Source organism: Morganella morganii H1r, assembly GCF_000633515.1.
Taxonomy (GTDB): domain Bacteria; phylum Pseudomonadota; class Gammaproteobacteria; order Enterobacterales; family Enterobacteriaceae; genus Morganella; species Morganella morganii_B.
On record NZ_AYMP01000015.1, the window covers coordinates 1 to 115,343 of the forward strand.

General features: G+C 50.2%; 115 protein-coding genes, 2 tRNA genes and 1 other annotated feature (1 of these 118 running past the window's edge). Of the genes, 48 read left to right on the plus strand and 69 right to left on the minus strand.

Translation table 11 applies throughout. The annotated features are described in order from the left end of the window. Window positions 1-53: 53 nt before the first annotated feature. Entirely contained in the window at window positions 54-1,274 is a 1,221-nt protein-coding gene (locus tag U868_RS0108670) for a sugar transporter (RefSeq protein WP_025152950.1), read from the minus strand. Between the two features lie 109 nt (window positions 1,275-1,383). Beyond that, window positions 1,384-1,827 (minus strand): hypothetical protein, encoded by a 444-nt coding sequence (locus tag U868_RS0108675; RefSeq protein ID WP_025152951.1) that lies wholly within the window; start codon window positions 1,825-1,827, stop codon window positions 1,384-1,386. A 355-nt stretch (window positions 1,828-2,182) separates the two neighbouring features. Here U868_RS0108675 and U868_RS0108685 point away from each other — a divergent pair, with 355 nt between their 5' ends. Beyond that, on the plus strand, window positions 2,183-3,751 hold the full coding sequence (locus U868_RS0108685) for an ATP-binding cassette domain-containing protein (protein ID WP_025152952.1): 1,569 nt from the start codon (window positions 2,183-2,185) through the stop codon (window positions 3,749-3,751). A 38-nt stretch (window positions 3,752-3,789) separates the two neighbouring features. On the opposite strand, the gene U868_RS0108690 is transcribed toward U868_RS0108685, so the two are convergent. The 5 genes from U868_RS0108690 to U868_RS25470 form a co-directional block, all read right to left on the minus strand. Continuing rightward, window positions 3,790-3,993 carry a hypothetical protein gene (locus U868_RS0108690; protein ID WP_025152953.1) on the minus strand — a complete coding sequence of 68 codons (204 nt, stop codon included), beginning with the start codon at window positions 3,991-3,993 and terminating at the stop codon, window positions 3,790-3,792. Window positions 3,994-4,089: 96 nt separating this feature from the next. Further along, on the minus strand, window positions 4,090-5,382 hold the full coding sequence (locus U868_RS0108695) for a phosphoserine phosphatase (RefSeq protein WP_025152954.1): 1,293 nt from the start codon (window positions 5,380-5,382) through the stop codon (window positions 4,090-4,092). Between the two features lie 222 nt (window positions 5,383-5,604). Further along, complete coding sequence (locus U868_RS0108705) at window positions 5,605-6,159, minus strand: hypothetical protein (RefSeq protein WP_025152955.1); 555 nt, start codon at window positions 6,157-6,159, stop codon at window positions 5,605-5,607. A 173-nt stretch (window positions 6,160-6,332) separates the two neighbouring features. Further along, window positions 6,333-6,932: a pentapeptide repeat-containing protein gene (locus U868_RS0108710; RefSeq protein ID WP_025152956.1), complete on the minus strand. Its 600-nt coding sequence runs from the start codon at window positions 6,930-6,932 to the stop codon at window positions 6,333-6,335. Window positions 6,933-7,044: 112 nt separating this feature from the next. Continuing rightward, the gene (locus U868_RS25470; RefSeq protein ID WP_045138519.1) at window positions 7,045-7,227 is read right to left on the minus strand and encodes a hypothetical protein; all 183 of its coding nucleotides are present in this window, start codon (window positions 7,225-7,227) and stop codon (window positions 7,045-7,047) included. A gap of 185 nt (window positions 7,228-7,412) precedes the next feature. On the opposite strand from U868_RS25470, the gene U868_RS0108715 reads away from it, so the two are divergent. The 4 genes from U868_RS0108715 (at window position 7,413) to ttcA (ending at window position 10,570) form a co-directional block, all read left to right on the plus strand. Next, entirely contained in the window at window positions 7,413-7,757 is a 345-nt protein-coding gene (locus U868_RS0108715) for a hypothetical protein (protein ID WP_025152957.1), read from the plus strand. 931 nt (window positions 7,758-8,688) lie between these two features. Continuing rightward, a complete protein-coding gene (locus U868_RS23540) occupies window positions 8,689-9,066 on the plus strand; it encodes a helix-turn-helix domain-containing protein (RefSeq protein WP_025152958.1) in 378 nt (125 codons plus the stop codon). An 86-nt stretch (window positions 9,067-9,152) separates the two neighbouring features. Continuing rightward, a complete protein-coding gene (locus U868_RS0108730) occupies window positions 9,153-9,452 on the plus strand; it encodes a helix-turn-helix domain-containing protein (RefSeq protein WP_240182700.1) in 300 nt (99 codons plus the stop codon). A gap of 191 nt (window positions 9,453-9,643) precedes the next feature. Beyond that, window positions 9,644-10,570, plus strand: a complete 927-nt coding sequence (gene ttcA / locus U868_RS0108735) for a tRNA 2-thiocytidine(32) synthetase TtcA (RefSeq protein WP_025152960.1) — start codon at window positions 9,644-9,646, stop codon at window positions 10,568-10,570. A 272-nt stretch (window positions 10,571-10,842) separates the two neighbouring features. Here the strand turns inward: ttcA and zntB are convergent, their stop codons facing one another. Together zntB and U868_RS0108745 are read right to left on the minus strand one after the other, a co-directional pair. Then, entirely contained in the window at window positions 10,843-11,826 is a 984-nt protein-coding gene (zntB, locus tag U868_RS0108740; RefSeq protein ID WP_025152961.1) for a zinc transporter ZntB, read from the minus strand. A gap of 87 nt (window positions 11,827-11,913) precedes the next feature. Then, a complete protein-coding gene (locus U868_RS0108745) occupies window positions 11,914-13,548 on the minus strand; it encodes a peptide ABC transporter substrate-binding protein (RefSeq protein ID WP_025152962.1) in 1,635 nt (544 codons plus the stop codon). A 162-nt stretch (window positions 13,549-13,710) separates the two neighbouring features. Between U868_RS0108745 and tpx the strand changes: the two genes are divergently transcribed. Continuing rightward, a complete protein-coding gene (tpx, locus tag U868_RS0108750) occupies window positions 13,711-14,214 on the plus strand; it encodes a thiol peroxidase (protein ID WP_025152963.1) in 504 nt (167 codons plus the stop codon). Window positions 14,215-14,284: 70 nt separating this feature from the next. On the opposite strand, the gene tyrR is transcribed toward tpx, so the two are convergent. The 7 genes from tyrR to pspA form a co-directional block, all read right to left on the minus strand. After that, window positions 14,285-15,871: a transcriptional regulator TyrR gene (gene tyrR / locus U868_RS0108755; protein ID WP_025152964.1), complete on the minus strand. Its 1,587-nt coding sequence runs from the start codon at window positions 15,869-15,871 to the stop codon at window positions 14,285-14,287. A gap of 335 nt (window positions 15,872-16,206) precedes the next feature. Further along, window positions 16,207-17,277, minus strand: a complete 1,071-nt coding sequence (locus U868_RS0108765) for a YcjF family protein (RefSeq protein WP_025152965.1) — start codon at window positions 17,275-17,277, stop codon at window positions 16,207-16,209. Continuing rightward, on the minus strand, window positions 17,274-18,671 hold the full coding sequence (locus tag U868_RS0108770; RefSeq protein ID WP_025152966.1) for a YcjX family protein: 1,398 nt from the start codon (window positions 18,669-18,671) through the stop codon (window positions 17,274-17,276). Before U868_RS0108770 ends, U868_RS0108765 begins: the two co-directional genes overlap by 4 nt. Further along, window positions 18,652-18,888, minus strand: coding sequence for a hypothetical protein (locus U868_RS0108775; protein ID WP_025152967.1), 237 nt, complete (start codon window positions 18,886-18,888; stop codon window positions 18,652-18,654). Before U868_RS0108775 ends, U868_RS0108770 begins: the two co-directional genes overlap by 20 nt. 20 nt (window positions 18,889-18,908) lie before the next feature. Beyond that, window positions 18,909-19,262 (minus strand): envelope stress response membrane protein PspC, encoded by a 354-nt coding sequence (pspC, locus tag U868_RS0108780; RefSeq protein ID WP_025152968.1) that lies wholly within the window; start codon window positions 19,260-19,262, stop codon window positions 18,909-18,911. Beyond that, window positions 19,262-19,483, minus strand: coding sequence for an envelope stress response membrane protein PspB (gene pspB, locus U868_RS0108785; protein ID WP_024473219.1), 222 nt, complete (start codon window positions 19,481-19,483; stop codon window positions 19,262-19,264). The genes pspC and pspB overlap by 1 nt, the downstream gene beginning before the upstream one ends. Before the next feature lie 46 nt (window positions 19,484-19,529). Then, entirely contained in the window at window positions 19,530-20,204 is a 675-nt protein-coding gene (pspA, locus tag U868_RS0108790) for a phage shock protein PspA (protein WP_004235502.1), read from the minus strand. A gap of 173 nt (window positions 20,205-20,377) precedes the next feature. Between pspA and pspF the strand changes: the two genes are divergently transcribed. From pspF to fabI, 7 genes are all read left to right on the plus strand, one after another. Further along, the gene (pspF, locus tag U868_RS0108795; RefSeq protein ID WP_025152969.1) at window positions 20,378-21,364 is read left to right on the plus strand and encodes a phage shock protein operon transcriptional activator; all 987 of its coding nucleotides are present in this window, start codon (window positions 20,378-20,380) and stop codon (window positions 21,362-21,364) included. Window positions 21,365-21,435: 71 nt separating this feature from the next. Continuing rightward, window positions 21,436-23,124 carry an ABC transporter substrate-binding protein SapA gene (gene sapA / locus U868_RS0108800; RefSeq protein WP_025152970.1) on the plus strand — a complete coding sequence of 563 codons (1,689 nt, stop codon included), beginning with the start codon at window positions 21,436-21,438 and terminating at the stop codon, window positions 23,122-23,124. Continuing rightward, complete coding sequence (gene sapB / locus U868_RS0108805; protein WP_025152971.1) at window positions 23,121-24,086, plus strand: putrescine export ABC transporter permease SapB; 966 nt, start codon at window positions 23,121-23,123, stop codon at window positions 24,084-24,086. Before sapA ends, sapB begins: the two co-directional genes overlap by 4 nt. Next, window positions 24,073-24,963 carry a putrescine export ABC transporter permease SapC gene (sapC, locus tag U868_RS0108810; RefSeq protein WP_025152972.1) on the plus strand — a complete coding sequence of 297 codons (891 nt, stop codon included), beginning with the start codon at window positions 24,073-24,075 and terminating at the stop codon, window positions 24,961-24,963. The genes sapB and sapC overlap by 14 nt, the downstream gene beginning before the upstream one ends. Beyond that, on the plus strand, window positions 24,963-25,955 hold the full coding sequence (gene sapD, locus U868_RS0108815; protein ID WP_025152973.1) for a putrescine export ABC transporter ATP-binding protein SapD: 993 nt from the start codon (window positions 24,963-24,965) through the stop codon (window positions 25,953-25,955). The genes sapC and sapD overlap by 1 nt, the downstream gene beginning before the upstream one ends. Beyond that, the gene (sapF, locus tag U868_RS0108820; protein ID WP_025152974.1) at window positions 25,955-26,764 is read left to right on the plus strand and encodes a putrescine export ABC transporter ATP-binding protein SapF; all 810 of its coding nucleotides are present in this window, start codon (window positions 25,955-25,957) and stop codon (window positions 26,762-26,764) included. Before sapD ends, sapF begins: the two co-directional genes overlap by 1 nt. Window positions 26,765-26,900: 136 nt before the next feature. After that, entirely contained in the window at window positions 26,901-27,689 is a 789-nt protein-coding gene (fabI, locus tag U868_RS0108825) for an enoyl-ACP reductase FabI (protein WP_025152975.1), read from the plus strand. Between the two features lie 195 nt (window positions 27,690-27,884). Here fabI and U868_RS0108830 read toward each other — a convergent pair whose 3' ends face one another. Then, window positions 27,885-28,811, minus strand: coding sequence for a Gfo/Idh/MocA family protein (locus U868_RS0108830; RefSeq protein ID WP_025152976.1), 927 nt, complete (start codon window positions 28,809-28,811; stop codon window positions 27,885-27,887). 196 nt (window positions 28,812-29,007) lie between these two features. Here U868_RS0108830 and gstA point away from each other — a divergent pair, with 196 nt between their 5' ends. Next, complete coding sequence (gstA, locus tag U868_RS0108835; RefSeq protein ID WP_024473226.1) at window positions 29,008-29,613, plus strand: glutathione transferase GstA; 606 nt, start codon at window positions 29,008-29,010, stop codon at window positions 29,611-29,613. Between the two features lie 76 nt (window positions 29,614-29,689). On the opposite strand, the gene pdxY is transcribed toward gstA, so the two are convergent. The 4 genes from pdxY to anmK all read right to left on the minus strand — a co-directional run bounded on the left by pdxY (window position 29,690) and on the right by anmK (window position 33,899). After that, window positions 29,690-30,556 (minus strand): pyridoxal kinase PdxY, encoded by an 867-nt coding sequence (gene pdxY / locus U868_RS0108840; protein WP_025152977.1) that lies wholly within the window; start codon window positions 30,554-30,556, stop codon window positions 29,690-29,692. 114 nt (window positions 30,557-30,670) lie between these two features. Then, the gene (tyrS, locus tag U868_RS0108845) at window positions 30,671-31,945 is read right to left on the minus strand and encodes a tyrosine--tRNA ligase (protein ID WP_004235488.1); all 1,275 of its coding nucleotides are present in this window, start codon (window positions 31,943-31,945) and stop codon (window positions 30,671-30,673) included. A gap of 135 nt (window positions 31,946-32,080) precedes the next feature. After that, entirely contained in the window at window positions 32,081-32,731 is a 651-nt protein-coding gene (gene pdxH / locus U868_RS0108850) for a pyridoxamine 5'-phosphate oxidase (RefSeq protein WP_025152978.1), read from the minus strand. Between the two features lie 49 nt (window positions 32,732-32,780). Next, window positions 32,781-33,899 carry an anhydro-N-acetylmuramic acid kinase gene (gene anmK / locus U868_RS0108855; protein WP_025152979.1) on the minus strand — a complete coding sequence of 373 codons (1,119 nt, stop codon included), beginning with the start codon at window positions 33,897-33,899 and terminating at the stop codon, window positions 32,781-32,783. 319 nt (window positions 33,900-34,218) lie between these two features. Here anmK and U868_RS0108860 point away from each other — a divergent pair, with 319 nt between their 5' ends. Beyond that, entirely contained in the window at window positions 34,219-34,686 is a 468-nt protein-coding gene (locus U868_RS0108860) for a glycine zipper 2TM domain-containing protein (RefSeq protein ID WP_025152980.1), read from the plus strand. A 59-nt stretch (window positions 34,687-34,745) separates the two neighbouring features. Here U868_RS0108860 and slyA read toward each other — a convergent pair whose 3' ends face one another. Together slyA and U868_RS0108870 are read right to left on the minus strand one after the other, a co-directional pair. Next, a complete protein-coding gene (gene slyA, locus U868_RS0108865; RefSeq protein ID WP_025152981.1) occupies window positions 34,746-35,180 on the minus strand; it encodes a transcriptional regulator SlyA in 435 nt (144 codons plus the stop codon). Between the two features lie 520 nt (window positions 35,181-35,700). Continuing rightward, window positions 35,701-35,937: a DUF1289 domain-containing protein gene (locus tag U868_RS0108870; protein WP_025152982.1), complete on the minus strand. Its 237-nt coding sequence runs from the start codon at window positions 35,935-35,937 to the stop codon at window positions 35,701-35,703. Between the two features lie 152 nt (window positions 35,938-36,089). Here U868_RS0108870 and gloA point away from each other — a divergent pair, with 152 nt between their 5' ends. Both gloA and rnt read left to right on the plus strand, forming a co-directional pair. Then, window positions 36,090-36,497: a lactoylglutathione lyase gene (gloA, locus tag U868_RS0108875; RefSeq protein ID WP_004235481.1), complete on the plus strand. Its 408-nt coding sequence runs from the start codon at window positions 36,090-36,092 to the stop codon at window positions 36,495-36,497. Between the two features lie 119 nt (window positions 36,498-36,616). Then, window positions 36,617-37,264 (plus strand): ribonuclease T, encoded by a 648-nt coding sequence (rnt, locus tag U868_RS0108880; RefSeq protein WP_025152983.1) that lies wholly within the window; start codon window positions 36,617-36,619, stop codon window positions 37,262-37,264. A gap of 32 nt (window positions 37,265-37,296) precedes the next feature. On the opposite strand, the gene U868_RS0108885 is transcribed toward rnt, so the two are convergent. Together U868_RS0108885 and U868_RS0108890 are read right to left on the minus strand one after the other, a co-directional pair. Further along, window positions 37,297-37,863 (minus strand): hypothetical protein, encoded by a 567-nt coding sequence (locus U868_RS0108885; protein ID WP_162817221.1) that lies wholly within the window; start codon window positions 37,861-37,863, stop codon window positions 37,297-37,299. Window positions 37,864-38,191: 328 nt separating this feature from the next. After that, on the minus strand, window positions 38,192-38,533 hold the full coding sequence (locus tag U868_RS0108890) for a Grx4 family monothiol glutaredoxin (protein ID WP_004235478.1): 342 nt from the start codon (window positions 38,531-38,533) through the stop codon (window positions 38,192-38,194). Window positions 38,534-39,529: 996 nt separating this feature from the next. Here U868_RS0108890 and rhtB point away from each other — a divergent pair. Continuing rightward, entirely contained in the window at window positions 39,530-40,150 is a 621-nt protein-coding gene (gene rhtB / locus U868_RS0108905) for a homoserine/homoserine lactone efflux protein (protein ID WP_025152985.1), read from the plus strand. A 67-nt stretch (window positions 40,151-40,217) separates the two neighbouring features. Here the strand turns inward: rhtB and U868_RS26340 are convergent, their stop codons facing one another. Beyond that, on the minus strand, window positions 40,218-40,496 hold the full coding sequence (locus U868_RS26340) for a hypothetical protein (protein WP_162817222.1): 279 nt from the start codon (window positions 40,494-40,496) through the stop codon (window positions 40,218-40,220). A 29-nt stretch (window positions 40,497-40,525) separates the two neighbouring features. Between U868_RS26340 and U868_RS0108920 the strand changes: the two genes are divergently transcribed. Beyond that, window positions 40,526-41,224, plus strand: a complete 699-nt coding sequence (locus U868_RS0108920) for an RluA family pseudouridine synthase (RefSeq protein WP_025152986.1) — start codon at window positions 40,526-40,528, stop codon at window positions 41,222-41,224. A gap of 23 nt (window positions 41,225-41,247) precedes the next feature. Here the strand turns inward: U868_RS0108920 and U868_RS0108925 are convergent, their stop codons facing one another. Together U868_RS0108925 and U868_RS0108930 are read right to left on the minus strand one after the other, a co-directional pair. Then, on the minus strand, window positions 41,248-41,787 hold the full coding sequence (locus U868_RS0108925; RefSeq protein WP_025152987.1) for a DUF2058 domain-containing protein: 540 nt from the start codon (window positions 41,785-41,787) through the stop codon (window positions 41,248-41,250). 69 nt (window positions 41,788-41,856) lie between these two features. Further along, entirely contained in the window at window positions 41,857-42,165 is a 309-nt protein-coding gene (locus U868_RS0108930; RefSeq protein WP_025152988.1) for a hypothetical protein, read from the minus strand. Between the two features lie 397 nt (window positions 42,166-42,562). Between U868_RS0108930 and sodB the strand changes: the two genes are divergently transcribed. Further along, window positions 42,563-43,141 carry a superoxide dismutase [Fe] gene (gene sodB / locus U868_RS0108940; protein WP_025152990.1) on the plus strand — a complete coding sequence of 193 codons (579 nt, stop codon included), beginning with the start codon at window positions 42,563-42,565 and terminating at the stop codon, window positions 43,139-43,141. Window positions 43,142-43,206: 65 nt separating this feature from the next. Here sodB and U868_RS26345 read toward each other — a convergent pair whose 3' ends face one another. Next, window positions 43,207-43,290 (minus strand): YnhF family membrane protein, encoded by an 84-nt coding sequence (locus U868_RS26345; protein ID WP_108695365.1) that lies wholly within the window; start codon window positions 43,288-43,290, stop codon window positions 43,207-43,209. Between the two features lie 276 nt (window positions 43,291-43,566). Between U868_RS26345 and purR the strand changes: the two genes are divergently transcribed. Next, window positions 43,567-44,592, plus strand: coding sequence for an HTH-type transcriptional repressor PurR (gene purR / locus U868_RS0108945; RefSeq protein WP_025152991.1), 1,026 nt, complete (start codon window positions 43,567-43,569; stop codon window positions 44,590-44,592). A 3-nt stretch (window positions 44,593-44,595) separates the two neighbouring features. On the opposite strand, the gene punR is transcribed toward purR, so the two are convergent. Further along, complete coding sequence (gene punR / locus U868_RS0108950; RefSeq protein ID WP_025152992.1) at window positions 44,596-45,498, minus strand: DNA-binding transcriptional activator PunR; 903 nt, start codon at window positions 45,496-45,498, stop codon at window positions 44,596-44,598. Between the two features lie 121 nt (window positions 45,499-45,619). Between punR and punC the strand changes: the two genes are divergently transcribed. Continuing rightward, a complete protein-coding gene (gene punC, locus U868_RS0108955; RefSeq protein ID WP_025152993.1) occupies window positions 45,620-46,831 on the plus strand; it encodes a purine nucleoside transporter PunC in 1,212 nt (403 codons plus the stop codon). 265 nt (window positions 46,832-47,096) lie between these two features. Then, window positions 47,097-48,260 (plus strand): cyclopropane fatty acyl phospholipid synthase, encoded by a 1,164-nt coding sequence (gene cfa / locus U868_RS0108960; protein WP_025152994.1) that lies wholly within the window; start codon window positions 47,097-47,099, stop codon window positions 48,258-48,260. A 68-nt stretch (window positions 48,261-48,328) separates the two neighbouring features. On the opposite strand, the gene U868_RS0108965 is transcribed toward cfa, so the two are convergent. Continuing rightward, a complete protein-coding gene (locus U868_RS0108965) occupies window positions 48,329-48,994 on the minus strand; it encodes a riboflavin synthase (protein WP_025152995.1) in 666 nt (221 codons plus the stop codon). Between the two features lie 212 nt (window positions 48,995-49,206). On the opposite strand from U868_RS0108965, the gene U868_RS0108970 reads away from it, so the two are divergent. The 7 genes from U868_RS0108970 to U868_RS0109005 all read left to right on the plus strand — a co-directional run bounded on the left by U868_RS0108970 (window position 49,207) and on the right by U868_RS0109005 (window position 54,148). Continuing rightward, complete coding sequence (locus U868_RS0108970) at window positions 49,207-50,580, plus strand: MATE family efflux transporter (RefSeq protein WP_025152996.1); 1,374 nt, start codon at window positions 49,207-49,209, stop codon at window positions 50,578-50,580. Between the two features lie 146 nt (window positions 50,581-50,726). Then, window positions 50,727-50,803: transfer RNA gene (locus U868_RS0108975), tRNA-Val, on the plus strand. Between the two features lie 29 nt (window positions 50,804-50,832). Next, window positions 50,833-50,909 (plus strand) — tRNA-Val (locus U868_RS0108980). A gap of 253 nt (window positions 50,910-51,162) precedes the next feature. Next, window positions 51,163-51,378: a peptidoglycan recognition protein family protein gene (locus U868_RS0108990; protein ID WP_025152997.1), complete on the plus strand. Its 216-nt coding sequence runs from the start codon at window positions 51,163-51,165 to the stop codon at window positions 51,376-51,378. Further along, the gene (locus U868_RS0108995) at window positions 51,372-51,782 is read left to right on the plus strand and encodes a hypothetical protein (protein ID WP_025152998.1); all 411 of its coding nucleotides are present in this window, start codon (window positions 51,372-51,374) and stop codon (window positions 51,780-51,782) included. Before U868_RS0108990 ends, U868_RS0108995 begins: the two co-directional genes overlap by 7 nt. 392 nt (window positions 51,783-52,174) lie before the next feature. Next, window positions 52,175-53,587 carry a pyruvate kinase PykF gene (gene pykF / locus U868_RS0109000; RefSeq protein WP_025152999.1) on the plus strand — a complete coding sequence of 471 codons (1,413 nt, stop codon included), beginning with the start codon at window positions 52,175-52,177 and terminating at the stop codon, window positions 53,585-53,587. A gap of 324 nt (window positions 53,588-53,911) precedes the next feature. Beyond that, window positions 53,912-54,148, plus strand: coding sequence for a major outer membrane lipoprotein (locus U868_RS0109005; protein ID WP_004239093.1), 237 nt, complete (start codon window positions 53,912-53,914; stop codon window positions 54,146-54,148). A 139-nt stretch (window positions 54,149-54,287) separates the two neighbouring features. Here the strand turns inward: U868_RS0109005 and U868_RS0109010 are convergent, their stop codons facing one another. The 9 genes from U868_RS0109010 to ydiJ all read right to left on the minus strand — a co-directional run bounded on the left by U868_RS0109010 (window position 54,288) and on the right by ydiJ (window position 64,959). Further along, window positions 54,288-55,370 (minus strand): L,D-transpeptidase family protein, encoded by a 1,083-nt coding sequence (locus tag U868_RS0109010; protein WP_025153000.1) that lies wholly within the window; start codon window positions 55,368-55,370, stop codon window positions 54,288-54,290. A gap of 98 nt (window positions 55,371-55,468) precedes the next feature. Then, window positions 55,469-55,888 (minus strand): cysteine desulfuration protein SufE, encoded by a 420-nt coding sequence (gene sufE / locus U868_RS0109015; RefSeq protein WP_024473245.1) that lies wholly within the window; start codon window positions 55,886-55,888, stop codon window positions 55,469-55,471. Between the two features lie 8 nt (window positions 55,889-55,896). After that, complete coding sequence (gene sufS, locus U868_RS0109020) at window positions 55,897-57,135, minus strand: cysteine desulfurase SufS (RefSeq protein WP_025153001.1); 1,239 nt, start codon at window positions 57,133-57,135, stop codon at window positions 55,897-55,899. Further along, on the minus strand, window positions 57,132-58,439 hold the full coding sequence (sufD, locus tag U868_RS0109025) for a Fe-S cluster assembly protein SufD (RefSeq protein WP_025153002.1): 1,308 nt from the start codon (window positions 58,437-58,439) through the stop codon (window positions 57,132-57,134). Before sufD ends, sufS begins: the two co-directional genes overlap by 4 nt. Beyond that, window positions 58,414-59,160, minus strand: a complete 747-nt coding sequence (gene sufC, locus U868_RS0109030; protein ID WP_025153003.1) for a Fe-S cluster assembly ATPase SufC — start codon at window positions 59,158-59,160, stop codon at window positions 58,414-58,416. Before sufC ends, sufD begins: the two co-directional genes overlap by 26 nt. Before the next feature lie 51 nt (window positions 59,161-59,211). Further along, window positions 59,212-60,696 (minus strand): Fe-S cluster assembly protein SufB, encoded by a 1,485-nt coding sequence (sufB, locus tag U868_RS0109035; RefSeq protein ID WP_025153004.1) that lies wholly within the window; start codon window positions 60,694-60,696, stop codon window positions 59,212-59,214. Window positions 60,697-60,711: 15 nt separating this feature from the next. Further along, window positions 60,712-61,092 (minus strand): Fe-S cluster assembly scaffold SufA, encoded by a 381-nt coding sequence (gene sufA, locus U868_RS0109040; RefSeq protein WP_004235425.1) that lies wholly within the window; start codon window positions 61,090-61,092, stop codon window positions 60,712-60,714. Window positions 61,093-61,430: 338 nt separating this feature from the next. Then, window positions 61,431-61,856, minus strand: coding sequence for a hotdog fold thioesterase (locus U868_RS0109045; protein ID WP_025153005.1), 426 nt, complete (start codon window positions 61,854-61,856; stop codon window positions 61,431-61,433). 34 nt (window positions 61,857-61,890) lie between these two features. Further along, window positions 61,891-64,959, minus strand: coding sequence for a D-2-hydroxyglutarate dehydrogenase YdiJ (gene ydiJ, locus U868_RS0109050; protein WP_025153006.1), 3,069 nt, complete (start codon window positions 64,957-64,959; stop codon window positions 61,891-61,893). A gap of 209 nt (window positions 64,960-65,168) precedes the next feature. On the opposite strand from ydiJ, the gene ydiK reads away from it, so the two are divergent. Further along, window positions 65,169-66,284, plus strand: a complete 1,116-nt coding sequence (gene ydiK, locus U868_RS0109055) for an AI-2E family transporter YdiK (RefSeq protein WP_025153007.1) — start codon at window positions 65,169-65,171, stop codon at window positions 66,282-66,284. Window positions 66,285-66,758: 474 nt separating this feature from the next. Here the strand turns inward: ydiK and ppsA are convergent, their stop codons facing one another. Beyond that, a complete protein-coding gene (gene ppsA, locus U868_RS0109060; RefSeq protein WP_025153008.1) occupies window positions 66,759-69,137 on the minus strand; it encodes a phosphoenolpyruvate synthase in 2,379 nt (792 codons plus the stop codon). Between the two features lie 218 nt (window positions 69,138-69,355). Between ppsA and ppsR the strand changes: the two genes are divergently transcribed. The 7 genes from ppsR (at window position 69,356) to U868_RS0109095 (ending at window position 75,590) form a co-directional block, all read left to right on the plus strand. Beyond that, window positions 69,356-70,219, plus strand: coding sequence for a posphoenolpyruvate synthetase regulatory kinase/phosphorylase PpsR (ppsR, locus tag U868_RS0109065; protein ID WP_025153009.1), 864 nt, complete (start codon window positions 69,356-69,358; stop codon window positions 70,217-70,219). Between the two features lie 146 nt (window positions 70,220-70,365). Continuing rightward, on the plus strand, window positions 70,366-71,415 hold the full coding sequence (locus U868_RS0109070) for a 3-deoxy-7-phosphoheptulonate synthase (RefSeq protein WP_025153010.1): 1,050 nt from the start codon (window positions 70,366-70,368) through the stop codon (window positions 71,413-71,415). Window positions 71,416-71,611: 196 nt separating this feature from the next. Continuing rightward, window positions 71,612-71,800 (plus strand): hemin uptake protein HemP, encoded by a 189-nt coding sequence (gene hemP, locus U868_RS0109075; RefSeq protein WP_025153011.1) that lies wholly within the window; start codon window positions 71,612-71,614, stop codon window positions 71,798-71,800. Between the two features lie 107 nt (window positions 71,801-71,907). After that, entirely contained in the window at window positions 71,908-72,975 is a 1,068-nt protein-coding gene (locus tag U868_RS0109080) for a hemin-degrading factor (protein ID WP_025153012.1), read from the plus strand. Beyond that, a complete protein-coding gene (locus U868_RS0109085; RefSeq protein ID WP_025153013.1) occupies window positions 72,972-73,799 on the plus strand; it encodes a heme/hemin ABC transporter substrate-binding protein in 828 nt (275 codons plus the stop codon). The genes U868_RS0109080 and U868_RS0109085 overlap by 4 nt, the downstream gene beginning before the upstream one ends. After that, complete coding sequence (locus tag U868_RS0109090) at window positions 73,796-74,788, plus strand: FecCD family ABC transporter permease (RefSeq protein WP_025153014.1); 993 nt, start codon at window positions 73,796-73,798, stop codon at window positions 74,786-74,788. Before U868_RS0109085 ends, U868_RS0109090 begins: the two co-directional genes overlap by 4 nt. A 1-nt stretch (window position 74,789) precedes the next feature. Then, window positions 74,790-75,590, plus strand: coding sequence for a heme ABC transporter ATP-binding protein (locus U868_RS0109095; RefSeq protein WP_025153015.1), 801 nt, complete (start codon window positions 74,790-74,792; stop codon window positions 75,588-75,590). Window positions 75,591-75,592: 2 nt separating this feature from the next. Here the strand turns inward: U868_RS0109095 and U868_RS0109100 are convergent, their stop codons facing one another. Beyond that, window positions 75,593-76,213 carry a hypothetical protein gene (locus U868_RS0109100; protein ID WP_025153016.1) on the minus strand — a complete coding sequence of 207 codons (621 nt, stop codon included), beginning with the start codon at window positions 76,211-76,213 and terminating at the stop codon, window positions 75,593-75,595. 240 nt (window positions 76,214-76,453) lie between these two features. Here U868_RS0109100 and U868_RS0109105 point away from each other — a divergent pair, with 240 nt between their 5' ends. Then, window positions 76,454-76,822: a helix-turn-helix domain-containing protein gene (locus U868_RS0109105; protein ID WP_025153017.1), complete on the plus strand. Its 369-nt coding sequence runs from the start codon at window positions 76,454-76,456 to the stop codon at window positions 76,820-76,822. A 91-nt stretch (window positions 76,823-76,913) separates the two neighbouring features. Here the strand turns inward: U868_RS0109105 and U868_RS0109110 are convergent, their stop codons facing one another. From U868_RS0109110 to U868_RS0109205, 21 genes are all read right to left on the minus strand, one after another. After that, entirely contained in the window at window positions 76,914-77,930 is a 1,017-nt protein-coding gene (locus tag U868_RS0109110) for a lipoate--protein ligase A (protein ID WP_025153018.1), read from the minus strand. A gap of 56 nt (window positions 77,931-77,986) precedes the next feature. Further along, complete coding sequence (locus U868_RS0109115) at window positions 77,987-78,472, minus strand: C40 family peptidase (protein WP_025153019.1); 486 nt, start codon at window positions 78,470-78,472, stop codon at window positions 77,987-77,989. A 91-nt stretch (window positions 78,473-78,563) separates the two neighbouring features. Continuing rightward, window positions 78,564-80,261, minus strand: a complete 1,698-nt coding sequence (arnT, locus tag U868_RS0109120) for a lipid IV(A) 4-amino-4-deoxy-L-arabinosyltransferase (protein ID WP_025153020.1) — start codon at window positions 80,259-80,261, stop codon at window positions 78,564-78,566. 192 nt (window positions 80,262-80,453) lie between these two features. Beyond that, window positions 80,454-80,849 carry a 4-amino-4-deoxy-L-arabinose-phosphoundecaprenol flippase subunit ArnF gene (gene arnF, locus U868_RS0109125; protein WP_205275499.1) on the minus strand — a complete coding sequence of 132 codons (396 nt, stop codon included), beginning with the start codon at window positions 80,847-80,849 and terminating at the stop codon, window positions 80,454-80,456. Further along, window positions 80,846-81,196, minus strand: coding sequence for a 4-amino-4-deoxy-L-arabinose-phosphoundecaprenol flippase subunit ArnE (gene arnE, locus U868_RS0109130; protein ID WP_024473263.1), 351 nt, complete (start codon window positions 81,194-81,196; stop codon window positions 80,846-80,848). Before arnE ends, arnF begins: the two co-directional genes overlap by 4 nt. Before the next feature lie 6 nt (window positions 81,197-81,202). Beyond that, complete coding sequence (gene arnT / locus U868_RS0109135; RefSeq protein WP_025153022.1) at window positions 81,203-82,864, minus strand: lipid IV(A) 4-amino-4-deoxy-L-arabinosyltransferase; 1,662 nt, start codon at window positions 82,862-82,864, stop codon at window positions 81,203-81,205. A gap of 6 nt (window positions 82,865-82,870) precedes the next feature. Continuing rightward, entirely contained in the window at window positions 82,871-83,764 is an 894-nt protein-coding gene (gene arnD, locus U868_RS0109140; RefSeq protein ID WP_025153023.1) for a 4-deoxy-4-formamido-L-arabinose-phosphoundecaprenol deformylase, read from the minus strand. Beyond that, on the minus strand, window positions 83,764-85,749 hold the full coding sequence (arnA, locus tag U868_RS0109145) for a bifunctional UDP-4-amino-4-deoxy-L-arabinose formyltransferase/UDP-glucuronic acid oxidase ArnA (RefSeq protein ID WP_025153024.1): 1,986 nt from the start codon (window positions 85,747-85,749) through the stop codon (window positions 83,764-83,766). Before arnA ends, arnD begins: the two co-directional genes overlap by 1 nt. Further along, entirely contained in the window at window positions 85,749-86,738 is a 990-nt protein-coding gene (arnC, locus tag U868_RS25695) for an undecaprenyl-phosphate 4-deoxy-4-formamido-L-arabinose transferase (protein ID WP_025153025.1), read from the minus strand. The genes arnA and arnC overlap by 1 nt, the downstream gene beginning before the upstream one ends. Further along, entirely contained in the window at window positions 86,739-87,884 is a 1,146-nt protein-coding gene (arnB, locus tag U868_RS25700) for a UDP-4-amino-4-deoxy-L-arabinose aminotransferase (protein WP_025153026.1), read from the minus strand. Between the two features lie 142 nt (window positions 87,885-88,026). Next, window positions 88,027-88,800: an ATP-binding cassette domain-containing protein gene (locus U868_RS0109160; protein WP_025153027.1), complete on the minus strand. Its 774-nt coding sequence runs from the start codon at window positions 88,798-88,800 to the stop codon at window positions 88,027-88,029. Beyond that, a complete protein-coding gene (btuC, locus tag U868_RS0109165) occupies window positions 88,800-89,810 on the minus strand; it encodes a vitamin B12 ABC transporter permease BtuC (RefSeq protein ID WP_025153028.1) in 1,011 nt (336 codons plus the stop codon). Before btuC ends, U868_RS0109160 begins: the two co-directional genes overlap by 1 nt. Before the next feature lie 111 nt (window positions 89,811-89,921). Further along, window positions 89,922-90,218 carry an integration host factor subunit alpha gene (gene ihfA, locus U868_RS0109170; protein WP_004235369.1) on the minus strand — a complete coding sequence of 99 codons (297 nt, stop codon included), beginning with the start codon at window positions 90,216-90,218 and terminating at the stop codon, window positions 89,922-89,924. Between the two features lie 4 nt (window positions 90,219-90,222). Further along, the gene (pheT, locus tag U868_RS0109175; protein WP_025153029.1) at window positions 90,223-92,610 is read right to left on the minus strand and encodes a phenylalanine--tRNA ligase subunit beta; all 2,388 of its coding nucleotides are present in this window, start codon (window positions 92,608-92,610) and stop codon (window positions 90,223-90,225) included. A 14-nt stretch (window positions 92,611-92,624) separates the two neighbouring features. Continuing rightward, complete coding sequence (gene pheS, locus U868_RS0109180; protein WP_025153030.1) at window positions 92,625-93,608, minus strand: phenylalanine--tRNA ligase subunit alpha; 984 nt, start codon at window positions 93,606-93,608, stop codon at window positions 92,625-92,627. 88 nt (window positions 93,609-93,696) lie between these two features. Further along, window positions 93,697-93,822, minus strand: a sequence feature (Phe leader region). Window positions 93,823-93,964: 142 nt separating this feature from the next. Further along, complete coding sequence (gene rplT / locus U868_RS0109185) at window positions 93,965-94,321, minus strand: 50S ribosomal protein L20 (RefSeq protein ID WP_004235362.1); 357 nt, start codon at window positions 94,319-94,321, stop codon at window positions 93,965-93,967. A gap of 40 nt (window positions 94,322-94,361) precedes the next feature. Then, entirely contained in the window at window positions 94,362-94,559 is a 198-nt protein-coding gene (rpmI, locus tag U868_RS24515) for a 50S ribosomal protein L35 (protein ID WP_004235358.1), read from the minus strand. A gap of 91 nt (window positions 94,560-94,650) precedes the next feature. Beyond that, window positions 94,651-95,190 carry a translation initiation factor IF-3 gene (infC, locus tag U868_RS24520; RefSeq protein WP_071997701.1) on the minus strand — a complete coding sequence of 180 codons (540 nt, stop codon included), beginning with the start codon at window positions 95,188-95,190 and terminating at the stop codon, window positions 94,651-94,653. A 3-nt stretch (window positions 95,191-95,193) separates the two neighbouring features. Beyond that, on the minus strand, window positions 95,194-97,125 hold the full coding sequence (thrS, locus tag U868_RS0109195; protein WP_025153031.1) for a threonine--tRNA ligase: 1,932 nt from the start codon (window positions 97,123-97,125) through the stop codon (window positions 95,194-95,196). Window positions 97,126-97,456: 331 nt separating this feature from the next. Further along, window positions 97,457-98,995, minus strand: a complete 1,539-nt coding sequence (locus tag U868_RS0109200; RefSeq protein WP_029990943.1) for a phosphoethanolamine transferase — start codon at window positions 98,993-98,995, stop codon at window positions 97,457-97,459. A 482-nt stretch (window positions 98,996-99,477) separates the two neighbouring features. Next, entirely contained in the window at window positions 99,478-100,158 is a 681-nt protein-coding gene (locus U868_RS0109205; RefSeq protein WP_025153033.1) for a transglycosylase SLT domain-containing protein, read from the minus strand. A 237-nt stretch (window positions 100,159-100,395) separates the two neighbouring features. On the opposite strand from U868_RS0109205, the gene U868_RS0109210 reads away from it, so the two are divergent. From U868_RS0109210 to U868_RS0109230, 5 genes are all read left to right on the plus strand, one after another. Further along, window positions 100,396-101,325: a metal ABC transporter substrate-binding protein gene (locus U868_RS0109210; RefSeq protein ID WP_025153034.1), complete on the plus strand. Its 930-nt coding sequence runs from the start codon at window positions 100,396-100,398 to the stop codon at window positions 101,323-101,325. Beyond that, window positions 101,322-102,206 (plus strand): manganese/iron ABC transporter ATP-binding protein, encoded by an 885-nt coding sequence (locus tag U868_RS0109215; protein ID WP_025153035.1) that lies wholly within the window; start codon window positions 101,322-101,324, stop codon window positions 102,204-102,206. Before U868_RS0109210 ends, U868_RS0109215 begins: the two co-directional genes overlap by 4 nt. After that, window positions 102,203-103,078, plus strand: a complete 876-nt coding sequence (locus tag U868_RS0109220) for a metal ABC transporter permease (RefSeq protein WP_025153036.1) — start codon at window positions 102,203-102,205, stop codon at window positions 103,076-103,078. The genes U868_RS0109215 and U868_RS0109220 overlap by 4 nt, the downstream gene beginning before the upstream one ends. Further along, window positions 103,075-103,929: a metal ABC transporter permease gene (locus U868_RS0109225; RefSeq protein ID WP_025153037.1), complete on the plus strand. Its 855-nt coding sequence runs from the start codon at window positions 103,075-103,077 to the stop codon at window positions 103,927-103,929. Before U868_RS0109220 ends, U868_RS0109225 begins: the two co-directional genes overlap by 4 nt. A gap of 194 nt (window positions 103,930-104,123) precedes the next feature. Continuing rightward, a complete protein-coding gene (locus tag U868_RS0109230; RefSeq protein ID WP_025153038.1) occupies window positions 104,124-104,987 on the plus strand; it encodes a fructosamine kinase family protein in 864 nt (287 codons plus the stop codon). Window positions 104,988-105,057: 70 nt separating this feature from the next. Here the strand turns inward: U868_RS0109230 and U868_RS0109235 are convergent, their stop codons facing one another. Beyond that, window positions 105,058-105,597, minus strand: coding sequence for a YniB family protein (locus U868_RS0109235; RefSeq protein WP_025153039.1), 540 nt, complete (start codon window positions 105,595-105,597; stop codon window positions 105,058-105,060). A gap of 180 nt (window positions 105,598-105,777) precedes the next feature. On the opposite strand from U868_RS0109235, the gene hxpB reads away from it, so the two are divergent. From hxpB to U868_RS0109255, 3 genes are all read left to right on the plus strand, one after another. Then, entirely contained in the window at window positions 105,778-106,443 is a 666-nt protein-coding gene (gene hxpB / locus U868_RS0109240; RefSeq protein ID WP_025153040.1) for a hexitol phosphatase HxpB, read from the plus strand. Between the two features lie 164 nt (window positions 106,444-106,607). Continuing rightward, complete coding sequence (locus U868_RS0109250; RefSeq protein WP_025153041.1) at window positions 106,608-107,165, plus strand: metal-dependent hydrolase; 558 nt, start codon at window positions 106,608-106,610, stop codon at window positions 107,163-107,165. Window positions 107,166-107,399: 234 nt separating this feature from the next. After that, window positions 107,400-108,794 (plus strand): L-cystine transporter, encoded by a 1,395-nt coding sequence (locus U868_RS0109255; RefSeq protein WP_025153042.1) that lies wholly within the window; start codon window positions 107,400-107,402, stop codon window positions 108,792-108,794. Window positions 108,795-109,350: 556 nt separating this feature from the next. On the opposite strand, the gene U868_RS25030 is transcribed toward U868_RS0109255, so the two are convergent. From U868_RS25030 to maeB, 5 genes are all read right to left on the minus strand, one after another. Then, window positions 109,351-109,749 carry a hypothetical protein gene (locus tag U868_RS25030; protein ID WP_051583037.1) on the minus strand — a complete coding sequence of 133 codons (399 nt, stop codon included), beginning with the start codon at window positions 109,747-109,749 and terminating at the stop codon, window positions 109,351-109,353. A 16-nt stretch (window positions 109,750-109,765) separates the two neighbouring features. Further along, window positions 109,766-110,188 (minus strand): hypothetical protein, encoded by a 423-nt coding sequence (locus U868_RS25035; protein ID WP_051583038.1) that lies wholly within the window; start codon window positions 110,186-110,188, stop codon window positions 109,766-109,768. A 226-nt stretch (window positions 110,189-110,414) separates the two neighbouring features. Next, window positions 110,415-111,296, minus strand: a complete 882-nt coding sequence (gene htpX / locus U868_RS0109275) for a protease HtpX (RefSeq protein WP_025153044.1) — start codon at window positions 111,294-111,296, stop codon at window positions 110,415-110,417. Between the two features lie 342 nt (window positions 111,297-111,638). Beyond that, the gene (locus tag U868_RS0109280) at window positions 111,639-112,028 is read right to left on the minus strand and encodes a VOC family protein (RefSeq protein ID WP_025153045.1); all 390 of its coding nucleotides are present in this window, start codon (window positions 112,026-112,028) and stop codon (window positions 111,639-111,641) included. Window positions 112,029-112,081: 53 nt separating this feature from the next. After that, window positions 112,082-114,361: an NADP-dependent oxaloacetate-decarboxylating malate dehydrogenase gene (maeB, locus tag U868_RS0109285; RefSeq protein WP_025153046.1), complete on the minus strand. Its 2,280-nt coding sequence runs from the start codon at window positions 114,359-114,361 to the stop codon at window positions 112,082-112,084. Between the two features lie 453 nt (window positions 114,362-114,814). Here maeB and U868_RS0109290 point away from each other — a divergent pair, with 453 nt between their 5' ends. After that, window positions 114,815-115,343, plus strand: the 5' portion of a protein-coding gene (locus tag U868_RS0109290; RefSeq protein WP_024473280.1) for a LuxR C-terminal-related transcriptional regulator. It continues 101 nt past the right edge of the window; 529 of the gene's 630 nt are visible here — the first part of the coding sequence; its start codon is at window positions 114,815-114,817; its stop codon lies beyond the right edge, outside the window.

The window sequence follows — 115,343 nt, forward strand, 5'->3', positions numbered from 1 at the left end:
GGTTTTCTGTGTACAAAAAATCCCGCAGCGAAACGGTGCGGGATATGATTAATTTATGACGGATTATGCGAGGTAATACGGCTCTCCGCTTTCGGCCTTTGTATAAACAAAGCCCGGTAACGGCTGAAAACAAACAGTGAGATAACCACACCCGCCACCGCAAATACCGCCCCGGCATAGCCTATCTGTTCCATTCCCATATGAATAATCACCTGATTACCGAGCAGCGCCCCGCCGCCGATACCGATATTAAAAATGCCGGAATAAACAGACATCGCCAGATCGGTGGCATCCGGTGATAAATCAATCACTTTGACCTGTAACCCCAGCGCGGTGCACATCATACCGATCCCCCAGACAACCCCGAGGATAATCAGCGCAGTATCGGTCACGCGGCTGGTCAGCAGCAGCATCAGACATACCGTCAGTAACGTTATCGCCGCAGGCAAAAACAGCAACGGCAGCCGCGTATTGTAACGGCTGAAAATCACACTGCCGATAATCCCCGCTGCCCCGAAAATCAGCAGAAACAGCGTGGCGAAATCCTGTGATTTCCCGGCAACGGTCTGCACAAACGGCTCAATATAGTTATAAGCCGTGAAATGCCCGGTGACCACAATCGCGGTCAGCACAAAAATCCCCACTAATGCAGGCCGCCTGAACAGAACCGGAATACTTTTCAGTGAACCGGAATGCTCACTCGGCAGCAGCGGAAGAAAACGTGCCATCGCCGCCATGGTGATCAACGCCAGGCCGCCGATACAGAAAAACGTCATCCGCCAGCCGACCCACTGCCCGATAACACGGCCTATCGGCAGCCCCAGCACGGTTGCCAGCGCCGTCCCGGTCGCCAGCAGCCCCAGTGCCTGGGATTTTTTACCGGGCGGTGCCACCCTGACCGCCAGAGACGCGGTGATCGACCAGAACACCGCATGCGCCAGCGCCACACCGATCCGGCTGATCACCAGCACATCAAAACGTTGTGCCAGCCCGGACACGATGTGACTTATCACAAACACGGTAAACAGCCAGAGCAGCAATTTGCGCCGCTCAATACGCGCCGTCAGCAGCATCAGCGGCAAAGACGTCAATGCCACCACCCAGGCATAAATGGTGATTATCAGTCCGGTCTCTGCGGGCTGCATTGCAAAGCCCGCCGAGATATCACTCAGCAGCGCAACCGGAATAAATTCAGTGGTATTAAATACAAATGCCGCCACCGCAAGTACCATCACCCGCAGCCAGGCCTGATTTCGTGACAGGGCTTCAGTCATTATGGTCCCCCGTAAAGAAAAGCTGTATCGATACAGCTTTTGAGCAGAAAAGTGTGACCATGGTAACACATGGGATTATCACGGGAAGTACGGGAACCGGGTTACCGCATTATAATGCACGTTTTGACTGTGCCGGGATGGCATCAAAAATCGCTTTCAACTGTGCTTTTTTCAGTGTCGGCCCGACAATACGGACACGGCGGCTGTTTGCCGGATGATAGCTCAGAATATAAGAATCCGAGGAGAAAGAGACCATTAACGCTTTCAGCCCCTTCACTTCCTGCAGGGAAAAATGACCGCCGTCAAACGGCATAGATACCACTTTACCGACCGCAATTTTGGACGTCAGTTTATCACCGTACACTTTAATTACCGGGAACTGCGCGATATAGACATACACCGTCAGACCCAGCGCGGCAGCCACGCCCGGCATCCGTGTCTGGAATAAGTACGCCAGTGCGATATAAAGCGCAATAACCACAAAGAATGTAATGATACAGGTGATAATTCTGCGTTTCTGATCAACCTGATATACCGTTTCTGCTGAACTCATAACCCATCCTGTTGCTGAATTTCCGCTGCCGGAAAATAAAAAATATCAAGGCCGGACAGAATAACGAAAATACCGGCGATTGACAGTAACATTCCGTGAAAAAATCATTCCTGCGTACTCTGCGGAAATCCCGGAAACCGGGAGTTTACAACTCTGCTTTTATTTGACACCATTGCCGCAGTTCATTTCCCCTGAGGATGTCTGCCGACATGATTTAATTGCCTGAATCCCATTGCTGTATCATCCGCATTTTTACGAATGCGCTGTTTTGATATCGGGCAGGCAGCTATCCTCATCATCGTTTTCTTTTTTATCCGGTAAATCCGCCTGCCCCTGTTTATTCAGGAGCTTTTGTATGTCCGTACAATGCCATTTTTCTCACTTATCAGTGACATTTAACGATATTCCGCTGTTTGACAACATCAGCGGCACATTAACCCGTCAGGTTCAGGGGCTGACCGGTCATAACGGGCGCGGTAAATCCGTGCTGATGTCGCTGCTCGCGCAGCAGCGGCAGCCGGCAACCGGTACGGTCAGCTGGCAGGTGCCGTTTTATTACGTACCACAGCTGACCCGCCTTTCCGGTATCACACTGGCGGATGCACTCGGAACCGCAGAAATTCAGGCCGCACTGCGCCGCACAGAGGATGGCACCGCCACCGCAGAGGATTATGATTTTCTGGCGGATAAATGGGATATGCCGCGACAGCAGCAATCCCTGCTGGAAAGTGCACACCTGGCGCATCTCCCGGCGGACACCCTCTGCACAAACCTGAGCGGCGGTGAACAAACCCGGCTGGCACTCTGCCGCGCCTTTTTGCAGCCGCGCGCCTTCCTGTTACTGGACGAACCCAGAAACCATCTGGATGCCGCCGGACGCTGCTGGCTGAATGAGCAACTGCGGAATCACCCGGCCGGGGCATTGGTGATCAGCCACGAGCGCCGTTTGCTCGACACCATGCAGCGGATTTTTGAGCTCACGCCGTCCGTACTGGAAGAGTACGGCGGCAATTACACCCATTATGCGGAACAGAAAGCCTTTCAGTTCAGCGCATTACTGAGTGAAGAGAAGCAGTTACAATCGCAGCTGAACAGAGAAAAAACGGCGTTGCAGCGCGCACTGGAAAAGAAAGCGCAGCGCCGCCGTCAGGGTGAGAAAGTCCGTTCATCCGGCTCCTCCTCTGCCCTGCTGCTGGACATGAAAAAGAATAAAGCGGAGAAACAACAATCAAAAATAACCGGCCGTCATGAGCGGGTTATGACTCAGCTGGACAGTCAGCGCCGGGAAGTGAATGAGAAAATACAGCATATCACCCCGCAAATGCTGGCTTTTAATTATACCGGAGAGCAAAAACGGGTGCGGATTAACGCCCGTGATCTGATTTTACCGTCCGGCACACAAGAGCCGCTGTCACTGACCATTTCCGGTGGTGAGCACTGGCATATTGCCGGGCGCAACGGCTGCGGAAAATCCACATTACTGAAAGTGCTGGCAGGTTTGCTTACTGCAAAATCCGGGGATTACTCCCTGCACGGCCGCTTACGCTATCTGGATCAACACCTGACGCTGCTGAATAAAGCCCTGCCGGTCACAGAAGCACTGTGTGAATTTGACCCGGCCATTCCGGCACAAACCTGGCGCACTCATCTCGGTGCATTGCGGATCAGAGGTGATAAGGGATTAATTCCGCTGTCACAATTAAGCGGTGGTGAGCAACTGAAAGTCACGCTGCTGGCATTAACATTATCCGAACCTCTGCCGGATATTTTACTGCTGGATGAACCGGATAATCATCTGGATCTCGATTCCCGGCTATTACTGGAAAATGTGCTGCGCAGTTATAAAGGCGTGTTATTGCTGGTCAGCCATGATGAGGCATTTACTGAACATTGTGCCATGACCCATACACTGACCTTAGCCTGAAATAAAAATACGGCGGGATTACCGCCGTATTTTTATTGTTATAATTTGCAGATATTCACAATGACATAACGTGCCGCATTAATATTATGCTTTGCCGCATCTGACGCAGCCGCATTATTGAACAGTGCGATAAAACGCTCCGCCTCCGTTCTGCTGATATCGGTATTAATGGCCACCTGACTGCGGAATAATACCGAGCCGGTTAACCCCAGACCTTCATAACACACAATATATTTATCCATATCCTTCTGAATTCCCTGTAATGATAATTTTTCCTATCATAGTGTGTATTACCGGCCGGGGTTATCAGTATTTCCTTAAACTGCCGGACACCGCTGTTATTTTAATGCCCGCCCTTCTTTTGCACCCAACGGAGTATGTAGCTGTGACGGCACAAATACACCGGTGCTGTCATTACGTCCCTGCAATAATACTTTGGCGTCCTTCTGACCGTGCTCTTTAACCGCCTGTTTTGATAACTGCCCGATAAGGGTATCCGGTGAACGCAGACGGTTAATAATCAGCACCACCTCCGTATCCGGGAAGTCGGACATCATATTCTGGTCGCCTTCACTGTCACCGGCGACTAATAACGGCCCTTTACCGGCATATTTATCCTGAATAAATTTGCGGATAGTCTCTGTTTTCCCTTTACCCTGCGTCTGCGGATAAACCGGGTCCAGATCGGATGTCAGTTTATTATCTTTGGTGCGCAGTAAATGCATGGCAAATACCTGTGATTCCGGTACGGAATATGGCGGTTGCGTGACAATCGATTTAATCACTTCCAGGTTCGACGCGGAAATTACATAGACATCAATACCCGATTTTTGCAGCACCTGATACAGATCCTGCATTTCCGGTACCAGACGGAAGCCATTATGCCAGTCAATTTCAACAATACCCGCCTGTCCCGGTAACGACTCAGGGCTTTCCCATACCACACCTTCAACCGGCTCTGATTTCTGCCATTCAATCGTTTTCGCGGTAATATCCGCAACCTGCTCCGGTGTCATATTCATAAATAAGTAGGTCACCCACGGATAGGAAACAGCATGGTCAAAGGTGCCGCCGATTGCCGCATATAAATAGCGCATTTTGGTGATGAAATTCTGATAATGCGGCGACTTTTTGATTTCAGACAGCGGCTTATCCCCCTTCAGTCCATCATAATTATCATACAGCCACTGGTAGCTTTCCAGAATATCGGCACCGACCTTTTCAATATTGACCGGTTTACCATTTTTATTGTTGAACTCAGCAGAAAAATTCCCGGCCGGAATATCTTTGTAAATAACGGATTTCAGTTCCTGCGGTGTCATGGCAAATAACAGGTGCTCAAGCTGATAAATCATGACCGCTTCTTCAATATCCAGAAATGCCGTCGTGTTATCAAAGTCAAACACCGCATAATAGGTATGTGCCGGTGACTGTTTTGCTTTGGCAATCATGGTATCCAGGCGCTGTTTATTAAAACTGTCCCACTGACCCTGCTGTAACACCGTTATTTCTGTCACGGCCTGCGATGCTGCGGCGACATTCAGGGAAACAGTCTCAGCCTGAGCAGTCATATTCAGTGACAACATACCCACAGCCAGTGCAATAGCACTGTAACGATTAATAAATTTCATTGATAATCCCCTTTGAAATAAAAAAACTGATAAAAGGGATACCACAGGCTATTTTTTTGCTGTATCAAAAATCAGCAACGGATGGCATTAAGCGAAACTGATCACACTCTTTTACCGGGCGTGTCAGGAAATATGCTGATGACACCGGGTTACCATACCCGGATGAATAAGGAAGGAACGGTGCTGAATCATAGTGATAATATTCAGCACCACCGTACCGGTTTATTTCAGTGTATACATGGTCAGTACTGTATAAGTGACATCTTTTTCATCATTTATCTGTACCAGATTGGCATTACTGACCACCCCCACCACAACCTCGGTATCTTCTGATTCATATTTGCGCTTAAACTGCCCGATTTTTCCTTTGGCGACTTTTGCCAGAAACGGCGTTTTGCGATCATATTCTTCATTTATCCCGGCCGGTTTGCCGTAGATTTTCTCCATTTCCGCATTCACTTTATCGTATTCATTCAGTAATGCGGCCTGATCATGGCTCCAGACACCGAAGCGGGATATTGCATTTAATTTTTGCCCTTCCGGTGAAAAGACCATCATAAAGAATTGCTTTTCAACATCCGGTGATGCCAGTGAACTGCATAATTGTCCGCCGTCACGGGTTTTTGTACAGTCAAAATCGTCCAGATTCAGCGCTTTTAATTCTGCGGGCGTCTGCCCCCATGTAAAGCCCCAGGGTGCTTCCGGTGTTTTACTTCCTGTGCCTGCACAGCCGGATAATAATGCGGCCATAATCCCTGACAGAATAAATTTTCTCATTGCCCCGCCCGTATACATTGAGTTACTTATTACTGATCATACCAAAGACCGGCAAGTGACCAGAAGCCTTACTGTCGCTTTATTCATCAAAATCAGATTTGATGAAGCTGTTACTGCGTAATTATACGCTTTATTCCGCAGATATCCGGTATATCTGCCCGGCCCCGCACGATTTAATCAGCCAGACGGATATCAAGCACCCGCAGCAGATTCAGGGCTTCGTATGCGGAAAATGTGGCTTTGGCGGTTTTGTTTTCACGGATATCGATATAAAAAGAGTGAGAGCCGGTAAAATCCGCGCCTTCCAGATTGGTGTGCATAAACAGGGTATCGGTTAAATCGCAGTCCTGTATGACGGATTTATTCAGCTCCGTCTGTCTGAAATCCGCATTATGGATCCGGCAGGATTCAAAGTGAGATTCATGCAATCTGAGGTCAAAAAAGTTATTACTGTCTAAAATACACTCTTTAAACACCAGCTGAGAATAAAAATCAAACTTCGGCCAGTATGCTTTTGTCCAGTCAATACCAATCATTTTCGTGCCGGTAAATTCAGTACCGGAAAACCGGGTTTCCGGTACCGCCAGTAAACTCATATTGCATTGATCAAACACACAGTCCGTAAAACGGCACTGCTGCGCAACCGCTGAGCTGAAATCACAACGGATAAATGTGCAGTCCTCAAATACCGCATCACGGATTGTCCGGTCACTGAAATCCGCTTTTTCAAACCGTGTGCCGCTATATTCCTGTTTATCTGCTATATCCGCCATGAATTACCTCCGTCAGGTTTTGGCTCTCCAGAGAAAGTACGTGTTTGCCGGATATTTTCATAGCCCTTATCCGTTTTGATAGCAGATTCTTTCTTCTGCACCCGCCGCGCACTTACCAAATCCCTTTTGTTCTCAGCTGTTCCCTGTAAATCTCCTGATTTTCACGGATAGTATTTACCGTGCTGTTTTTATAAGGGTCTTCCTTATTCCTTTCATATTTTTCCGGTTGTGAACCTGATGAACCACATCCGGACAAAAGCAATAATATAAACAGGCTCAATATTTTTCTGGTCATTCTGTTATCCCTTTTGATGAAAGCACTACGTGGAAAAACGCATTTTACGCACTAATACGTAATCTGTATTGGTATAATTTTATTATTCTGTGCAACATTCAGATTATTCTACCTTTTAAAAAAGGGCAAATACTGTAAACCTTCATAGCAGTATAAATCATATGATTTTTGTAAATGAGGTAAGTATGTCTGTCAGTAATAAGACTGTTTATTCTGTATGCACCAGATTAACATTGATGGTTATGAAGCTGACCGGCCTTGAGCGGGTTATTACTGTCGGTCAGTATTTTGAACGGGCCGCAGATAAATCACTCCTTCAGCGACTGATAGAGGATAATAAAGATCTCAGCGCACCTTTTTCTTCTTTGGATAAATCAAACAAAGAGTGTAAAGCTGAGCTGATTGACTATCTGAATAATGAAATCCGCGAATACGCTGCATCAGAAATAAAAGAAAATTATGCTGCGCTGAAAAATGGTAATCTGCTGATCGTAAAAACATTCAATAACATCATGCAAAAAAACGCTTAAATCTTAGTCATTATCATGACTGCCATCAGCTTATGTTGTCAGTCATGATATATATTCAGGCAGTATTCACCGGTGCCTGAAATGAGTAACAGAAGGTAATAACGAATAATATATCAGGTTATTATTGTTATTATCCTTGAATGTTGCATCATTGTTACAGTTGTTTTATTTTTGATATAAACAAGCGTTTGATTTCTCCTGTTTATAACGAACTATCATTTTTGATAAATAATCACCCGGTACGTATTGAATACGGTTCTGAACAACAAATAAAGAATATCATCATCAACACAATGAAATAAAAGATATTTTTCCATTAATCACGTACCTGAAAAGTAAACAAAAACAAAATATTACGTAACAGATACTAAAGATATTGAGACTTTTGCCGTTATCCTTTCAATCATGCCGCGTATACCTTATTTTCACAATCACACATCATTTTCTGATGAAAACCGTAGTCTGAACATACACACAACAACGCCATTTATCTTGCTTATCGCAGCGTAATTAACTGCCATTTATGCCGTGAGTGGCAAAAAAGTTGATATATTCAATTATAATAGCTATAAAAAGAATATCATCATACCGGCCGCCTCACAGAAAAACCCACTGAATGCGTATTGATACAACAGAGAAGTGTTATTTATTCTCTCGTTAATCAGATGTTTTATTTTTATTTAAAAATCAATTGGATACGAAATTACTCATTTCAGCATTTCCTTTTCTTATGCCCGTTGCAATATCTGTATATTTTCAGTTTTAAATTTTACTTTCTATTTTTTGTCCCTTTTTACTGTGGATTTTATTTATTGACAACCAATATAAGGCTTGCATATTATGCACAATATACTGTTTTTGCCTTACAGACACTTTCTATTATGGTATTCAGAATATACATTTAGTTTAATGACGTCCTGATGGTATCTTTATGCAGCCCGATAATTGCCACGTACTTAGTTGTCAACACCAGGTCTTTAAAAAGGAACTTCACGCTGTTATAGGCCAGGAAATTAAAATATTACGAAAATCAAAAGGTATCACCGGCTATGAATTAGGTACAATAATACAGCTATCACAGCAGCAAATATCCCGTTATGAAAATGGTGACAGTGCTATTCCGCTGGATACGCTGATATTAATATTACGCATTTTTAATATATCCCCGGAAAAGTTTATACACAGAGTATTATTTATTTTAAACAGAGACCCGGATTCAAAAAAATTATTATCCCATATGTCAAATCACTTTAATTCTTATACCGATGGCAGTTATCTCGGAACATTTGAACAATATAAACATAATTAATAAATTTATCATTACACACAGCATTTTATTTAAGGGCATAGCGTATGAATGAGAGAGAAATCAGTCTCTTTATTGGCCGGCAAATTATGAGAAAACGGAAATCATCCGGCCTTTCCGGCAAAGCACTGGCCGAATTGTTAGGATTAAGTCAGCAGCAGATATCCCGTTATGAGCAGGGTGTTACTAATATAAGAGCCAGCACACTGTTACAGCTCTCTTTTTTATTTAATGTCGATGTCAAAAGCTTCTTTATTGATTGTATCGAAAAAAATAATCGGCTGAATACACTGAATTATAAAGAAAAAAAGAGTCAGGAAACTGACTGTGACATGATCACGATTGATATGAAGAACAGAGGCAGAGGTAAAACCCGCAGCAAAAAATAACACATTTCGTCAGTACCAACAGCCCGTCCCCATCATCCCGGATCATGCCGTTCCGGGCTGCCATCCTTTTTAATCGATACGTATCCGAATCCCCCGTCCTTCTGCTATCATTGCGTCCTTATTTCAGATTTCCGTTGCCGTGCGGCCGGCCTGATTCAGGCACCAGCCAAACCCGTAAAGAACAGTAAGACATGAATACACCGAAAGAACAGTACAACATCAATAAGTTGCAAAAGCGCCTGCGCAGCCATACCGGCAAAGCGATCGCAGATTTTAATATGATTGAGGACGGCGACCGCATTATGGTTTGCCTGTCCGGCGGCAAAGACAGTTACACCCTGCTTTCTGTTCTGCAGAGCCTGCAGCAGAGCGCACCAATCCGTTTTTCCCTGGTGGCTGTGAATCTCGATCAGAAACAGCCGGGTTTCCCTGAGCATATTTTGCCGGAATATCTGGAAAAGCTGGGTGTTGAATACAAAATCGTCGAAGAAAATACCTACGGAATTGTGAAAGAGAAAATTCCGGAAGGGAAAACCACCTGCTCCCTGTGTTCCCGTCTGCGCCGGGGGATTTTGTACCGTACCGCGACTGAACTGGGTGCAACAAAAATCGCCCTCGGACATCACCGTGACGATATTCTGCAAACCCTGTTCCTGAATATGTTTTACGGCGGAAAACTCAAAGGCATGCCGCCGAAGCTGATGAGTGATGACGGTAAACATGTGGTCATCCGCCCGCTGGCCTATTGCCGCGAGAAAGACATTGAGCGTTTCGCCGAAGCCAAAGGGTTCCCGATCATTCCGTGTAACCTGTGCGGCTCTCAGCCGAATCTCCAGCGGCAGGTAATAAAAGATCTGCTGCGTGACTGGGATAAACGCTACCCGGGCCGGATTGAAACCATGTTCCGCGCTACCCAGAATGTCGTGCCATCGCATTTATGTGACACTGAATTATTCGATTTCAAATCTATCCATCACGGCAGTGAAGTCGTCGATGGCGGTGATCTTGCATTTGACCGCGAAACTCTGCCGGTTCAGCCGGTATGGGATGATGAGGATGATGACCGCGAAAGCCCGGATTTCACAGAATTGCGTCTGGATGTGACGGAAGTGAAATAATCACGCTGTTATAGTGCCGTGCCACGGAGGGCGCGGCCTGAATGCCGGTGGTCTGTTTCAGGCAAAAAAAAACCGATGTATAAAATACACCGGCATGATAATGGTCAATATTCTGTATAAGAACTCAATATGAGAAAAACTACAATTATGGAGCACAACGTTCATCGCTCAACGTTGTATTCACCTGCGGGAGTAATAGTGCCCTAACCGGGCGAGGCATTTCTTGATATATCTCAAGTCCGCTACGTAAAATCATATAAAAATGCACGTTTTTACAACCAGTTACTCTTACGTAACCACCAGGCAACAAATCCGATAACACCCGCCAGCCCCACACAGAACAAACTGAAGGCAAACGGAAAATCCCCTCCCGGAATCCCGCCGAGATTGACCCCGAACAATCCGGTCAGAAAGGTTGTCGGCAGAAAGACCATTGCCAGCAGCGACATCGTGTAAGTACGCCGGTTCATGGCATCCGCCATCATATTAGTGATTTCATCCGAGATAACCGATGTCCGTGCGATACAGGAGTCAATATCGTCAATAATCCGCCCCAGACGGTCACTGATATCGGTCAGCTGGTGTCTGTCCTGCTCTGAGAGCCAGGTGTAACGCTCAGAGGCCAGCCGGGAAAACACGTCCCGCTGCGGTGCCATGTAGCGGCGCAGTACAATCAGTTGTTTGCGCAGCAACGCCAGCTCCCCGCGTGCCGGAATATGCTGATCGAGTATCGCATCTTCCATATCAATCAGGGTATCGTGCAGATCTTCAATAAAATCCGCCACTTCATCGGTGATACAGAATGCGGCTTCTGCCAGCCATTCTCCGGTATTTTTCACCCCTTCCCCGTTCTGTAAGTCATCCTGAATGGTCTGAATAGAATGTACTTTACGGTGGCGGGTGGAAATAATATAACTGCCGCAGATCCAGATGCGGAAAGCCACCAGCTGATCCGGCCGGTCGCCGTCATTATTATTAATGGTTTGCAGGGTTATTAATGCACCTTCGCCGATACGGACAGCCCGCGGGCGGATCACCTCTTTCGTCAGTCCGTCACGCGCCTGCGGCGGCAATAGTTCCGTTTCACATAACCAGTGCTGATTACCGCCGGAAAGGTAGTCCAGATGCAGCCATACCGGCTGTTTTATTCCGGCAACCGCGTTGACATCCACCGGCGTACAGCCGCCCTCTCCGTCAAACTGCACCCGGCAGATGGGATCTGTTCCCTGAAAAGCAGATCCGTACAAAGCGCTCATGCGTCTCTCCCCATTGTCCGTGAAAACAGCAGCTGAGTGTGTTCAGCCGGTGCCTGCCGCCGTCCGCAGCAGGTGCCGGAAGCAGGCTTAGTGTTTAATAATATAGAGATTATGGCTGTATGCCACATCTTCCGGATTATTGACCGGATATCCCTTCAGCCACGGTTTAATCAGACGGCCGTTGGTATACTGATAGATTGGTGCTATCGGCATGTCTTCCGCCAGCAGTTTTTCGGCATCGTTATAGTCGGTATTACGGGCGTTATCATCTGTTTCCAGCGCGGCGGTTTTCAGCAGAGCATCATATTTTTCATTGTGATACTGTGCGATATTGCCGCTGTGTGTGCTGGTCAGCAAAGACAGGAAGGTTGATGGTTCGTTGTAATCCCCGACCCAGGAAGCACGGATCACATCAAAATTACCGGTATTGCGGCTGTCGATATAGGTTTTCCATTCCTGATTGACCAGTTTCACTTCCGCACCCAGTTTTTTCTTCCACATCGACCCGATGGCAATGGCAATTTTCTGATGGTTTTCCGAACTGTTATACAGCAGGGATAATTTCAGCGGATTGTGCGGACCGTAACCGGCAGCGGCCAGCAGGGTTTTTGCCTGGCTGTCGAGCTCATCCTGTGTAAATTTCTGGTACAGGCCCGGCTCCGGTGTAAACCCGGCAGTAACATCCGGCGTGAAATGCCAGGCCGGTTTTTCGCCTGTACCCAGTACTTTCTCTGCGATCACCGCACGGTCAATGGTCATGGACAACGCCTGCCGCACGCGCGGGTCGTTTGTCGGCGCGCGCTGTGTATTGAAGGCGTAATAATAGGTACCGAGCTGATCCGGGATATAAATCTGATCCGGAATTACCTGTTTCAGTTTCTGATACTGGTTTTTCGGGAACGATTCCGTGATATCAAGATCATTGGACAGATAGCGTTTAGTGGCCTGAGATTCATGGTTAATCGGTACAAAGGTGACCGATGTCAGCACCGTGTGTTTGTGATCCCAGTAATGCTTATTGGGTGTCAGGACAATTTTTTCATTCACCACCCGGTCATGCAGGACAAATGCCCCGTTGCCGACCAGATGCCCGGTACGAATCCAGCTGTCGCCGTATTTTTCCACCGTGGCGCGATGTACCGGGAAAAGGCTGAAGTTTGCCGCCAGATTCGGGAAGTACGGCACAGGACGGTCTAACGTGACCCGCAGTGTCCGGTTGTCAGCGGCTTCAACACCGAGGGTTTCCGGCAGCATTTTGCCGTCGATAATCGCCTGCGCATTTTTAATCCCGGCCAGCGGTGCAAACCAGGCAAAGGTAGAGAGGTTTTCCGGGTTCACCAGGCGCTGCCAGCTGTAGACAAAGTCCTGTGCGGTCACCGGTGAGCCGTCTGACCAGCGGGCATCGTCACGCAGGCGGAATGTCCACACCTGATTGTTGCGGGTCTCCCAGGAAAGTGCGACACCGGGCACCGGTTTGCCGTCCGCCCCCTGGCTGGTCAGCCCTTCAAATAAATCACGCAGGATCTGGGCTTCGGTCAGTCCGACCGCTTTAATCGGATCCAGAGACGCGGGTTCATCCTTCAGATGCCGGTAAACAGATTGTTCTTTTGCCAGCTGTGTTCCGGCCGGAATGTCCGCCGCTGTTGCACAAAATAGTGAAGAAAAAGTGAAAAACGTCCCGGCAAGAAGTGCGGAACGGGAAAATTTTGCTGGCCTGAACATAACACGCGCCTTGTATTAAAAATGGTAAACCGATAGATTATCTGATGATTACCGAAACACAACAACCGGATATTACATTTTAATTAACGATATCCGGTGAGAATACACCTGCAAGGTATTTTTGATACCGACAATAATGAGCCCGTTCAGAGGATGATAAAAATGACACAAACAGTAAAACTTCAGGGTAATGATGTTCTGGTTTACGGCGCACTTCCGCGTACCGGTGAGAAAGCCGTGCCATTTAAATTAGTCGCTAATGATTTGTCAGATGTTCAGCTCACCAAATTCGCCGGGAAGCGTAAGATTCTGAATATTTTCCCGAGTGTGGATACCGGTGTCTGCGCCACCTCCGTACGCAAATTCAATGAAACTGCCGCAAAACTGTCCGATACCGTGGTGTTATGTATTTCTGCGGATCTGCCGTTTGCACAGTCCCGTTTCTGCGGTGCGGAAGGTATTGAGAATGTGGTGATGCTCTCCACCCTGCGTGATCCGGAATTCCGTGAGAATTACGGTGTCGGTATCGGCAGCGGCCCGCTGGCCGGTCTGTGCGCCCGTGCGGTGATCGTACTGGATGAGAACGACACGGTGATTTACAGCCAGCTGGTCGGTGAAATCACCGAAGAGCCGGATTATGACAGCGCGCTGAATGCACTGAAATAAGTTACCCGTATCTGTAAAAAACCCCGCTGCCGGTGACGGTAGCGGGGTTTATTTTTACAGAAGGAAGGAACTACGCCTCCTCACCCTCATCGTCTTTTGCCGCACCGCGCCGCTGGCTCAGCCCGTACTCACGCAGTTTATTGGCGATCGCGGTATGTGAGACATTCAGGCGTTTCGCCAGCTTACGGGTGCTCGGATAATGGCGGTAAAGCCGTGTCAGCACAGAGCACTCAAACCGTTTGGTGATATCATCCAGCGAGCCGCTGAGGATGTCCTCACTGAAGCCGATTTCCGCTTCCAGCTCCGGCAGAACGATGTCCTGCGGACGCAGCAGCGAACCTTCCAGTGAAGAAAGTGCCTGATAAATCACATTGCGCAGCTGACGGACGTTGCCCGGCCAGTGATAAGCACAAAGGAACTGTCCCAGCTCAGGTGCCAGACGCGGCTCCTCACAACCCTGCTCCTCAGAGAAACGCTTCACGAAATCCCGGGTCAGCGGCAGGATATCTTCCTGATGCTCACGCAGCGGCGGAATGGTCAGCGTCAGCACATTGAGGCGGTAATAGAGATCCTCACGGAATTTGCCTTCCTTAACCAGCTCCAGCAGATTTTTCTGGGTCGCACAGATAACCCGTACATCCACTTTCACCTCATGCTCTTCCCCGACACGGCGGAATGTGCCGTCATTCAGAAAACGCAGCAGTTTGATCTGCATCTGCGGGGACATTTCCGCGATTTCATCCAGCAGAACTGTGCCGCCGCTGGCCTGCTCAAAGAAACCTTTTTTCGGCTCGGTGCTGTTGGCATAAGCCCCGGCAGCGTAACCGAACAGCTCAGTTTCCACCACATCGTCCGGCATTGAGGCACAGTTCAGCCCGAGGAACGGCTGATTACCGCGCACACTGCAGAGATGACAGGCTTTGGCGAACACATCTTTCCCGGTGCCGGTTTCACCGACCAGTAACAGCGGGGAATCCATTTTTGCCATGCGCTGTGCCTGTTCGACCACATGGCGCATTTTGGCGCTTTTCGCCACCAAATCATCAAAACTGCCGGAATGCATCACCTGCATACGGCGCTTCTGCCCGTTGGTGCTCTCACTGACGGTGCGCAGCAGCACAACCGCACCGATAGTGGCGGAGGCATCATCTTTTTCGTCAAAGTTAATCGGCGTCACATTCAGGGTGTAAGAGCGGCCTTTGAGTGTGATGCTTTCCTTGTACGGCGCGGGTTCATCATCCTCAATCCAGCGGGAGAAGTTGAACTGGCTGAAATAGTAAGTGATGTTGCGCTGACGGATGCGCTCTTCGGTAGTGGCAAACAGGGAGAGTGCCGCGCTGTTGGCCAGTTCAATATTGCCGCGCAGGTCGAGGGATAAAATCGGGTCTTCCAGGGATTCGAGCAATGCCCACATGGCGCGCTGTTCGCGCTCAGACGGCATAAAGTGAACAGTTCTGACATCCACCACACCCTGAATCCGGCGGATCTCAGCCATCAGAGACTGGAACACAGAAAAATCGATCTGCATAAAATTGAGGTATATCCGGCCGTTACGGGCAATTTCGATGCCTTTGAGGTCGATATTTTGTAATACCAGCAGATCCAATAACTCCCGCGTCAGTCCGATTCGGTCCTGGCAAATTACTTCCAATCGCATCGTTACGATCCTATTTACACTTAAGTTATTATTTTCCCGTTAATTGAAACTGATTTTACGGTATAAAATGAAAACTGTCACGATTTGTTGACACAATAAATGCGTTCCTGCGGTGTTTCTCCACAGTTCCGTGTGAAAAGGCAATGAAAGTACAGATATGTCAGTCGGTTAACGAAGATTTATTCAGCGCGGACGGCAAACCGCGCCGGAGAGGTGATACAGCGACCCGCAGGGAGCATAGCGGGATTGTTATGAAAAAAATAGTGACCGGGCACGAATTTCTGTATAAAAAAGCCGGATGACATCACAAAATGCGCATCCGGCAGGGTTATCGGCTACAGGGCGGATTTTTCCGCACTCTTCCCTTTCGGGACTGCCCGTTTAAGCTGCTGTAACAGCTGTTTACGGAAATCCGTCAGTTTAGGTTTATCCGTTCCGGTCCAGGGCAACGGACGGCACAGTTCCATCGCTTTGATCCCCAGACGGGCGGTCAGCAGCCCGGCCCCCATTCCTTGTGCGGCACGGGCGGATAACCGTGCAGTGATATCCTGAGAAAGCCAGTCCATCCCCACTTCGCGGATAAGCTCGGAAGCACCCGCGAAAGCAATATTGAGCAGCACCAGTTTAAACAGACGCAGGCGGCTGTAATACCCCAGCTCAATACCGTAAATCGCCGCCACCTGATTAATCAGCCGGATATTACGCCAGGCTATAAAGGCCATATCCACCAGCGCCAGCGGGCTGACGGCTATCATCAGCGCAGATTCCGCCGCGAAACGGCTGATCACACGGCGCGCCTGTTCATCTGTTACCGGCTGAACGAGCTGACTGTACAGCGTCACCACTTCGCGGTCATTATGGCTGCTCTGTAACAGGCTCTGCCATTGCTGTAACGCGGGGTGGTGTGACGGGATATTGGCCTGTTTCGCCAGTTTTTCACAAAATGCACGCCCGTCGCCGATACGGTGACTTTGCAGTAATTCCTCTGCCGCTTCGCGCTCTGTGGCCCGCTGACGCAGCCGGTACATACGCCGCCATTCCGTGATAACGGATCCGGCAGCGGCAATCAGTACCAGAAAAGTGGCAGCAATGCCGCCGAGAGCTGTCCAGTCATTACCTGTCCAGGCATCATTCACCCACTGAATCAGTTGTGCAACAGCGCTGATCCCCAGCAAACCGCCCGCAACAAAGACCAGTTTACGCCACAGGCTGCGCCGGGGTTTCAGCGCCTGAATCAGCAGGGCTTCCGCTTCCCCGTCTGACGCCTGTTCTGCCGTGAATTCCGTGCGTTCAAACTGTACGCTGTCATCATCCGCAAACTGGTGCGCCGGTTTTATGATGTCCTGTACCGGCGGCGACAGCGGCGCTTCCTCAAAATCAATCCGGGATTTAATCGGCTCACTCATGACAGTTTATCTCCCAGTAAAAATTCCATCGCACTGTCCATCCGGATATGCGGCAGCGGCGTATCCATCCGCATCGGTAATGGCCGGAAGGATTCAAACTGAAATCCCTGCTGCTGCCAGAAGTCTGCATCCGGCAGCCGTTTCGGTACTTCGCCGGGATAAAAGGTCAGCGGGGTGTTATCTGCCAGCCGGGTGCCCTTCAGCGCGGGCATTTTTTCCCCGTTATGCATCACCATGCCGTATTCCGTGGCCTGTACTGACGCCAGCCCGGTGCAGTCCATTTTAATCCCTTCAAAAGCAGCCTGCTGCCAGGCTGACTGCGTCAGCTGCTGAAGCAGCGCCACAAGATTGGCGTGCTGGTCGGCAGTGACATGATCCGCTTTGCTGGCGGCAAACAGCAGTTTGTCGATACAGGGGGAAAACAGGCGGCGTAATAGTGTGCGTTTGCCGTAATGAAAGCTCTGCATCAGCTGAGTCAGTGCCAGACGCATATCCGTAAACGCCTGCGGCCCGCTGTTGAGCGGGGTCAGGCAATCCACCAGCACAATCTGGCGGTCGAAATGCTGAAAATAGTGTTTATAGAAACCGTTGACCACATGGTCACAATAATACTGATAGCGATCGCGCAGCATGCCGAGGACACTGCTTTTTGCCGCTTTCGCCAGCCGGGACGGATCCGGCATCAGGTCGGTAATAAACGGGAAAAACTGTAATCCGGGTGCACCGGCCATATCCCCCGGCAGTACAAAACGACCCGGCTGGATAAAGTGAAAACCTGCGGCTTTGCAGCGGTGCAGGTAATCGGTATAGGCCTGTGCAATAGCGGCCAGCTGCTGTTCATCCGCCGGGGCATCAGGATCAAGCTGACGGCACAGTGCCAGCCACGGCTCTGCCCATTCACCCCGTTCGCCTTTGAGCAGGGTTTTCATCTGCTGCGACCAGGTGAGGTAATCCTGTTCCAGCATCGGCAGATCCAGCAGCCACTCTCCCGGGTAATCGACGATTTCCAGGTAGAGCGTGGACGTTTCTTTAAAGTGACGCAGCAAACTGTCCTGAGTGCGGTAACGCAGTTTCAGCCGGATTTCGCTGACACCGCGCGTCGGCACCGGCCAGTCCGGTGGTGTGCCGTACAGCGAGGCCAGCCCTTCATCATAGGCAAAGCGCGGCACCCCCAGGTCCCGCTGCGGGATGCGTTTCACGCCGAGAATACGGCCGTCACGGGCAGCCGAAAACAGCGGCAGACGCGCACCGCTCTGTACATTCATCAGCTGATTAACAAACGAGGTAATAAACGCGGTCTTGCCGCTGCGGCTCAGTCCGGTAACGGCAAGACGAAGATGACGATCCAGCCCCCGGTTGACGAGGGCACTCAGCTCATTTTGCAGTCGTTTCATAATTCTCCGGTGTAAAACGGCCAATCACTTTTTTCATACCGGCACGGATAACAGGCTCCAGTACCAGTATTGCCGCCCCGCGCAGGGCAGGACGGGTAACCGATTTCAGAATCACCCCGGCAATACCGCCGGGCGCTGTTGCCAGTGCCGCGGTGGTTAACAGCTGCGCCCCGGTTTTTCCGGCACGCAGCAGGGTGTGTTTATCCGGCCATTTCATACAGTTCTCCGTCTGACAGATTACAGGTCACGGAAGCGGCGGTTGAGCGCATACTGTTCCGATGTTACATAGCGCTCAATGTCGCGGATCCGTTTTTCGGTGCGCGCCTGGCTGCGTTCTGTCTGCTCCAGCAGCATGGCGGCATTCACTCCGCCGTCGCGGCCGGGATAATCACGCGGCACCACCGGCAGAATCATTCCCATCAGGATATAGAGCGTGATGGTCAGCCAGAAAAAGCCGGTAAAGGTTGCCACCACCGCCATCACGCGGATCATCCAGGCCGGTACATTAAAATAGTTGGCAATACCGGCACATACGCCCCGGAACATACCTTCATCCGGATAGCGGTACAGTTTACGTGACTGAAATTCCATTATGATTGCCTCCAGCCCGGATTTTCCGCATCCAGAATCGCTTCCAGGGTTTTGATCCGCGCTTCCATCTGCTGAGCATTTTCCGCCAGCGCCGCAAGGCGCCGGGTTTCAAATTCACCGGCCCGGCTTCCCCGCTGACTGTTATAGTGCAGCCATAACCAGATCGGCAGCACGAACAACACGAAAATTGTCAGTGGTATACCTAAAAATACAAATGCCATATTTTTGTCCTTAATGGTATTAATTCAGGAAAGCCTGTTACCGACCTTATTCGCCCTTTTCTTCTTTTTCAAGACGTGCTTTGATGGCCGCGATTTGCGCGCTGATCTCATCTTCCGCTTTCAGCTCGGCAAACTGCTGTTCCAGTGATTTTTCTTTCCCCAGACCATAGCTTGCGGCTTCACCTTCCATATGGTCAATCCGCGCCTCAAACTGCTCGAAACGGGCCATTGCCTCATCCATCCGGCCACTGTCGAGCTGACGGCGCACCGCACGGGATGATTTTGCCGCTTCGTGTCGCACTACCATCGATTGCTGGCGGGCACGGGTTTCGGTCAGTTTCTGTTCCAGTTCGTTAATTTCATTTTTCAGCCGGGCGATAGTTTCGTCCAGAATAATCAGCTCATGACGCAGTGTATCGACATGACCTTCCACGCGCTGTTTTTCCAGCAGTGCGGCACGGGCCAGATCTTCTTTTCCTTTGACAATCGCCAGTTCCGCTTTTTCCTGCCAGTCACTCACCTGACGCTCACCGCTTTCAATCTGACGTGACAGATTTTTGCGTTCCGCCAGGGTGCGGGCAGAAGTGGAACGGATTTCCACCAGCATATCTTCCATTTCCTGAATCATCAGGCGGATCATTTTCTGCGGATCTTCCGCTTTATCCAGCAGTGATGCAACGTTGGCGTTAATGATATCGGCAAAACGTGAAAAAATTCCCATGATTGATGTCCTTTTATCAGCAATTATGTCTTATGACACGTTGACTATTACAAGATACGTGCCAACACCGTGATTTTTTTTACCTGATTGTTTTTTCTCAGGTTTATTTATTTCCCTTTTGTCATGACTTTTTGTAAAGTGGTGATATTCACCATTTAATGGTCAAATTACTCATGAAAGATAACACTGAAACCCTGATTGGTATCGATAATACCTTTCTTGATGCGCTGGAAAAAGTGTCGCGGCTGGCAAAAATTGCCCGTCCGGTACTGATTTGCGGCGAACGGGGCACCGGTAAAGAATTATTTGCTCACCGCCTTCATTATCTCTCTCCCCGCTGGGATGAACCCTTTATTGCACTGAATTGTGCGGCACTTAACGATAATTTGCTCGATTCCGAACTGTTCGGACATGAATCCGGGGCTTTTACAGGCGCTCAGCGCCGCCATCAGGGGCGTTTTGAGCGGGCGGACGGCGGTACCCTGTTTCTTGATGAACTCGGTACCGCGCCGCTGACCGTACAGGAAAAGCTGCTTCGGGTGATTGAATACGGGGAATTTGAGCGTGTCGGCGGGCAGCAGACCCTGAAAGCGGATGTACGGATTGTCTGTGCCACCAATGCGGATTTACCGGCGCTGGCGGCAGAAGGAAAATTCCGCGCCGATTTACTCGACCGGCTGGCCTTTGATGTCGTCAATATCCCGCCGCTGCGCAATCGTCCGCGCGACCTGACCGAACTGGCCGGTCATTTTGCCGTGCAGATGTGCCAGGAGATGGGCACGCCGTTTTTTGCCGGTTTCTCCCCGCATGCCCTGCAGCAGATGCAGAGTTATCACTGGCCGGGCAACATCCGTGAGCTGAAAAATGTGATTGAGCGCTCCCTGTACCGTCAGGGGGATACCACCGAACTGCTGGCAGAACTGGTGATCAACCCGTTTGTCACCGCGCCGGTTCCGGCAGCGGACACGGCAGCACAGGCACTGCCGCCGCTGCCGTTCTCCCTGAAGCAGTGGCAGCACACACAGGAGAAGGACGCGCTGGATGCCGCACTGCAGCACGCGCAGTTTAATCAGCGGGAAGCAGCACAATTGCTGAATCTGACCTATCATCAGTTTCGCGGGTTACTGAAAAAACATGCCGCTAACCCGCAACCGGATTAAATACTTCCGTTTTTGGTTAGTCGCACAAATTGCGATACAATGCCCTGTTCATTTTTAACGGTAACTGATTTATGCGCCATTGGATTATCCGGGCCTGTGCGGTTCTCCTGCCTGTTTCAGGCTTTGCCGCCGCACCCGCCCCGCAGACAGAGCAGCCGGTAAAACCGGTCACGGCTCAGGCCGCTCCGCTGCCGCCGGTCCGCGATACCGGTTTTGTCTATTGTGTGAACGGCAACATCAGTACATTTAACCCGCAGCTGGCCAGCAGCGGGCTGATTGTCGAGCCGCTGGCGGCACAGATTTACGATCGCCTGCTGGATGTCGACCCGTACACCTACCGCCTGATCCCGGAACTGGCCGCCCGCTGGACAGTGCTGGATAACGGCGCGACCTACCGTTTTTATCTGCGCCGTGATACCGATTTTCAGACCACAGACTGGTTCAAACCGACCCGCAAAATGAATGCGGATGATGTGGTGTTCAGCTTTTCCCGCGTGGTGGATAAACAGAACCCGTATCACTACATCAACGGCGGCCGTTATCCTTACTTTGACAGTTTGCAGTTCGCGTCCAATGTGAAATCCATCCGCAAAATCAATAATTATACCGTTGAATTTAAACTGAATACGCCGGACGCCTCCTTCCTGTGGCATCTGGCAACCCATTACGCGCCGGTTCTGTCCAAAGAGTATGCCGATAGCCTGCTGAAAACCCGCCGTCAGGAACAGCTTGACTGGAAACCGGTCGGCACCGGGCCGTATTATCTGGATGATTACCAGAGCGGCCAGTTTGTCCGTCTGCAGCGCCATGATAATTACCGCAAAGGCAAGCCCCGCATGCAGGAAGTGGTGGTTGATCTGGGGGCGGGCGGTACCGGACGAATGTCAAAACTGATCACCGGCGAGTGTGATGTACTGGCCTATCCCGCCGCCAGCCAGTTACAGGTGCTGCGCGACGACCCGCGTCTGAGCCTGATGCTGCGCCCGGGGATGAATATCGCGTATCTGGCGTTTAATACCAGTAAACCGCCGTTTAATAATCCGCAGGCACGCCGTGCAATTGCTTTCGCGATTAATAATGAGCGCCTGATGAAATCCATCTATTACGGCACGGCGGAAACCGCTGCATCTATTCTGCCGCGCGTCTCCTGGGCGTATGATAACCAGGCCCGGGTGACGGAATATAACCCCGAAAAAGCCAAAGCGATGCTCAATGAGCTGGGACTCAGCGGCATGACGCTGAATCTCTGGGTACCGACTGCCTCACAATCTTACAACCCCAGTCCGCTGAAAATGGCAGAACTGATTCAGGCCGATCTGGCACGTGTCGGGATAACAATGAATATCCGGCCGGTTGAGGGGCGTTTTCAGGAAAACAGCCTGATGGATCGCAGCCACGATATTACCCTTGCGGGCTGGTCAACCGACAGTAATGACCCGGACAGCTTTTTCCGTCCGCTGCTCAGCTGTGCGGCTATCGGTTCGCAAACCAACCTGAGCCACTGGTGTTCCCCGGAATTTGATGATGTGATCCACCAGGCGCTGCTTGAGCAGCAACTGAGCAGCCGGATTGAGTATTATCACAAAGCACAGCAGATTCTGGCACAGGATCTGCCGGTACTGCCGCTGGCCTACTCGCTGCGGTTGCAGGCATTCCGCTATGATATCAAGGGGCTGGTGCTGAGCGCATTCGGTAATACCTCCTTTGCCGGCGTTTACCGCGATACCGGGGATGACCCGGAGCCGGAGGCTGAACCATGATCATTTTTATTCTGCGCCGTCTGCTGCTGGTACTGATTACCCTCTGTTTTCTGTCGGTACTCAGTTTCAGCCTGAGTTACTTCCCGGCGAACGCGCCGCTGAGCGGTGCTTCCCTGACGGATGCCGTGCTGTTCTATTATAAAAGTCTGTTTTCATGGGATTTCGGCAGTTCCGTCATTAACGGTGAGCCAATCAGCCAGCAATTATGGGCAGTGCTCCCCGCCACCCTGGAACTGTGCGGTCTGGCGTTTCTGCTGGCACTGGTGATCGGTATTCCTGCCGGGATTATTGCCGGAGTCTGGCGCAATAAAATGGCGGACATCACCATCAGCACCTTTGCGCTGGTCGGGTTTTCTGTTCCCGTGTTCGGGCTGGCGCTGCTGCTTACCCTGTTCTTCTCGCTGCGGCTGGACTGGCTGCCGGTCTCCGGACGTATTGACCTGCTGTATGATTTAACACCGGTCACCGGGTTCGCGGTGATTGATGCCTGGCTGTCGGATTCACCGTACCGCCGGGCGATGATCCTCAATGTGCTGTCCCATATGGTGCTGCCGGTGATCACCCTGTCCATTGCACCGATGACGGAAGTTATCCGCCTGATGCGCACCAGTACCGAAGAAATTATCAGCCAGAACTATATTAAAGCCGCCGCTATCCGTGGTTTATCCCGGCTGACCATTATCCGCCGCCATTTGCTGCACAATGCGCTGCCGCCGGTGATCCCGAAACTCGGGTTACAGTTTTCCACCATGCTGACGCTGACAATGGTCACGGAAGTGGTATTTAACTGGCCGGGTATCGGCCGCTGGCTGGTCACCGCTATCCGCCAGCAGGACTTTGCCGCAATTTCCGCCGGTGTCATGCTGGTCGGCACCATGGTGATGATTGTCAATATGCTGTCGGATATTCTGGGTGCCGTCAGCAGCCCGCTGAAACATAAGGAATGGTATGCCTTCAGATAACTTTTACCGTGAAGACCGGATGCCGTCACCGGGGCGGGTTATCTGGCAGCATTTTACCGCAGATATTCCGGCGATGATCGGTTTTTACGGCGTGCTGTTTCTGATTGCACTGGCGATTGGCGGCACCTGGATAGCGCCTTATGCGCTCGACCAGCAATTTGCCGGTCACCAGTTGCTGCCGCCCTCCTGGTCCCATTACGGGAATGTCGCCTTCTTCCTCGGTACGGACGATCTCGGCCGTGATATTTTCAGCCGTCTGATTCTCGGTACACAATCCACCTTCGGAGGCGCATTGCTGGTGACCATCATTGCCGCCGTCGCCGGGATTATTATCGGCTGTCTGGCAGGAATGACCACCGGCCTGCGCTCAGCCATCTTTAACCATATGTTTGATACCCTGCTGGCGCTGCCCTCTCTGCTGCTGGCAATTATTGTGGTGGCCTTTTTCGGTGCCAGTCTCAGCCACGCCATGATTGCCGTGGCACTGGCACTGCTGCCGCGTATTGTGCGGATGATTTATATCGCGGTACATGATGAGCTTGATAAGGAATACGTGATTGCGGCCCGGCTCGACGGCGCATCCAACCTCAATATACTGATCCATACGGTGCTGCCGAATATCAGTGCGGTGACCGTCACCGAACTGACCCGCGCCCTGTCCATTGCTATCCTTGATATTGCCGCACTTGGTTTTCTTGAACTGGGGGCACAACTGCCGTCACCGGAATGGGGAGCGATGCTCGGGGATTCTCTGGAACTGATTTATGTCGCCCCCTGGACGGTACTTCTTCCGGGAACCACTATTCTTATCAGTGTTCTGCTGGTGAATCTGCTCGGTACCGGGTTACAGCGCGCCATTAATGCGGGGGTTGAATAATGCCGTTACTGGATATCCGCAATTTAACCATTGAATTTATGACCGCCGCAGGGCCAATCAAGGCCGTTGACCGCGTAACATTATCCCTGACCGAAGGAGAATTCCGCGGCCTTGCCGGGGAATCCGGTTCCGGTAAAAGTCTTATCGCCAAAGCGATTGCCGGTATTACCAAAGATAATCTGCGCGTGACGGCAGACCGTTTCCGTTTTAATGATATCGATCTGCTGAAACTCACCCCCCGTCAGCGCCGCCGGGTGATCGGCCACAATGTGTCGATGATTTTCCAGGAGCCGCAGTCCTGTCTGGATCCGTCAGAAAATATCGGCAAACAGCTGATTCAGACTATCCCCGGCTGGACTTACAAAGGCCGCTGGTGGCAGCGTTTTAACTGGCGTAAACGCCGGGCGATTGAACTGCTGCACCGTGTCGGGATTAAGGATCACAAAGATGTGATGAGCAGCTACCCCTATGAGCTGACCGAAGGGGAATGCCAGAAGGTGATGATCGCCATTGCGCTGGCCAATCAGCCGCGTCTGCTGATCGCCGATGAGCCGACCAACGCCATGGAACCCGATACTCAGGCACAGATTTTCCGCCTGCTGACCCGGCTGAACCAGAACAACAATATGACCATTCTGCTGATCAGCCACGACTTACAATTAATGAGCCAGCTGGTGGATCGCATTAATGTACTCTACTGCGGCCAGACCGTGGAGAGTGCCGAACCGGATGACCTGCTGCTCAAACCGCATCATCCGTATACTCAGGCGCTGATGCGGGCTATCCCTGACTTTGAAAAACCGCTGGCGCACAAATGCCGTCTCAATACCCTGCCGGGTGCGATTCCGTCACTGGAGCATCTGCCGGTCGGCTGCCGTCTGGGGCCGCGCTGCCCCTATGCCCAGAAGGTGTGTATTGACGCGCCGCGTCTGCGGACAGTCAAAAACCGCAGTTTTGCCTGCCACTTCCCGCTGAATATGGAGGATGTGTGATGCCTGTTCCGTTGCTGGAAGTCAAAAATCTGAGCAAAACCTTCCGTTACCGGGATGGTTTTTTCCGCCGTCACCAGCTTGAGGCGGTCAAACCGGTCAGTTTTACACTGCAACCCGGCCAGACACTCGCCATTACCGGGGCAAACGGCTCCGGGAAATCCACCCTCGCGCGGATGTTATCGGGGATGATCGAGCCGAGCGGCGGGGAAATCCTGATCGATAAGCACAAGCTGACCTTCGGTGATTACAGCTACCGCAGCCAGCGCATCCGCATGATATTCCAGGATTCAGCCACTTCGCTTAATCCGCGCCAGCGTACCGGACAGATCCTCGAACTGCCGCTGATGCTCAACACGGATCTGGATGCTGCCGGCCGCCGTCTGCGCATTAACGCGACACTGCGCCAGGTGGGTCTGCTGCCGGATCATGCGGATTATTATCCGCACATGCTGGCCTCCGGACAGAAACAGCGTGTTGCCCTCGCCCGCGCCCTGATTCTGCAGCCGGAAGTGATTGTGGCGGACGAAGCTCTCGCTTCTCTGGATATGTCATTGCGTTCACAGATCATAAATCTGATCCTTGAACTCCAGGAAACGCAAAAAATTGCCTATATTTATGTCACACAGCATCTGGGTATGGCAAAACACGTCAGCGACCAGATACTGGTGATGCACAACGGTGAAGTTGTCGAGCGCGGTAATACCGCCGAGGTACTGGCATCACCGCTGCACGATGTCACGCGCCGCCTTATCACCAGCCACTTTGGTGAAGCACTGTCCGCCGAAGCCTGGCGCCAGGATGTGGATTAACTGCCGGTATTCTGATCACTCAGGCCGGTGACTTCTCAATTTCCGGTAATCTGCTTATATCAGCCGGATTTTACTAACCGCGTCACCTGCCGGGTTACGGCGCAGAAGGTGACAGAGAAAACACAAGGAAACTGCTATGGGTTTTATGACCGGTAAACGCATCCTGATCACAGGGGTTGCAAGCAAATTATCGATTGCTTACGGTATTGCCAAAGCAATGCGTGAACAGGGTGCCGAACTTGCATTCACCTACCAGAATGACAAGCTGAAACCCCGTGTTGAAGAGTTCGCTCAGTCTCTGGGTTCCTCCATCGTTCTGCCTTGTGATGTGGCGGAAGATGAAAGTATTGAAAACCTGTTTACAGAATTAGCCAAAGTCTGGCCGAAATTCGACGGTTTTGTTCACTCCATCGGCTTTGCCCCGGCGGATCAGCTGGACGGCGACTATGTGGATGCGGTAACCCGTGAGGGCTTCCGTATTGCTCATGACATCAGCGCCTACAGCTTTGTGGCGATGGCAAAAGCCTGCCGCACTATGCTGAACCCGAACTCCGCCCTGCTGACTCTCTCATACCTGGGTGCGGAGCGCGCTATCCCGAACTACAACACCATGGGTCTTGCAAAAGCCTCTCTGGAAGCGAACGTCCGTTATATGGCGAACGCGATGGGGAAAGAAACCATCCGTGTTAATGCCGTTTCTGCCGGGCCTATCCGTACACTGGCGGCATCCGGCATTAAAGATTTCCGGAAAATGCTGTCACACTGCGAGGCGGTTACGCCACTGCGCCGCACGGTCACCACTGAAGATGTGGGTAACGCGGCAGCGTTCCTCTGCTCTGATCTGGCAGGAGGTATTACCGGTGAAGTCCTGCACGTTGACGGCGGTTTCAGTATCGCGGCAATGAATGAGCTGGAACTGAAGTAAAGCAACCGGCCTCTGCATCGCAGAGGCTGCGTTTTCTGCATGTCCGGTGTCACAGCGGATAGCAGGCAAAACGAAAAGTCACTGTGAACACACTTCCTGTACGCTCAGGCTCGCCATCCATGGCTCGCATGCTTTTCGTTCCCTTGCCTGTTATCCCCTGGTGTTATGCGATATTGATGTTATTTATCTTTAAAATCACACCATTTCCGCTAACAGTTTCTCCGTCAATCGCTGCGCATAAAGTGCCTCTTCGCCGCTGACCAGCGGTTGTGTCTGATTGGCAACAGATTCAATAAAATGCCGCACCGCACCGTCAAACCCGCGCTGAACCAGCAGCGGATCCCACGCTTTCGGGTGCTGTTCCTGTATCCCGGCGGCGGTTTCACTGCGCCAGTGAGTCATATCCGTTACCTGATAACAGCCGTCACGCCCGGTCACACTGACCTGCTCCCGCTGACTCGCGGCACAGCGGTGCATAGACGCTGTCAGCCAGATGCCGTTATCTGTCTGTAAATGGTGCTCAGCATACAGCAGCTGATTTTCATCATTCACCTGCATATGACCGCTTTTCAGTGCCGCATTACCATCCCGTCCCAGCCAGAGCAGGGTATCCGCGATATGCAGATAATCATCGGTTACTGTAAAAGCCGCATCATGCGGGCCGATACTGTTGCTGCGGTGTTTATCCATACGGATCGATGCCGCTTTTCCGGCAATGCTTTCTCTGAGTTGCAGATAAAACGGTGAAAAACGCCGGTTGAACCCGACCATCAGCGCCCGCTGTTTTTTCTCCGCCAGGCTGACAAGGGCTTCTGATTGTTCATACGATGCTGCCAGCGGTTTATCAACATACACATGACACCCCGCATTCAGCAATTCACTGACAACCTGAAAATGGCTCTCTGTACTGCTGTGAACAAACACGGCATCACACTGTTCTGCCAGCGCACGGAGTGTCGGAAACAAAGGAAAGCGGTACGCATCACAGACCTGCCGGGCTTTTTCCTGATTCGGTGAAAACCCGCCGGACAACCCCCAGTTATCCGTTCTGGTCAGAACCGGTAAATACGCTTTTTGTGCTATCCCGCCCAGTCCGGCGATCCCGATACGGATTTTTTTCATGTGTGCTTTACCTTTTATTGTTTTGTAACAATGAATTACAAAGTATTATCACAAATTGAATCTGTGGCGATTATATGGAAAGATAGCGCTAACCGATAAATAATTCGCATTCTGAATACATCCCGCCCGCGAATACCGGTCTATACTTCATCACTACTGCCATGTCCGTTCTTTTGTTTTAACTGAGGAGCATACCATGCAATTGTTCTATACCCCGGGAAGTTGTGCACTGTCACCCCATATTATTTTGCGTGAAACCGGCCTGGATTTTTCCCTGGTCCGTGTCGATCTGAAAGCAAAAAAAACCGAAAACGGTGATGATTACCTGAAAATCAATCCGAAAGGACAAGTCCCCGCACTGAGTATCAGTGACAGTCAGCTGCTGACCGAAGGTGTGGCGATTGTGCAGTATCTTGCTGATCAGAAACCGGATCGCAAACTTATTGCCCCGGCGGGAACGATGGAGCGTTATCATCAGATTGAATGGCTTAACTATATTGCCAGTGAAGTGCATAAAAGCTACGGCCCGCTGTTCTCTCCGGAAACCCCGGAAGATTACCGGCCAATCGCGCTGCGCAATCTGATGAATAAGTTTGCCTATGTGGACGGCGTGCTGGCGAAAAGCCCGTATATTACCGGCAACAGCTTTACGGTGGCGGATGCCTATCTGTTTACCGTCTGCGGCTGGGCACCGCATCTGAAGATTTCACTGGAGCCGTATCCGCATTTACAGGCTTACCTGGCGAAAATTGCGCACCGCCCGCATGTGCAGGATGCGATGGAAGCGGAAGGTCTGATTTAATCTTTCTGATATACAGATACAAAAAACGCCGGATAATCCGGCGTTTTCTTTATGCTGATGCGGTATTCAGACCGGTTCAGTCGATCTGTTCCGCGCAGAATTTGTGTGCCGGAAGCACCATTTCATCCTGAGCCGCAACCAGTTGCAGTTCGTACTCATTCATGGTTTTGGTTTTCAGCATCACTTCATAGACAGCGGCAGCCACGTGTTCCAGCGCTTTCGGCAGTTCTTCGCCTTTCAGCAGATTCACCAGCATCAGACCGCTGGTTAAATCACCCACACCCACCGGCTGACGCTCGCCGAAGTCCACCAGCGGACGGCTGATATGCCAGGCGTGATCGGCGGTGACCAGAATCATTTCAAAGCGGTCAGCACGGTAACCGGCACGGGACAGGTGTTTAACCAGCACCAGACGCGGCCCTTTTTTGCACAGTTCACGGGCAGCGGCAACGGCTTCACCCACATTGTGAATGGTTTGTCCGCTCAGGGTTTCCAGCTCCAGCAGGTTCGGCGCGATCATATCGCTGACCGCCAGCGCTTCCTGACACAGGAAATCCGCCACACCCGGCGCCACGATACAGCCTTTTTCCGGATGCCCCATGACCGGGTCACAGAAATACCATGCCTGCGGATTGCGGGTTTTGACTTTTTTCACCACATCCAGGATACGCTTGCCCTGCTCTGCAGAGCCGAGGTAGCCGCTGAGTACCGCATCACAGCGGGTCAGCTGATCGATGTTATCAATGCCGTCCACAATCTCCGTGATGTGCTCCGCGCTCATCACGCAGCCGGTCCAGCCTTGTGCATACTGTGTGTGATTGGAAAACTGGACGGTATTGAGCGGCCAGACATTAACGCCCATGCGGCGCATCGGGAATTCAGCCGCACTGTTACCGGCATGACCATACACAACATGAGACTGAATAGAGAGAATATTTTTCATTGATACAACCTGATTTTTTATTATTACTGTGCATATCATATTCTGTGAAACAGAAAAGATCCTGCTGACAGATCAAAAAGGGCAACTTTCGTTGCCCTTGATTACCGTAAACTATTATTTCCAGCAGATCAGACAGTAATGTTTTTTGCCCCGGCGCAGTAATGTATAACGCCCGAACAGCTTATCGCTGTCTGTGAAGCGGTATTCAGCGTCAGACTGTTTCTCACCGTTGAGTGATACCGCGTTGGAGCCGATCATGGTACGGGCCTGCCCGCGTGACGGAACCAGTTCCGCAACCACCAGCGCCTGCTGCAAATCCGCATCGCTGTCCAGTTCGATATGCGGCATACCGTCCTGCGCCAGCTGTGCGAAGTCATCTTCAGTCAGGCTTGATACATCGCCGTTGAACAGGCTGTCAGTGATACGACGGGCAGCCGTCAGCCCCGCTTCGCCGTGAACCAGTTTTGTCACCTGCTCTGCCAGAACGTACTGGGCACGCGGTGCTTTGCCGCTGGCTTTGTCTTCCGCTTCCAGTGCATCGATGTCTTCGAGGCTCATAAAGGTGAAGAACTTAAGGAAACGATAGACGTCCGCATCCGCCGTATTGATCCAGAACTGATAGAATTTGTACGGGCTGGTTTTCTTCGGATCCAGCCATACCGCGCCGCCTTCGGTTTTACCGAATTTGGTGCCGTCAGATTTGGTGATCAGCGGAACGGTCAGACCCCAGGCCTGCTGCTGGTTCAGACGGCGGGTTAAATCAATACCGGAGGTGATGTTCCCCCACTGGTCAGAACCGCCGATTTGCAGCTCAACACCATGATCTTTATTCAGACGGGCGAAGTCATAACCCTGTAACAGGTTATAGGAGAATTCGGTGAACGAAATACCGACATCATCACGGTTCAGGCGTTGCTTAACCGCTTCCTTGTTGATCATCTGGTTCACAGAGAAGTGTTTACCGATATCACGCAGGAAGGTCAGCACATCCATAGAGCCGAACCAGTCATAGTTGTTTGCCGCGATGGCGCTGTTGGCACCGCAGTCAAAATCGAGGAACGGGGAAACCTGCTGACGGATTTTATCCACCCAGCCGTGAACCGTATCCTGTGTATTCAGTTTGCGCTCCGTTGCTTTGAAGCTCGGGTCGCCAATCAGCCCCGTGGCCCCACCGACCAGTGCTACCGGACGGTGCCCGGCTAACTGGAAACGCTTTAAGCACAGCAACGGAACCAGGTGGCCCAAATGCAAGCTGTCAGCGGTCGGATCGAAACCGCAATAGAGGGAGATCGGGCCCTGCGCCAGTCTCTCTGCTAACGCTTTTTCATCCGTAACCTGGGCAATGAGGCCCCGCTCTTGCAGTTGTTTTATCAGGTTCGTACCAGACATCAATGACTCCGTCAGTTCTGTTTTGTCTATGCAAAAATAGTGGATTGGAAATATGAAGGCTATAGCATAAAGCGGCACTCCGTGAAGTGCCAGCAATTAAAATGATTTTACTGAAGAAATTCTGACAACAGCCGGTTACGGCGCGAGGCGGTCAATATCCCAGCCGTCGGCGGTACGGGTGTACAGAAAACGGTCATGCAGACGATGCTCGCCACCCTGCCAGAACTCAACAGAATTGAATTTAATCCGGAAACCGCCCCAGAAACTTGGCAGCGGAACATCGCCCTGCTTAAATTTCTGTTTCAGTTCGAGAAATTTGCCTTCCAGAATACCGCGCGCGGAAATCCGGGAGGATTGCTGAGACGCCCATGCGGCAATCTGGCTGTCTTTCGGACGGCTGTGGAAATATTTCACCACCTCCAGTGTGGATAAACGCTCCACCTCACCGAGGAAGCAGACTTGTCTGTCCAGGCTGTACCACGGAAAATGTACGCTGATTTTCGGATTTTTTGCCAGATGCTGCGCCTTGCGGCTGCCCATATTGGTATAGAAAATCAACCCGTCCTTATCAAAGTGCTTGAGCAGCACAATACGCTGATACGGCTGACCGGTTTCATCCACGGTCGCCACACACATGGCGGTCGGGTCGGTCAGTTTTGCCTCACACGCCTGTTTAAGCCAGCGTTCGAACATTTCCAGCGGGTCGTCGCTGAGATCACGGCGGCGTAACCCTCCCTTTGTGTATTCACGTCGCAGATCCGCAACGTCAGTAAACTCGTCTGACATGCCTTTTATCCTCTTATCTTTTTAATCACTGAAACTGTGTTGTCTTTTATTACGGCCGCTCACGGATAACGGGATATACCGCGCCCAGTACGGTTTCCCGGTCTGCACCCGTGACAGACGGCAGATTACCGGGCTCACCGGCCAGTGTCCGCGCCGCCAGCCAGGCAAATGCCAGCGCTTCCATATCATCACCGCTCAGACCGTATTTATCCGTCGGGCTGACTTCGGTGCCCGGCAACTGTGCGGACAACTGTGCCATAATCTGCGGATTGCGTGCGCCGCCGCCGCATACCAGCAGGCGCTCACAACCGCCGCACAGCGTAACCTGCTCACTGATACTGACCGTGGTCAGCGCCAGCAGGGTCGCCTGCACGTCCTCCGGTTTCAGGCCGGGGAAATTGTCCAGCTGCGTGGTCAGCCACTGCATATTGAAATATTCGCGCCCGGTACTTTTCGGTGCCGGACGGCGAAAATAGGGATCACTCAGCATCTGAGCCAGTAAATCCTGATTAACGTGCCCGCTCTTTGCCCATTCGCCGTCTTTATCATACGGCTCCGCGCGGTGCCGCCATGTCCAGCTGTCCATCAGCATATTGCCCGGACCGGTATCATACCCTCTGACCTCCGCCCCCGGGATCAGTGTGGTGATATTGGCGATCCCGCCGATATTCAGAATAATCCGTTTCTCATCCGGCACGCCGAGCACCGCCTGATGAAAGGCAGGCACCAGCGGCGCGCCCTGCCCGCCGTAAGCCATATCACGGCGGCGGAAATCCCCGACTGTCATGATATTGGTCAGCGCGGCAACCCGGTTATTATCCCCGAGCTGCATAGTAAAAGGTGTTTCGCTGTCCGGCTCATGCCAGACGGTCTGTCCGTGACAGCCGATACCGGCAATATCCTGCGGATTCAGCCGGGTTTGTGCCAGCAGCCCGCCGATAGCGTCAGCAAACAGTGTACCCAGCTCATAGTCCAGACGGCCGATTTCCGACAGCGTCGTCTGCTGCCCCTGGCATACGGCCAGTATGCGCTTTTTCAGCGCGTGCGGAAACGGATGCGAGTACGCCGCCTGCTGCGCCACCACTGAATCATTAATCGCAGCCAGAACAACATCCACCCCGTCAAGGCTGGTTCCTGACATCACGCCGATATAACGTCCTGAACGCATAACCGATTCCTTTTAATCAATAACCATCTGATAAAAATATAGTATTCATATTCCGTGTGACTACTATAATCAGGGCGCTCCGCAGATTCACCCCTTTTCGCACCGTGACCTCACTTAATCCTCAATCTGATGCACACTTCACATTTGTGAAATAAGAGGATTTACCTTGGCGGCCATCATGGTTCGCTTTAAGCTGTTCCTAATGAAGATGAAAATAAAACGTTTTTAATGCTAAATTATTCTGCGATAATAGATAAGATATTACACTACAGATAATGAACACATCTGAATCTGTGAATACAATAATCAGGAGTCAAGTATGTATAAGCGTTTTCTCGTCGGTGTATTTGCCGTCGTGGCCCTTTCCGGTTGTGTGAATATGGACACACTGAGTGGTGACACTTATAGTGCAGACCAGGCGAAACGTGTTCAGACCGTTACCTATGGTACAGTAATGAGCGCCCGTCCGGTGACTATCCAGGGCGGCGGTGACGAAAATATCCTTGGTGCGGCCGGTGGTGCGATTCTGGGTGGTATTTTAGGCAGTACTATCGGCGGCGGCACCGGTCAGACCCTGGCAACCGCAGCAGGTGCTATCGCGGGTGGTGTTGCAGGTCAGAACGTTCAGGCGGCCATGAACAACACGTCCGGTGTTGAGCTGGAACTGAAACAGGATAACGGCGAAATCATTGTTGTTGTACAAAAACAAGGTAAAACACCGTTCTCCGTCGGTCAGCGTGTCCGTATCGCGAAATCCGGTTCAACTTATACCGTATCTCCGCGTTAAGTTTTACGCTTTACCGGCAGAAGGCGAAACATCCGTTTCGCCTTTTTTATTACCTGCCATTAAGTACAGTTATGCAGCTGCACAATATTATTTTCCAGTTTCCTGATAATCTCCGCCAGCATGTATAATTCTTCCTGTGTGATCCCGCCCAGAATTTCACGCCGTGTTTTTTCAATCACCGCATCCACTTCACGGATAAAGGGTTCAGCGTCTTCCGTCAGTTTTATTCGTTTTGCTCTGCGGTCATTACTGCAGACATGCCGCGTGATTAACTTTTTTTCTTCCAGTTGATCCAGTGTGCGGACCAGCGATGGCTGTTCAATACCAATCGCTTTTGCCAGTTGGATCTGAGACTGATCCGGTGGCAGCAGGCTGATATTGTAGAGTGTAATCCAGTGTGTCTGTGTGAGTTTCAGTGGTTTAAGCCGGTGGTCAATCAGTGATCGCCAAACCCGTACTAACCTCGCTAAGTCTGATCCCAATGTTAACTCCACAAATTTCTCCTTATGTGAATACGGTACGGACGTATATGCACGCCATCATGTCTTTCAATCACCCAATAAAAAGAAACGCTGCACTATTGTGCTCATTGACAGCGGACGCAATATTGCTGCGTAATAAAAAAACAATTCCCGCTTATTTCATGACCAGAATTATTACTCATGAAATAATTAGCTTTTTATACAAATTTAATTGATTAAGCGGGTGAACTTGTTCCGTATTAAGAATAGCGATCATCACTGTCGTGATCTATATTTTTTTACATAACCACCATTTTATTTTTAACAAAAAATAATTGAATTTTAATAATTTAATTTATTAAACAGGCAGTTATGAAAACGTGACGTTATTCACGAACAATGTAGTGATTTTATATTTTATTTGTATAATTTCATTCTTGATTATAAATTTAAATACAATGAAAAATATCATTTATATTATATATAAATTAGTAACACTAAATAACACCCATATATTAATATCCTCCTAATGTATAGGCTTATAACTATGTCTTTAAAACAGATCTAACTGTCCGGATGGTGTTTCCGGTGGTGTTTCACTCTTTATCGCCCTGTAACGGCGCTGGCGGCACAAGCGAATTACATTTTCTTTTTGAGCGTTGCTCAGTGACAACCACTGAAAGCGCTCATCACGGCTCCGGTAGCATCCCCGGCAGTAGCCTTTTTCATTCAGCTGACATATCCCCACACAAGGTGAAGGGATATCAAAAAAGTAAAGTTGTTCTGCCATCGGCTGATGTCCTTTTGTCTGATGTTCTGCCGGACAGGTCATGGTTATCCTGTAACCATCAGCATCCTGATAATTTGAATTGTAGTCAATTATCACGTTATAGTGTGAGCCATTACTGATAAATAACTGAAAGCACTCTGAGAGGTTACTTTATGCGTGTACTCCATACCATGCTCCGCGTGGGTGATATGCAACGTTCTGTCGATTTTTACACCAAGGTTCTCGGCATGCGTTTACTGCGCACCAGTGAAAACCCGGAATACAAATATTCACTGGCATTCGTGGGCTACAGTGACGAAAGTGAAGGCTCTGTTATCGAACTGACCTATAACTGGGGCACGGATTCCTATGAGATGGGAACCGCATTCGGCCATATCGCACTCGGTGTGGATGATGTCGCGGCGACCTGTGACGCTATCCGCAAAGCAGGCGGCAATGTGACCCGGGAAGCCGGTCCGGTTAAAGGCGGCACCACCATTATCGCCTTTGTGGAAGATCCCGATGGTTATAAAATTGAACTGATTGAAAATAAAAGTGCCGGGGCTGCACTCGGTAACTGATTATCCCGGCAAGAAGGATCAGAACGATCCTTCTTTTCCGGTGCAGCACTGAACAGTCCTTTCTCCTTCCGGCAAGCCGCGCTAGAATAGTGCGTTTTGTTTGTTTAATTAAGAGTCCCATGTCTGAAAATCAAAATCACAATGCTCTGAGCGCACGTTTCCGCGGCTATTACCCTGTCGTTATTGATGTTGAAACCGGCGGTTTTAATGCCGCAACCGATGGTATGCTGGAAATCGCCGCGATTACCGTCAAAATGGATCATAACGGCTGGCTGATGCCGGATCAGCGGCTTGAATTTAATGTGCAGCCTTTTGAGGGTGCAAACCTTGATCCCGCTGCCCTCGCCTTCACCGGCATTAATCCGGCAGACCCGGAGCGTAATGCAGTCACAGAATATGAGGCTCTGCATGCCATTTTCAAAATGGTGCGCAAAGGCATGAAAGATGCAGATTGCAAGCGGGCAATTATCGTGGCGCACAATGCGAATTTTGATCACAGCTTTGTAATGGCAGCCGCAGCGCGCTGCGGGCTGAAACGTAATCCATTTCACCCGTTTGCCACCTTTGATACGGCGGCATTAAGCGGATTGTCACTGGGACAGACGATTCTGGCAAAAGCCTGTATCGCCGCCGGTATCCCGTTTGACAGTAAACAGGCTCACGGCGCGGCGTATGATACCGATCGCACTTCCCTGCTCTTTTGTGACATCGTCAACCGCTGGAAAAAACTGGGCGGCTGGCCGCCTGCGGCTGACAGTAATCAGTAAGAAAACGCCACCTCAGGGGTGGCGTTTTTCTGTCAGTTATCAGGTAACCGGCGCCAGGTTTCCTCCTGTTTCTGCCGGCTATCCCGGGCGGTTACCTCAGCAGGTTTAATGGACAGCAAATCAGGCAGAATCGATCCTTCAATATCCGTCATCAGTGTCATCATTCTTGCTTTAAAGTCCTGTTCAAAATTCTCTGTGGCTAAATACGCTTTGGCCTTATCATCATCACAGATTGACGCAAGCTGATTTACTTTTTCAGAGGGCCTCGGGCCGCAGCCGGCAGCAGCGGATAACTCACTGTTTACTTTGTGAGTAAATTCGGTCATGAATTTCTCTGCTGGTTTATCCGCACCTTTTATTTTATCCACACCACTCAGAAATGTGACCAGTGGTCTCAGTATATCTTTTGAGAACATCTTCAGTGACGCGGCATCCGGGGATTTATTTTCACCCAGAAATGCACAGGCTTTATTTAAATAACCCGGCACGTTTTCCTGCGCTATTTTCAGCACCATCCGTGCGTTCTGATTAGCGTCAGATTGCGTTTTTTCCTCACGGATTGCTATTTTATTTATCCAATTTCCTAATGGTTCAAACACATTATTTATTTTCCCCTTCACTGCTGTGAAAAACTCTGCTGCACTGTTACGGATCTCAGTGAACCGTTCCGATAAACACGATTGTTTTACAGATGCTGATTCTTTTAATTCACCGATCATACCGTCGGTACCCTGATACGAAATATACCCGGTTAATCTGGCATTCTGCCCTGTTGAAACTGGCTGCTTCTTTCTGTCCTTTTTATGTTATCGATGCCGCCACTCTAAAAAATAACCGTATAAATAACTTTCATTTCACCGCCATCAGAAAGACAAAAGCCCCGCAGCGGTAACACTGCGGGGCTTTTATAAACAGTACGGGACGGGATTATTCTTCGTTTTCAGTCCGGTATTTTGCTGCGGTTTCTTTAATCAGTGGTTGTAATTCACCACGCTGGAACATCTCCATAATGATGTCACAGCCGCCGACCAGCTCACCGTCAACCCACAGTTGCGGGAAGGTTGGCCAGTTAGCGTATTTTGGTAATTCAGCACGGATATCCGGGTTTTGCAGAATATCCACATAAGCAAAACGCTCTTCACAGGCAGCCAGTGCCTGCACAGCCTGGGCAGAAAAGCCGCAGCTCGGCAGCTTCGGAGAGCCTTTCATATACAGCAGAATCGGGTTTTCTTTAATCTGGCGTTCGATTTTTTCAATAGTCGTCGTCATGTAAAACGTCCTTCACTTCAGATCGGTTAGCACCGGTATTAACTTACCCGCAGAATACCACTTTTCACCGCAAAACATAAGAATTTATAACAACAACCAATTTATCAGTAAGTTAACTTGTGCGCTGATTGTTATTTATACAACAAAACACTACATACTGTGCCTTTTTGCTCACTATGTATCAGTAAGTTACGAAAAATAGTGAATGGCATTGCTGTCCATTATCACAGCAGGAATTGCTTCTGTCTATCGCGGCATAACAAGAAAATAACAGTAAATAGTCGATGCTGTTTTATCAAAGGGCGTCCCGTATTGCCCGTTTATATGCAGCAGTCCGGTTCAGGCCGATAGGATACTCAGTGACGAAACCTTTTTTCTGCACAGTTGGCTTTTTGATGTACCTACGCACTGTTGCGTAATTCAGCGAGGCATTACCTCATTATTTGACTAAGTATTATCCTGGTTATTTTACCTAATTTTATTCCCCTAAAATCCTGGTATTCTGGAATGGCAGTTATTTCAAACTGTAAACTAACGTTTAAATCTAAAATCCTTAAATACTATTTGAATATGCTATTAGCCCCTTTTTATCTTAAGGGGCTTTTTTTATCTTCTCCGCTTCTATCTTCTGTATTGCCCGCTTATCGTGATTTCAGCTGGTAATGTATTTCATGGCATCAGCGGGAACAGGGGCAACAGCACATTCACTGCCTGTTTTGATAACAGTGTTAACGTTGACATACTCTGTGAATAGCCACGGATAATCCAGATACTTCCGGGCCGTTGATAATATTAGTTTTAACATACTGTTAACGTCGGCCAGATATATCAGCTCCGGGTATTTTCAGCTGAACGCGCCCCGGCAGAAAACGGTCATTATATCGGTTATTTCCGGCATATTCCGCCGGTAAACAAGACCACCGTCATTTTTTATCTTACGCAGTAATGCCATAATCCGCACATTGTGTTTTCTGTTAACAACCTGATGAGCTGAAAATGACCTTCGAGTGGTGGTTTGCCTATCTGATGACATCCGTGATTGTCAGTCTGTCCCCCGGTGCAGGCGCCATTAACAGTATGACAACCTCTGTCAATCACGGCTACCGGGGCGCGATTGCGGCCATTGCAGGGTTGCAGACCGGCCTGATGATGCTGATTATACTGGTCGGTGTCGGCCTGGGGACATTGCTGTCACAATCGGTTCTGGCTTTTGAAATACTGAAATGGGCCGGTGCGGCCTATCTTATCTGGCTGGGGATCCGCCAGTGGCGGGCAGCGGGAACCATTGAACTGAGTACACAGGCGGCAACGCTGTCACGCAAAAAGCTGTATCAGAACGGCGTGCTGGTGAATATCTCGAATCCCAAAAGTATTGTTTTTCTCGCCGCACTGTTTCCGCAGTTTATTATACCGCACCAGCCCCAACTGATGCAGTATCTGATTCTGGGGATCACCACGGTGGCGGCTGATATTATTGTGATGACAGGGTATGCCGTACTGGCACGTCAGATTGCGGTATTTATCAAAAGCCCGGCGCAGACCCGCACCATGAACAAAGTGTTCGGATCATTATTTATGCTGGTCGGAGCCCTTCTGGCCTTTACCCGTCCTGCATGAGCCGGAATACACCCCGTGATTTGCGGGGCGTTATACCACTACTCAAAAACATCATTAATAATACAGGTCACCACTGCGGTGCTAAGTGCAATAAGCACTGAATCGTCACCGGCAATTTTCCGCTCATCGCCCGGATAGTACGGCAGGCGGTCACGCATATGGACAGGCACTGACGGTAATAGTGGTCTCCCTGATCATCCTGATTATCCCTGTGCTTATAATAACCATGCTCATGCTGATACTCATTCCGGTAACCATGTCCTTTATCGTGGCCCCGGCCCGCAGAATTACGCAACAGGATATCCGGACAACATAATTCGCCACTGTACTGAAAATTGGTTATCATCCCCTTCCGCTTTTTACCCGGATAACCCGATGTCTGACATTACCGATACCTTTATCGCCCCGCCGTGCCCTGAGCAAATTGATATCCTGTATCAGGACGAACACCTGCTGCTGATTAATAAACCGGCCGGGCTTCTCAGTCTTTCGGGAAAAAATCCGCAGAATCTGGATTCTGTGCATTACCGGCTGGTGCAACTGTTTCCCGGCTGCACACTGGTACACCGGCTGGATTTCGGTACATCCGGGCTGCTGGTGGTTGCCCGCAACAAAGCTATCAATGCCGCGCTTTGTCGTCAGTTCAGTCAGCGTACAGTGCAGAAAGGTTACAGTGCCCTGCTGTGCGGACATCTGAATGAGAATGAAGGAATCATTGATGCGGCGATTGCCAAAGAGCCGGCATTATTTCCGCGCATGACGATATGTGCTGTCCGGGGAAAACCGGCCCGTTCACATTATCAGGTGACTGAGCGCTTTTATTATGAAACTGAAGACAGGCTCTCTCTGCCGGTCACACGGGTGACACTGACACCGGAAACCGGCCGTACACATCAGCTCCGCATTCATTGTCAATATCTGGGCCATCCGATTTTAGGGTGTGATCTCTATGGCGGGAAACTATTGCCGGGCACCGGAAATATTCCGCGGCTGATGCTGCATGCCGGTGAACTGGATTTTGTGCATCCGGTCAGCGGCGAACCGCTTAGTGCCCGCAGCCCCTGTCCGTTCTGAACAGGGAAGCAGGCAGATGCGGATCACCACATCAAATCATCCGGGATTTTAAAATCAGCATACGGATCGTCTTCATCCGCTTCGTCCTGCGCCAGCGCATTATTTAACACAATGCTTTCCGCATCACGCTGTGTGATTTTATCCGCAACAACCGCCGGGATAATGGCATATTCACTCACACTGCTGTTTTCCGTGCTTAACCGGGCAATTGCCAGGCGCCCGCTGATCAGCTGAGACTGTGTGGTTTTGTCCACGGCAATGCTTTTAATCACGTTGTTGTCGGTGAAATTAAAATCAATATTGCCTTTTGAAATAATAATCCGGTTCATTTCAATCAGCTGTTTCACCTGAGCTTTATATTCTCTGGATAAAACAGCCTGTTTTTGCTGCTCACTCAGCTGTTTATCACGCTCAAGCTGCGCTTTTTTATTCTCTTCCACCGCTTCTCTGGCTTCACGGGCCTGAACACGCGATTTTTTTGCTGTTCTGCGGACTTTGTCCATTTTTTTGCTGGTCACCAGTCCGGCTTTCAGCATCTGCTCTTGTAATGTGAGTTTTGTCATTGTCTTTTCTGAATCAGTTTAATATTGCAGGTAATTATACCGGTAATTTTCAGGATTGTATCCGGCACGTCAGGCCAGCTGCATTTTCAGCCAGTAACCCTGCTGGCACAGACTGAAAAATTCTTTGTGCTGCGGAGAAACCGTTTTCGCGTTATCCCCGGTGACAGACCAGACAATCCACTGCTCCGGACACTGTTCATCTCCGGTCCGTACGGCAGTTTCAATCTCCTCACGGCACATCAGCTCAATACCATCGCGGAACTGCCATTTGCGGACCCGCCGGGTCACTTCAGAAAGTTCATCTGTCTGATAATGGTCACAAATAGCATTGCAATCAGTATGGTTTTGTATCGCGCGGGAAATATAGTCTGCCAGCATCGTGATCATTCTTGTACTTTTGTCATAGCGGGGATTGTAAAGGGTCTGCGGCCGGTTGACAAACGACGGCCGCTGTCACGCTTTCTGTAAAATTGTTAAATTTGCGCGGATTTCAGCCGGTAAACCCGTTATATTTAAGATTCCGCAGTCATACGGGGAAGACAGAATGAAACGCTATTATAACTGGATCTGCCGCCATAAGCTGTACACCCTGCTTATCGCCTTTATTGTGACGGATATCATTCTGTGGGCGATTTTGTCTTTCACCATGTGAATAACATCCCCCCGGTATTTCACGCTGTTTTTTATGACAAAACTTGTTAAGATAATTCGCAGAATAATAACAGTAACCCGTCCGTGACGAGGTTACTGATTTAACCTTAACAAGGAGAATGCAATGTCGTTTGAATTACCTGCACTGCCTTATGCAAAAAATGCATTAGCGCCCTATATTTCTGAAGAAACACTGGAATACCACTACGGCAAACACCACAACACCTATGTGGTTAATCTGAATAACCTGATCAAAGGCACCGCGTTTGAAGGTAAGTCACTGGAAGAGATTATTAAAACTTCTGATGCCGGTGTCTTTAATAACGCAGCCCAGGTCTGGAACCACACGTTCTACTGGCACTGTCTGGCACCAAACGCCGGTGGCGAGCCAACCGGTAAAATTGCTGATGCGATTAACAACACGTTCGGTTCATTTGCCGAATTCAAGCAGCAGTTTACCGATGCCGCAGTGAAAAACTTTGGTTCCGGCTGGACATGGCTGGTGAAAAAAGCAGACGGCAGCCTGGCTATCGTCAATACCTCTAACGCGGCAACCCCGGTCAGCGGTAACGACAAACCCATCTTAACCGTCGATGTCTGGGAACACGCTTATTATATCGACTACCGCAATGCCCGTCCTAAATACCTGGAAAACTTCTGGGCATTAGTGAACTGGAAATTTGCGGAAGAAAACCTGGCGTAACCCGTAAAAAGACTGTTGACCAAGAAAGGGCGGAAAATTCCGCCCTTTTGTATTGATGGGGTGTATCAGAAAAGCATTGTTGCAAATAATACGATCATAACCAGTGCCGCAACTGCGGTTGACAAACCATATTTCAGATCTGTATCCATTCCTATCTCCAAAATAGCTGCTTAATGACCAATGATGATTACCTGACATCCTGAATCATCAGAATAATTAAAACGGATGGTCTGAGCGGAAAACCCGAATAGCTGACCATATCAATAACCATAGCACAGGTAATATTTTTTACTTTTGACCCGGATCAGACAACAATGCCTGTTTTTACAGAAATTTTTCTATTGTTACCGCATAATGGCACTATAATAGCAATCGATTAACCGAATAATAAAATACAGACCGGCAGGTCAGGAGTTGTTTTCATCATGGCAACGATTAAAGATGTGGCTAAGCGCTCGGGCGTCTCTACCACAACCGTCTCCCATGTCATTAATAATACCCGTTTCGTTGCGGAAGAAACGAAGGCGGCTGTCTGGGCTGCTATCAAAGAGCTGCACTATTCACCGAGCGCTGTGGCGCGCAGTCTGAAAGTCAATAACACCAAGTCCATCGGGCTGCTGGCCACCTCCAGTGAAGCGCCGTATTTTGCGGAAGTGATTGAGGCGGTGGAAAACAGCTGCTACAGCAAAGGCTATACCCTGGTGCTGTGCAACTCTCACAATAATCCTGACAAACAGAAAGCCTACCTGGCAATGCTGGCACAAAAGCGGGTCGACGGTCTGCTGGTGATGTGTTCTGAATATCCGGATCAGCTGATTGCCATGCTGGAAGGCTACCGCAATATCCCGATGGTGGTGATGGACTGGGGCAAAGCGCGCGGGGATTTCACCGATGCGATTATTGATAACGCCCTGCACGGCGGTTATCTCGCCGGCCGTTACCTGATTGAACGCGGTCACCGTGATATCGCGGTTATTCCGGGGCCGCTTGAGCGGAACACCGGCGGCAACCGTCTGGAAGGATTCCGCAAGGCAATGAAAGAAGCAGGAATTACAGTGCGCGATGAATGGATTGTCCAGGGCGATTTTGAACCGGATTCCGGTTATCAGGCGATGGCACAGATTTTATCCGGCAAACAGCGCCCGACCGCGGTATTCTGCGGCGGTGATGCCATGGCAATGGGCGCGATTTGCGCTGCCGATGAAATGGGGCTGCGTGTACCGCAGGATATTTCTGTGATCGGGTATGACAATATCCGTAACGCCCGTTACTTTACCCCTGCTCTGACCACCATACACCAGCCGAAAGAACGGCTGGGACAGATGGCGCTGACCATGCTGCTCGACCGTATCGTCAACAAACGCGAAGATGCACAGACCATTGAGGTGCATCCGCGCCTGGTCGAACGCCGCTCCGTGGCGGATGGTCCGTTTATCGATTACCGCCGCTGAGGATCAGCGCAGCCATTCGGCATTGAGTGTACTGCTGTCCCCGAGATAATCGAGCAGCCAGCTCAGTGCCGGCGAAGTGTCTTTATCCACCCAGGTGATGCAGCACGGACTGTCCGGCAGCGGCTGCTCTATTTTCAGCGCTGCCAGTCTCCCTTTTTCAATCAGCGGATCGGCGCGGTGCGCCGGCATCATTGCCACACAAAGTCCCGATTCCACACAGGCAATCCCGCGATCCCAGTCCGGCACCACCAGGCGGCGCTGATTATCCAGTGCCCACGTGTCGCGCTTCGGCAGGGAACGTGAGGTGTCTTCCAGACATAAGCTCGGGTACGGTACCATCTCCTCATTGGTCAGGACATGACCGGCAGAGGCCAGCGGATGATCCGGACTGACCACCGCACGCCATGGCATAAACCCCATGTCACGGAAATTATAACGCTCGCCGATAGGGGATGCGCGTGTCGCGCCGATGGCCACATCCACCCGTCTGTCCACAAGCGCATCCCACACCCCGTTAAACACTTCCGGATAAATATACAACTCGATATCCGGAAAATGATGATAAAAATCCAGCAGAAGTCGCGTTATCCGTTCCGGTTTTACGATACAGTCAACGGCGATACTGAACTGCCCGCGCCAGCCGTTGGCAATCATCTGGCACTGATGGCGTGTGGATTTCATTTTTTTGATAACATCACGCGCTTCTTTGACAAATAATGCCCCGGCAGGTGTCAGTTCAACATCCCGGTGACGCCGTTCAAACAGCGGAACCGCCAGCCACTCTTCCAGCTGACGGACGCTGTAGCTGATGGCAGAAGGCACCCGGTGCAGTTCCTCTGCCGCCGCACTGAAACTGCCTGTCCGCGCCACAGCATCCACCACATCCAGCGTATATTCTGACCACATAATCCTTCCTTTCAAAAAATTTCACTGCAGTGTGCAAATAATAACGTTTTACAAGGGAAAACTCGAATAGTTAAAATATCAACTCACGCATTACACTTATTTAACATTCAGGTATTTCTCTGTGACTGTCAATAAATCGCCTTCCCGCGGCTTTCTCTTTTATCTCGCCGGACTCAGCATGCTGGGTTATCTCGCGATTGATATGTATCTGCCTGCATTCGGTATGATGCAGGACTCTCTGAACTCCACTGCCAGCGCTATCAGCGCCAGTCTGAGTATCTTCCTGGTCGGCTTTGCCATCGGCCAGCTGTTATGGGGACCACTCTCCGATAAAATCGGCCGCAAGCCGGTTCTGCTGATGGGTCTCGGTCTGTTTGCCCTGAGCTGTCTGGCCATGGTCTGGGTTTCCACCCCGGCGCAGCTATTATTACTGCGCTTTGTGCAGGCGGTCAGCGTCTGCTCCGCAGCGGTCACCTGGCAGGCGCTGGTTATCGACCGTTATGATGATCACCGCGCACAGCGTGTCTTTGCCGCGATTATGCCGCTGGTGGCACTTTCCCCGGCACTGGCGCCGTTACTGGGTGCATGGCTGCTCAACCACGGCGGCTGGCATGAAATTTTCCTCGTACTCGGCGGGATCACCCTGCTGATACTGATCCCGACCCTGATGCTGAAAGAAAAGCGCCATATCGCACCGGATGCAGCCAAAACAGAAAAACAGAAAATCTCCTTTTTCCGTTTGCTGAAGTCCCCGGTCTACAGCGGTAACGTGCTGATTTATGCCGCATGCAGTGCCGGTTTCTTTGCCTGGCTGACCGGTTCGCCGTTTATTCTGCGCGATATGGGTTATAACCCGAATGATATCGGCCTGAGCTATATCCCGCAGACGATCGCCTTTATGGTCGGGGGCTACGGCTGCCGTGCCCTGCTGTCGCGGATTAACGGTAAAACCCTGCTACCGTTCCTGCTGGCCGGTTATGCCGTCAGCATGATCGGGTTGTATGTTATGGCAAAATTCAGCAACCCGTCACTGGTGGCGATCCTGATCCCGTTCTGCTTTATGGCGGCAATGAATGGTGCGTCTTACCCGATTGCGGTATCAAACGCCCTGGCGGTTTATCCGCAGCACAGCGGTAAAGCGGCAGCATTGCAGAATGCCATTCAGCTCGGTTTATGCTCTGCGATCAGTTTTCTGGTCTCCGCGCTGATGCATGACCCCCTGCTCTCCACCACCGCAGTTATGGCGGCAACCGTGGTACTGACTATCGGCGGTTATATTATTCAGCGCCGCTCTTCGCGCACCTCCGTGACTATTGCGGAACAAAATCAATAGACTGAAACAAGTCTTAAGAATATTCCTAATTGCGAGCCGTACTCATGTACGGCTTTTTTTGTCATTGAATTTTAATTTCAGGCTCCTATACTTTTCTGACAATTCGTTTTAAATCCGGATTTTGAGCTTTGTTTTTGTCTTAACGATCACGTTAATACGCAGACTGTCACCCGTTGACGGCCAATCACACCGGTTCTGTTGTTCCCGCGCAAAACGTCATGAATAAAGCACTCAGAATCCCGCTTTGATAAAAATTGGAGATAATATGAGTTCTGATTGTGTCGAAAATCAAAAAACGCCTGCTGATTCCTGGCAGCGGATTGCCTCCGATCTTTTAGACGAAGCCGGCATTGAGGTTAATGGTTCCCGTCCTTTTGATATTCAGGTGCATAACAGCCAATTCTTTAAACGGGTTCTGCAACAGGGCTCGATGGGACTGGGTGAAAGCTATATGGATGGCTGGTGGGACTGTGAGCGGTTAGATATTTTCTTTCAGCGGGTATTACGCGCCGGACTGGAAAATAAACTGCCGCAGAATATCAACGATATTATAAAAATCGCCATGGCCCGCCTGCGTAATCTGCAAACCAAAAAACGGGCGCGGATTGTCGGCGAAGAACATTATGATCTGGGTAATGACCTGTTCGAACTGATGCTCGACCCGTATATGCAGTATTCCTGCGGTTACTGGAAAGATCTCAGTGATGACCCTGCCAATCTGGCGAAGGCGCAGGAGCAGAAGCTGCATCTCATCTGTGAAAAATTACAGCTGAAACCGGGTATGCAGCTGCTGGATATCGGCTGCGGCTGGGGCGGGCTGGCGGCGTATGCCGCGAAACACTTCGGTGTGTCGGTGACCGGTGTGACCATTTCCGCCGAACAGCAGAAATATGCTCAGGCACGCTGCACGGATCTTGACGTAAATATTATCCTCGAAGATTACCGCGATCTGCATGAGCAGTATGACCGGATTGTCTCCGTCGGAATGTTTGAGCACGTCGGGCCGAAAAATTACGCCACCTATTTTGATGTGGTTAAACGTAATCTGAAACCGGACGGCTTATTTTTACTGCATACCATCGGTTCAAACCGCAATAAAGTGAATGTGGATGCCTGGATCGGCAAATATATTTTCCCGAACGGTTGTCTGCCGTCTGTGCAGAATATCGGCGACAGCAGTGAAAATAAATTAGTGATGGAAGACTGGCATAATTTCGGCGCTGATTATGACCGGACACTGATGGCATGGCATTCCCGTTTTCAGGCGGCCTGGCCGTCACTGGAAAATAATTACACGCCGCGCTTTAAACGGATGTTCACCTATTATCTTAACGCCTGCGCCGGTGCATTCCGTGCCCGTGATATCCAGCTGTGGCAGATATTATGGAGCCAGCAAGGTTGTGAGGGCGGATTGCGCGTTCCGCGCTGAATATCATATCCGTAATAATCAATCCGGTCTGACAAAAATCAGTACCGGATTTTTTTATCTGAATACAATCAGTCCTGCGGTTTTTCTGTTGGTGCCGGTGGTGTCAGGCTTTCCTGCAACTGCTGTATTTTCTGCGCCAGCACCCGCTCAGTGGTATCAACAATCGCCTGGGTCTGCGGATCCAGCTCAATATTCACTTTATCACCCAGCCGTTTTTTACCCAGCGTGGTGCGCTCACGGGTTTCCGGGATCAGATGCACGCAGAAACGGTTATTCACCACATCCCCGATAGTCAGGCTGATACCGTCAATACCGACAAAGCCTTTATGCAGAATATATTTCATCAGGGCTTTATCTTCGATACGCAGCCAGATCTGATAATTATTTTCAGAGACAAAAATCTTGGCAATTTCCGCCGTGGTAACAATATGACCGGACATAATATGCCCGCCGATTTCATCACCGTATTTGGCGGCTCTTTCCAGATTGACCACATCGCCGGTTTTAATGCTGCCGAGATTGGTCAGTCTTAAGGTTTCCTTAACCAGATCAAAACTGATTAAATCCCCGTCTATTTTTGTGACTGTCAGACAGCAGCCGTTATGTGCCACTGATGCGCCCGTTTCTATCCCGGCCAGCATATCCGGCGGGAATTTCACAGTGTGAGTACGAAAGTTTTCTTTTTCTTCGATGGCGACAACGGGGCCTTTGCCTTGTACAATCCCGGTAAACATGCGGATCTCCAGTCAGTATTCGGATAGATTTATGCAGTTTATCCTGAAACAAAGAATTAAACAGCCCTTCCCGTTACATCCCGCACATTTAATTGTATTGGCTTGTATTTAATTAATCGTTAGAATGATTTTTCCGCCTGATCCGGTAAATGTATTACGAATCCCGGAACGTCTTTCCTCCTCCTTTTATCAGAATAAATAAGGTGTATTACGTGCAGAAGTATTTGAAAGAAGCGCGTACTTTGCTGGCTCTTGGTATTCCCGTTATTATCGCGCAGTTTACACAGACAGCGATGGGCGTGGTTGACACTGTGATGGCCGGCAGAGTCAGTGCGACAGACATGTCCGCCGTGGCTGTCGGTACCTCCATCTGGCTGCCCGCTATCCTGTTCGGTCACGGTCTTCTGATGGCGCTGACCCCGGTGGTCGCGCAGCTCAACGGCTCCGGCCGCCGTCCGATGATTGCCAATCAGATCCGTCAGGGTATGTGGCTGGCGGCATTTTTGTCCGTTCTGGTCATCGCGGTGCTCTATAACAGCCGCTACATTATTGAAAATATGCCGCATATTGACCCGGTTCTGGCTGAAAAAGCGGTCGGATTCACCCACGCTATTATGTGGGGTGCACCGGGTTACCTGTTTTATCAGGTGCTGCGCAGCCAGTGTGAAGGGTTATCAAAAACCAAACCGGGGATGGTGATTGGTTTTCTCGGCCTGCTGGTGAATATCCCGGTCAACTATATCTTTATTTACGGGAAATTCGGTGCGCCTGCTCTCGGCGGTGTCGGGTGTGGTGTCGCGACCGCTTCCGTGTTCTGGGCAATGTTCCTGTTTATGCGCTGGTATGTGAAACATACGCGTTCACAACGGGATGTGCAGCCGAAAAGCCGCTTCAGCCCGCCGGACTGGGCAGTAATAAAGCGGATCACCCAGCTCGGCCTGCCGATTGCCCTGGCGCTGTTTTTTGAGGTCACGCTGTTTGCCATTGTAGCCCTGCTGGTTGCGCCATTAGGAGTCACCGCAGTCGCCGGACATCAGATTGCCCTGAACTTCAGCTCACTGATGTTTATGTTCCCGATTTCACTGGGGATCGCCACCACTATCCGTATCGGCTTTAACCTCGGAAAAAGTTCCACGGAAAAAGCGCGGGTATCCGCCTATACCGGGCTGGGTGTCGGGCTGATGATCGCAGCTATCACCGCCCTCTTTACTGTGCTGTTCCGTGAGCCTATCGCCCTGCTGTATAACGACAATCCGGAAGTGGTGATTATGGCCTCCGGCCTGATGCTGTTTGCCGGTATCTATCAGCTGTCGGATTCCGTTCAGGTCATCGGTGCCGGTGTGCTGCGTGGTTATAAAGACACGCGCGCCATCTTCTATATCACCTTTACGGCTTACTGGATCCTCGGCCTGCCGTCCGGTTATCTCCTCGGACTGACGGATCTGGTGGTACCGGCGATGGGCCCTGCCGGGTTCTGGATCGGTTTTATCATCGGATTAACCGCCGCTGCCATCGGTATGGCATGCCGGATCCTGTGGTTACAGAAACAGCCGGACAGTTTTATCCTGCAACGCGCCGGTCGTTAACCGCTTTTTGGCAGGGGAAATGCACAGTTTTCAGTCCGATAGCATTAAATACGAGCAGTCGGACAAGAAAATGTGTTTTTCCCCTTGCAAGAACCGGATCTGATCGTTAATATTCGTCCCCGTTGTCAGCGAAGATATTAAAGAATGCGTCCATAGCTCAGTTGGTTAGAGCACCACCTTGACATGGTGGGGGTCGGTGGTTCGAGTCCACTTGGACGCACCATTTAATTCGCAAAGCAATTATCACACAGTGCGTCCATAGCTCAGTTGGTTAGAGCACCACCTTGACATGGTGGGGGTCGGTGGTTCGAGTCCACTTGGACGCACCATTTCTCAGCGGTTCCGTTTTACCTTCCTTTTCAGTTCATCCGATTTACCGTCAGTTCCCTTTCTTCTGTTTTCACTGTACCTCTGCGTAGCAATACGGCTGATTTCTTGCGTTACCGCAAGAATGTCTCCCGCCATCGCTTACGTAATCATCCGATAGCTGCGATCCGGACAGCATGATATAAGTTAGTAAGATAATTAATCAAAGGATGTATAGAAAAAATCAGATCATTTCCGGATCGTTATCCCGGTAACATGGATAGCATTGGTATTGAAATAGTCAGTAAAGCATACGGTATTAAAGGAAAAACTGTGGAAGAATATGAAAATGTTAATCCGCAACAAAATGCCTCTCTTAAATGGCTTGTGTCTGAATTACTGGATTCTATGGATATTTCAGCATCTGAGGTGTACAGACATCCTGATGTGGGCAGAAAAAATGAAACAGAAGCGAGCACAGCATCATGGTAAAGATGAAATACATTCTGTTACTTTTAATCGCTATTATGCCTAATGCATTGAACGCTATGACTTTGAAAAATATAGAAATTAAAGACACCGGCATTACGGTTACCAAAGATCCTGCTGAAGGTGAAATAAACGCCTGTAAAAAATTCAAACCAACGAAGAAACAACTTATCGAATTTTTTAAATCATCTGAAGTGTCGAAAGAAAATAAATGGTTGCATGAATATTACTCATCATGTGTATCAACCGGAAATGTTGAGTTAGAAAATGGTGTATCCGGAGAATGGGTTCTGCAATCCAGTGGTCTTGCTATGGTAATCCCGGACAATGGCGATTCCATTTATTTTTTCAAAAAAAATAATTCATGGGAAGACCCGATGGCAGGTACTTACGGGTTAGATAACTAATCTGATTTTAATAAAAAATATCAGCTAATTGCATGAGTCCACTGGTAATATACACAGCCGTCATGTTCAGATATCATTTTGATTTAAAGAGGTACACAGGTAATACCAGGCAACCGAAAAAACCAAAATGCTAAAATTTCTGATTTTATGATTCAAATCACACTAATAACCCTCTATAATGCCCGCATAGTTGTTGAATGGATTCAGCTTGCTGATTTACAAGCACTGAAACAGAGAGGCGTGATGAAAAACACGCTATACTGAATCTGTTTTTTTACAAAAACGACTAATTTTAATAACCGGGGATCACGACAATTGCCTGTTCTTACTCATACGGTGTGAATACAGGCGGTTGTTCACTATTTACTCTCAATAACTGTAGATGGGCTGTCATGAAAAAGACGAAAATTGTTTGTACTATCGGACCTAAAACCGAATCAGAAGAGAAACTCGAAGCACTGTTAGATGCCGGCATGAATGTTATGCGTCTGAACTTCTCCCACGGCGATTACGAAGAACATGGTCAGCGCATCAAAAATCTGCGTGCTGTCTGTGCACGTACCGGTAAGAAAGCAGCCATTTTACTGGATACCAAAGGCCCTGAAATCCGTACCATCAAACTGGAAGGCGGCAATGATGTCGCGCTGGTGGCGGGTCAGACCTTTACCTTTACCACGGATAAATCTGTCATTGGCAACAATGAGCATGTTGCCGTCACTTATGCGGGATTCGCACAGGATCTGAAACCGGGCAATATCGTTCTGGTCGATGACGGCCTGATCGGCATGCGTGTCAAAGAGACCACCGCAACAGAGGTTATCTGTGAAGTTCTGAATAACGGTGACCTCGGTGAAAACAAAGGGGTTAACCTGCCGAATGTGTCTATCGGCCTGCCGGCCCTGGCAGAAAAAGACAAACAGGATCTGATTTTCGGCTGTGAACAAAATGTTGATTTCGTTGCCGCTTCCTTTATCCGTAAACGTTCCGATGTGGACGAAATCCGTGCTCACCTGAAAGCCAACGGCGGCGAACATATCCAGATCATCTCCAAGATTGAAAACCAGGAAGGGATGAACAACTTCGACGAAATCCTCGAAGCTTCTGACGGTATCATGGTTGCCCGTGGTGACCTGGGCGTTGAAATTCCGGTGGAAGAAGTGATTTTCGCGCAGAAACTGATGATCGAAAAATGTAATACCGCCCGTAAAGTGGTGATTACCGCGACTCAGATGCTTGACTCCATGATCAAAAATCCGCGCCCTACCCGTGCGGAAGCCGGTGACGTTGCCAACGCCATCCTCGACGGTACCGATGCAGTTATGCTGTCCGGTGAAAGTGCCAAAGGGAAATATCCGGTTGAAGCTGTCAGCATCATGGCGACCATCTGCGAGCGCACTGATCGCGTGATGCACAGCCGTCTCGGCGATTTACCGGCCGGTAAAAAACTGCGTGTGACTGAAGCGGTCTGCCGTGGTGCGGTAGAGATGTCAGAAAACCTGGATGCTCCGCTGATTGTGGTGGCAACCGCCGGTGGTAAATCCGCGAAATCTGTCCGTAAATACTTCCCGAAAGCCCCGATTCTGGCACTGACCACCAACGAAACCACAGCCCGTCAGTTACTGCTGGTGAAAGGCGTGACCACCAAACTGGTGAACGAATTCTTATCAACCGATGATTTCTACCGTATCGGCCGTGAAGCAGCGCTGGAAAGCGGTCTGGCCACCAACGGTGAAATCGTGGTGATGGTATCCGGTGCATTAGTGCCGAGCGGCACCACCAATACCTCATCCGTACAATTACTGTAATATTTTCAGCATTATCTGAATTAATGAGAGCACCCGCTGCACGGGTGCTTTTTTTATTCTAAACTGTAAGGGAACAGGAAATGAAGCAACGGGCCGCAGAATAATTGCCGCTTTCTGAATACTGAGTGATACCTCGCTGTCTTATCAGACTCCGCATCAGATTATTTGGTTGAGAATTACGCAATTGCCGTTTTTTTTTGATTTATTTTGCGGTTTCAGGAAAATTATCTTTGTAAACGCTGAATTTCTATTCTCTTTCCCTATTGAAATGTGTAATATCATTACTGCTACTTGGTGATTAACTTTAATCTAGAGGGTATTAAAATGGGTCGTTCTAAGATTGTATTAGGTGCTGTAGTTTTAGCTTCTGCATTATTAGCAGGTTGTTCTTCTAACGCTAAATTTGACCAACTGGACAACGACGTTAAGACGCTGAATGCCAAAGTTGATCAACTGAGCAACGATGTTAACGCAATCCGCGCTGATGTTCAGCAGGCTAAAGACGAAGCAGCACGCGCTAACCAGCGCTTAGACAACCAGGTTCGTTCTTACAAAAAATAATTTGTAATCACTACCTGAAGAACAGGTGGCGTAGCATATATTATGTTACGCCATTTTTTATGCCTGCGATTTACGCCGGACATAAAAAAACCGCCTCACAACGGAAGCGGTTTTCATCTGTCACAGCGTAAGAGCGATATTACTCTGCAGTGTTTTCCTCACGGACAATCGGACCCGGCTGGGTTAACTGACCCGGTGCGAAATCAGCCGGTTGCAGATTCAGCGCTTTCACTTCCGCTTCTTCATCCATTTCCACCGGTGCAAAGTTGGTTTTCTCTGCCGGTACCGCTTCCTGCTTATACTGCGCGTCACGGCTGACATTGACCGGCATACCGGAGCGGCGTGCAATCGCCTGCTCAACGATGGCGCTGTTGGTATCCGGAGACTGAATAAAGCTGGTCAGTCCGGCGGAACGGGCAATCGGCATAGTCTGCGGATCGTCATTCTTATTACGGGACAGCGGCTGATGCACTTCCACATAACGCTGACCATCCGGCTCAATGGCATATTTCACCGGCTCATTCACGATCTGAACCCGCGTACCTTTCGGAATGGTGTTAAACAGCGCTTCGATATCATGCGGACGCAGACGGATACAACCGGAGCTGACACGCATACCGATACCAAAATCCGCATTGGTGCCGTGGATCAGATATTCACCGCGACCGTGTGCCAGACGCAGTGCAAACAGTCCCATCGGGTTTTCCGGACCGGCCGGGATTACAGCGGGTAAAGTGATCCCCTGTGCGGCATAGGCTTTACGGATATTCGCGGTTGGTGTCCAGGTCGGATCTTTGATCAGCTGGGAAACAGACGTGGTCATCACCGGGGTATCGCGCCCCAGCTGGCCGATACCAATCGGGTAAACCCGCACGGTATTGGTGCCCTGCGGGTAATAAAACAGACGCAGTTCCGCCAGGTTAATGACAATGCCCTGATGCGGGGTGTCCGGCAGGATCAGTTGTGACGGGATAATCAGTTCGCTGCCGGGTTTCGGCAGATACGGATCTGTCCCCGGATTAGCTTCCAGCATTGCCAGCAGGCCGATGCCGTACTCTGCTGCAATCGCTTCCAGTGAGCGCCCGTCATCCGGCACAATATAGGTGACGTTTTCACCGATGACCCGGCCCTTGTCCGCAGGGAGTTGATATTCGGTTGCCCGGGCTGTTAACGCAGTGACCGCTAACAACAGCCCGCCCAGCAACGGGAGAATTCGTTTCATTCCAGATCCTCAGCTGATGGTATCAAAAAATACGTGGCCGCTTTCCGGCCACGCCAGGTAATATATTATTAGCAGAGTAAGTAAAAGGGAACGATGTTTTATCTCATTTGCTGCGTGTTTTGTATGATTGTTCTGACCATGGCGTTCAGCCCCTGAGTACGGGACGGGGTCAGATGGACAGAAAGTGCCAGTTCCGAAAAGATCTGTGCGATATCCAGGTCACGGATTTCCGCCGGTGTTTTCCCCTGATACAGCGCGATAACCAGCGCCACCAGGCCTTTGACAATCGCGGCGTCGCTGTCACCGGCGAACCAGACCCGCCCTTCCTCATCCTGTTGCATGATGATCCAGACCTGACTCTGGCAACCCGATATTTTATACTGCGGCTGCCGCTGTTCCTCTGTCAGCGCCGGTAATTTTTCCCCCAGCTCAATCAGATACAGATAACGCTCCTCCCAGTCATGACAACGGGAGAAATTGCGCAGTAATTTTGCCTGATCCGGCAGCGTAATTTTCATCAGGATCCTTAACCCAGCAGTTTGGCAGTACGTTTCAGTGCGTCCGTCAGTATATCAATATCAGCTTCCGTGGTGTAGAGCGCCAGTGAGGCACGGCACATGGCACTGACACCATAGTGCACCAGCAGCGGTTGTGCGCAGTGATGTCCGGTGCGGACAGCCACGCCGTAGCGATCCAGAAATGCACCGGTATCAAAAGCATGGTGCACCCCGAGGTTAAAGGCGATCACCCCTTCCCGCTGTGCATTGCCGTACAAAATAATGCCGGGCACCTCTGCCAGCCGGGTCAGTGCATACTGCATGAGTGTGTGCTCATACGCTGCAATCTCCGCCATCCCGGTGTTATTCAGATAATCCAGCGCGGCTCCCAGGCCGATAATGCCCTGGATATTAGGCGTTCCCGCCTCAAAACGCCACGGCACATCCGCATAGGTAATGCCGTTTGTCAGGCTGACCTCTGCGATCATGGCACCGCCGCCTTCGCGGGGCGGCATGTTATCCAGCAGCGATTTGCGTCCCCACAAAATACCAATGCCGGTCGGCCCGTACAATTTATGGCCGGAAAATGCATAGAAATCACAATCCAGCGCCTGAACATCCACCGGCTGATGCATGGCGCCCTGAGCGCCATCCACCAGCACCGCCAGTTCTCCCCCGGCGGCACGGCTCAGTTCGCGTGCCTGCGCAATAATCGCTTTCACCGGGTTCACAGTGCCGAGCACATTAGATAGATGGGTAAAGCTCAGCAGCCGGGTGCGGTTATCGATCAGCACCGGTAGTTTACTCAGCACCAGAGTGCCGTCATCCGCCATCGGTAACACACGGATTTCAATCCCCGCACTCTCTGCCAGCATATACCAGGGCACAATATTGGCGTGATGTTCCATCTCCGTGATAATGATATTGTCACCATCATTGCAGAACGCACGGCCAAAACTGTCCGCCACCAGATTGATGGCTTCCGTGGTGCCTTTGACAAAAATAATTTCTTCCGTCTGCGGTGCATTGATAAACGCCGCCGCTTTCTGCCGCACCGCTTCCGTGGCAGCCGTGGCCTCTGCACTTAATGTGTGAATGCCGCGGTGAACCGCGGCATAATGGTGAGCCGTAAAATCACTCACCGCATCAATCACCTGCTGAGGTTTCTGGGCGCTGGCAGCACTGTCGAGATAAACCAGTGGTTTGCCGTTCACCTCCCCGGCCAGTACAGGGAAATCGGCCCGTAATTGTTGCACAGGATAACTCATGACTGTTTATCCCCCTGATCCAGCGACTGACGGATACGCGCCATCACAACCTTATTCAGAACGTCATCGCTGATCGTATCAGTCAGTTCTGCGGCAAACGCGAGGATGATCATCTGCTTCGCGGCTTTTTCTGCGATCCCGCGTGTACGCAGATAAAACAGCTGCTCTTCATCAATCCGCCCGACCGTTGCACCGTGGCTGCATTTGACATCATCGGCATAGATTTCCAGCTGCGGTTTGGTATCGATTTCCGCTTTCCGGCCCAGCAACAGGTTATTGTTGGTCATCTGTCCGTCTGTTTTCAGTGCATGCGGCGCCACTTTGATCATGCCGTTAAATACCGCGCGGCTGTTATCCATCACAATGGTTTTATGGCGCTGGCGGCTTTCACAATACCCTTTGTTATGTTCCAGGTACGTGCGGGTATCGGCAATTTCGCCGTGTTTCGGCAGTACCAGGCTGTTCATGGCCAGCACAATCCCTTCACCGTTAAGCTGTGTGCTGGTGTGATGCCGGGTCAGTTTGCCACCGAGCAGGAAACTGGTGCTTTCCACACGGGCATGGGCGGCGATCACCAAATCATTGTGGGCGAAATGGTACGCCTGCGGGTTTTCAAACCCCAGTTTCAGATGGCGGAAGTCACTGTTTTCCCCCACTGCCGCGGTCATCCGCGCTCCGGTGAAATGGGCGGATTGTTCATCCGGACTGATAAAGTGCTCAATCACAGAGACAGCCGCATTCGCGCCGATATCGAGGTGATAACGGCTGTGGCGCATATTCAGGGCATCATGATGTGCCGTTGAAATATTGACGATATACAGGGGTTTTTCCGCCTGTGCGCCTGCTTTCACGCGGATCATTAACGGTGTTTGCGCCAGGCTTTCAGTCAGGTGCAGGAAAATCTCGCCGTTAACCGGTGCCGGAAATTCACTGCGACTGTCAGCCACTGACAACTCAAACACACCAAAATCCGCATCACTCCACTGCGGGGCAAACACACCGTCCACCAGCACCACGCGGCTGGCATTCAGTGAAGTCAGCACAGCCTCCGGTAAGACATTCAGTGTTCCGGTCTTATCCTGATAATCTGCCTCCAGCAATGGTGTCAGTGACGTATAGTGCCAGTCTTCCTGATGAAATGCCGGGAACCCGGTTTTCTGGGCCTGCTGCCAGTGCTGTGCAGCGTGTCCGGAGAGCGGATGCTGCCCGGTAAGCTGCGCTATCCGCCCCATTGCCGCTGTATTGCGCTCACTGACCTCACGGCGTTTCAGCGCACGTTCACTGTTGGTCAATAAGCCAGCCATATCCCTGCTCCTCCAGTTTTTTCGCCAGTGAGAAATCACCGGATTTGATGATCTTGCCCTGATACAGCACATGAACAAAGTCAGGCTTCACATAATCGAGGATGCGCTGATAGTGAGTAACAATAATAAAGGCGCGCTCCGGGCTGCGCAGCTGATTCACCCCGTTAGCCACGGTTTTCAGGGCATCGATATCCAGCCCGGAATCCGTTTCATCGAGAATACAGAGCGATGGCTCAAGGGCAGCCATCTGCAGGATATCGTTACGCTTTTTCTCACCGCCGGAGAACCCGACGTTCACCGCACGTGTCAGCAGATCCTGCGGCATATTCAGCAGCTCAATTTTATCTTCGATAAAATCAGCGAAATCAAAGCGATCCAGTGCCTCTTCACCACGATATTCGCGCACCGCATTGACTGCAGTTTGCAGGAAGAACTGGTTACTTACCCCGGGAATTTCCACCGGGTACTGAAAGGCGAGGAAAATCCCTTCACCGGCACGATCTTCCGGTGCCAGTTCCAGCAGGTCTTTACCTTTAAATGTGACGGTTCCGCTGTCAATTTCATACTCTTCCCGGCCGGCCAGTGTGGCAGACAGGGTACTTTTACCGGAACCATTCGGCCCCATAATGGCGTGGATTTCCCCCGGTTTCACATCCAGTGATAACCCTTTGAGGATTTCGTTACCTTCCACGCTGACATGCAAATCTTTTACGCTTAACATAATGTACTACTCCGTCCTGCCGGTTATCCCGCAGGCGCTGATTCTGATGTATTAACCCACACTGTGTTCCAGGCTTATCGCCAGCAGCTTTTGCGCTTCAACGGCAAATTCCAGCGGCAATTCAGAGAACACATCTTTACAAAAACCATTAACAATCATTGAGATGGCATCATCTTCGCTGATCCCGCGCTGTAAGCAGTAAAACAGCTGGTCTTCGCCGATACGCGAGGTGGTAGCCTCATGCTCCAGCTGCGCACTGTTATTCATCACTTCCACATACGGGAACGTGTGCGCGCCGCACTCTGTGCCGATAAGCATCGAGTCACACTGGGTAAAGTTACGGGCGTTTTCCGCCCCCGGCAGCACCTTAACCAGTCCCCGGTAGCTGTTCTGGCTTTTCCCGGCGGAAATCCCTTTCGAGATAATGGTGGATTTGGTATTGCGGCCGATGTGGATCATTTTGGTGCCGGTGTCCGCCTGCTGTGTGCCGTTAGTCAGGGCAACAGAGAAGAATTCACCGACCGAGTTATCCCCTTTGAGGATCACACTCGGGTATTTCCAGGTAATGGCCGAGCCGGTTTCAGACTGTGTCCACGACATTTTGGAATTTTCGCCCTCACACAGTGCCCGTTTGGTGACAAAGTTGAGGATCCCGCCTTCGCTGTCACCGCCGGAGAACCAGTTCTGCACAGTGGAATACTTCACTTCCGCATCCTTATGGATGATCACTTCCACAACCGCCGCATGCAGCTGATAAGTGTCACGCACCGGTGCGGAGCAACCTTCAATATAGCTGACGTAACTGCCCTCATCCGCAATCAGAATAGTACGTTCAAACTGACCGGTTTTGGCTGCGTTAATGCGGAAATAGGTGGATAACTCCATCGGGCAGCGCACCCCTTTCGGGACATAGACAAAGGTGCCGTCGGAGGCAACCGCCGAGTTAAGCGCGGCAAAAAAGTTATCGTGATTGGATACCACGGTACCGAGGTATTTCTGCACCAGTTCCGGATAGTCGTGAATCGCCTCCCCGAACGAGCAGAAAATCACACCGTGTTTCTTCAGCTCATCACGGTAAGTGGTTGAGACGGACACGGAGTCAAAAATCGCATCGACTGCCACCGCCTGCCCTTCGCGAACCGGCACACCGAGTTTTTCAAACGCTTCTTCCACTTCACTGGTCAGGAAACTGCCCGCCGGGCTTTGCACCGCCCCCGGCTGTGAGCCGCAGGTATCATCACACGAGCCGCATGACGGCGCGGAGTAATAGCTGTAATCCTGATAATCCAGCTGCGGATACTTCGCCTTCAGCCAGTGCGGCTCTTCCATCCCCAGCCAGTGCTGAAAAGCCTCCAGCCGGAAATTGAGCATCCACTCCGGTTCATTTCGTTTGGCGGAAATGGCGCGGATCACATTTTCATTGATCCCTTTCGCCAGTTCATCCGTGGCGACGTTAGTGAAGAAGCCCTCTTTATAGCGTCCGTCATTCAGCCAGGTCCGGACGTCTTCACCAATCTCTGCATTGCTCTGAGACATAATATGGCTTCGCTCTTAAACCCCGAAGCTTTCACCACACCCGCAGGCATGCTGAGCTTTCGGATTATTAAATTTAAATATCTGATTCAGCCCTTCACGGACAAAATCCACTTCCGTACCGTCGATAAACGGCATGGCTTTGCGCGGAACATACAGCCGGGCACCGTCGCGCTCAAACAGCATATCCTCTGCATCCGCCTGATTAATCATTTCAAAAACATAACCAAACCCGGCACAACCGGATTGTTTGACACTCAGGCAAAGCCCGATACTGTCCGGGGTGTTTTTCATCAGTGTCACAATCTGTTTTGCAGCAGCCGCTGTCAGTGTGATCCCTGTCCAGTCGTTGTCATTCAGTGAAAAGGTTTCCACCGGGTTGGTGCTGTGTGTTGTCATTATTGACCTCATAAAATTCGACGGGAGCTCTCCGTAAACACCATGTTAATGATAATATTTCTCACTTCAACCACTTGCTTTGAAAGGATATTCCGATTGTTGCTTAAATAATAGACAAGCATATCCGGCAAGCGTTATCATTTTTGAGCGAAAAGTTAATTAATTTGTTGTTTGTAAAAGAGATTATTTATCAATGATAAATGCTTATTACCGTACCAGACAGTACAGTATCAATGGCACAAAAGGATCATTATAAATACGACTTTTGCAGGGAGGTGCCGGTACACGGATATTCCGGACAGAATTCACGTAATACCGGCTGATATGTTGCTCAGATGTTATTTTTTTGACCCGCGCAGAATCGCAGTGGTCAGACGGGAAATACAGCATAACCGCTGCTGTTCATCAAAAATCTCAATAGACCAGACCTGCTGATTGCACCCGAGGTGTACCGCCTTACAATAACCGGTAACAACACCACTGCGCACCGCACGGACATGGTTGGCATTAATCTCAACACCGACCACGGTTTCATCCCCTTCACTGCACAGATATCCGGCCACCGAGCCGAGGCTTTCCGCCAGTACCACCGATGCCCCGCCGTGCAGCAGGCCGTGCGGCTGTTTGGTCCGGTCATCGACCGGCATCGTCGCGATCAACTGCTCCGGCTCCACTGTCGTGAAAACAATGCCCAGGTGGCTGAGCATATTCCCTTCCGAGATGCGATTCAGTTCTGCCGGTGTTGCAGGTCGTTTCCATATCATTAATAAGCTCTCCGCGTCGTGTTTTATCCCGCTGTCAGGATACCAGTGTCAGCAGCGCCTGCAACGGGTGCAGCATCACGTTACCTTCCATCCGCTTTACCTGGCTGCGGCAGGAGTACCCGGTGGCCAGGCAGCGTTCTGACGGCAGCGACTGGTACGGCTGCGCCCAGGAAAGCTGATAGATTCCTTTCGAACGCGCCAGGTTCGGCATCTCATGACCGTAAATCCCCGCCATACCGCAGCAGCCGGTACTGACCGATTGCAGTGTTGCGCCAAAGCGGCAGAACAGATTCTGCCAGATTTTTACACTGTCCGGCAGTGCGGTGGACTCGGTACAGTGGCTGAACAGATACCAGGGGGGAGTATCCTCACTGACATCTTTCACCGGTAATAAATCAGTATATTCTGTCAGAAATTCATGGACTAACATCACGCTGAACTGCTGTTTTTCCGGTGGCAGAACGGCTTTGTATTCATCGCGGTAACAGAGCACCAGTGCCGGATCGACACCTGCCATCGGACAGCCGAGCCGCGCCACCCGGTTAAGAAAATCTGCGGTTTTATTTGCCGTGCGGGCAAACCGGGTGAGAAAACCTTTAATATGCTGCGCTTTTCCGTTCGGGCTGAACGGCAGCAGCACCGGCTGAAAACCGAGTTTTTCCGCCAGCGCGGCAAAGTCAGCCACCACTTTTGCGTCAAAATAGCTGGTGAACGGATCCTGAACGATAAAAAGATAGCGCCCGGCCCTGCGCTGTTCCGCACTCATGCTTTCCAGCATTTCCAGGGTGACAGAAACTGCGTTGCTCCCTGCCAGCTGCTGCTTCAGTGATGGTGACGACAGCAGCGGTAAATCGGTCATACCCACTGTTTTTTCACTGAGTTTCTGCACCCACGGCTGTTTCAGGAAAAAGTTAAATACCTGCGGTGCTTTCGCCATCAGCGGCGCACCGGCTTCCGCATTCGCCACCAGATGGTCGCGCAGTGGCCGCAGATAACGTCCGTGATAGAGCGCCAGAAACCGGGCGCGGAATTCCGGCACATCGATTTTAATCGGGCATTGTGTGGAACAGGCTTTGCAGGCCAGACAACCGGACATCGATTCCTTCACTTCATGGGAAAAATCATATTCCCCGCGTGAGGCCCGCCGCGTATTGCCGATTTTTTCAATCAGTCCGCGAAGTGAAATGCGGTTCTGCGGCACCGCCTGTGATAATAACGCAGGATCCGTGCCCTGCTCTGCCAGCAGCCTCAGCCACTCTCTCACCAGTCCGGCTCGGCCTTTTGGTGAGTGAAAACGGGATTGCGTCACTTTCATTGACGGGCACATCGGGCTTTTGACATCAAAATTAAAACACAGGCCGTTGCCGTTACAGTTCATCGCGCCGGAAAAGGTATTTCTGACCTCAACGGGGATCGTTCTGTCATAGGTACCGCGCTTGATGGCATCCACCTGCATCATCGGTGCATCACTGGTTAACGGCGCACAAATTTTGCCGGGATTGAGCCGGTTTTCCGGGTCAAATGCCCCTTTGATACGGCGCAGTTCACGGTACAGCGTGTCACCGAAAAAAGCCTCACTGTACTGCGCCCGGAATCCTTTACCGTGCTCACCCCACAGCAGGCCGCCGTATTTGGCAGTCAGCGCAACGATATCATCGGAAATCTGCTTCATCAGCATTTCCTGTTCCGGTGAGCACATGTCCAGCGCCGGACGCACATGCAATACACCCGCATCCACATGGCCGAACATGCCGTATTCCAGATGATGGCTGTCCAGCAGCGCGCGAAATTCGGTGATGTAATCCGCCAGATGTTCCGGCGGCACACAGGTATCTTCGACAAACGGGATCGGTTTTGCCGCCCCTTTACTGTTACCGAGCAGGCCCACCGCTTTTTTGCGCATTGCATAAATACGCTCAATACCACTCAGTTCACGGCAAACCTGATAGCCAATCACACCCGCCTCATTATTTGCCATCAATGAATCCAGGCGTTCACACAATGACGCAACCTGTCCGTCAATCAGTACTTCATCATCACCGCAGAATTCAACGATATTTAATCCCAGCAGGGTCTTATCAGGCACATCCGTGATCAGTTCACTGACGGAATGCCAGACGATATCTTCCCGTGCCAGATTCAGCACTTTTGAATCCACGGTTTCCACGGACAGCGCCTGCGCCGCCACCATAAACGGTGCATTGCGCAGCGCGGAATCAAATGCATCATATTTGACATTCACCAGGCGGCGCACTTCCGGGATCGGCGTGATATTAAGTTTTGCCTCAGTGATCACCGCCAGTGTACCTTCGGAGCCGGTCAGGATACGGGTCAGATCAAAGGTCTGCATATCATCACTGAAGACATGGCGCAGATCATAGCCGGTCAGAAAGCGGTTGAGCTTCGGAAAGCTCTCCAGGATAGTCTGCCGGTGAGTTTCACAGCTCTCCAGTGTGGTGCGGTAAAGTTCCCCGGCCGTACTTTCCTCCTGTGCACAGCGCCGCGCCTCACTGACCGGCAGCGGCGCGGTATCCAGCAGATCACCGTTAAGCAGTACCGAGCGCAGACCCAGCACATGATCAGACGTTTTGCCGTACACCAGTGACCCCTGCCCGGAAGCATCAGTGTTAATCATCCCGCCCAGCGTGGCGCGGTTGGAGGTGGATAACTCCGGTGCAAAAAAATAGCCGTACGGTTTCAGATAGGCATTGAGCTGATCTTTAATCACCCCCGCTTCCGCCCGCACCCAGCCCTGCTCCGGGTTAATTTCCGGAATGCGGTTCATATAGCGGGATAAATCGATCACCACCCCGTTATTCAGCGACTGACCATTAGTGCCCGTACCGCCGCCGCGCGGGGTAAAGGTAACCGGCCGGAATTCATCCTGTGCGGCGAGGCGCATCACCAGAATCACATCGGCGGTCGAACGCGGGAAAACGATTGCCTGCGGCAGAAGCTGATAAATACTGTTGTCGGTCGCGAGGGTCAGCCGATCGCCATAGCGGGTGGTGGTATCGCCGGTAAATCCGCTTTCATTGAGGGCGTGAATATAACGTTCAACCGCCGGGCTTACCTGAGGGGATTGCGTTAATCGTGGGATCATTATCTGCGGCTCTTTTATCATAAATGGTCACATTGCAAATCTGACAATATAATTATGTGGTTAACTCTTCATTCTGATGCATGATTCATGCGAGAATATTCACCTTAACACACAATGTATTCATTTTGCGCCTGCAATAAAATAACGCAATATTTGCGCTCCTTTATCGGGAACAACCAGTTAATTCATTTACAAAGGGAAACTTATCCGTGGAAAAATCGCAACCGGGTTATGATTTACCTAAACTAATATTCGCCGTCGGAGCGATATCAATTCTCATTGTCATTAGTTTTTGGGTATTAAGTCCGTTTCTTCCGGGCTTTGTCTGGGCGGGTATGATAGTGATTGCCACCTGGCCGGTTTATACCGCAATCCGCCGCCGTGTCCGTAACAGCCGCTGGATAGCCGCATCCATTATGGTCATGCTGATTATTCTGTTGTTTGTCTTTCCGCTGGCTTTGCTTATCAACAGTATCGTCGAAAACAGTGAACCGCTGATGCGCTGGGTCAAAGCTCCGGGGCAGCTGACACTGCCGGAGCTGTACTGGCTCGACTCAATCCCGGTTATCGGGCCGAAACTGTTTGCCAGCTGGACAACTCTGGTCGCCAGCGGCGGTAACGCCATGATGGCGAAAATCCAGCCTTACCTTGGACAGGGCGCGGCCTGGTTCCTGACACAGTTACTGAGCGCCGGTAAATTCCTGTTCCACCTGGCGATTATGCTGCTGTTCAGTGCCCTGCTCTACCTTCAGGGCGAAGAAACGATGCGCGGCTTCCGCCATTTCGCCCTGCGTCTCGCCGGGATGCGCGGTGACGCCGCCGTGTTGCTGGCAGCCATGTCTGTACGCGCTGTGGCACTGGGGGTTGTGGTCACCGCATTAACCCAGGCGATTATCGGCGGACTGGGTCTGGGGCTGGCCGGCGTGCCGTTTGCCGCGATTCTGACTGTGCTTATTTTTATCTGCTGTGTGGCACAACTCGGCCCGCTGCTGATTATGATCCCGTCCATCATTTATCTGTTCTGGACAGGAGATACCACCTGGGCTGTGGTAATGATTGTCTGGGCCGGTATTGTTGCCACCATGGATGGCATTCTGCGTCCGTATCTCATCAAAATGGGGGCCGATTTACCGATGGTTCTGATTCTGACGGGTGTTATCGGCGGGATGTTATCACTCGGCATGATCGGACTCTTTATCGGCCCTGTCGTGCTGGCAGTTTCTTACACACTGCTGAAAGCATGGATGAATGATGTGCCAACGCCGTCAGATGACCTGACGGAAGTTCGTGCTTATATGGAAGAACAACTCTCGGAAAAAGAATAAGTTTTTAATCAGAGGTGCAGAAACGCACCTCTGATATATTTAATTAATTATTCAATTATGGTTCATAAATAGCATTAATAATTTGAAATATTAATATACATTGAGAAAAATACACCGGACTTATTCCCGTTACGGACAGAGGTTCTGAATATATTTCACTTATCTAACAATCAGTAAATATATATATTGAGACAATTCTTAATGCAGGCATATCTTAATTATTTTAATATATCCGCCATCAAGTAACGAATTAAAAGGTATTGTTATTCATTACAATGATACCTTCCGAATACAAATATTGCTGTGTGTAGTCTTTGCCTGTCAGCCCATGATAGGCTTTTTTTTTGCCTGTAATTCAGGATATCTGATTTGGTTTTATTTTGATTTGCCTTAAGTGCTGACGAATATTCTAACATTGAATACCAAAAAAAAGCCCGAAATAATCCGGGCTTTTAATCATTTTAAATGACTGAATCAGTGATTTTCTGCTAATGAAATCCAGGTTTTCACTACAGTATCCGGATTAAGAGAAACACTGTCGATTCCCTGCTCCATCAGCCAGGCCGCAAAATCCTGGTGGTCGGATGGTCCCTGACCACATATTCCCACATATTTGTTACGTGCTTTCGCCGCTTTGATCGCCATCGACAGCAGTGCTTTCACCGCATCGTTACGCTCATCAAACAGGGTGGAAACCACACCGGAGTCACGATCCAGACCCAGCGTCAGCTGTGTCATGTCGTTGGAGCCGATAGAGAAGCCGTCAAAATATTCGAGGAACTGGTCAGCCAGCAGTGCGTTTGACGGGATTTCACACATCATAATCAGGCGCAGGCCATTTTCGCCGCGCTTCAGACCATGAGCCGCCAGTTCATTCACCACAGCTTCTGCCTGTGCCACTGTACGGACAAACGGAATCATCACTTCGACGTTAGTCAGATCCATATCGTTACGCACACGTTTTACCGCTTCACATTCCAGCGCGAAACAGTCACGGAAATCATCATGCACATAACGGCCTGCACCACGGAAGCCCAGCATCGGGTTTTCTTCATGCGGTTCGTAGATATCCCCGCCGACCAGGTTGGCATACTCGTTGGATTTAAAGTCAGACAGACGGACAATCACTTTCTTCGGATAGAACGCTGCGGCAATTGTGGCAATCCCTTCAACCAGACGACCGATATAGAATTCCACCGGATCATCATAGCCCTGCATCATGCTGCGGATTTCCGCCTGTAATTCCGGGGTCTGCTGATCAAATTCCAGCAGTGCGCGCGGGTGTACACCAATCATACGGTTGATGATAAATTCCAGACGCGCCAGACCGACACCTTCATGCGGCAGGCAGGCAAAGTCAAATGCACGGTCAGGGTTACCGACGTTCATCATGATTTTGGTGCCCACTTCCGGCATTTTATCGATTTCAGACGAATGAATATCAAAATCCAGTTTACCGCCGTAGACATAACCGGTATCCCCTTCAGAACAGGAAACCGTCACTTCCTGACCTTCTTTCAGAAGTTCGGTGGCATCGCCGCAGCCGACAACCGCTGGGATCCCCAGCTCACGGGCAATGATTGCCGCGTGACAGGTACGGCCGCCGCGGTTGGTAACAATCGCCGCGGCTTTCTTCATGATCGGTTCCCAGTCCGGGTCAGTCATATCAGTGACTAACACATCACCCGGCTGAATACGATCCATCTGGCTCAGGTCATGGATCACTTTGACCACACCGGCACCGATACGGTGACCGATTGCACGGCCTTCAACCAGCACAGTACTCTGGCCGTTCAGCTGATAACGTTCCATCACCTGCTGATTGGAACGAACGGTTTCCGGACGCGCCTGCACGATATACAGTTTGCCGTTGTTACCGTCTTTCGCCCACTCGATATCCATCGGACGACCGTAGTGTTTTTCAATGGTAACAGCCTGTTTTGCCAGCTCTTCCACTTCACTGTCGGTCAGTGAGAAACGTTTGCATTTTTCTGCGTCCACATCTTCAATGCGAACCTGTTTGCCGTGGCTGGTGTCATCCGCATAAACCATCTGAATTTTCTTGGAACCCATGGTGCGGCGGACAATGGCCGGACGGCCTTTTTCCAGGGTTGGTTTGTGGACATAAAACTCGTCCGGGTTTACCGCGCCCTGCACCACCATCTCACCCAGCCCGTAAGCGGATGTGATAAAGACCACCTGGTCAAAACCGGACTCAGTATCGATAGTGAACATCACGCCGGAAGACGCGAGGTCAGAACGCACCATGCGCTGAACACCGGCAGACAGTGCAATACCACGGTGGTCATAGCCCTGATGCACGCGGTAAGAAATCGCGCGGTCATTAAATAATGAAGCAAATACGTGCTTGATGGCGACCATAATCGCATCAATGCCCTGCACGTTTAAGAAGGTTTCCTGCTGTCCCGCGAAGGAGGCATCCGGCATATCCTCAGCCGTTGCGGAAGAACGCACAGCAAAAGATGCGCCTTTCTCGCCTTCGGACAGCTGTTCATACGCCTGACGGATATCCTGCTCAAATTCCGCAGAGAACGGGGTATCAATTACCCATCCGCGGATCTGCGCACCGGCTTTCGCCAGCTGGTTGACATCGTCAACATCCGTTTTATCCAGCAGCTCATAAATACGCTGGTTGACGCCACTTTGCTCAAGAAAGTCATTGAAGGCCTGTGCCGTGGTGGCAAAACCATTGGGAACAGACACGCCTAATCCGGAAAGATTGGTTATCATTTCACCTAAAGACGCATTTTTACCACCGACACGGGGTACGTCATTCATACCTAATTGGTTATACCAAAGTACATTACACGGGGTTTGACCATTGTTGGACATTGCAAGCAATCCTTTTAACATTCAAAAGAAGGTAAAATCGGAAATACGGGCTCTGCTGAGCATCAGAAACAGATTATCACAATGTTTGTAAGAATATAGACAGGTGAATCGATCAACCCGATTACAATATTTTTTTATCCTTTATAATCATGTTTTAATTTATTTGTGCCGTTGCTCCGGATTATCGATTCAGCAAAAAACATAGGAAAATAAATAACATGTCTATCACAACCGGCTCATCTTCTGATACACAAAATAAAGAAACACGGAGTGTCTTCTTTATTTCTGACGGAACGGCTATTACGGCGGAAGTATTAGGTCATGCTGTATTGTCTCAGTTCCCTATTGATATTATCGCTTACACTCTGCCTTTCGTGGCAACCGTAGAGCGTGCGCTGGAAATCAGACAAAAAATCGATACCATTTTTGAAACCACCGGGTTACGCCCGCTGGTGTTCTACTCCATTATCTGTCAGGACGTGCGCGAAGCTATTACCGGCAGTCAGGGCTGCTGCCAGGATATCGTCCAGACCCTGGTGGCACCGATTCAGAAAGAGATTCAGATGGAACCTCAGCCGATGTTCAACCGGACGCATGGTTTATCCAAACGTAATCTGAGTCAGTATGACGCCCGTATCGCCGCCATTGATTTCGCGCTGGCGCATGATGACGGCGTTTCCCTGCGTAATATGGATCAGGCTCAGGTGATTCTGCTCGGCGTTTCCCGCTGCGGTAAAACCCCGACCAGCCTCTACCTGGCGATGCAGTTCGGTATCCAGGCTGCCAACTATCCGTTTACCGCAGATGATATGGACAATCTGCAGCTGCCTGCCGCCCTGAAACCGTATAATAAAAAACTATTCGGTCTGACCATTGATCCTGAACGTCTTGCCGCTATCCGGGAAGAGCGCCGCGAAAACAGCCGCTACGCCTCAATCCGCCAGTGCCGGATGGAACTGGCAGAGGTGGAAGCACTGTATCGCAAACACAAAATCAGCTACCTCAATACCACAAACTATTCGGTGGAAGAGATATCGACAAAAATCATCGATTCTCTGGGATTAAACCGCCGTATGTTCTGACAGCGGAAACGGTTAAGTGGATCACATTCCCCCGGTGATCCACTTTCTGCAATTGTATCTTGTAATCATCACGTTTTCGTTTATTGTGATCGGTATCACTGTGGTTTCACACAGCAACTGACCGAATTCAGAGACAGCATTAATCTATGGAAAAAACGGATGAACTGCGCACACGGGCAATAGACAAACTGATCACCCCGTCTGCGCTGGCCGGTGAGTTTCCGGCCACAGAAGCAATTAATAAGAATGTCGCCACATCACGAACCCGCATTGAACACATTTTAACCGGCGACGACCCGCGTCTGCTGGTGATTATCGGCCCCTGCTCCGTGCATGACCCGATTGCCGCACTGGATTACGCACAACGCCTGAGCGAGCTGCTGCCAAAATACAGCGCGCGCCTTGAAATTGTGATGCGTACCTATTTTGAAAAGCCGCGTACGGTTGTCGGCTGGAAAGGGCTGATTTCAGATCCGCGTCTGGACAACTCCTGCCAGGTCAATGAAGGTATCCGGCTGGCACGCAAACTGCTGATCGACGTTAACGCACTGAATGTCCCGACAGCCACCGAGTTTCTCGATATGGTCACCGGCCAGTATATTGCGGATCTCATCAGCTGGGGGGCAATCGGTGCCCGCACCACGGAAAGCCAGATCCACCGCGAAATGGCCTCCGCGCTCTCCTGCCCGGTCGGCTTCAAAAACGGGACTGACGGCAATATCAAAATTGCGATTGATGCTATCCGTGCCGCACAGGCCGGTCATATGTTCCTGTCACCGGATAAAGACGGTCAGATGACCATTTACCAGACCAAAGGCAATCCGTTCGGGCATATTATTATGCGCGGCGGCAAAACACCGAACTATGCCGCCGGTGATATTGCGCACGCCTGTGATCAGCTGCGCCAGTTTGACCTGCCGGAACATCTGGTGATTGATTTCAGCCACGGTAACTGTCAGAAAATCCACCGCCGTCAGCTGGATGTCGCCAAAGATGTCGCACAACAGATTAAAGACGGTTCGCGGGCTATCGCCGGTGTTATGGCGGAAAGCTTTATTCAGGAAGGCACTCAAAAACTGGTCAATCACAAAGCACCTGTGTACGGGCAGTCGATTACTGACCCGTGCCTGAGCTGGGCGGATACCGTCACCTTGCTGGATATTCTGGCGGACGCGGCGAATGCCCGTTTCAGCTGATTTTTTCCTTATTATGAAACAGGATGCCCGGCATCCTGTTTATTCATCACTCGTAGTTATCATTTACACACCATATAGTTGAGATACAGCTCACTTTTTCCATGTAAATCCCCCCTCCGGAAAGAAATCGCTTGTACAGATTCCGTCATCTGCTGATAATAATTTGCGAGTGAGAATTGATATCAAATAAAACTATATGACTGAAAATAATCAGAATTCTGTGATATCCGGACGTTCCGGATATAAAAATACAGCAACGAATAAGATCACAGTTATCAGCAGCGAGGCACTTCTGGGACCTCAGCAACGCATTATTATCCACCATCAGAATGAGGAATATCACCTGCGCCGGACAAAAAACGGAAAACTGATTCTGACCAAATAATATACCGGCCAGCCACCTGTTTCCTTAAGGCAGCCAGCTTACTTTTTGACACCTGTTATCCGGTTTGCACCTGTTCGGTACAAACCATGAAAAAGTAAGGATCTGCTATGCGCAATAAAACACTCTCCCGTTATATCGCCCTGAGTAAACGGGATTTATTCGCCTGTTCCTATGATATTGCTAAAAAAATGCGCATATCCGAGGCGGAGCTGGCACACTGCCGGGTCGGATATGATACCTGCCGCCTCACACCGGATATCCCCGCTATTTTTCGTTTACTCGCCACTATCGGCGATCTGAACGGCGTTACCGAAAATGACAATGCTATGCAGGAGCACTGCGGCACATATGCTAATGTCGAGTTCGGGGAACATGCAAGCCTGCTGCTGAATCCGTACGGGCTGGATTTACGCTTTTTCCTGTCTCAGTGGCACTCTGCATTTGTGTTAGCAGAAAATACGCTGAGCGGGCTGCAACACAGCCTGCAATTTTTTGATCGTCACGGCGATGCTGTCCACAAAATATTCACTACGCGTAATACGGATATGACCGCCTGGAAACAACTGACTGCACAATTTGCCACACATGACAATCCGCGGGTTACCCCCAGACCCGTCGTCATGCCTGCTTCCGTACCACTGACACCGGAACAGCAGGCTGAATTTACCCGCAACTGGCAGCAAATGACCGATGTACACCAGTTCTTTACTCTGCTGAAAAAATTTAATATCAGCCGCTTACAGGCATTCCGTTATGTGGATAACACGCTGGCACAGCGGGTAGATAACAGTGCATTATTACGGCTGCTCACACTGTGCGAAAAAGATAAAAATGACATCATGATCTTTGTCGCCAACCGGGGGTGTGTCCAGATTTTCACCGGCGCCATCAACCGGCTCGAAAGGATGGTTTCCTCGGATAGCGGAAAATACTACATTCATATTTTCAATGAGTTATTCTCTTTCCGCATGGTTGAATCAAACATTGCGGAATGCTGGATAACCCGTAAACCCACTAAAGACGGTATTGTTACCAGCATGGAATTATTTGATAAAAACGGCCAGGCTATCGCCCAGTTGTTCGGGCAGCGCACCGAAGGTGAACCGGAACAAACTGTCTGGCGCCGTCAGATTGATATCCTGCTGTCAAACAATATCGATAAGGCTGTAGCATGAAAAAATATATCTTGCTGCTGCTGTTCTGCTTTTGTCCGTCTGCACTCAGTGTACAAGGTGGTATTATTACCCTGGGCGGGGATGTCACCGAGATTGTTTTTGCACTCGGTGCCGGAGATCGGGTCATTGCCCGTGATACGACCAGTGAGCATCCGCCACAAGTCACTCAGTTACCGGATGTCGGCTATCTGCGGCTGCTTAATGCGGAAGGTTTGTTATCACTTCAGCCCTCACTGATTCTCGCCAGTGAACTGGCCTATCCTTCCGCCGTATTATCTCAGATTAGTATGGCTGGTATCCCTGTTGTCACCGTGAGTGCAAAAGCGGAGCTTACCGCTATTACAACTAAAATCAGTCAGATTGCGGAAGCTCTGGCTTTGCAATCAGCGGCTGCGGCCCTGACTGCCGACATTGACCGTAAACTGAATACCGTTCCGCAAACGCCACTGCCGGTGAATGTACTGTTTTTGCTCAGTCACACGGGTACCGCCCCGATGGCGGCCGGTACAGATACCGCTGCTGACAGTCTGATCCGCAGTGCGGGCGGAAAAAATGCCGCCGGTTCTTTTCGCCGCTACCGGCCTCTGTCTGCAGAAGGGATGATTGCCGCTCAGCCGGATTTAGTGGTGATCACCCGCAGCGGTCTGGCTTCACTCGGCAGCACCGACAAGCTGTGGCAGTTACCGGGACTGGCGCAAACCCCCGCCGGAAAACACCAGAGAGTATTGATAGCCGATGATATGGGTTTTCTCGGCTTCGGGTTACAAACACCTGAAACACTGCGTCAGTTACGCAAAGCGATGGAGGTAACAGCTGCGCTATGAACAATCCGCCTGCTTTTCACCTGCGCCGCCTGTGCCTCTGTTTGCTGTTATCAGTCATGATATTTACTGCCATGAATACCGGCGGACTGCCGGTTTCTGTCAGTGCATTCCTCCGGGGTGAGATCACCCCGCAACTCTGGCAAATTTGGTTGTCTGTCCGTCTGCCGAGGATTGTACTGGCTGTTATGGCTGGCATGGCACTGGCGACTGCCGGTGTATTATTGCAGGGATTGTTCCGCAACCCGCTGGCTGATCCCGGTTTACTCGGGATCAGCAGCGGTGCTGCCGTTGCCGTGGCACTGGGCATTGTCTTTATCGCGCCTTATCTGAGCGGTACACTCACACTGTATCTGCACATTATTACCGCATTCAGTGGTGCGCTTTGTATCAGCGGGCTGATTTTTATGCTCAACCGCCGCCGTCAGCCATTACTGCGCCTGTTACTGTGCGGTATCGCCGTTAATGCCATCAGCATGTCTTTTGTCGGTGTACTCAATTATCTGAGTGATGATAAAGAATTACGTCAGTTTTCGCTCTGGATGATGGGCGGTACCGGGCATATCAGCTGGGTTCTGCTGCTGCCGGCTATCATACTGATACTCCCCGTATTTTATGCTGCATTCAGGCTGTCACGTCCGCTGGATATGATTCAGCTGGGAGAGGAAGAAGCACATTATGCCGGCGTCAATGTCCGCCGGACACAACAGTGTGTACTGCTGATCAATGCCCTGCTTACCGGTATTACAGTGTCACTGTGCGGAATTATCGGTTTTATCGGCCTGGTTATCCCCCACCTGATGCGTATGATTTTCGGCTGGCATCACCGGCTTCTGCTGGTGACATCAGCCCTTGCAGGCGCCCTGCTGTTACTGCTTTCGGACACCCTTGCCCGCACCCTGGTGGTACCGGCAGAAATTCCGGTCGGGTTACTGACCGGACTGCTCGGCGCGCCTTATTTTCTCTGGCTGATTTTCTCGGTGAAGGAATAATATGTCCCGCATAACCACAAATACCACACCACCGGTGCTGGTTGCAGAGAATATCTGTTTTTCCCGCCACGGACAGCCGGTAATCAGTGATATATCCCTGACATTACACTGCGGAACCATCACTGCTGTTACCGGCCCGAATGGTGCGGGAAAATCAACCCTTCTTCGTTTACTCAGTGGTTATTGTCCCTGTGACAGCGGACAAATCATGCTGCGCGAAAAACCGATGGCATCCTGGTCGGCCGCTGCTCTGGCACAGATCAGGGCGGTCATGACACAACAAAGTGTTATCTCTGCTCCCTACCGGGTCAGAGACATTATTGCGCTGGGGGATTTGCACAGAGAATATTCACGTCAGACTACCATTGATGAGGTGATACACCTGACGGCCTGCGAATCATTGCTCGATAAACGCTGGTATCAGCTTTCCGGTGGTGAGCAGCAGCGGGTTAATCTGGCGCGGGCACTGATGCAACTGAGCGGCCCGTTGCCCGTTCCCCGTCTGCTATTACTGGATGAGCCCACTGCCGCGCTGGATCTTCACCACCAGCAACGCCTGATACGGATGCTGAAAAAGCGGGTGAGCGCGACCTCCCTGGCAGTCTTCTGTATTCTGCATGACCTGAATTTAGCGTCTTTATATGCTGACCACATCATAATGCTGAATAACGGACGCATTGTCCGTCAGGGAACGCCGGGCGAAGTACTGCAAAAAACGGTACTGAAGGAAACCTATCAGGCTGACCTGATAACGCTCCGCCATCCGCTTACCGGCAATAATTCTGTGTTACTTACCCCTTAACATTAGTCACTTTTTGCCGTAACACGTTGTTTGCGGCAAAAAGTCATTGCCGAGAGCAAACATAAGGTATACCCGAGCAATTCGCAGCCCTCTTCTGCCAGGTTTTTTGCCAGCCGGTTAAAATCATCTCCCATCATACCGCGCCATAAAATCCCCATACCAAACAGGCGGGAAAATACCAGTACCACCAGCAAACCGGTGACCATCATCCCGTATGCCGGATGAGTGACAAAACGATACAACCCGCTAACCGCTGTGCGCGGATGCAGAAAAGCATAGACAATCGCAGCCAGTGAGACCGGAACCGCGAACCAGAACCATGCGCCGTGAGAAATATAATCAAAAATCTGATCCAACTCCCTGATCAGCATGCTGGCAAACAATCCTGCAATCAGGAAAAACCCCGCTCTGTCCTCCGGTTCCCGCAGCCCTTTGCGGAAAAACAGCACAATCACGGCCAGCAGCATCACTTCGGCAACAATTTCTGTCACCGAGTCTTCCCCCAAATCATTCTTAAGAACCAAAATATCAATAAACAACTGACCTGTGCTGGCAGCCATGATCAGTGCCAACATAAAAAAACGTCCCATTGCCCCGAAAAGAAACCGAAATTGCTGTGACATAACTATCCTGAATTATATTTATCGTCAGCGGATTCTATCGATATTCAATCTGTAATTGGTGACATATGGTGCTATATGCTGGTGATAAAACAATTGGTTTCATCTATTGGTCTGATAATGATTCTCAATCATGAAAGGCACGATTTGCCTACACAATTCTTGGAAAATTCATAAAATATGATTAATAACATCTGTGACTATTAGAATTTATAGATTGTAGCCCGATTTTGGGAGGTGAACATGTCAGAAAGTGTAGTGAACGATATTATCAAATGGCTGGAAACTCAGTTACAGCGCAATGAAGGGATCAAGATCGATACTATTGCGGATAAAAGCGGTTATTCAAAATGGCATCTCCAGCGTATTTTCAAAGATATCAAGGGATGCACACTAGGTGAGTATGTCCGTAAGCGCCGCCTGCTGGAAGCAGCTAAATCTCTGCGCGATAACGATATGTCTATTCTGGATATCGCGTTGCAGTATGGTTTCAGTTCACAGGCAACCTTTACCCGTATCTTTAAAAAACATTTCAATACCACACCGGCAAAATTCCGTGATCACGGCCAGATGCCGGAACCGCGCTGTTTCATGGAGTGTGGTTCACACTAAATGGCTGAAAAAATATCCCCGCCGCCATCACCGGCCAAACGGGGATATTTTTTTATCCTGCCGTAATCACTGAACAGATTAACCGCCTGCTTTATTTAAGCTCAGCCACCAGCCAGCCCCGCAACTGAGTCAGCTCATCGTGCATGTCCGGATAAGCGGCCATAAGCTCAGTGAATACCGCTGTCACCGCATCAGCACTGTAACGCTGCCCGGTCAGCAGTTGTGCCAGTAGTTCCAGCGGAGCCGGGTCAAGACTGTCAGTAAAAATCTGCGCCCGGCTGATCATGCCGCGCTCCACATCAAAATGCAGTTCAATACCGCCCCATTTAAAGCGGGTATCCAACAAATGGCTGAAGGCCGGTGCATTACCGAAATTCCAGTCCCAGCTGCTTTGTCTGGCAAAGGTTTCAGCAAATCCCGGCAGATCAGGAAGTGAATCCGGTGAAATCAGTTCCGCTTCCGCCTTCTCGCCGTAATAGTCGAAAAACGCCGCTTTAATCGCGTCACAAACCTGCTCATGATCAACCCCCGGAATAATTTCCGCCAGATTAGTCACCCGGGAGCGGACTGAGGTGATCCCTTTGGCCTGCAATTTCTTTGGATCCGGGTTGAGATAATCCGCCAGACGGCTTAAATCCGCATTAATTAATACCGTACCATGATGAAAACCGCGATCTTTGGTTTCCCGGTACGCCGACCCGGAAATTTTCCGCTCACCATCCCCGCTGTTTACCACAAGGTCATTACGCCCGGATGCCGATACCGAAATACCGAGCCGGGATAAACCACCGAGAATAATATTGGTGGATACCGTTTTATCATATTCCGGTTTTCCGGCCATAAAGGTAAAATTGGTATTCCCCTTGTCATGAAATACCGCCCCGCCGCCGCTGCTGCGCCGTGCTAATTTAATATGGTCGGCTTCCATTTTTCGGGTATTACACTCCTTCCACGGGTTTTGTGCCCGGCCGATAACCACAGTGTCATTATTACGCCACAGAAACAGCACGCGCTGGTCAGCGGGCATTTGCCGGAAAATACACTCTTCAACAGCAAGGTTAAACCACGGATCAAAGGAATCAGAAATAAAAAGACGAAGTGACGACATGTTGTCCCCCGGAAAAAATAGGCTGCCGATAAGATAGCATATTTATCCCGGTGATTTTAAAGTCTGCGCGCCTGCCAGAAGACTTTTTTCCAATAGACGTTGTCAAGGCTGGAACGCATCACACCTTTACTGGTCGAGGCATGAATAAAGGCGCGATCAGAATCATAAATACCGACATGTAACCCGTTTTCGCCACCGCCGGTTTTAAAGAACACCAGGTCGCCGGGTTGTAAATCCGCAACATCGATACGGGTACCATACGTTGTCTGTGCTTTGGTGGTACGCGGCAGCGAAATAGCAAAGCGATCGTTAAATGTCCGGTAGACAAAGCCGGAACAGTCAATACCGTTTAAATCCATTCCGCCGTAATGATATGGCGTGCCGTACCACTGCGATAATTGTTCCCGCAACTGGGCAATCACCATAATCGGATCTGATAATTCTGTTTTGACCGGCGGTGCATAATATTTACGCGGCGTCGATGAACAGCCGACAACGGCTAATACGCAGATAAAAAGCAGAGAACGGAATATGATTTTCATTGTATTATCCCCGGCACGGCTGACCTTCAACCCGCAATACTGTATTAATATCTGCGGGTGAAAGTCAATATTTGCCGTATTTTACCCGGTGTTACGGCATTTTCCGGTAATAAAGCAAGGTCAGGCTTTCATCAGTGACTACGTCATCTGCCGGCGTAACATCGTTTTCATCCAGCCCGTGACGATCCCGCAGGATCAGCGCAACATTACCGGTTTTACGGGCGTTTTTCAGCCAGGAGTCAAAGTCATCATGTGTAATAAATTTTGACTTGGTATCCGGATAGATATCGCTCAGCCCGTATTTCAGTTCTCCCGGACGGTCAAACATATAAATATCGCTGCGCTGCAATTCCCAGGCCGCTGAAGTGCCGATACCGACACTGTTAACCAGAATATAACGGGCATCTTTCAGCAGCGCGATATTATCCTGAATAAAGATCTGCGGTAAATTTGCCCGTTCCGTACGGGCCGGTAACAACGAACTGACAGATAAACTGATCGCCACCGTACAAAATGCCGCCAGCATCCAGTAACGGCAACCCTTTATCAGGGTGAACACCGAAACGGTAATCCAGAACAGGAAAATCGCAATAGCCCCGGTAAATTTGCCGCGCTCATCCGCAGAATACACCAGGGTATTTTCCAGGTTGTTTATTACCAGCAGAGCAATAATCGCGCAGAAACCAAAAATAATATTAATCACCGCATTCAGTTTAAAGACAGATACGGCCTGTTTTTTTATCAGGGTATGGATATACGCTGCCATCAGGATCGTCAGTGGCGCAATGACCGGCAGAATATAGGTCAGTAATTTTCCTTTGGCGATACTGAAAAATAAGAATGGCAATACTGTCCAGCACAGCAGGAAGAATAACGGCTTATTTTCACGGCGCTGTTGCCAGCCCTGTTTTAATGCCCCGAATAAAAAACCGCTCCAGGGTAATACACCGGCAAACAGAATCGGAATAAAAAACCAGAATGGCGAGAGATTTTGCGCCTCTTTACTCATAAAGCGCTGTAAATGCTCAACCACCACAAAATAGCGCCAGAAATCCGGCTCGGCGTGATATATCGCCAGTGCCCACGGCAGTGTGATAAGACCGGCAGCAGCGATCCCCGCCCAGCAATAACAGAGCATTGTTTTAAAACGGCGGTAGAAAATATGCACCGGAATCAGCGCAATAACCGGCAATACCAGTGCCAGAAAACCCTTTGTCATCAGCGCCATGCCGCAGGCCAGCCCGAAGGCAACCCAGTAGCCCAGCAATGCACGGCGTGACTGCGCGGTGATCAGTCCATAACTGAGATAAATCACCAGCGTGACCCACATGGTCAGAATCGGATCCAGCGTACTGTAAGTCCCGAGTGCGAGAACCAGTAACATACTGGCATACAGAAAGGCAGCTGTGCGGGCGATGACTTTTTCATCCCACATTTTCATTGTCAGCAGGTAAACCAGCCATGTGCTGACCATTGTTGAGAACAGGACACCAAAACGCACCGCAAATTGTGTATGACCGAACAACATCTGACTGATGTTATTTACCCAGTAACCCGCCACCGGTTTTTCAAAATAGCGGATATCCAGCAGATGCGGCACCACCCAGTTACCGTCAGCCAGCATTTCCCGGCTGATCTCCGCATACCGGGTTTCATCCGGCTGCCATAACGCGCGGAATTCCAAAGGAATAAAATAGGTCACTGCAATAAACAACAGAAATAACACAGCCCACATTGCGGCAGACGGATACGCCACATGAAACGCGGACTTACGGCTGGTAACGTCCAATATAACCTCCGGACAAGGATACAATTTTATAACAATAAGGTAACTATCTCTGTTACTTCCATTAAGACCAGAGTCGTGCAGAATAATTCACGGAAGAACAGGATATTTTTGTTATACAAGAAAGAGTAAAAGGGAGGATTAATTCCGGCTTAACGGTTAATGGCAGCTTAATAAAACAATAAACCACCCCAACTATAGCGCGGACTTATCTTTGCTGTGGATCAGACGCACACCAAACAGAATAAAAATAATACCGATGCTTTTTATCAGCGATACACCTTCATTAAACCAGGGCAGGAACGCAGCCAGCAAATAGACAAACACATAACTCAGGCTGATAAGCGGGTAGGCTTTATTGAGCGGCAAATCCCGCAGCGCGAGCAGCCAGCACACCATTGACAGAACATAGCCCGCCAGTCCGGTGAAAACGACTGCGAACGGCTGCCACTGAGATAGCAACCAGCGGATATCCAGCCACTGCGGGCTCAGTGCAATATCCGGTAATTGTGTCACACCCAGTTTCAGCAACAGCTGCGCGGCGGTGACAAACAGCACACTGCCGAGTACCCAGAGATATCCGCGCATCAGTGTCCCGCTCCCATCAGAATCACGCCGGTGACAATCGCTGCCACACCGCACCAGTGTTTACGGGTTACCCGTTCACCGTATAAAAACTGCGCCACCAGGGTAACCACCACAAAGTTGATACTCAGCATCGGATAGGCGATATTCAGCGGCATAACCTGCAAAAGTTTCAGCCACAGCAGCATTCCCAGCCCCAGCAGAAACACTGCCAGCACCAGCCAGTACAGACCTCTGCGTTTTGCATTTTCCTGTGCAGCCTGCCAGACATCGACTGCCTGTTTCTGGCAGATCTGACCGCCGCAGGTGAGAAAACTCACAATAATCAGTAAAACAATTTGCCCGAACACCATTACACCTTATGGCTGTTTATCATAGATATAGAGGGTCATCCGGCTGTTTTCGGTTCGTTTGTCCGCCGGTGGCAGTTTGGCATCGTAGGTATCATTTTTATCGGTTACCAGCAGTGCAACCTGCCCTTTCTTACGGGTTTCCGCCAGCCACTCAGCGAAAGTCGCATCATTCAGCAGACGGTATTCGCTGTCCGGATATTTCAGACCATAAGTCAGTTCGCCCGAATTATTCAGCAGATAAATATCTCCGCGTTTCAGCTCCCAGGCCAGTCCTGCACCGACACCGACACTGTTACTGACAATAAACGGACTCTTTTCCAGATCGGCCATATTCTGCCGGATAAACGCCTGCGGCAGTTTGGAATCCACCGAGTGATCCGGCACCGCGCTGCCAAAGGTCAGACTGACCACCAGTGAACAGGACGCTGCCCACAGCCAGTGTTTTGCTTTCAGCAGATAACAGAGATACCCGATGATACCCCAGATAGTAAAGGCGACAATCCCCAGTACCACTTTGGACCATTCATCCGGCTGATAAATTGGTTTTTTGACCAGATAGCTGGCAATAATCAGTCCGGCGACAGCGACCGCACCAAAGGCCAGGTTCAGGATACCGTTCGCCTGCAGCGCTTTCATCCGGTGCTTGCGCACACAATCAACGCCGTATTTGGCGATCATCACCGCCAGTGGCGCCATCAGCGGCAGCATATAGGTCGGCAGTTTACCTTTGGCAATACTGAACAGCAGGAACGGGGCAACAAACCAGCAGAACAGGAAAAACATCGGCGGATTATTGCGCCGCTCTTTCCAGCCTTTGAACAATGCGCCGGGCAGTAACGCCAGCCACGGCAGACAACCGAGCAGGATCACAGGGATGTAATACCACATTGGTGAGGCGTGCTGGGCATCTTCGCCGGAGAAACGCTGGAAATGCTCCACCACAATGAAATAGCGCCAGTAATCCGGCTCCTGCTGGTGAACCGCAATCGCCCACGGCAGGCTGATCAGCACCGCGCAGAAAACCGCCAGCGGGCCGAATTTCAGTAACTCAATGAAACGCCGCTGATACAACATCACCGGCAGCATTGCCACCACCGGGATTGCCAGCGCAAGGAAGCCTTTGGTCATAAAGCCCATACCACAGGCCAGACCCAGCAGGCACCAGGACGTTATCCTGGTTTTCACATTTTCGGCTTTCAGTGCCCTGAAGCTGAAGGCCATCGAGGCAATCACCCACATGGCAAACATCGGGTCGAGCACACTGTATGTGCCGACACTGAACACCAGAAACATGGAGACAAAGACCAGCGACGCAACAAATGCTGTGTGACGATTGCGCCACATCAGAAGTGTCATCCAGTAAACCAGCAGCGTGCTGATAAGGATACTGAAGACCGAGCCTGCACGGACAGCAAAATTGGTATGACCGAAGACCAGCTGGCTGACATTATTCACCCAGTAACCGGCCACCGGTTTTTCAAAATAACGCAGATCGAGTAACTTCGGGACAACCCAGTCGCCCTGTGTCACCATTTCACGGCTGATTTCCGCATACCGGGTTTCATCCGGATGCCAGAGCAGACGATCATTGATCGGGAAAAGGTAAGTTAACACGAAAAAAAGAGCCAGCAGAAAGGCTCCGATTTTACTCGCCCGGTTATTCAGCATGTAATGCTATCCCTCTTGTTGGCAGCCCAGCCACCCTTCCCGGCCGGGGAAATCACCCCGTACCACTTTGCCTGTCGGTAACGTTGATAAATCAGACGGCAGCAGTTCACTGAGCGGACAAAAGCGGAAATCCTCATGTTTAATCCGGTCCAGTAATGCCTCAAACTGTGCGGCTTTGGACATGCCTTCCACTTCAGTGTGGATAGTATAGACCGGCACGCCCTGATCCCGTCTGATTGCATCCAGGATAAAGTCGTTGAAATCCGCATCAGCCACCTGCGGCCCAACTACTTCATCATAGGTCGGCAGTGTAACAGGAATCTGCACGGTTCCGGTAGTCCCGTCTGCAAGAAGCGGTCGGAACGGATGCGTGCCGCGGCAATCACTGTTGTAGGCAAAACCAAATGCCTGTTTGGCTTCAATTACCCGCTCATCGGCACGCCAGCCTGCCACCGCAGAGCACTGTACCGGCTGTCCGGTAGCCTGTGATAAGGCATCGGTGCCCAGGCGAATCTGCTCCGTGATTTGTGCCGGTGTCCAGCGGCCGGCTTTCGCCTGCCAGCCCTGGTGATCCCAGGCATGCAGGCCGACTTCATGACCGGCATCCAGCGTCTGTTTCATCAGATAGCCCAGATCACGGGCAATTTTCTTACCCGGCCACGCCGTACCGGCCAGCAGAATATCCAGGCCGTATAATGACGCCGCATTGGAGCGCAGCATTTTCCACAGAAACTTAGGACGCAAAAGGCGCCACAAGTGACGCCCCATATTGTCCGGCCCGACGCTGAAGAAAAAACTGGCTTTAATATCGTGCTGCGCAAATACCTTCAGTAACTGCGGCACACCTTCCAGTGTGCCGCGATAGGTATCCACGTCAACCCGCAGGCCGACATTTTTCATTACTCGTCGTTCCTCAGCTCTTCAACCGCTCCGCGCAGGAAGAAGTCGAGGGTTTCTTCCACTGTCTGACGGGTATCGATAGCCGGTTTCCAGTCCAGTAAACGCTCCGCGTTTTTGATGCTTGGTTTACGGTGTTCCACGTCCTGGTAACCTTTCCCGTAGTAAGTGCTGCTTTCGATTTTACGGAAGCCGGCAAACGGCGGGAAGTTATCACGCAGCGGATGTTTCTCGAAGCAGTCGAGCAGCATTTCTGCCAGTTCACGGATACTCGCTTCATTCACCGGGTTACCGATGTTGATGATCTGACCGTCACACTTGCCGTCACGGTTTTCAATGATGCGGAACAGGGCTTCGATACCGTCATGGATATCAGTAAAGCAGCGTTTCTGTTCACCACCGTCAACCAGTTTAATCGGTGAACCTTCCACCAGGTTCAGGATCAGCTGAGTGATAGCGCGGGAGCTGCCGATACGTGCGGAGTTCAGGCTGTCCAGACGCGGACCCATCCAGTTGAACGGACGGAACAGCGTGAATTTCAGACCTTCTTTCGCGCCGTATGCCCAGATAACCCGGTCAAGCAGCTGTTTGGAAACGGAGTAGATCCAGCGCTGTTTGTTGATTGGGCCGACAATCAGGCGTGAATTATCTTCGTCAAACTCTTTGTCATCACACATACCGTACACTTCAGAGGTGGACGGGAAGATGATACGTTTGTTGTATTTCGCGCAGTAACGGACAATTTTCAGGTTTTCTTCGAAGTCCAGCTCGAACACGCGCAGCGGGTTACGGGTGTACTCGATTGGAGTGGCAATCGCCACCAGCGGCAGAATGACATCACATTTTTTAATGTGATACTCAATCCACTCGGTGTGAATGCTGACATCCCCTTCGATAAAGTGGAAACGCTCGTCACCGATGAAACGGTCAATCGCGGAAGAGCTAATATCCATACCATAGATATCGTAGTTACCGTCTTCCAGCAGACGTTCTGTCAGGTGGTTACCGATGAAACCGTTCACACCCAGGATCAGCACACGCTTGCGGCGGGCAACCTGTGCAGTGGCTTTCGGGCCGACGCGGACATCAGTCACAATACCCATTTCGGCTGCCAGACGGGCACCCTGCACATACAGACCGGATTCACCCTGACCGCTGATCACTTCCAGCGCGCCGTTTCCGCAGGCAATCACCAGCGGTTCAGCTGAAATAACGGTTCCCGGACGTTTGCCTTTGTTATCGGCCAGCACGCGGCTGCGCCAGATGATCATTTTACGCTCACCCAGGAAGGTAAATGCGCCCGGGTACGGTTCTGTCACCGCACGGACCAGGTTATGGATCTGTGCCGCAGGCTGATTCCAGTCGATCAGGCCATCTTCCGCACAGCGGCGGCCGAAGTAAGTCGCCTGAGATTCATCCTGAGCGGTGGTTTTATATGTACCGGCCTCAATCAGCGGTAAGGTTTTGTTCAGCAGTGTTTCTGCAGCTTCACGAACTTTACCGTGAACAATCAGGGAAGTATCGTCACCACCGATAGTCACTTTTTCCTGCGCGACGATATCGCCGGCATCGGCTTTGGCCACCATTTTGTGCAGGGTAACACCGGTTTCAGTTTCACCGTTCAGCACGGCCCAGTTGATTGGTGCGCGGCCGCGGTATTTCGGCAGCAGAGAACCGTGCAGATTGAATGCACCTTTCGGTGCCAGCGCCAGAATCTCTTCGCTCAGCATGTCGCGGTAGTAGAAAGAGAAAATGACATCCGGTTTCAGTTCACGGATGCGATCCACCCACAGCGGATGGTTAACGTTTTCAGGGGCATAAACCGGCAATTCCATGTCCGCACTGACGCGGGCCACCGATGAGAAGAAATGGTTTTCACCCGGGTCGTCCGTATGGGTAAAGACGGCCTGAATATCAAAGCCCGCTTTTTTCAGGGCCTTCAATCCGACACAACCAATATCATGGTAGGCAAATACGATTGCTTTCATTAGTTTTTTTCCTGAGTTTCAGTTTCACTGGTCTCTTTCGCCTGAGCGCCGACCACTTTTTGAATAAAATACCGGGGACGTGCACGAACATCGTTATAAATCCGCCCGATATATTCCCCGAGCAGACCCATTGCCACGAATTGTGCGCCGATAAACATAAATAAGATGGCGAACAGGGTAAACACCCCTTCAGCCGCCCACAGCGCGCCGAAGGCCACGCGCAGGATAATCAGTAGCAGCGCCAGCAGGAAACCGGACGCGGCAATGATACTGCCGACAATGCTTAACAGGCGCAGCGGCGCGGTGGTCAGGCAGGTCAGCAGGTCATACATCAGATTGATCAGCTTGAGGAAACTGTATTTTGAGTCACCGAACTCACGTTCAGCATGTCTGACATCAATTTCAATCGTTTTACGGGCAAAAGTGTTTGCCAGAATCGGAATAAAGGTACTGCGCTCATGACACTGCAACATCGCGTCAATGATATGACGGCGGTACGCACGCAGCATACAGCCGTAGTCACCCATGGCGCTGCCGGTTGCGGCGATGATCATTTTGTTGATCATTTTTGAGGCGGTTTTGCGGAACCAGGAGTCCTGACGGTTTGCGCGGCGCGTGCCGACCACGTCATAGCCCTCTTCTGCTTTTTCAACCAGACGCGGGATCTCTTCCGGCGGGTTCTGTAAATCCGCATCCATGGTGATCACCAGATCACCGTCGGCCTGTCTGAAACCCGCCATAATTGCGGAATGCTGACCGTAGTTACGGTTCAGCAGGACAGCAACCACATGGTTTTCAGGGATCTCTGCCGCCTGCGTCAGTATTTCCGCTGAGCGGTCACGACTGCCGTCATCGACCAGCACAATTTCATAGGCCTGTTTCAGCGACTGACAGGCTTTGATTGTACGTTCCAGCAACTGAGGAAGACTCTCTTCCTCGTTATAAACCGGAATCACCACTGAGACTTTCTTAATTTCGTTAAATGACACTTATTTCTGCTCCGCAAGAATAGCTCTGATTGCGTCTGTCACACGGGTCACATCACTGTCTTTCATATCCGGGAAGAACGGCAGCGAACATAATGTCGCCGTGTTCCACTCTGAATTCGGCAGTGATAATGACGGGTACCGTTCCCGGTAATATTTTTGGGTATGCGCTGCACGGAAATGCAGACCCGTCCCGATATTGACCGCTTTTAACTGCTCCATAAACGTATCGCGATCGATGCCGCAGACCGCTTTATCCACACGAATCATCAGCAGATGATTGGCGTGCAGATGCGGATAATCCGGCACGGATAACAATTCAACCGGCAGCCCGTCCAGGGCTTCACGGTAAAGCTGTGCCAGGTGTGCGCGGCGAGCGTTCAGTTCGTCCATCCGGCTCAGCTGCACCACCGCAATCGCGGCGTGGATATCTGACAGGTTATATTTGAACCCCGGTTCGACCACTTCCGCCTGCGGTTTGCGCCCCTGCATCTGACGGTCAAACGCATCCACACCCAGCCCGTGGAACTTAAGACAACGGATACGCTGTGCAAGTTCATCATCATCTGTCGCAATTAATCCGCCTTCCGCACAGGTAACGTTTTTAATCGCGTGGAAGGAAAAAATGGCCGTGCCTTTTTCGCCGATCCACTCATCCCGGTAGCGGGTACCGACGGCATGCGCGGCATCTTCCAGCAGAAAAATAGTGTGTTCCTGTGCAATAGCACGTAAAGCAACCAAATCACAGGGAGCGCCGGCATAATGAACAGGAATGATGACTTTGGTTTTCGGGGTAATCGCCGCACGGACAGCATCCGGCTGAATCATCAGTGTGTCGCGGTCAACATCAATCATCACCGGCACCGCGCCGAGCAGTTCGATCATATTGATGGTGGATACCCAGGTCTGTGAAGGTGTGATCACTTCATCCCCCGGGCCGACACCCAGTGCCATCAGCGCAACGTGCATACCGGCGGTTGCTGATACCAGAGCAATGGCGTGTTTACAGCCGAAACGCTGACAGAAATCCGCTTCCAGCTGCTGATTCTGCGGGCCGGTGGTGATCCAGCCGGAACGCAGTACTTTTTCAACAGCCGCGATTTCTGACTCCCCGATAGCTGGCCGGGAAAACGGAAGAAACTCAAGCATAAATACAACCTAATAAGAATCGGAAGTGATGATTATATCCTGAATTGATTCAATTGACGCTCAACACCAGGGCCTTGTTTAAATAAATCTTAATCTTTGCGGTCATAAATAACCGCAACGGAGTGCGGCATGATAACAAAAATCAGCGCTGTTGTTGATGCCAATCTGTTATTTGCCACTGTGTTTCTTGTGTTGGTCTGATGCTTTTTATTTCGGACTGGAAAAGTTCGCTCAAAATATCTTCAGTCATCATTATCTGAGTTTCACCGGCTGCAAGTACCTGACCGGCTTTAAGTAACACCACTGCATCCGCATGCAGATAACTGTGGTTTAAATCATGACCGCTGGTAATAATCGTCCCCCGCTGCTCACAAAACCGGGCTATCCATTTATCCAGCATTGCCTGCTGGGTAATATCCAGGTGGTTACGCGGCTCATCCAGTAACAGGTATTTCCCGGACAGATCACCGGTTGTCCATAATTGCAGAAATATCGCCGCTATTTTTACCCGCTGCCATTCTCCGCCGGATAATTGCGTCAGCATACGCGGTAATAACAACTCCAGCTGAAAATCACCGCACAGCTGATAAATAAGTTGTGTATTTTCCTGCACCGCCGGCATATAGAGCTGCAGATACTGAAACACGGTCATCACCGGGACGCAATCGGTGGTTTGAGTCAGGTACGCGCGGAACTGTGCCTGCTGCCGTTTGGGGATCGTTTTTAAATCTGTACCGCGATAGCGGATTTGCCCGTCATAGCGCACAGCATCCGCCAGTGCCGCCAGTAATGTGCTCTTACCGGAGCCGTTCGGCCCCAGCAGATGGATTTGCTGCCCGGCAAAAAATTGCAGGGCATCACAGGCGAGACGGCGGCCGATGCGGATCCCGCTGACATCAAGTAACACATTTTCCATCAGCGGCGCCCTCCGTGATGCCGGGTCAGCAGATAAATAAAGGCAGGTGCACCGATAGTTGCAGTCACCACGCCGATCGGAATTTCGGCATTAGATAAAATCAGCCGTGAGCATAAATCCGCCAGCAGCAGACTGACTGCGCCGAATAGTGCGCAGGCGGGTAATAATGTCCGGTGATCGGTAATACCCATCAGCCGCAGCATATGCGGAATAATCAGCCCGATAAAACTGATAGCGCCCGCCACCGCCACACTCAGGCCGATCAGCAGCCCGACGGCGATAATAAACACATTGCGCCAGCGGTGTGCCGATACCCCGAGCTGCTGAGCACTGACCTCGCCCAGCGCAAGATAGTTAAGCACCGGCGCCTGCCACAGCAGCCACACCGCCACCACGGCTATCGCCGCCAGCAACGGACTGAGCCGCCAGTCCGCTCCGGAAAAACTCCCCATCATCCAGTACATCAGCTGACGCAAATCCAGACTGGTGCTGAAATACACCATCCAGGTCATAAATGCGCCGCAGATAACCCCGAGTGCCACGCCGACCAGCAGCAACTGGCTGTTACTCAGCCGCCGGAAATGAGCAAAATAAAGCAGAATCAGGGTCAGCAGTGTCGCCCCGATCACCGCGCCGCCTCCCAGCACCCACAGCGGCGGCATGCCTTTGAAAAACAGCACGATAAAAACAACAAACACCCCGGCGCCGTTACTCACGCCGAGTAATCCCGGTTCCGCCAGCGGGTTTTCAAAGATAGCCTGCATCACCGCACCGGCCATTGCCAGACCGGCGCCCACGGCAATCACCGCCAGCACACGCGGGAAACGCAGATCCCAGACAAACAGCTGTGCGGTTTCAGATAACCACTGGTCCGGTAAAATCCACATCTCACCGGCGCACAGTGCAACGGCGATCATTATCAGCAAGGTAACGGAAAGAAGAATTATGCGCTGTACATCCCGCTTTTTCCGCGTCTGTACCAGTTTCGTGATGGGGTTGTGAATATGCATGAGATCCCTGTCATTGTTCAAGACGGGAGGCAGTATACCTGAGTCAGAAAGCGGTTAATGTCTGACAAACCACAGAAAAGAAAACGACCTCATAAGAGGTCGTTTCAGGTCTTACTCTTTCGGTGTCGATTTCTCGACCTTGGCTTTCAGCTTCTGCCCCGGACGGAAAGTGACAACACGACGGGCTGTGATAGGAATATCTTCACCCGTTTTCGGGTTACGGCCCGGACGCTGATTCTTGTCCCGCAGATCAAAGTTTCCGAAACCGGATAATTTCACCTGCTCACCATTCTCAAGAGAACGGCGTACCTCTTCAAAAAACAGCTCAACCAGGTCCTTCGCATCGCGTTTGCTCAGGTCCAGTTTTTCCGACAGATTTTCTGACATTTCAGCTTTAGTAAGCGCCATAGGTTTAGTCCCTCAAGGATGCTTTAAATCGCTGTTGCAACGCGGCAACGCATTTGTTTACGGTTGCTGCAATTTCATCTTCTTCAAGTGTACGCTCTGTATCCTGTAAGGTCAGACTGATCGCCAGACTCTTATAACCCTCAGCAACACCCTTACCACAGTACACGTCAAATAAGTTTATGCCAACTAACTGATTTACGCCAACTTTTTTACATTCGTTCAGAATGTCTTGCGCAGCGACGTTTTCCGGCACAACGATGGCGATATCCCGGCGGTTCGCAGGGAAGCGTGAAATTGCTTCAGCCTCAGGAATAATACGGTTTGTCAGTGCGTCCCAGCGGATTTCAAAGACAACCGTACGGCCGTTGAGATCCAGTTTTTTCTCCAGTTCCGGATGAACCACACCGATATAGCCGATATGCTCATCTTCCAGATAAATCTCAGCACCTTGTCCCGGATGGAGGGCCGGATTCGTCGTTGCTTTAAACGATACACGATCTAATTTACCAGTCAATTCGAAAATCGCTTCCAGATCACCTTTTAAATCATAAAAATCAACAACCTGTTTTTCTGATGACCAGTGCTCCTCATTGCGGTTACCGGCGATAACGCCAGCCAGCATGGTTTCCTGACGGATCCCGAGGTCTGCGGCCGCATCCGGTACAAAGCGCAGGCCTGATTCAAACAGGCGGACACGGCTCTGCTGACGGTTCTGGTTGTACACAACGGTGCTTAACAGGCCGGTCAGCAATGACAGACGCATGGCTGACATGTCCGCAGAGATCGGATTCGGCAGAATAATGGCGTCCTGGCCCGGATGCAGCAGAGCCTGAATCTTCGGATCGACAAAGCTGTAAGTGATCGCTTCCTGGAAACCACGGTCAACCAGCAGTGTTTTCACTCGCTTAAGCGGCAGATGTGCTTCGTGACGCGAGGTCATAATCAGATCTGCACGCAGCGGAACATCCGGGATATTGTTGTAGCCGTAAATACGGGCCACTTCTTCCACCAGATCTTCCTCAATTTCCATATCAAAACGCCATGACGGCGCCGTCACCAGCCACTGATCCTGAGACATTTTCACATCGCAGCCCAGACGGGTCAGAATATCCGTTACCTGTGCGTCATCCACATAGTGACCAATCAGACGATCAAGCTTGTTGCGGGTCAGCGTAATCGTTGCTGCTTCAGGTAAATCCGCCTCAGAAACTACTTCAATGATTTCGCCCGGCTCACCGCCGCAGATATCCAGAATCAGGCGTGTGGTACGCTCAGCCGCGATACGCTGTAACTGCGGATCCACGCCGCGCTCAAAACGGTGTGAGGCATCGGTATGCAGACCATACTGACGCGCACGGCCGGTAATCGCCAGCGGATTAAAAAACGCGGTTTCCAGCAGAATATTTTTGGTGGTGTCAGACACACCGGAGTGCTCACCGCCGAAAATACCGGCCATGCCCAGCGCACCACGGCGATCAGCAATGACCAGAATATTATCCGTCAGCGTGACTTCGTTGCCGTCCAGCAGTGTCAGTTTTTCGCCCTGCTCTGCCATGCGGACAATCAGCTCACCCTCAAGGGTATCCAGATCGTAGGCATGCTGTGGCTGACCCAGCTCCAGCAGAACGTAGTTAGTGATATCCACGACCGGATCGATAGAGCGGATGCCGCCGCGACGCAGTTTTTCCACCATCCACAGCGGGGTTTTTGCTGTCACATCGACATTTTTAATCACACGTCCGGTAAAACGCGGACACGCCTGCGGCGCATCAACACGGATCGGGAACATGTCCTGATGAACAGCGGCGACCGGTGACATATCCGGAGCCTGATAATCCATCTTATTGAGAACCGCCACATCACGGGCCACACCACGGATGCTCAGGCAGTCCGCACGGTTCGGCGTGATGCTGATTTCAATCGCGGTATCATCCAGCTTCATATACTCACGCAGATCAGTACCGATCGGCGCATCTGCCGGTAATTCAATAATGCCGCTGTGATCAGCGCTGATACCCAGCTCAGAGAATGAGCAAAGCATACCTTCTGACGGCTCGCCGCGCAGTTTGGCAGCTTTGATTTTAAAATCGCCCGGTAAGACCGCGCCGACTGTCGCAACAGCCACACGCAGCCCCTGACGGCAGTTTGGTGCGCCGCAGACGATATCGAGCAGACGGTCACCGCCGGTATTCACTTTTGTCACACGCAGTTTGTCGGCGTTAGGGTGCTGTCCGCACTCAACCACTTCGCCGATAACCACACCGTTAAACTGACCGGCAACGGCTTCTGTACCGTCCACTTCCAGGCCGGCCATGGTGATCTGATCAGATAACGCGTCGCTGCTGACAGCCGGGTTTACCCATTCGCGTAACCAGAGTTCACTGAATTTCATGAGAGTATCCCGCCTTATTTGAATTGCTTGAGGAAACGAAGGTCATTTTCGAAGAATGCGCGTAAATCGCTCACGCCATAGCGCAGCATAGTCAGGCGCTCCATCCCCATACCAAAGGCGAAGCCGGAGTAAATGTCCGGATCAATGCCGACATTGCGCAGCACATTCGGGTGTACCATCCCGCAACCCAGCACTTCCAGCCATTTACCGTTTTTACCCATCACATCCACTTCCGCTGACGGTTCAGTGAACGGGAAGTAGGACGGACGGAAACGCACCTGTACTTCTTCTTCGAAGAAATGATTCAGGAAATCATGCAGTGTGCCTTTAAGATTGGTGAAACTGATATCAGTATCCACAATCAGGCCTTCTGTCTGATGGAACATCGGGGTGTGAGTCTGATCGTAGTCATTACGGTAAACGCGGCCCGGCGCAATAATGCGGATTGGCGGCTGTTTATCTTTCATGGTACGGATTTGCACGCCGGAGGTCTGCGTACGCAGCAGGCGTTTGGCATCGAACCAGAAAGTATCGTGATCAGCACGGGCCGGATGGTGTGCAGGAATATTCAGTGCATCAAAGTTATGATAGTCGTCTTCAATTTCAGGGCCGGATTCCACCGAAAAACCCAGTTCGCCGAAAAAGGTTTCGATACGCTCAATGGTACGGGTGACCGGATGCAGACCGCCATTTTCCATGCGGCGTCCCGGCAGGGAGACATCAATCCGTTCTTCAGCCAGACGGGCATTGAGCGCCGCAGATTCCAGGGAATCTTTACGGGCATTCAGTGCGGTCTGAACCTCTTGTTTGGCTTCGTTAATCACTGCACCCGCAGCAGGACGATCTTCCGGCGGCAGATCCCGCAGCGATTGCATCTGTAAGGTTAAATGCCCTTTTTTACCCAGGTATTCAACACGTACCGATTCCAGCGCTGCAACATCCTTTGCCTCTTCGACGGCTGCTTTTGCCTCAGCAACCAGTTCAGCGAGATGTGGCATGTTTTCCTATTCCTCTGACCCTGTGGTCTTCAATTATGACAACGGCGCTGCCGGACGTCATTATCTTCCCGTTCCGGCAAACCCCTGAAACAAAAAAGCCTCCATTCAGGAGGCTTACGGCGTTACTTTTCGTTTCTTTTTTACGCGCAAAGCCCCCTGAGTTCAGGCGCTAAAGTAAAAAAAGAAGCGGAAAGAAACGATATTATTCATTTTCTCAACTATTTATCAGTTAACCGGATGTGTTTTGCCATAGTACGCGAAAAACATGCGGATATACAATGACAAATTATTCATTCAGCAGATTTTTTTTGCCGGACAGCAAAAGAGGGAGCAAGCTCCCTCTTCTGTCTGAACAATTACGCCAGAGCGCCTTTTGCTTTTTCGACCAGCGCAGTAAATGCGGCTTTATCGAATACAGCGATATCGGCTAAGATCTTACGATCGATTTCGATGGATGCCTTTTTCAGACCGTTGATAAAACGGCTGTAAGACAGACCATTCTGACGAGCTGCTGCGTTGATACGTGCAATCCACAGCTGACGGAACTGACGCTTACGCTGACGGCGGTCACGGTAAGCATACTGGCCAGCTTTGATTACTGCCTGGAAGGCAACACGATAAACGCGCGAACGGGCACCGTAGTAACCTTTCGCTTGTTTCAGAATTTTTTTGTGACGTGCGCGAGCAATGACACCACGTTTTACACGAGCCATACTAATCTCCTAAAGTCGTAAACTTTGCTAAAAAACTTGCTTATGCGTATGGCAGGCAAGCGACAACTAAACCCAGATCCCCTTTGGAGACCATACCTTTCGGACGTAAATGACGTTTACGCTTAGTTGATTTTTTAGTCAGGATATGACGGAGGTTAGCGTGCTTACGTTTGAAACCACCTTTAGCGGTTTTTTTGAAACGCTTAGCTGCACCACGTACAGTTTTAATCTTTGGCATTTTTATTTCCACTTCGCATTGTTAAACAACGAATTAACCCGGCGAATAAAAGCCGGGGTTGCCCCCGGTGTTTATTACTTGGATTGCCGGACTATTTCTTCTTAGGAGCGAGCACCATGATCATCTGGCGACCTTCGATCTTCGACGGGAAGGATTCGACGGAAGCTAATTCACTCAGATCGTCTTTGATGCGGTTAAGCACTTCAATACCAATCTGCTGGTGCGCCATTTCACGACCACGGAACCGCAGTGTGATTTTGGCTTTATCGCCATCTTCAAGAAAACGAACCAGGTTGCGTAGTTTGACCTGATAGTCGCCTTCATCTGTGCCAGGACGGAATTTGATTTCCTTGACCTGAATAACTTTTTGTTTCTTCTTCTGCTCTTTAGCCGATTTGCTTTTCTCGTAGAGGAATTTGCCGTAATCCATGATACGGCAAACGGGCGGTTCGGCATTAGGGCTGATTTCAACTAAATCAACCCCGGCTTCCTCGGCTTTCTCAAGAGCTTCTTTCAGGCTGACAACACCAAGCTGCTCGCCTTCAAGACCAGTTAAACGAACTTCATTGACACGGATTTCCGTATTGATACGGTTCGGACGTGCTGTTTGAATTCTTTTTCCGCCTTTAATACCTTATTCCTCCGGTTGTTCTTCAAGTCTGCGACTGCGAATTTCTTCAAGCAGTGCGTCTTTAAATTCGCTCACGTTTATGCTGCCAAGATCGTTACCGCGGCGGGTACGAACAGACACTTCGCCTGTTTCCATCTCTTTATCACCGCAGACCAGCATATACGGAACACGTCGTAACGTGTGTTCACGAATTTTAAAGCCAATCTTCTCATTTCTCAAGTCTGCTTTTGCACGAATGCCGGCATCCTGCAGTTCTTTGACGACTTCCCGGACATAATCGGCCTGAGAATCAGTGATGTTCATCACCACTACCTGGTTAGGCGCTAACCATGTCGGGAAGAAACCGGCAGTTTCTTCAGTCAGGATACCAATGAAGCGCTCCATCGAGCCTAAGATCGCACGGTGAATCATCACCGGGGTCACACGTTCATTGTTTTCGGCAACATAAGTTGCCCCCAGACGAGCCGGCAGAGAGAAATCGAGCTGCACTGTACCACATTGCCATGCACGATCCAAACAATCATACAAAGTAAATTCAATTTTCGGCCCGTAGAAGGCACCTTCGCCCGGCAGATATTCGAATTCAATGTTGTTTTCTTTCAGGGCACTTGCCAGATCAGCTTCGGCTTTGTCCCACTGGACATCAGAACCGATGCGTTTTTCCGGACGGGTGGACAGTTTAACCACAATCTTTTTAAAGCCGAAAGTGGAGTACATGTCATAGACCATGCGGATACAGGAACTGACTTCGTCCATTACCTGCTCTTCTGTACAGAAGATGTGCGCATCATCCTGCGTAAAGCCGCGGACACGCATCAGACCGTGCAGTGCACCGGAAGATTCGTTACGGTGACAGCTGCCGAACTCCGCCATACGCAGCGGCAGATCACGGTAAGAACGCAGACCCTGGTTGAAGATCTGAATGTGACCCGGACAGTTCATCGGCTTAATGCAGTATTCACGGTTCTCGGAAGACGTTGTGAACATGTGCTCTTTGTAGTTTTCCCAGTGTCCTGTTTTTTCCCACAGAACGCGGTCCATCATAAACGGACCTTTCACTTCCTGGTAATCATACTCTTTCAGTTTCACACGGACGAACACTTCCAGCTCACGGAAAATTGTCCAGCCGTCGTTATGCCAGAACGCCATACCGGGCGCTTCTTCCTGCATATGATACAGGTCAAGCTGCTTACCGATTTTACGGTGGTCACGTTTTGCGGCTTCTTCCAGGCGCTGCAGATAAGCGGCTAACTGCTTCTTATCGCCCCACGCGGTGCCGTAAATACGTTGCAGCATTTTGTTTTCGCTGTTGCCGCGCCAGTAGGCACCGGCCACTTTCTGCAATTTGAAGTTATGGCAGAAGCGCATGTTCGGTACGTGCGGACCACGGCACATATCGACATATTCTTCATGGAAATACAGTGCAGGATGCTCATCCTGACCGATATTTTCGTCCAGAATTTCAACCTTGTAATCTTCACCGCGGGAAACGAACATCTCGCGGGCCTCGCCCCATGTGACGCGCTTTTTCACCACGTCATAATCTTTTTTGGCGAGTTCCATCATCCGCTGTTCGAGTTTCTCGAGGTCTTCCTGGGTCAGTGACTCATCAAGATCAACGTCATAATAGAAACCGTTATCGATTACCGGACCAATCGCCATGCGGGTGTCCGGCCATAATTGTTTAATGGCATGACCTAACAGGTGAGCACAGGAGTGGCGGATAATTTCCAGTCCTTCCTCGTCTTTGGCGGTGATAATGGCTAAATTTGCATCGTGCTCAATCATGTCGCAGGCATCAGCCAGCGTACCGTTGACACGACCCGCGATACAGGCTTTCGCCAGACCGGCACCGATATCATTCGCAACATCAAGGACAGAAACAGGATGGTTAAACTGGCGCTGACTGCCGTCAGGAAGAGTAATTACAGGCATTTTTAAATCCTTATCTACAGTGGTGACCCATACGTAAGATCACATATAGAAATCTCATTTATTTGATTTTCAGTACGTTACCGGCAATTTCTTGCGTACATTGCAAGCCGGGTCACACCAGCGGATCATAATCTGCCGGGCGCCCTTGCCGGAACTCAAAATCCATACTAGCACAGCAAATAAGGATTAATAGATTTATGTGACCAGGTATCTGAAAAAGTGTGCCGTGTCACAAAGAATGCAGAAATTATGAACATTTTCTTTTTAAAACAGTGTCTGCGGCGGATTTTAAATCATTTTTTGTACTGTCAGAATCCGCCGCAGGCCGTTCTCAGGGAAGAACCGGATTGTCTTCCGGTAATGAATCAAATGATTTCAGTTCATTTTTAAAATCCACCACATTTCTCTGGCCGGCACATTCCGTATCCCGCAGCCAGTCACAATGATTATCCAGCTTAGCTTCTTTAATACCCATCCACTGACTCAGCAGCGGCAGCATCGATAATCCGCTGCGGAAATGTGTTATACGGTTTTGTGACTGTGCATCAAACGCCGTAATAAAAAACGGCACCTGAAAATTTTGTTTCATGCTGTCGCCGTGTGTCAGATTGGTATTCTCCGTGCCCTTATCCGTAAACAGCAGACCGTGGTCAGAGAAGTAAGCCATTGTCCAGCGCTGATGCTCCTGCCCTGCCATCCCGGCAATATCGGACAGTAATTTATCGGTGTTCTCAATACTTTTGATATAACAGGAAATATTACGGGAACCGATGAATTTATCGAAATTTTCAGTCAGCCTTCCGCATGGCTGCGGATGAGAGCCGATTAAATGCACCACAATCAGTTTTTTACCGTTCTTCTCTGCCAGTGCATCGCGGACGAACGGCAGCAGCATTTCATCCGGCCCGCCTTTATCCGAGCGGTTCGGGGCGAGAAAATGATAAAACCCGGCTTTTTTCCCCATAATACCGACAGGGGAATCATAAATACCTTTCATATGCTGATTTGAAATCCAGTATGTATGAAAACCGGCTTTATTGGCCAGCGTCACCAGATTATCACTCAGGTTTGTCACCTTCCCTTCACGGACAGCAAGTGCATTTGTCAGAGACAGCGTGGTAGAGCCGGATGCAGAAATATAGTTATCGAAAAACAGGCCGTTGCGGCTGCTCATCCACGGCGTATTCGGGTGTAATTCAAAACCGAACGCATGCATAAAGTCTTTGCGGACACTTTCACCGATAACAAGAATATAGGTGTCATAACCGGTTTCTGTCACTTGCGGGTTCCAGTGGTCACTGGTTTCAATCACTTTCGCATAACGCAGGTTGTCTTTGCGGATTTCCGCATAGCTTTCATAACTGTCACGGAAAAAACGAATTTCCGGCAGACCGGAACGAAATACCGAGACAACCCCCTCAGATTTTCCCTGAATATAATCTTTTGAGGATGACCAGAATGCGGTAATAAAAAAGACGGTAAACAGTGCAATACGCTGATGACGTTTTTTCAGTGGTTTCATCAGCAACGCGCAGCCTGCAAATACCAGCAGTCCGGCAAGATACAGATAGGTTTTGAACGGCAGTCCGGCAATATATTCCAGTGATTCACCATTATCCGTATACATCAGTGAACCAACCGCATTCACATCAGGATAACCGTAATTAATCCCCACCGCCCCGTAGATAAGGCCCGAAAGTAAATATATCGTCAGCAGCAGAATATACAGCACTCTGCTGAACGACAGGCAGAATGTAAGCAGTGCCGCCGCACTGAGAACATAAATAAACTTATATTCATAACCAAAACTTAAATGCAGAACCGACAGAAACAGAAAAAGCCCGGCTGTCGCAATAAAAATTCTTAACATACGTGTTGTCATCATACCCGGTAATTTTAATTATCAGAACAGAAAAAGTCCCGCATTATAACGGGACTTTCCTCCGGGGACGACCGCTTTGTAACAATCCCGGGCCTCAATCATTCATACTACTGAACTATCAGGTAAAACATTGATACAATTTATCATTCTTAATTCACCAATTGTAAAATGTTGTCCGTTATACTCCAACCGTAGTAGAGATAAGTGAACTTTTGGTATTTCTCATTGCCCTGATACTGAATCAGGGCTTTTTTTTATTTTTCCGCACAACACGCAATTCCCCGCACTCCCTCATTCTTTTCTTCGCTATTAATGATACAGGTCGTATGCTTTTTATACACAGGGAACGGGCGTGCCATATAAATAAAAAGGCCAGACAGATTTTTTACAGCGGGACAAGTCCGCTGCAGATTCACACTGCAGCGCAGTATCTGCAACGGAGAAGCGCTCAGGAAGGGAAAATCAGAAGGTCAGTCTGCCATCGCCAGTGCACGGTATGCATTTTTGACTTTCCACAGATAACGGGGAGCCTGTGACGCAGGATGTTTACTCTGCACATGCTCATAAAACTCATCGGCTGACAATGCGTTAATTTTTTCAATCGCCAGGGCGCGATTGTTATCAAACGTACGCAGTAATGCGCCGGCACCATTGACATAAGAGACGATCGTAGCGTAATTGAGGGTTTGCGGATCGGTAATACCTGCCAGATGCTGGTCTCGGATAATCCGGATATAGGTGGTACCGATGTCGATATTGGTTTGCGGATCCAGCAGTTCGCGGGTGCTCGGTTCGCCGTTGCGGCCTTTCACACGGTAGGCATCGCGCCCGGCGGTTGAAGCTTTAATCTGCATCAGGCCCACCGCGTTGGATGTGCTGATCACATCCGGCCGGTAAGAGGATTCCACCTCAATAATGGCGCGGATCAGTGTTTCATCGACTTCATAACGGTTGGATGCCTGGCGGATAAACTGATCAAACGGCGTGGCCGGATAGACCCCGCTGCCCTTTACCGGATAGGCGGAATAATCACTGATACCGGACGATGGCGGCGTTATCCAGCCACCGGAACCGGTACGGGACTGTTTGCTGCTTCCTGAGCAGCCCGCCAACAATAATGCTAACGCAATCACACTAACGGTTTTTTTCACTCTGTTACCCTTCATCCGGCTTTCTGACGAAGCTAAGAATACTGAAAACACACATAAACCAAAAGGAGTTTACTTAACTTTTACATTTTATGTGATTCATAGCATAGTGTGAATTGATCGTACTGAATGTTATAACAATATTACGGAAGTGCTTGACAACAATAAATGATATTGATAATCATTATCAATAACGATATCCTTAGTAATTGTCACACTTTAACCAGGCAGGCTGATAATATGAACAAAAAACAAAATACCTTTTCCCTTCCGTCCCTGACACAGATATTCCGCCACGCTGTGCTGCTGCTTACCCTGTGCGCGGTCAGCGGATATTCCGCGGCGGCAGAGAAAAAATTCAAGGTTGTTACCACGTTCACTATCATTCAGGATATGGCGCAGAATGTGGCCGGTGACGCCGCTGTTGTGGAATCCATCACCAAACCGGGTGCTGAAATCCATGACTATCAGCCAACCCCGAAAGATATTATGCGGGCGCAGGATGCAGATCTGATCCTGTGGAACGGTCTGAACCTGGAACGCTGGTTTGAGCGCTTCTTTGAAAATTTACAGGATGTCCCGGCGGTTGTCATTACAGAAGGTATTACCCCTAACTCTATCCGCGGCGGCGCATATAACGGTAACCCGAACCCGCATGCCTGGATGTCCCCGACCAATGCGCTGATGTACATCGAAAATATCCGGGCTGCGCTGGTCAAACATGATCCTGCGAATGCGGAAACCTACAATAAAAATGCGGCTGAGTATGCAGCGAAGATAAAAGCACTTGATGCCCCGCTCCGTGCCCGTCTGGCCAACATCCCGGAAAACCAGCGCTGGCTGGCAACCAGTGAAGGTGCATTCAGTTATCTGGCCAATGATTACGGTTTTCAGGAAGTGTATCTGTGGCCGATTAACGCAGAAGAGCAAGGTACCCCGCAACAGGTTCGCCACATGATTGATACTGTCCGTGAATATAAAATTCCGGTCGTCTTCAGCGAAAGCACCATTTCTGATAAACCGGCTAAACAGGTCGCCAAAGAAACCGGCGCAGAGTACGGTGGTGTACTGTATGTGGATTCCCTGTCTGCCGCTGACGGCCCTGTTCCGACCTATATTGATTTGCTCAATACCACTGTAGATACTATCGCCAAAGGATTTCATCAATGAGTGATCAATTCAGCAAACCACAGCTGGTTGTTGATAACGCCACTGTCACTTATAACAATGGCCATACCGCAATTTTTGATGCCAGTTTCCGCATAGAGGGCGGCTCTATCTGTGCCCTCGTCGGTATTAACGGCAGCGGTAAATCCACCCTGTTTAAAACCATTATGGGGCTGGTCACACCGACACAGGGCCGGGTGACACTGAATGATGAACCGGTGCGTGCCGCGCTGAAAAAGAATGTGATTGCCTATGTCCCGCAGACAGAAGAAGTGGACTGGAACTTTCCGGTTCTGGTCTCTGATGTGGTGATGATGGGTCGTTACGGGAAAATGGGCTTTCTGCGTATTCCCGGTAAAGAGGACAAAAAAGCTGTCGCCGATGCCCTGGAGCGTGTCGGTCTTACCGGGCTGGGCCACCGCCAGATAGGCGAGCTTTCCGGCGGCCAGAAAAAGCGCGTGTTTCTGGCCCGCGCCCTGGCACAGAACGGCAAAGTATTGCTGCTGGATGAGCCGTTTACCGGTGTGGATGTCAAAACAGAGAATGCCATTATCGATTTACTGCGTTCACTGCGCGAAGAGGGACATCTGGTGCTGGTCTCCACCCATAACCTCGGCAGTGTACCGGAATTCTGTGATCATGTGATCCTGATAAACCGTACGGTGCTCGACAGCGGCCCGACTGCCACCACATTTACACAGAAAAACCTGGAAAAAACCTTCGGTGGTGTGCTGCGTCATATCAATCTGTCCGGGCCGGATCTGCATGACGACGATGACCCGCGTTCACTGACCGTTATTACGGATGACGAACGCGCCGCTGTCTTCTACGGCCATCAGGATAATCTGACGGTAAAAACCGGCAGTAAGGACGAGCAGCCATGACAGAGCTGTTACTCCAGCCGTTTGAATACAACTATATGGTGAAAGCCATCTGGGTGAGCGGCATTGTCGGTGCCGTGTGTGCATTTTTGTCCGCTTACCTGATGCTCAAGGGCTGGTCACTGATGGGGGATGCCCTCTCCCACTCCGTAGTTCCCGGTGTGGCAGGGGCTTACGCTCTCGGCTTCCCCTACTCTGTCGGTGCGTTTTTCACCGGGATGCTGGCGGCCCTTTCCATGACCTTTGTCCGTCATCTGACACGGTTGCGGGAAGATGCGGTGATCGGATTTATATTTTCCACTTTCTTTGCCGCCGGTCTGCTGATCGTTTCCCTGAATCCGACCTCGGTAAATGTGCAGACCATTATTATGGGGAATATCCTCGGGATTGCCGATGAAGACATGCTGCAGGTGGAAATTATTATTGCGGTTTCTTTCCTCGTGCTGATGTTTATCTGGAAAGATCTGCTGGTGGTATTCTTTGATGAAACCCATGCCCGCTCTATCGGCCTGAACCCGCTGGCGCTGAAAATTATTTTCTTTACCCTGCTCAGTGCCTGTACTGTCGCGGCACTCCAGACAGTCGGGGCGATTCTGGTCATTGCGATGGTTATTACCCCGGGAGCCACCGCCTATCTGCTGACCGATCAGTTTAAAAAGCTGCTGATTATCGCCGTTATTTTAGGGGCGGTCACCAGCAGTGCCGGTGCCTACATCAGTTATTTCCTGAACGGTGCGACCGGCGGCATGATTGTGACCTTACAGACTATTGTTTTCCTGATTGCCTTCTTCTTCGCACCAAAACACGGCATGCTCTCCGCCCGCCGCCGTGCCCGCCGTGAATCAGCAAAACTGCGTCAGGAGGCAAACTCATGAGTGATTTTCTGACCTCTCTGTTTATTGATCCGTTTGCCTTTCCGTTTATGCAGCGGGCTATGTTTGCCGCTATTCTGACCGGCGCGGTCTGTGCCGTTCTTTCCTGCTTTCTGGTACTCAAAGGCTGGTCGCTGATGGGGGATGCGATTTCCCATGCTGTCCTGCCGGGTATTGTGCTGGCTTTCGTGATGGGCATTCCGCTGATTATCGGGGCGTTTGTATCGGGGCTTTTCTGTGCTTTTGCCACCGGTTACCTGAAAGAACACAGCCGGATCAAAGAAGATACCGTCATGGGAATTGTGTTCTCCGGTATGTTTGCCCTCGGCCTGGTGCTGTTTACCCGCATTGATACCGAACAACACCTGACCCACATTCTGTTCGGCAACATCCTCGGGATCACTCAGGCTGAGCTGCGTCAGACCCTGATTATCGCGGGGCTGACCATGGTGGTACTGATGGTGAAATACAAAGATTTCATGCTGTACTGCTTTGATCCCAACCAGGCCCGGGTTATCGGTCTGCCGGTCCGCATGCTGCACTACGGGCTGTTATCACTGCTGGCACTGACTATCGTCGCCTCACTCCAGGCTGTCGGGATCATTCTGGTGATCGCTATGCTTATTTCGCCGGGTATCATCGCTTTCCTGCTGTGCCGCAGTTTCGGCAAAATGATTCTGGTGGCGATTCTGGTCTCTGTCAGCTCCAGCTATATCGGCACTGTCGTCAGCTTCCATATCGACGGCGCCACCGGTGCCTGTATTGTGCTGGTACAGGCACTCTATTTTGTGCTGGCACTGATTTATAACCAGCTGCGGTTATCTGCCCTCAAACGCCGCAGACAGATTGTCTGACCTTCCGCATCACGGGGGATATTCAGTCACCGGGATATCCCCCGCTTCAGGACTCTTCCGAAACAGCCATCCGTTTTTGTCCTTTTCTGTCTTTCCCTGCGCTTACTGTGTAATTTGTGTGAGATATCCGCTTTTTTCTTTTATTTTCCGGCGGTAAGATAGACTAACTGATAGACGGCTTAGTGAGGTGGCTCATGTGGCAGGCAGCAGGACGTATACTCAGTGAACATTTCGGCGAACACTCGTTCTCTGACAAGAAACAACTCGATGGCGGTGAAATCCACCGTTCCCGGAGTGCCCGTTACGGCGATCATCCGGTTTTTATCAAATATAACCGGCGTGACATGTTGCAGGTATTCAAAACCGAGGCAGAGCAGCTTGATGCTCTCAGCCGCAGCCATACACTGACAACCCCCGCCGTTTATGGTGTCGGGTCGACAAAAGAGTTCAGCTTCCTGATTATGGAATATCTGCCGCTGAAGCCTTTTGATTCCCATTCCGCCTATATGTTCGGGCAACAGCTGGCGCGTCTGCACCAGTGGCATGAGCAACCCCGTTACGGCTTCGATGACGATAACCTGCTCGGCACCAATCCTCAGCCGAATGCCTGGGATAAAAAATGGGCTTCGTTCTTTGCTGAAAAACGCATCGGCTGGCAGTTACAGCTGGCAAAAGAGAAAGGTATCATTTTCGGTGATATTGACAGCATTATCCGGCGTGTACAGCAAAAACTGTCTGACCATCAGCCGCAGCCCTCTTTGCTGCACGGTGACCTGTGGCCGTCAAACTGTGCGGCGGTGGCTGACGGCGGCACTGTCGCATTTGATCCGGCGTGTTACTGGGGAGATCGCGAGTGTGACCTGGCGATGCTCTCTTTTTTCCCTGAACTGCCGATGCAAATCCTCGACGGCTATCAGCAGGTCTGGCCGCTGGACAGTGGTTTCTTAGAGCGCCAGCCGCTGTATCAGCTCTATTACCAGCTTCACCGCAGCCATTTGTTTGGTGATCGTTATTATCAGAGCGCACAGGCGATTATTGACGATATTCTCGCCGGTTAATCCCTGTTTTGCCGATAAAAAAATACCCCGCCGGAGACTCGGCGGGGTATTTTTATTCCGGCTGTTCTGCTTACCAGTTAAGAAACTTAATTAAGAACCACGCAATCGCGCCGATAAACACCGGCAGCACATACAGCACAAAAATCTGCCGGAAAATAGTGTGATTCGGAATCCGTATTCTGGCGATTAAATCCGCCGGTGTTTTTCCGCTCTCTCTGGCATTTTCAATGATGGCCTGATCTTCAATATTCTCGCGGATAAACTTTACCTGCCGGGACATACGGATACCGGATGCACTCAGCGCCAGCCCAACAAACATCAGGATATAAATCAGTAAAAAACTCAGATTGTGACCTTCAAAACCGAGTAATTTATCCGGTACTGGGGAGTTATTCCAGAATGTGTTCAGGAACGGTGTATTCACACGGATCATTTCCGTCACCACATTAATAAAATCCCCGATAACGGCATTAATTTTATCACTGCCGGTACTCTGCTGATGAGCCAGTTTCAGTAACGAAACAAGGGTTGAGATCAGAGCCGGAATAAAAACCACCCAGCCTGCCACCCGTTTAAATACAGCAACCCAGCGTGCCTGTTGCAGCGTCATGCGCTTTCCTCATTTGATTTTTTCCCTGTCATCATAGCGCAGAAATCAGGAGAAGATCATTATCATTATTCCGGACTTTTTTACCCCGGAAATGATTAAGTCACTTAATGAACTCTCCGCCCCGTCTTGTTACAATCAGAGCGGGTTTTCATTCATTGCAGGATCTCAGGAGCATACACTATGTCCCACGCCTTACCGGTACAGGCCGCTATTTTTGATATGGATGGTTTACTGATTGATTCCGAGCCGTTCTGGCTTCAGAGCGAAAATCAGGTTTTCAGCAGCATCGGCCTGGATATGTCACTGCGGGATAAGCTGCCCGATATGCTGGGTCTGCGTATCGACCAGGTCGTGGAGCTGTGGTATCAGGTTTCGCCGTGGCAGACACCGTCTAAAGAAGACGTCATCCAGCGGATTATTGATTCCACGATTGCCATGGTGAAAAAAGAGCGTCCGCTCCTGCCCGGAGTGGAACATGCACTGTCCCTGTGCCGGTCACAGGGACTGAAAATCGCCCTGGCGTCCGCCTCGCCGCTCTATATGCTGGAATCCGTACTGGAGATGTTTAACATCCGCCATTATTTTGATGCGGTGGTGTCTGCCGGTGATCTGCCTTACAGCAAGCCGCATCCGCAGGTGTATCTGAATGCTGCTGAAGCGCTGGGTGTTCCGCCGGTACAGTGTGTTGCGCTGGAAGATTCGGTTAACGGTATGATTGCCTGTAAAGCCGCCCGTATGCGCTCCATTGTGGTACCCGCCGCTGAAATGGCCGCCGATCCGCGCTGGTCACTGGCAGATTACCGCCTGTCATCACTCAGTGAACTGACCGCAGCCATGGTCAGCTGATTATTTTTGTGGCGGGAAATATCCCGCCTGCTCCATCAGTGAAATATTCCGGAGTTATTCATTAATAAATAAGCCTTTTTCTTTATTACCCTCTGGCCGGGCGTCATAAAAGACTTTATACTGTAACACTGTATAAATAAACACCTGAGTATTTACCCGGTATCATGACAGCTGAGGGTCACCTGCTTTTCTCTGTCGCTTCTGTAGTGATGGTTCACCAGCTTCAGATTTCGCCTGATATCAGTCAGGGGGACTGGCTGCACCTGATCCCCGGCGCTCTCGCCGGCGCACTTCTGCCGGATATTGACCATCCGAAATCCATGCTGGGGCAGTGGGTCCGCTTTATTTCTGTACCAATTTCGCGCCTGTGCGGGCACCGGGGTTTCACGCACAGCCTGCTGGCTATTCTGATCGGCGTTATTCTGTTCCGCACACAACTGCCGGTCAGCTGGTCTGTCCCGGCGGATTTTTATCAGGCGGTAATTGTCGGGTATCTCAGCCATCTGGCCGGGGATATGCTGACAACTGCCGGGATCCCGCTGTTATGGCCGGTACGCTGGCGCTTCTGTATTCCGCTGCTGGGCAGTAAAGCCAATAAACGGGCAGAACGCAGTGTGGCGCTGATTGTGCTGGTGGCCTCGTTCTATCTGCCTGCACACTGGGAAGTCTGGTGGGATCATCTGCGGGAGCTGGTGCTGACTCAGATAACAGCCCGGCTATAAGCAATTCATCTTATATAACCAAAGGATATTGAAAATAGCCTGTTTAGTGACTATTCATGTCAAATCAATCCCTGTGATCTACAATATAGCTATAGATAATTCAGATTCGTTATAAGTGATGCAGAAAACTCCTGTTAATCTATAACGTATCTTTTACAGTTTCGGCATCGCCATAACTGTATACGATGCAATCAACACACTATAACAACATACCAACAGGTATCGGAGACCGGGATGAATTTTCCATTAATCAGCAATCTCGCTATATTCGTTATTCTGCTGCTGGTGCTGATGAAGCTCTGCAGCAATAAAGACTGGAGTCTGTCCAAAAAAGTACTCACCGGTCTGGTGATCGGTGTTCTGTTCGGCCTCGGGCTGAATGCATTCTACGGGACAGAACATGACGCGGTAAAACAGGCCCTGCCATGGTTTGATATTGTCGGTAACGGCTATGTGAAGCTGTTACAGATGGTAATTATGCCGCTGGTTTTCGCATCTATTCTCAGCGCAGTTGCCCGTCTGCACCAGGCATCTTCACTGGGTAAAATCAGCATGCTGACGATCGGCACCCTGCTGATCACCACGGCAATTGCCGCCTTAATCGGTATTCTGATCACCCTCGCTTTCGGCCTGACAGCAGACGGTCTGATCCAGGGCGTGAAAGAAACCGCACGTCTGACCCAGCTGGAATCCCAGTATGCAGGCAAAGTGTCTGACCTGACCCTGCCGCAGCTGATCCTGTCCTTTATTCCGAAAAACCCGTTTGCTGACCTGACCGGCGCTAACCCGACCTCCATCATCAGCGTGGTGATTTTTGCCGCCTTTATGGGTGTGGCGGCACTTCAGCTGATTAAAGACAACGAAGAGCGCGGTGCCAAAGTGCTCAGCGCGATTGATATCCTGCAGGCGTGGGTGATGAAACTGGTGCGTCTGGTGATGCGCTTTACCCCGTACGGTGTGTTTGCCCTGATGACCAAAGTGGTTGCCGGTTCAAACATTCAGGACATCATTAAGTTAGGGACTTTCGTTGTTGCTTCTTATATTGCGATCCTGCTGATGTTTGTGGTTCACGGTCTTATTGTCGGTATTGCCGGTATCAACCCGCTGCGTTTCTTCCGCAAAATCGCGCCGGTACTGACCTTCGCCTTTACCAGCCGTTCAAGTGCAGCCAGTATTCCGCTGAGTGTGGAGGCACAGACACGCCGTATCGGTATTCCTGACTCTATTGCCGGGTTCGCGGCTTCCTTCGGAACCACCATCGGCCAGAACGGCTGTGCGGGGATTTACCCGGCCATGCTGGCGGTGATGGTTGCCCCGACAGTGGGTATCAACCCGTTTGATCCGCTGTGGATTGCCACACTGGTCGGTATTGTGACCGTCAGTTCTGCCGGTGTTGCCGGTGTCGGCGGCGGTGCGACTTTCGCGGCACTGATTGTTCTGCCTGCCATGGGTCTGCCGGTCACCCTGGTTGCACTGCTGATCTCTGTCGAGCCGCTGATTGATATGGGCCGTACCGCACTGAACGTCAGTGGTTCCATGACCGCCGGGACAGTCACCAGCCAGATCCTGGGTCAGACAGACAAAACCCTGTTTAATAATGATAACGACGAAGATTTGCAGCAGGGATAATATCCCGCCGCTGATTATCGTCAGATAACAGAAATGCACCACCGTGCACCAGAGTGACTCTGCAATACGCAAAAGCCGCGCCGGAAATAATCCACCAGCGCGGCTTTACTTATCAGTCAGTTCATTTTTTTACATCAGTTCTTTCTTCATAGTAAGGGACCGAACACAGAGATAGATCTGTCACGTAGTATTGCGTGAAAATATCAGTTGGCGGACATTTTTGATAATTATGAGATATTAGGTAATAACTACCTATCCAAGTAATAGGGAAAGATAAAAAAACCAAATAACAAGTAATATTCCTGCCATTTGATAAGAAACATTTTTTTTGGTTTTTTCATTATCACTTGAGTTATTAAGTTGTATAATAGACTTAGAAACAAATAGCTGATAATTATACCAGAAAGACACAACGTGGATGAATATGACAATGAAACAACATCGGACGCATTAAAAAAATCATAAACCGAAAACACACCCAATAAAAAAACACCAAAAGAAATTATAAAAAATAAAAATAAAGAAAGTGAAAGTTTTATTAATTTACCTTTATTCATTATCTATTTCCCTTCCAGTATTTATCACCTTCAGGTTGACTCTTAACTTCTCTCATTTTTTCAATAAGTTTTTCATTAATTTGATATTTTTCATCTATATAATTTAAGCCATAAGCAATCCCAAGACCTAAACCGAACACAATAACGCCAACAATTAAAGGACTTGCACCAATAGATAAAGCCGATGTTACAGCCAGAAACGTAGACCCACCTCCCCATGCCACAAACGAAGCTACACCTAATTTAGCAACATCCATGGTAATATCACCGACAAAATTATACAGGTCATAATCTTTCTGAAAGATAAGCTGTAACAACCGGAATCCTGCAGCGGCGATAAAGGTATAACGCATACCGCTAATTGTCGCAGAATTGAGTCCCTGCCGGCCAATACCCATACCAATTATTTTACCGTTATTCGCAAGATAAAGTCGTGGCGTTTAATCTGTGGCGCAGCCCGGCATAGCCGCTGAGTTTAATCATGACACTGCCATTCGCAGCAACATACTCTGTTGCTGTAATACCAAATTTAAAATTAAATTCACGTAATAACTCAGCGACAGAAAATCCCTCGCGGATATTGCCGATATAGGAACTGGTAAAAGAGTATGCATCGCGGATATAGGATCTGCCGTTATTTTTCAATTCTTCCAGCATTCCTGCTGCTTCTTTTAGTGTCAGCAAAACAATGACACGTTCATTGTCCCGTAACTGTTTTTCCAGCCCGATGGCATCAAAAAACTCGTGCTGAGGACGAAGTTCGTTGATTTTCGCTTTTCCGCTCAGAATGTCACCGAGATATCCGCTCATTGTCGGATCATATTTCTTATCGTTCATATATTCCCTTACATCAGACAGACATACAGCACCGATATCACGTAGACACTTAAGCTAAATTGCAATATTCCATAATCTCTGTGAAAGTACAAGCTCAGTTTTAGTTACTATTTTTTCGGCGATGGTCAGTACTAAAGTCCCGGTATTATTGCTGATTTACTCAGTAAACAGATATAAAAAAGGCCGTAACGCTAGGCGTTACGGCCTTTTTATCAGTATATAATGATTAATTCAGAAATTCACCGCTGCGCAGTGCTTCAATTCGCTTATCCAGCGGCGGATGTGATAAAAACAGTTCGCTGAATGACTTATTGCGGCCGTTGATGCAAAACGCCATCATGCTGCCCTCTTCCTGCGGTTCATAGCTGGTTTTCAGGCGTTGCAGTGCGGCGATCATCTTCTCGCGGCCCACCAGTTTTGCGGAGCCCGCATCCGCATAGAATTCACGGCGGCGTGAGAACCACATGGTGATAATGCTGGCCAGAATGCCGAACACAATTTCCAGTACCATCGATACCGCGAAATAAATCATCGGGTTACCCTGACTGCCGGCGTTTTCGTCATTGTTGTTTGACATAAAACCTGCCGCCAGTTGCGCCAGAATACGGGAAATAAAGATAACAAAGGTGTTTACCACGCCCTGTAACAGCGTCATGGTCACCATATCACCATTCGCGATATGGCTGATCTCATGGGCGATAACCGCCTCCGCCTCATCGCGGCTCATATTTTCCAGTAACCCGGAACTGACCGCTACCAGTGACGCATCACGGCGCGCGCCGGTTGCAAAGGCGTTAATGTCCGGTGCGTGGTAAATCGCCACTTCCGGCATGCCGATACCGGCCTGCTGTGCCTGACGGCGTACCGTCTCCATCAGCCAGTACTCCGTCTGAGTGGACGGATTAGTGATCACCTGCCCGCCGACAGAGCGCAGCGCCATCCATTTTGACATCAGCAGAGACACAAATGCGCCGCCGAAGCCAAATAACCCTGCCATGATCATCAGTCCGGTCACACTTCGGCTCTGAACGCCGGTCAGCGACAGAATAATGCCGAAGACGACCATTACGGCCAGGTTTGTGAGTAAAAATAATGCAATTCGCATCATATCAGTATGATCCTTTAACTAGTGTGCCCATCATATGCCTCAGAAAATAGGGGCATTTTGCCATATTTCAAGGCTTTTTAACCGAATAACTTTAATTATTAAACAACTTTACACTTAATTTTAATAAAGTGATCTTTTGCTGTTTTGTGCGGTTTGGCTTTCTGTGCAGATAATCAGCGTTTTTTATTAAAAAAACACTTTACTTTTTAAATGGGAAAAATTATCATTCTCGTTGTAGGTACCTGAGTAAATTACTAAGGTATTGGCAAACGACATTGCTCACATTGCTTCCAGTATTTCGAAGTTTCTCAGCCAGCCATCGCGCTGGCTTTTTTTTATCCGTCAGCGGGCATAAAACTCTACCGGCAGATTATCCGGGTCAAAACAGAAGAAAAAGGATTTACCGGTAAATTCATCCGTGCGGATGCTGTCACAACGGATACCGCAGTGTTTCAGATGTGTTTCCCATGCGGTCAGATCCTGCACTGCAAATGCCAGATGGCGCAGACCGCAGGCTTCCGGCTGTGATACGCGGGGCGGGCTTGCCGGAAAGGTAAAGAGCTCCAGCAGATACTCCCCGTTCAGTGCCAGATCCACCTTGTAAGAACCCCGTTCCGCGCGGTAGTGCTCACTGAGCACGGTAAATCCCAGTGCATCACAGTAAAACGCCAGACTGGCCGTGAGGTCAGAAGCAATCACGGCGATATGATCCACTTTTTCAATCTTCAGCATATCTTTCCTGTATAACGCCCCGTTACCGGGGCGTTTGATTTGCATGCTTTGTTTTACAACGGCTGAGTCTGTGCTTCCACCGCCGCCAGCGCCACCATGTTGACGATACGCCGCACAGAGGAGATAGACGTCAGAATATGCACCGGTTTATTAATCCCCATCAGTACAGGACCGACCGTCACCCCTTCCGAGGTCGTCACCCGCAGCAGGTTATAGCTGATACGGGCTGCTTCCCCGTTCGGCATGATCAGCAGGTTTGCCGCGCCTTTCAGCGGGCTGTCCGGCATCAGATCACGGCGGATAGCCTCCACCAGCGCCGCATCACCGTGCATTTCCCCGTCAATTTCCAGTGATGGTTCCCGCTCGCGGATCAGCGCCAGGGTATCGCGCATTTTTTCTGCGGACGGTGACGGACAGGAACCGAAGCTGGAACGGGATAACAACGCGACTTTCGGCTCAATACCGAACCGGCGCACCGCAGCAGCCGCCATCAGCGTGATCTCCGCCAGTTGTTCTGCAGTCGGATCATCATGCACATAGGTATCCGCGATAAACGTGTTCCCCGTCGGCAGGCTGAGCGCATTCATCGCGCCCGCCGTGTGCACTCCGTCATGGAAACCAAACACATTTTCCACAATCCGGTAATGATCATGATAATCACCGATTATCCCGCAAATCATGCCGTCCGCCTCGCCACGGTGTACCATGATGGCACCGATACTGGTCGGGTTAGTAATAATGGCACGGCGGGCCTGTTCCTGGGTCACGCCCTTACGCTTCATCAGCTGATAATATTCCTGCCAGTATTCAGCAAAACGCGGATCACTTTCATTGTTAACGATTTCAAAATCCCGGCCCGGCACAATCTGCAGTCCCAGTTTTTTAATTCGCATTTCAATCACATCCGGGCGGCCAATCAGAACAGGATACGCCAGCCCCATGCTGACCAGCTCCTGTGTCGCATGCAGTATGCGCGGTTCTTCCCCTTCAGCCAGCACGATGCGTTTGCGGTCTTTGCGTGCCATAGAGAAAACCGGCTTCATAAACAGCGTGGTTTTGTAGACAAACTCATTGAGGTGTTCCAGGTAGACACTGAAATCCTCAATCGGACGTGTCGCCACGCCGGTTTCCATAGCCGCTTTTGCCACTGCCGGGGCAATTTTCAGGATAAGGCGCGGATCAAACGGTTTCGGGATAATATATTCACGCCCGAAAGATAATTCCTGACCACCGTAAGCGGAGGCGACCTGTTCGCTCTGCTCTGCCAGCGCCAGATCCGCAATCGCCTTCACGCAGGCCAGTTTCATCTCTTCATTAATTGCCGTTGCGCCGACATCCAGCGCGCCGCGGAAAATGAACGGGAAGCAGAGCACATTATTGACCTGGTTCGGGTAATCTGAACGCCCGGTGCAGATAATGGCATCCGGACGGACAGCCAGTGCCAGCGGCGGCAAAATTTCCGGTTCCGGATTAGCCAGCGCCAGGATCAGCGGGTCACGTGCCATACCTTTGACCATCTCCGGTGTCAGTACGCCCGGCCCGGAGCAGCCGAGGAAAATATCAGCGCCCGGCATCGCATCCGCGAGTGTCCGCATGCCATTGTCGTCAATGGCATATGCTGCTTTGGTTTCCGCCATATTGGCTTCACGGCCTTTGTAGATAACCCCTTTGGAGTCACAGACAATAATATTGTCACGTTTCAGGCCCAGCAGCACCATCAGGTTCATACAGGCAACAGAGGCGGCACCCGCACCGGACACCACCAGACGAACATCGCCGATTGCCTTGTTAACAATGCGCAATCCGTTAAGAACCGCAGCGGTGCTGATAATCGCGGTACCGTGCTGGTCATCATGGAAGACCGGGATTTTCATGCGTTCACGCAGTTTCTTTTCAATATAAAAACATTCAGGTGCTTTGATATCTTCGAGGTTGATGCCGCCGAATGTCGGCTCCAGAGAGGCGATGATATCCACCAGTTTGTCCGGGTCGGTTTCATTCACTTCAATATCAAAAACATCCACGCCGGAGAATTTTTTAAATAAAACCCCCTTTCCTTCCATCACCGGCTTACCGGCCAGCGCCCCGATATTGCCGAGGCCGAGCACCGCCGTGCCGTTGGAAATGACCGCGACCAGGTTACCTTTGGCGGTATATTTATAGGCTGCCAGCGGGTCATCCGCGATTTCGAGGCAGGGAGCTGCAACGCCCGGTGAATAGGCCAGTGCCAAATCACGCTGGGTGGTCAGCGGTTTGGTCGGGGTAACGGTAATTTTACCGGGAGAGGGAAACTGATGAAACTCAAGGGCACTTTGTTTTAATTGTTCGTCCATTTCAGGATCCTTTACAGGCGTTAATAACAGGGTCAGGGCGGACCGGCGGCGTAAGCGCTGCCGCCGGCCACGTTATTCAGCGCTACATAATCAGTATACTGATAAATAGCGGAATAGTGAAAAAAGTGTAATATTCATGTAGTTAATGTGCTGAACCTGTTGAAAAAAACAACATATCCCTTATCGGTTATCTGATAATAGCGACCTTCTCCCGCCAGACCGCCAATTATATCTTCCAGTCTTAAACCCTGAACTTTATCCCTATAATATGCTTCATGTTATTAGGGACATTATTATTTTTAAATACTTTGTTATTTGCACATATAACACTTTTGCGTAAAAATTAATTGTCCTGGCGATTATGGTATATTTTGCATTTCAATAATTAATATATCAATTAAATCGTTTTAATTAATATTATCTCATACCGTACACCCGGCAAGGGAGAACTCTATGCCTCATCACACTATTATGGTTATTGATGACCATCCGTTGTTACGTTATGGTTTTAAAATGCTTTTACAGCCGGATTATGCGTTAACCATCATGCCGGAATTTACTGACAATAATGGCCTGTTCAGCCATATCCATCAGCATACCCCCAGAATGATTATATTAGACATTAATGTCCGTGCGTTTTCCGGTATTGATTTTATTAAAAAATTACGTCATAAGAAAATTTCCAGCTACATTCTGGTATTTTCACAATCGCGGGAACGGAATGATATATATGCTGCTATTGATGCCGGGGCTGATGGTTATTTATTAAAGAATTGCGATGTTGATTATTTATTAAGTCAGATTAAAAATGCCTTTAAAGGGAAAAAAATTTTCAGTGAGGCTATCTATAAAATTTTGCAGGAACGTGAACACTATCACGATCCGGTCAGCTACCTGACACAACGGGAAGCGGATGTTCTCAAGGAACTGGCCTGCGGGATGAAAAATAAGGAAATTGCACGGGCGCTGTTTATTTCAGAAG

Excerpts from the sequence above, each read along its gene's own strand:
- U868_RS0108670 (WP_025152950.1), bottom strand. The coding sequence starts at position 1,274 with ATGACTGAAGCCCTGTCACGAAATCAGGCCTGGCTGCGGGTGATGGTA.
- U868_RS0108675 (WP_025152951.1), bottom strand. The coding sequence starts at position 1,827 with ATGAGTTCAGCAGAAACGGTATATCAGGTTGATCAGAAACGCAGAATT.
- U868_RS0108685 (WP_025152952.1), top strand. The coding sequence starts at position 2,183 with ATGTCCGTACAATGCCATTTTTCTCACTTATCAGTGACATTTAACGAT.
- U868_RS0108690 (WP_025152953.1), bottom strand. The coding sequence starts at position 3,993 with ATGGATAAATATATTGTGTGTTATGAAGGTCTGGGGTTAACCGGCTCG.
- U868_RS0108695 (WP_025152954.1), bottom strand. The coding sequence starts at position 5,382 with ATGAAATTTATTAATCGTTACAGTGCTATTGCACTGGCTGTGGGTATG.
- U868_RS0108705 (WP_025152955.1), bottom strand. The coding sequence starts at position 6,159 with ATGAGAAAATTTATTCTGTCAGGGATTATGGCCGCATTATTATCCGGC.
- U868_RS0108710 (WP_025152956.1), bottom strand. The coding sequence starts at position 6,932 with ATGGCGGATATAGCAGATAAACAGGAATATAGCGGCACACGGTTTGAA.
- U868_RS25470 (WP_045138519.1), bottom strand. The coding sequence starts at position 7,227 with ATGACCAGAAAAATATTGAGCCTGTTTATATTATTGCTTTTGTCCGGA.
- U868_RS0108715 (WP_025152957.1), top strand. The coding sequence starts at position 7,413 with ATGTCTGTCAGTAATAAGACTGTTTATTCTGTATGCACCAGATTAACA.
- U868_RS23540 (WP_025152958.1), top strand. The coding sequence starts at position 8,689 with ATGCAGCCCGATAATTGCCACGTACTTAGTTGTCAACACCAGGTCTTT.
- U868_RS0108730 (WP_240182700.1), top strand. The coding sequence starts at position 9,153 with ATGAGAAAACGGAAATCATCCGGCCTTTCCGGCAAAGCACTGGCCGAA.
- ttcA (WP_025152960.1), top strand. The coding sequence starts at position 9,644 with ATGAATACACCGAAAGAACAGTACAACATCAATAAGTTGCAAAAGCGC.
- zntB (WP_025152961.1), bottom strand. The coding sequence starts at position 11,826 with ATGAGCGCTTTGTACGGATCTGCTTTTCAGGGAACAGATCCCATCTGC.
- U868_RS0108745 (WP_025152962.1), bottom strand. The coding sequence starts at position 13,548 with ATGTTCAGGCCAGCAAAATTTTCCCGTTCCGCACTTCTTGCCGGGACG.
- tpx (WP_025152963.1), top strand. The coding sequence starts at position 13,711 with ATGACACAAACAGTAAAACTTCAGGGTAATGATGTTCTGGTTTACGGC.
- tyrR (WP_025152964.1), bottom strand. The coding sequence starts at position 15,871 with ATGCGATTGGAAGTAATTTGCCAGGACCGAATCGGACTGACGCGGGAG.
- U868_RS0108765 (WP_025152965.1), bottom strand. The coding sequence starts at position 17,277 with ATGAGTGAGCCGATTAAATCCCGGATTGATTTTGAGGAAGCGCCGCTG.
- U868_RS0108770 (WP_025152966.1), bottom strand. The coding sequence starts at position 18,671 with ATGAAACGACTGCAAAATGAGCTGAGTGCCCTCGTCAACCGGGGGCTG.
- U868_RS0108775 (WP_025152967.1), bottom strand. The coding sequence starts at position 18,888 with ATGAAATGGCCGGATAAACACACCCTGCTGCGTGCCGGAAAAACCGGG.
- pspC (WP_025152968.1), bottom strand. The coding sequence starts at position 19,262 with ATGGAATTTCAGTCACGTAAACTGTACCGCTATCCGGATGAAGGTATG.
- pspB (WP_024473219.1), bottom strand. The coding sequence starts at position 19,483 with ATGGCATTTGTATTTTTAGGTATACCACTGACAATTTTCGTGTTGTTC.
- pspA (WP_004235502.1), bottom strand. The coding sequence starts at position 20,204 with ATGGGAATTTTTTCACGTTTTGCCGATATCATTAACGCCAACGTTGCA.
- pspF (WP_025152969.1), top strand. The coding sequence starts at position 20,378 with ATGAAAGATAACACTGAAACCCTGATTGGTATCGATAATACCTTTCTT.
- sapA (WP_025152970.1), top strand. The coding sequence starts at position 21,436 with ATGCGCCATTGGATTATCCGGGCCTGTGCGGTTCTCCTGCCTGTTTCA.
- sapB (WP_025152971.1), top strand. The coding sequence starts at position 23,121 with ATGATCATTTTTATTCTGCGCCGTCTGCTGCTGGTACTGATTACCCTC.
- sapC (WP_025152972.1), top strand. The coding sequence starts at position 24,073 with ATGCCTTCAGATAACTTTTACCGTGAAGACCGGATGCCGTCACCGGGG.
- sapD (WP_025152973.1), top strand. The coding sequence starts at position 24,963 with ATGCCGTTACTGGATATCCGCAATTTAACCATTGAATTTATGACCGCC.
- sapF (WP_025152974.1), top strand. The coding sequence starts at position 25,955 with ATGCCTGTTCCGTTGCTGGAAGTCAAAAATCTGAGCAAAACCTTCCGT.
- fabI (WP_025152975.1), top strand. The coding sequence starts at position 26,901 with ATGGGTTTTATGACCGGTAAACGCATCCTGATCACAGGGGTTGCAAGC.
- U868_RS0108830 (WP_025152976.1), bottom strand. The coding sequence starts at position 28,811 with ATGAAAAAAATCCGTATCGGGATCGCCGGACTGGGCGGGATAGCACAA.
- gstA (WP_024473226.1), top strand. The coding sequence starts at position 29,008 with ATGCAATTGTTCTATACCCCGGGAAGTTGTGCACTGTCACCCCATATT.
- pdxY (WP_025152977.1), bottom strand. The coding sequence starts at position 30,556 with ATGAAAAATATTCTCTCTATTCAGTCTCATGTTGTGTATGGTCATGCC.
- tyrS (WP_004235488.1), bottom strand. The coding sequence starts at position 31,945 with ATGTCTGGTACGAACCTGATAAAACAACTGCAAGAGCGGGGCCTCATT.
- pdxH (WP_025152978.1), bottom strand. The coding sequence starts at position 32,731 with ATGTCAGACGAGTTTACTGACGTTGCGGATCTGCGACGTGAATACACA.
- anmK (WP_025152979.1), bottom strand. The coding sequence starts at position 33,899 with ATGCGTTCAGGACGTTATATCGGCGTGATGTCAGGAACCAGCCTTGAC.
- U868_RS0108860 (WP_025152980.1), top strand. The coding sequence starts at position 34,219 with ATGTATAAGCGTTTTCTCGTCGGTGTATTTGCCGTCGTGGCCCTTTCC.
- U868_RS0108870 (WP_025152982.1), bottom strand. The coding sequence starts at position 35,937 with ATGGCAGAACAACTTTACTTTTTTGATATCCCTTCACCTTGTGTGGGG.
- gloA (WP_004235481.1), top strand. The coding sequence starts at position 36,090 with ATGCGTGTACTCCATACCATGCTCCGCGTGGGTGATATGCAACGTTCT.
- rnt (WP_025152983.1), top strand. The coding sequence starts at position 36,617 with ATGTCTGAAAATCAAAATCACAATGCTCTGAGCGCACGTTTCCGCGGC.
- U868_RS0108890 (WP_004235478.1), bottom strand. The coding sequence starts at position 38,533 with ATGACGACGACTATTGAAAAAATCGAACGCCAGATTAAAGAAAACCCG.
- rhtB (WP_025152985.1), top strand. The coding sequence starts at position 39,530 with ATGACCTTCGAGTGGTGGTTTGCCTATCTGATGACATCCGTGATTGTC.
- U868_RS26340 (WP_162817222.1), bottom strand. The coding sequence starts at position 40,496 with ATGATAACCAATTTTCAGTACAGTGGCGAATTATGTTGTCCGGATATC.
- U868_RS0108920 (WP_025152986.1), top strand. The coding sequence starts at position 40,526 with ATGTCTGACATTACCGATACCTTTATCGCCCCGCCGTGCCCTGAGCAA.
- U868_RS0108925 (WP_025152987.1), bottom strand. The coding sequence starts at position 41,787 with ATGACAAAACTCACATTACAAGAGCAGATGCTGAAAGCCGGACTGGTG.
- U868_RS0108930 (WP_025152988.1), bottom strand. The coding sequence starts at position 42,165 with ATGCTGGCAGACTATATTTCCCGCGCGATACAAAACCATACTGATTGC.
- sodB (WP_025152990.1), top strand. The coding sequence starts at position 42,563 with ATGTCGTTTGAATTACCTGCACTGCCTTATGCAAAAAATGCATTAGCG.
- U868_RS26345 (WP_108695365.1), bottom strand. The coding sequence starts at position 43,290 with ATGGATACAGATCTGAAATATGGTTTGTCAACCGCAGTTGCGGCACTG.
- purR (WP_025152991.1), top strand. The coding sequence starts at position 43,567 with ATGGCAACGATTAAAGATGTGGCTAAGCGCTCGGGCGTCTCTACCACA.
- punR (WP_025152992.1), bottom strand. The coding sequence starts at position 45,498 with ATGTGGTCAGAATATACGCTGGATGTGGTGGATGCTGTGGCGCGGACA.
- cfa (WP_025152994.1), top strand. The coding sequence starts at position 47,097 with ATGAGTTCTGATTGTGTCGAAAATCAAAAAACGCCTGCTGATTCCTGG.
- U868_RS0108965 (WP_025152995.1), bottom strand. The coding sequence starts at position 48,994 with ATGTTTACCGGGATTGTACAAGGCAAAGGCCCCGTTGTCGCCATCGAA.
- U868_RS0108990 (WP_025152997.1), top strand. The coding sequence starts at position 51,163 with ATGGATAGCATTGGTATTGAAATAGTCAGTAAAGCATACGGTATTAAA.
- U868_RS0108995 (WP_025152998.1), top strand. The coding sequence starts at position 51,372 with ATGGTAAAGATGAAATACATTCTGTTACTTTTAATCGCTATTATGCCT.
- pykF (WP_025152999.1), top strand. The coding sequence starts at position 52,175 with ATGAAAAAGACGAAAATTGTTTGTACTATCGGACCTAAAACCGAATCA.
- U868_RS0109005 (WP_004239093.1), top strand. The coding sequence starts at position 53,912 with ATGGGTCGTTCTAAGATTGTATTAGGTGCTGTAGTTTTAGCTTCTGCA.
- U868_RS0109010 (WP_025153000.1), bottom strand. The coding sequence starts at position 55,370 with ATGAAACGAATTCTCCCGTTGCTGGGCGGGCTGTTGTTAGCGGTCACT.
- sufE (WP_024473245.1), bottom strand. The coding sequence starts at position 55,888 with ATGAAAATTACGCTGCCGGATCAGGCAAAATTACTGCGCAATTTCTCC.
- sufS (WP_025153001.1), bottom strand. The coding sequence starts at position 57,135 with ATGAGTTATCCTGTGCAACAATTACGGGCCGATTTCCCTGTACTGGCC.
- sufD (WP_025153002.1), bottom strand. The coding sequence starts at position 58,439 with ATGGCTGGCTTATTGACCAACAGTGAACGTGCGCTGAAACGCCGTGAG.
- sufC (WP_025153003.1), bottom strand. The coding sequence starts at position 59,160 with ATGTTAAGCGTAAAAGATTTGCATGTCAGCGTGGAAGGTAACGAAATC.
- sufB (WP_025153004.1), bottom strand. The coding sequence starts at position 60,696 with ATGTCTCAGAGCAATGCAGAGATTGGTGAAGACGTCCGGACCTGGCTG.
- sufA (WP_004235425.1), bottom strand. The coding sequence starts at position 61,092 with ATGACAACACACAGCACCAACCCGGTGGAAACCTTTTCACTGAATGAC.
- U868_RS0109045 (WP_025153005.1), bottom strand. The coding sequence starts at position 61,856 with ATGATATGGAAACGACCTGCAACACCGGCAGAACTGAATCGCATCTCG.
- ydiJ (WP_025153006.1), bottom strand. The coding sequence starts at position 64,959 with ATGATCCCACGATTAACGCAATCCCCTCAGGTAAGCCCGGCGGTTGAA.
- ppsA (WP_025153008.1), bottom strand. The coding sequence starts at position 69,137 with ATGTCCAACAATGGTCAAACCCCGTGTAATGTACTTTGGTATAACCAA.
- ppsR (WP_025153009.1), top strand. The coding sequence starts at position 69,356 with ATGTCTATCACAACCGGCTCATCTTCTGATACACAAAATAAAGAAACA.
- U868_RS0109070 (WP_025153010.1), top strand. The coding sequence starts at position 70,366 with ATGGAAAAAACGGATGAACTGCGCACACGGGCAATAGACAAACTGATC.
- hemP (WP_025153011.1), top strand. The coding sequence starts at position 71,612 with ATGACTGAAAATAATCAGAATTCTGTGATATCCGGACGTTCCGGATAT.
- U868_RS0109080 (WP_025153012.1), top strand. The coding sequence starts at position 71,908 with ATGCGCAATAAAACACTCTCCCGTTATATCGCCCTGAGTAAACGGGAT.
- U868_RS0109085 (WP_025153013.1), top strand. The coding sequence starts at position 72,972 with ATGAAAAAATATATCTTGCTGCTGCTGTTCTGCTTTTGTCCGTCTGCA.
- U868_RS0109090 (WP_025153014.1), top strand. The coding sequence starts at position 73,796 with ATGAACAATCCGCCTGCTTTTCACCTGCGCCGCCTGTGCCTCTGTTTG.
- U868_RS0109095 (WP_025153015.1), top strand. The coding sequence starts at position 74,790 with ATGTCCCGCATAACCACAAATACCACACCACCGGTGCTGGTTGCAGAG.
- U868_RS0109100 (WP_025153016.1), bottom strand. The coding sequence starts at position 76,213 with ATGTCACAGCAATTTCGGTTTCTTTTCGGGGCAATGGGACGTTTTTTT.
- U868_RS0109105 (WP_025153017.1), top strand. The coding sequence starts at position 76,454 with ATGTCAGAAAGTGTAGTGAACGATATTATCAAATGGCTGGAAACTCAG.
- U868_RS0109110 (WP_025153018.1), bottom strand. The coding sequence starts at position 77,930 with ATGTCGTCACTTCGTCTTTTTATTTCTGATTCCTTTGATCCGTGGTTT.
- U868_RS0109115 (WP_025153019.1), bottom strand. The coding sequence starts at position 78,472 with ATGAAAATCATATTCCGTTCTCTGCTTTTTATCTGCGTATTAGCCGTT.
- arnE (WP_024473263.1), bottom strand. The coding sequence starts at position 81,196 with ATGGTGTTCGGGCAAATTGTTTTACTGATTATTGTGAGTTTTCTCACC.
- arnT (WP_025153022.1), bottom strand. The coding sequence starts at position 82,864 with ATGCTGAATAACCGGGCGAGTAAAATCGGAGCCTTTCTGCTGGCTCTT.
- arnD (WP_025153023.1), bottom strand. The coding sequence starts at position 83,764 with ATGAAAAATGTCGGCCTGCGGGTTGACGTGGATACCTATCGCGGCACA.
- arnA (WP_025153024.1), bottom strand. The coding sequence starts at position 85,749 with ATGAAAGCAATCGTATTTGCCTACCATGATATTGGTTGTGTCGGATTG.
- arnB (WP_025153026.1), bottom strand. The coding sequence starts at position 87,884 with ATGCTTGAGTTTCTTCCGTTTTCCCGGCCAGCTATCGGGGAGTCAGAA.
- U868_RS0109160 (WP_025153027.1), bottom strand. The coding sequence starts at position 88,800 with ATGGAAAATGTGTTACTTGATGTCAGCGGGATCCGCATCGGCCGCCGT.
- btuC (WP_025153028.1), bottom strand. The coding sequence starts at position 89,810 with ATGCATATTCACAACCCCATCACGAAACTGGTACAGACGCGGAAAAAG.
- ihfA (WP_004235369.1), bottom strand. The coding sequence starts at position 90,218 with ATGGCGCTTACTAAAGCTGAAATGTCAGAAAATCTGTCGGAAAAACTG.
- pheT (WP_025153029.1), bottom strand. The coding sequence starts at position 92,610 with ATGAAATTCAGTGAACTCTGGTTACGCGAATGGGTAAACCCGGCTGTC.
- pheS (WP_025153030.1), bottom strand. The coding sequence starts at position 93,608 with ATGCCACATCTCGCTGAACTGGTTGCTGAGGCAAAAGCAGCCGTCGAA.
- rplT (WP_004235362.1), bottom strand. The coding sequence starts at position 94,321 with ATGGCTCGTGTAAAACGTGGTGTCATTGCTCGCGCACGTCACAAAAAA.
- rpmI (WP_004235358.1), bottom strand. The coding sequence starts at position 94,559 with ATGCCAAAGATTAAAACTGTACGTGGTGCAGCTAAGCGTTTCAAAAAA.
- thrS (WP_025153031.1), bottom strand. The coding sequence starts at position 97,125 with ATGCCTGTAATTACTCTTCCTGACGGCAGTCAGCGCCAGTTTAACCAT.
- U868_RS0109200 (WP_029990943.1), bottom strand. The coding sequence starts at position 98,995 with ATGTTAAGAATTTTTATTGCGACAGCCGGGCTTTTTCTGTTTCTGTCG.
- U868_RS0109210 (WP_025153034.1), top strand. The coding sequence starts at position 100,396 with ATGAACAAAAAACAAAATACCTTTTCCCTTCCGTCCCTGACACAGATA.
- U868_RS0109215 (WP_025153035.1), top strand. The coding sequence starts at position 101,322 with ATGAGTGATCAATTCAGCAAACCACAGCTGGTTGTTGATAACGCCACT.
- U868_RS0109220 (WP_025153036.1), top strand. The coding sequence starts at position 102,203 with ATGACAGAGCTGTTACTCCAGCCGTTTGAATACAACTATATGGTGAAA.
- U868_RS0109225 (WP_025153037.1), top strand. The coding sequence starts at position 103,075 with ATGAGTGATTTTCTGACCTCTCTGTTTATTGATCCGTTTGCCTTTCCG.
- U868_RS0109230 (WP_025153038.1), top strand. The coding sequence starts at position 104,124 with ATGTGGCAGGCAGCAGGACGTATACTCAGTGAACATTTCGGCGAACAC.
- U868_RS0109235 (WP_025153039.1), bottom strand. The coding sequence starts at position 105,597 with ATGACGCTGCAACAGGCACGCTGGGTTGCTGTATTTAAACGGGTGGCA.
- hxpB (WP_025153040.1), top strand. The coding sequence starts at position 105,778 with ATGTCCCACGCCTTACCGGTACAGGCCGCTATTTTTGATATGGATGGT.
- U868_RS0109250 (WP_025153041.1), top strand. The coding sequence starts at position 106,608 with ATGACAGCTGAGGGTCACCTGCTTTTCTCTGTCGCTTCTGTAGTGATG.
- U868_RS0109255 (WP_025153042.1), top strand. The coding sequence starts at position 107,400 with ATGAATTTTCCATTAATCAGCAATCTCGCTATATTCGTTATTCTGCTG.
- U868_RS25030 (WP_051583037.1), bottom strand. The coding sequence starts at position 109,749 with ATGGGTATTGGCCGGCAGGGACTCAATTCTGCGACAATTAGCGGTATG.
- U868_RS25035 (WP_051583038.1), bottom strand. The coding sequence starts at position 110,188 with ATGAACGATAAGAAATATGATCCGACAATGAGCGGATATCTCGGTGAC.
- htpX (WP_025153044.1), bottom strand. The coding sequence starts at position 111,296 with ATGATGCGAATTGCATTATTTTTACTCACAAACCTGGCCGTAATGGTC.
- U868_RS0109280 (WP_025153045.1), bottom strand. The coding sequence starts at position 112,028 with ATGCTGAAGATTGAAAAAGTGGATCATATCGCCGTGATTGCTTCTGAC.
- maeB (WP_025153046.1), bottom strand. The coding sequence starts at position 114,361 with ATGGACGAACAATTAAAACAAAGTGCCCTTGAGTTTCATCAGTTTCCC.